Genomic DNA, 113,347 nt, shown 5'->3' on the forward strand with positions numbered 1-113,347 from the left:
AGAGGGTGATTGATGTGGAGAGGAGTGATGGAATTGTTGGGTGGATAATTCTTTTGCAAATGAGACGGGGTCTATAGAGTAGAACAGGTAAGGAGTCGTCGGAAGCGTAAGATGTGTGTAAGCGACAGGTACGTGACCCGTATGCACGGTGGTGTGGGAGGAGAGGCGCCGTGAGGCGTCTCCCTATCCCAATTATGCCAACAAGGGAGGTAGAGAAGAACCATGAAGAAGAGCATCCTAATCGGCGTGGTTGCCATGTCGCTTGCCGGTTGTTACGAGCAAGCGCCAACGGGGCAGGCGTGTCTCGGAGCGGACAATGACTCGTTGGTGGAGGGCCTGGGAGGCGTTTGCAAGAAGGGTGATATCGTTGCAACCAAAAACCCAGCGCATTTCTGTGACTTCAACTACTCGGTTACGTTTAACGGCTACAATTCCGCTTTCTGTGTTTACGTCGGGGAGCAGAGAGAGTCAAGGTCAAAGTAGCGCAATAAAAAACTCAGAAAAGGAGAAAATAGAGTGAAATCTGGAGTCGTTACTATATTTTCGGCGGGTATGCTCCTGGTGGCTTCCGTGGGTTCGGCTGACGCCGCCGAGTATCTTGGTCTTGGGCTTGGGGACCAGACACGAGATCAAGTCATCGCCTCATTGAAGAAGGCGGGTTCACGATTTGAAGACAATTACGGTTACAAGGGGTATGGCAGCGATTTGCCAATGATCAAAGTCGGGTCGTTCGAGAGATTTAATAAGTTTGGTCCAGTACGCGAGGCGTGGCTTAGCTTCGCTCCTGACAAGAAGCTGTACGATATTTCCGTAACTTGGTCCGACACCGGAGAAACCTTTAAGACGCTGAAAGATGCATTGGATACGAAGTATGGTGCTGCATCTCCTCAGGGTATGGGGTTTCAGCAAGATTACAAGTATCGGGATGGTAATGTCGATATCGTCCTGAATCGGAACACGTTCGGCTTCGGTAATCAGCAAAGTACTTCGTTGTCGTACACATTTACGCCTGCCCTGCAGGAAGTACGAAAAATGAAGGAGCTGATCGAGGACGACATCAGGCAAAAGAACGCCAAGAAGGCCGCCTCCGACTTATAGGCATAACAACGCCATGAACTCGGACAGCCAGAAGCGCCGCTCCTTCGTCGCGTCGCTTTTGGCTGCCGGTTATGGCGAACGTTGCCCAGACAATATGACGCAATGTAGTAGGTGAACTGTTGAACAGAATGAAGCGCCACGTTGGAACGTCGCTCATGCCGATGGCGATGGGCCCGGCGATGCGTAATCCGTACATGAAGCGCACGCCGATAATCATCCCCACCTGAAAACGCAGCATCAGGCGGTTGACCTGCTGCGTAGCTGGCGTCAGTTGCGGAAAGCGCTTCAACAAGGCCGTTCCGTAGCGCCGACCCATGAAGAACCAGAGCTGATCGCCCAGCGTGCCGCCGCAGAAGGCGATGAGGACGATCCAGGGAATGACAGGTACCCCTGGTGCGCGGCGAATCCAGCCAGCAGCAAAACCGTTTCGCCCTCGAAGAGCGCGCCGGCGAATACCGCCAGATAGCCGTAGTCGGCGACCAGTTGCGTCAGCGTCATCAGGTTGTCCTTCGGCTGCCACGCGCTGGCAGGCCGTCACATCCGGGGTTGTTCATGGCGGCCACGGCTGCCCCCGATGCCGCCGCGCCGCCCGTGTCGGACGGCGGGCGGTGGCCAGCAGATGGCGCTTCACCCATTCGGAGGTGGCGGCGTAGAGCAGGGTGAGGGTCAGGATCGCCGCCAGCAGCGGCCAGGGCAGGGGCACCAGGTCGAACCAGCCGCCCACCGGGGTGTAGGGCAGCAGCAGGGTGAGCAGCATCACCGCCAGAGTGCTGATCAGCAGCAGCCGGCCGGGGCGGCTGCGGTAGAAGGGCTTGTAGGTGCGCACCACGAAGATGATCGCCAGTTCGGTGAGCAGCGATTCCACGAACCAGCCGCTGCGAAACAGCGCCGGCTGGTCGCCGGCCACGTAGAACAGCAGCCCGAAGGTCAGCGCGTCGAACAGCGAGCTGGTCAGGCCGAACGCCACCATCACGTTGCGAACCTCGCGCAGGTTCCAGTGGTGCGGGGTGCGTTCCCACTCGGGGTCCACGTGGTCGCCGGCCAGGGTCATGGCCGGCAGGTCGGAGAGGAAGTTGTTGAGCAGGATCTGCTTGGCCAGCAGCGGCAGGAACGGCAGCAGCACCGAGGCCAGCGCCATGCTGATCATGTTGCCGAAGTTGGCGCTGGTGGTGATGAAGATGTACTTGAGGGTGTTGGCGAAGGTGCGCCGGCCCTCATCGATGCCCAGGCGCAGCAGGTCCAGGTCGTGGCGCAGCAGCACGAAGTCGGCGGCCTCGCGGGCCACGTCGGCGGCCTGGTCCACCGAGATGCCGACGTCCGCCGCGTGCAGCGCCGGGGCGTCGTTGATGCCGTCGCCGAGAAAGCCCACCACGTGGCCGGTCTTCTGCAGGGCGAGGATGATGCGCTCCTTCTGGCTGGGGTCGACCTCGGCGAACAGCGCTACCTGCGGCACGCGGTGCAGCAGTTCGTCGTCCTTCATGCGCAGCAGCTCGCTGCCGGTGATCAGCTGTTCGGCGTCCAGGCCCACCGCCTCGGCCACATGGCGGGTCACCCGGCGGTTGTCGCCGCTGATGATCTTCACCTGCACGCCCAGCCCGGCGAGCCACTGCAGGGTGTCGGCCACGCCGGGTTCCGGCGGGTCGAAGATCAGCAGGAAGCCCTCGAAATCCAGCGCGCGCTCGTCGGCCACCGTGCAGCCGGTTGCGTCCGGCAGTGCACGGCTGGCCACGCCCAGCACCCGGTAGCCCTGGGCGCTCCACTCGGCGAAGCGGGCATCCAGTTGTGCGCGGTGCGCGGCGTCCAGCGGCTCGCCGTGCACGTGGTCGCAGGCGTCGAGCACCTTGTCCAGCGCGCCCTTGACGATCAGCAGCGGCGCGCCCGCCGGCTCGGCCACCAGCACGCCGAGGCGCTTGCGCACGAAGTCGTAGGGGGTTTCGTCGAGCTTGCGGTAGCCGTCCAACGCCACCTGCTGTTCCTGGGCGGCGGCGCTGATCGCCTCGTCCAGCGGGTTGGCCATGCCGGTCTGCAGCCCGGCGTTGAGCGCCGCCAGCAGCAGGCAGCGCGGCGACGGCTGGCCCTCGGCGTCCAGCGCGGCGTCCAGGCGCGCCACGCCCTGGGTGAGGGTGCCGGTCTTGTCGCTGCACAACACGTCCATGGCGCCGAGGTTCTCGATGGCGTTGAGATGGCGCACGATCACCCCCTGGTGGGCCATGCGCTGGGCGCCCTGGGCGAGGGTGATGCCCAGCACCGCCGGCAGCAGCTCCGGCGACAGGCCGACCGCCAGGGCGATGGCGAACAGCAGGGTGTCCACGGTGGGCCGCTGCAGCAGGATGTTGGCGGCCAGCACGCCGAGCACGATCAGCAGCATCACCCGCAGCAGCAGCGCGCCGAAGTGGCGCAGGCCGCGTTCGAACTCGGTTTCCGGCGGGCGCAGGGTCAGGCTCTGGGCGATGCGCCCGTACTCGCTGGCCGCGCCGCTGCGCACCGCCAGCAGCCGGGCGGTGCCGCTGCGCAGCGAGCTGCCCATGAACAGGCAGTTGCTGCGCTCGGCCAGGCTGGCGTCGATCTTCGCCACCCCGGGCAGCTTCTGCACTGGCGCCGATTCGCCGGTCAGCAGGCCCTGGGCGACGAAGCAGTCGCGCGCTTCCAGCAGCAGGCCGTCGGCGGGCACCAGGCTGCCGGCGGACAGCTCCACCACGTCGCCCGGCACCACCTGGCTGGCGGGAATCTCCCGCAGCTGGCCGTCACGACGCACCTTGGCGGTGAGCGCCACCTGCGCGCGCAACGCTTCCACCGCCCGCGAGGCGCGGCGTTCCTGCAGGGCGGTGAGCAGGGCACTGAGCAGGATGATCGCCAGCACGATGAGCGCGTCCAGCCACTCCGCCACCACCAGCGACACCCCGCAGGCCACCACCAGAATCAGCATCAGCGGGTTGTACAGCTGGGTCAGGAAGGTGCGCCCCAGCCCCGCCGTCCGCCCGCGCGCCAGCTGCGTCGCCGCCGGATGGCGCGCCAGCCTCGCGGCGTCCAGGCCGTCCGGGGTGCTGTCCAGCTGGCGGAAGGCCTGCTCGGGGCTCCAGCTCCACCAGGGTTCGTCGTCCGCGGCGGGCGTGGGTGTCGTGTTCCGGGTGGCGCCGCGCGCCAGCAGCAGGCCCGGCAGCATCGGCAGCCAGAAGCTCAGGCCCCGAAACAGCAGGGTCGCCGACAGCGCCACCGGCACGCTGATGCCGGCCCAGCTCAGGGTGGTGATCAGCGCGGCCTCGAACAGCCCCAGCCCGCCGGGTGTCACGCCGATGCTGCGCAGCACGCTGGCCAGCATGAAGCCGGCGAACACGCTGGCCCAGCTGGGGCTTTCACCCAGCGCCAGGATCAGCACCCACAGCGTCGTGGCGTCGAGCAGCACGATGCCCAGGTCCAGGCCGGTGGCGGTGAGCAGCAGGCGCGGGTTGCGCACCAGCCGGGCATCGGCCTGTGCCAGCACGGCCAGCGGCCGCTGCAGCCATTGGCCGCCCGGCAGCCGGCTCAGGCGCGCCGGCAGCGGATGCCCGGCCAGCAGCGCCACGGCCAGACCCGCCCCGAGGGTGCCGAGCACGAACAGGCCGCCGGCGAGCAGCAGCAGGCGGGTGGCGTGGCCTTCCAGCACCGTGACCGCCAGCGCGGCGGCCAGGCTCGCCACGTAGGCCAGCAGGTAGGCGGTCAGGCTCACCGCCAGGCAGGCCATCACCACCGGGCGGCGGATGCCGTGGCGTTCGAAGGCCGCGGTGGCGGCCAGGGTGCCGCTCAGGCCGTAGCTGGGCAGCGCCTGGTCGATGAACAGCTTCATCAGGCCGAGCCGCGCGCCCTGCCAGAGCGACAGCTCGGCCTGGCCGGCATGGGCCACCCGTCGGTACAGCTGCCCCTGGGCCAGGTAGGTCATGGCCTGCAGCAGCACGGCCAGCAGCAGCCAGCCCGGCTGCAGCCGCGCCAGTTGCTGCGCGAAGGCGCGCACCTCGCTCAGGTGCAGCGCCACCGTCACCACCGCCGCCAGTCCGGCGGCGCCCAGCAGCCAGCCCAGCCAGTGGCGGGCCGACGACAGGGGGCGGGCAGGGCGGTCGGCATGCGGCATGGTCGGGCGCTCCCGTAGACGCCCTCGGGCGCCATCTATCCTGAGCAGGAATTGCACATACCTGCGAAGGAAGGGACCGTGAGCGAGCCGATTCATTTCATTCACCCCAAGCAGCGCCTGGCCTTCCACGACATCGAGGGTTTCGAGGCGCTGCTCGGGCTGGCGCTGGACATGCGTTCCTCCTGGAACCACGCCACGGACTGGATCTGGCGGCAGCTTGATGAACAGCTGTGGAGCCAGACGCGCAATCCCTGGGTGGTGCTGCAGACGGTCTCCCAGGGCCGACTGCGGCAGGTGCTGGGCGATGCCGACGTGCGCCGGCGGCTGGCGACGCTGGTCGAGGCGCGCCGGCAGGCCGCCGAGGCGCCGGCCTGGTTCCAGCAGGCCCATCCGCAAGCGGCGCTGGGCGCGGTGGCCTACTTCAGTATGGAGTTCATGCTCGGCGAGTCGCTGCCCATCTATTCCGGCGGGCTGGGCAACGTGGCCGGCGACCAGCTCAAGGCCGCCGGTGATCTGGGGCTGCCGGTGTACGGCGTCGGCCTGCTGTACCAGAGTGGCTACTTCCGGCAGACCATCGATAGCGCCGGCGCGCAGCGCGCGCTGAATCCGTTCAACGATCCGGGGCAGCTGCCGGTCACGCCGCTGCGCCAGGCCGATGGCGAATGGCTGCGAGTGCGCCTGGAGCTGCCCGGCCAGCTGATCTGGCTGCGCGGCTGGCAGGTGCAGGTGGGACGGGTGCGGCTGTTCCTGCTGGACAGCAACGACATGGCCAATTACCCGGTTCATCGCGGCATCACCAGTCAGCTGTACGGCGGCGGCAGCGAGCTGCGCCTCACCCAGGAACTGGTGCTGGGCATCGGCGGCTGGCAGCTGCTGCGCGCCATGGGCCTGCAACCGGAGGTGTGCCACCTCAACGAGGGGCATGCGGCCTTCGCCGTGCTGGAGCGCGCACGGCAATTCATGGCGGACACCGGCCAGCCGTTCGACGTGGCGCTGGCCGCCACCCGCGCCGGTAACCTGTTCACCACCCATACGGCGGTGTCGGTGGGTTTCGACCGTTTCGCCCCGGCGCTGGTGGAGCAGTACCTGGGCGCCTACGCCGAACAGCGGCTGGGCATTTCGCGTCGCGCGCTGCTGGCGCTCGGCCGGCTGGAGGCGGACAACGACGGCGAGCCGTTCAACATGGCCTGGCTGGCGATTCGCGGCAGCGGCGCGGTGAACGGCGTCAGCCGCCTGCACGGCGCGGTCAGCCGGGCGCTGTTCGCGCCGCTGTTTCCGCGCTGGCCGCTGGCCGAGGTGCCGGTCGGCCACATCACCAACGGCGTGCACATGCCCACCTGGGACTCGGCCCAGGCCGACGAACTGTGGACCACCGCCTGCGGCAAGAATCGCTGGTCGGGCACCGTCGGCACGCTGGGCGAGGACATCGCCTGCGTGTCCGACGCTCAGCTCTGGCAGTTCCGCACCGCCGCCAGCGCCGCGCTGGTGGGCTACGCGCGGGCGCGGCTGGTCTGGCAGATGGGCGCCTCCGGCGCGCCGGAGGCCTGGCGCGAGACCGCCCGCCATGTGCTGGACTGCAACACCCTGACCCTCGGCTTCGCCCGGCGCTTCGTGGCCTACAAGCGACCCAACCTGCTGCTGCACGATCCGCAGCGGCTGATCCGCCTGCTCACCCACCCGCAGCGCCCGGTGCAGCTGATCCTGGCCGGCAAGGCGCACCCCGAGGACCGCCGCGGGCAGGCGATGATCCGCCAGTGGGTGGAGTTCGTGCGCCGGCCCGAGGTGCGCCACCGCGCGGTGTTCCTCGCCGACTACGACATGCAGCTGACCGAACGGCTGGTGCAGGGCGTGGACGTCTGGTTGAACACCCCGCGCCGCCCGTGGGAGGCCTGCGGCACCAGCGGCATGAAGACGCTGGTCAACGGCGGCCTGAATCTGTCGGTGCTGGACGGCTGGTGGGCGGAGGCCTACACGCCCGAGGTCGGCTGGGCGCTGGGCAATGGCGAGCAGGACCCGGACGAGGCGGTCCAGGACGCCCGCGATGCCGAGGCGCTCTACGCGCTGCTGGAGAACGAGGTGGTGCCGCAGTTCTACCAGCGCGACGCGCAGGGCATCCCCACCGCCTGGGTGGCGCGCATGCGCCAGAGCATGGCGCGGCTCACCCCGCAGTATTCGGCGGCGCGCACCGTGCGCGAATACACCGAAACGCACTACCTGCCGGCGGCGGTCGCCTACCGGGAGCGTGCGGCCGAGCGGGGCGCGCGCGCGGCCGCGCTGGTGCGCTGGCAGCGCGAACTGGACGAGAAATGGGCCTCGTTGCGCATCGGCGAGGTGCGGGTGACTACCCAGGACGGCCTGCACCAGGTCGAGGCGCAGCTGTACCTGGGCGACCTGGACGCCGACGCCGTGCGTGTCGAGCTGTATGCCGACGGCCAGCCGGCCGAATGCCGGGCGCTGCAGCGCGCCCATGCACTGGTCGGCGCCACCCACGGCTACGCCTATCGCCTGGAACTGCCAGCCGAGCGCCCGGCCGGCGATTACACGCTGCGCGTGGTGCCGGCGCACCCCGACGCGAAGGTGCCGCTGGAGAGCGCGCATATCCTCTGGGAACGCTGAAGCCGGCTCGCTGCGAAAAGTCGCCGCGCGCCGGTACTTGCCGTGGGAAACCTAAGAATTTCTTAAGCCTGGGTGCCGAAGATGCCTCTCGGATCATTTCCGCAGAGGACGCCCCCGCATGCTTGAGCCCGAACACGAAACCGACACCCTGGCGCGCATCGGCCGCGACACGCCGCTGTACCTGCGCCGGGCCGAGGCCGATGGCGGCCCGTTGCGGCACACGCTGGAAGCGTTCATTCGCCAGCGTTTCGCTGACGAGCACCAGGCGCGCATCCGCCATTTCCTGCCCTGCCTGCTCGGCCTGCTGGACGAGCGTGGGGTGGTACAGGGGGCGGTAGGCTTGCGTCCGGCCCGCCAGCCGCTGTTTCTGGAGCGCTACCTGGACGCGCCGCTGGAGGGCGAGATCGCCCGCCGCCATGCGCGGCAGGTGCCGCGCGACGCCATCGTCGAGGTCGGCAACCTGGCCGCCACCGGCGCCGCCTCGGCGCGCCTGCTGATCGTCGCGCTCACCGACCTGCTGATCAGCGAAGGCTTCCAGTGGGTGGCCTTCACCGGCACTCGCGAACTGCTCAACAGCTTCCAGCGCCTGGGCTTGGCGCCGCTGCCGCTGGGCGAGGCTGATCCGGCGCGCCTGGGTGCCGAGCGCGAGGACTGGGGCAGCTACTACGCCAGCCGGCCGCAGGTGATGGTCGGTGAGATCCTGCCCGGCCACCGCCAATTGCTGCAGTTGGGGGTGTATGCGCGTCTCGGCCATCAGCCGCTCTACCACGGAGGGCTGGCCCATGCCGTCGGCTGCTGAACGGTTCTGGGCGCGCCTGGCGGCCCACAGCGGGACGGCGCTGAGTGACGGCGAGCGCCGGCTCGACTATGCCGCGCTGCTGGACGAAATCGATGCCCGGGTCGAACGCCTGCGGGCCTGGGAGGTGCGGCGCGTGGCGCTGGCGCTGGACAACGGCCTGGAGTGGGCGCTATGGGATCTGGCGCTGCTGCGCGCGGGACTCGTCTGCGTGCCGCTGCCGGGCTTCTTCTCCGATGACCAGCAGATCCACGTGCTGCAGGACGCCGGCGTCGACGCGCTGCTCGGCGCGCACAGTCCGGCTAGCCAGGCCTGCGGCTTCCGCGAGGAAGGCGGGCTGCTGCGCCGCGCGCCGGCCCGCCAGGCGGAACTGCCGCCCGGCACCTGCAAGATCACCTACACCTCGGGCACCACCGGCCAGCCCAAGGGCGTCTGCCTCGACGCCGACACCCTGCTGCGCGTGGCCGACAGCCTGGAGCGGGCCAGCCGCAGCCGCCAGGTCACGCGCCATCTGTGCGTGCTGCCGCTGGCCACGCTGCTGGAGAACCTCGCCGGCATTTACGCCCCGTTGCTGGCCGGCGCCGCCGTGGAGCTGCGCCCGCTGGCGCAGGTCGGGCTGCAGGGCGCCAGCGGCTTCGACGTGGCGCGTTTCCTGGCGCTGCTGCATGCGGTGCGCCCCAACAGCCTGATACTGCTGCCGCAGCTGCTGCTGGCGCTGGTGACGGCGGCGGAGCAGGGCGTGGCGCTGCCGGATTCGCTGCGCTTCGTCGCCGTCGGCGGCGGGCGCGTGGCGCCGCAGCTGCTGGAGTGGGCCGACCGCCTGGGCCTGCCGGTATTCGAGGGCTACGGACTGTCCGAGTGCGCCTCGGTGGTGTGCCTGAACACCCCCGAGGCGCGCCGCATCGGCAGCGTCGGCCGGCCGTTGCCCCACGTTGAGCTGCGCCTGGCCGAGGACGGCGAAGTCTGGGTGCGCGGCGCGCGCATGCTCGGTTACCTGGGCGAGCCGCCGCTGTCCGGCGACTGGCTGGCCACCGGCGACCTGGGCGAACTGCAGGACGGCTTCCTGACCCTGCGCGGACGCAAGAAGCACCAGTTCGTGACCGCCTACGGCCGCAACGTCAACCCGGAATGGGTCGAGGCCGAGCTGGTCCAGCAACTGCCCATCGCCCAGGCCTGGCTGCACGGCGAGGCGCTGCCGTGCAACGTCGCCGTGCTGGTGCCGCGCCGCGCCGACTGCCCGGACGCGCAACTGGCCGAGGCGGTCGCCGCGGTCAACCGCACGCTGCCCGACTACGCCCGCGTGCACCGCTGGCTGCGCGCCGCACAACCCTTCAGCGCCGACAACGGCCTGGCCACCCGCAACGGGCGGCTGCGTCGTGCCGCGCTGCTCGACCATTACCAAGCGGCCCTGGCGGGCCTGCTGACTTCCCCCTGCGGAGAGTGACCCATGGAGTTCTTCGACGAGCTGCAACACCAGACCGAGGCCGAGCGTGCCTACCTGCTCGGCGCGCCGATCATCCGGAGTGCCCTGGACGGCACCGCCAGCCTGGACAGCTACATCGCCTTCCTGAGCGAGGCCTACCACCACGTGAAGCACACCGTGCCGCTGCTGATGGCCTGCGGTGCCCGGCTGCCGGAGCGGCTGGAATGGCTGCGCAGCGCGGTAGCCGAATACATCGAGGAGGAGATCGGCCACCAGGAATGGATTCTCAACGACATCCGCGCCTGCGGCGGCGATGCCGAGGCGGTGCGCAACGGCCAGCCGAGCCTGCCCACCGAGCTGATGGTCGCCTACGTCTACGACCGTATCGCCCGCGACAACCCGGTGAGCTTCTTCGGCATGGTCAACGTGCTGGAGGGCACCAGCATCGCCCTGGCCACCCAGGCCGCCGAGGTGCTGCGCACCAGCCTGCAACTGCCGCCCCAGGCCTTCAGCTACCTGACCTCCCACGGCAGCCTGGACATCAGCCATGTGGAATTCTTCCGCACGCTGATGAACCGCCTCGACGACGCCGACGACCGCGCCGCCGTGGTGCATACCGCGCGGGTGGTGTACCGCCTGTACGGCGACCTGTTCCACAGCCTGCCGGTGGAGGTGCGCCATGCGACTCGCTGACTGCCGGCTGCTGGTGACCGGTGCCAGCGGCGGCATCGGCCAGGCGCTGGTCGAGCGGTTGTGTGGCGGCGGCGCCCGGCTGCTGCTGGTCGGCCGCGATTACGCCGCGCTGGAACAGCTGGCCGAGCGCTTTCCCGGCCAGGTGGAGACCGTCTGCGCCGACCTGGCCAGCCCGGCCGACCGTCAGCGGGTGCTGATCGCCGCCCGCCACTTCGAGGATTTCAACGGGGTGATCAGCGCCGCCGGGATCAACAGCTTCAGCCTGTTCGAGGAGCAGGACGAGGCGTCCATCGAGCGGCTGATCAGCGTGAACGTCACCGCCACCTTGCAGTTGCTGCGTCTGCTGCTGCCGGAACTGCGCCGCGCGCCGCGCGCGCTGGTGATCAACCTGGGCTCCACCTTCGGCTCGCTCGGCTACCCGGGCTTTGCGGCCTACTGCGCCAGCAAGTTCGCCCTGCGCGGCTTCAGCGAGGCCTTGCGCCGCGAGATGGCCGACACCGCCGTCCGGGTGCTGTACATCGCGCCGCGCGCCACCCGCACGGCGATGAACGCCGGGCCGGTGGTGGCCATGAACGATGCGCTGGGCGTGGCCATGGACGATCCCCGCCGGGTGGCGGGGCAGATCGCCCGGGCCATTGAGGCCGAGCGCGAGGAGCTCTACCTCGGCTGGCCGGAGCGCTTCTTCGTGTTCCTCAACCAGTTGCTACCCCGGCTGGTCGACCGCGCGCTGCAGCGCCAGTTGCCGGTCATCCGCCGCTTCGCCCATGGGGCGGAGCCTGCCGTGCCCACTTCCTCTTCCGGAGAACAACATCCATGACTATCCGCCACGGTATTTGCGCCGTCCTGCTGGCCTTGGCCAGCTCGTCCGTCTTCGCCCTCGACGCGGCCGGCGAACAGGAGCTCGCGCGTCTGCAGGAGCGCTGGGCGCAGATCAACTACGAGCTGCCCGAGGCGCGCCGCGAGGCGGCCTTCGAACAGCTCGCCAGCCAGGCCGAAGCCGCCACGCGGCGCAACCCCGACTCGGCGGAGCTGAAGAGCTGGCAGGGCATCATCCTCAGCACCTGGGCCGGCGCCAAGGGCGGTCTGGGCGCGCTGGGGCTGGCCAAACGGGCGCGCACGGCCTTCGAAGAGTCGCTGGCGCTCGATCCGCAGGCCCTCGACGGCTCTGCCTACACCAGCCTGGCCACCCTGTACTACCAGGTGCCCGGCTGGCCGATCGGCTTCGGTGACAAGGCCAAGGCCGCCGAACTGTTCGACCAGGCGCTGCGCCTGAATCCGAACGGTCTGGACAGCAACTACTTCCACGCTGATTTCCTGTTCCGCGAGGGCCACTACCGGGAGGCCCGCGCGGCGCTGGAGAAGGCGCTGGCCGCACCCGACCGGCCGGGCCGCGCGCTGGCCGATGCCGGACGACGCGAGGAAGCACAACGCCTGCTGCAGCGGGTCGAAGAAGAACTGGAATAAAGACGGCGCCCGGCGTTGAATGCCGGGAACGCCCGGCATGGTGGAAACCGCCTTATGCGCATTCTGTTGGTGGAAGACGATCCGGCGCTCGGCGAGGGCATCCGTACGGCCCTCAAGCCCGAGGCCTACACGGTGGACTGGCTGCGCGACGGCGCCTCGGCGCTGCACGCGCTCAGTCACGAGAGCTTCGATCTGGCCATCCTCGACCTGGGCCTGCCGCGCCTTGATGGCCTGCAGGTGCTCCGCCGCCTGCGCGCCGCCGCCAATCCGGTGCCGGTGCTGGTGCTCACCGCCCGCGACGCGACCAGCGACCGCATCGCCGGGCTGGATGCCGGCGCCGATGACTATCTGGTCAAGCCGTTCGATGTGGAGGAGCTCAAGGCCCGGCTGCGCGCGCTGCTGCGGCGCAGCTTCAGCCGCCCGCAGCCGGTGCTCGAGTATCGGGGCATTCGCCTGGACCCGGTGACCCAGCAGGTCAGCTACCAGGGCCGGGAGATCGGCCTGCCGCGCAAGGAATACCTGCTGCTGCACGAACTGCTGGCCCAGCCGGGGCGGGTGCTGACCCGCGACCGACTGGGGCAGGTGCTGTATGGCTGGGACCAGGAGGTGGAGAGCAATGCCCTGGAGGTGCATATCCACCACCTGCGCCGCAAGTTCTTTCCTGAGCTGATCCGCACGGTGCGCGGTGTCGGCTATCTGGTGGAAAAATGCTGAAGCTGTCGATCCGCACCCGCACCCTGGTGCTGGTCCTGGGCACCCTGGCCCTGGGTCTGACCCTGGTTGCCCAGCAGAGCTACCGCGACGCCCGCCACGAGATCGAGGAGCTGTTCGATGCCCAGCTGGCGCAGAGCGCCCGGCTGTTGCAGGGCATGCTGCGCAGCGGCCAGGAACCGGGGCGGCTGGCCGAGCTGCAGGCCGCGCTCGATGAAGCGGTGCGCTACCGGCGCGACGCGGGCGCGGTGCTTGCCGGGCATGCCTACGAAAGCAAGCTGGGCTTCCAGGCCTACGACGGCCAGGGGCGGCTGTTGTTGCGCTCGTCGAGCGCGCCGGACGAGTCGCTGCTGGAACTGCTGGGCGGACAGGCGGGTTTCCACGACTTGCGTCTGGGCGACTACCAGTGGCGGCTGTTCCTGCTGGATGGCAGCCGCGACGGCCTGCGCATCCTGGTCGGCGAGCGCGACGACGTGCGCGGCGAGCTGGTGGGCAAGATCGCCCGGCGCAGCCTGCTGCCCGACCTGATCGGCCTGCCGCTGGTTGCCTTGTTGGTCTGGCTGGCGGTGGGCTGGGGTCTGCGGCCGCTGGCGCGCATGGCGCATCTGCTGCGCAGCCGCGACGCCGCCGACCTGTCGCCGCTCCTGCTGGCGCCCTTGCCGCGCGAGCTGGAGCCGGTGGCGGCCTCGCTGAACCGGCTGCTGCACCAGCTCAACCAGCTGATCGTGCGGGAGAAGCGCTTCATCGCCGATGCCGCCCACGAACTGCGCACGCCGCTGGCGGTGCTGCGCATCCATGCCCAGAACGCGCTCGGCGCGGCCGATGCGGCGGAACGCGAGCGCGCCTTGCGGCTGCTGATCGGCGGCGTCGATCGCACCACCCGGGTGGTGACGCAGCTGCTCACCCTGGCCCGCCTGGAGCCCGACGCCCAGCGCGTGCACCGCCAGCCCGTGGACGTCGGCGCGCTGGCCCGCGAAACCCTGGCCGAGTTGACCCCGCTGGCGCTCAGTCGCGATCAGGAACTGACCCTGGAAGACGAGTGCAACGGCGACCGCCTGCTGCGCGGCGATGCAGCCAGCCTGGCCACGCTGCTGCAGAACCTGGTCGGCAACGCGTTGCAGTACACCCCGGCGGGCGGCCGCATCCAGGTCAGCCTGGGCACCACGGCGCAGGGCCTGCAGCTGGTGGTGGATGACAGCGGGCCGGGTGTGCCGGCCGAGCTGCGCCCGCAGCTGCTGGAACGCTTCTTCCGGCTGGGCGAGGGGGAGGGCGCCGGGCTCGGCCTGGCCATCGTCGCACGCATCGCCGAGCTGCACGGCGCCGGGCTGGCGCTGCTGGACTCGCCGCTGGGCGGGCTGCGGGTGGTGGTGAGCTTCCCGGCCGAGGCCGCTGCGTCGCCCCCCGCTAAGCTTCGGTTAAGCAACGCTCGCTAGCCTGCCGGTATCCCATCCGCGAGGAGTACCGCAATGAACACGCAACGCTACAGCCCCCTGAGCATCGGCCTGCACTGGCTGATGCTGCTGCTGATCGCGGCGGTGTACGCCACCATCGAGCTGAAGGGCAACTTTCCCAAGGGCAGCGAGCCGCGCGAGCTGCTCAAGCACTGGCACTTCATGCTGGGCCTGAGCGTGTTCGCGCTGGTCTGGCTGCGCCTTTTGGCGCGGTTGATCAAACCGGTGCGGCCGGAACCCGGCGCGCTGCACCTGCTGGGGCGGCTGATGCACCTAGCGCTATACGCATTCATGATCGGCCTGCCGCTACTCGGCTGGCTGACCCTGAGCGCCGCCGGCAAGCCGGTGCCGTTCTTCGGCCTGGAGCTGCCAGCGCTGCTGCCGGCTGACCAGGACCGCGCCGGCCAGCTCAAGGAACTGCACGAAACCGTTGCCCAGGCCGGTTACTGGCTGATCGGCCTGCACGCGGTGGCGGCGCTGTTCCATCACTATGTGCTGCGTGACCAAACCCTGCGGCGCATGCTGCCCGGAGCCTGATGCCAACCGCCCGCCTGCCTGCCTGGTTCAACCCGCTGCTCCTGTTGGTGGCCCTGCTGGCAGTGCCGGTCGGGCTGCTGGCGCCCGAGCGGGCGGCGCGCTGGGTGTGGACGGCCAGCGCCTTGCTGGCGGCGGCGGTGCTGCTGGCAGAGATCCTGGTGCGGCTGTTGCGCCGCGAGGTGGGCGTCGACCTGATCGCGCTGCTGGCCATCCTCGCCGCCCTGGCGGTCGACGAGGCGCTGGTCGCGGCGATCATCGCGCTGATGCTGGCCGGCGGCCGCCTGCTGGAGTCCTGGACCGAGCAGCGCGCCGAACGCGAGCTGCACCGCCTGGTCGACCGGGCGCCGCGCCAGGCCTGGCGTTACCGGGACGATGCGCTGGAGCAGATTCCTGTGGAGCAGGTGGCGCCGGGCGACACCCTGCTGGTGCGTCTGGGCGAAGTGGTGCCGGTGGATGGCGAGGTGCTGCTCGGCGAAGCGGTCCTCGATGAGTCGGCGCTGACCGGCGAAGCCCTGCCGGTGCGCCGCCATGCCGGCGAGACGGTGCGCAGCGGGGTGGTCAACGCCGGCGCGCCGTTCGACCTGCGCGCAAGCCGGCCGGCGCAGCAGAGCACCTATGCCGGCATCGTGGCGATGGTCGAGGCGGCGCGCGGTTCGCGGGCGCCCTTCGTGCGGCTGGCCGACCGCTACGCGCTCGCGCTGATCCCGCTGACCCTGGGGCTGGCCGGGCTGGCCTGGTGGCTCAGCGGCGACGTGTTGCGCGCCCTGGCGGTGCTGGTGGTGGCCACGCCCTGTCCGCTGATCCTCGCCGCGCCGGTGGCGATCATCGCCGGCATCTCGCGCAGCGCACGGCGCGGCGTGCTGATCAAGGATGGCGCCACCCTGGAGGCGCTGGCGCTGGCCCGGCGCTTCTTCTTCGACAAGACCGGCACCCTGACCGCCGGCAACGTGACCCTCGACGCCGTGGAAAGCGCCGGCCGGCTTCCGCCGGCCCGGCTGCTGGCCCTGGGCGCGGCGCTGGCCCAGGCCTCCCCGCATCTGGTGTCGCGGGCGCTGGTGCGCGCGGCTGCCGAGCAGGGACTGAGCCTGGTCACGCCACGCGCGGTACACGAGGTGCCGGGCGCCGGGCTCAGCGGCCAGGTGGACGGCCATCACATCGCCTTCGGCAGCTTCGATTACGTGGCGCAGGGCGCGGTGGTCAGTCCCGGGATCGAGACGCTGCGCCGGCGCATGGCTTATGAGCTGGCCGCCGGCAGTTTCATTGCCGTGGACGGCCAGATCGAAGGGGTGGCGCTGTTCTCCGACCGGCTGCGCCTGGAAACCCCCTATACCCTGCGGGCGCTGCGGCGTGCCGGGGTCGAGCGGATGGTCATGTTGACCGGCGACCAGCGGGAGGCCGCCGAGGTGATCGGCCGCGCCGCCGGGGTTGATGAGGTGTGCGCCGGCCTGACGCCGCTGCAGAAGGTCGAGGCGGTGGCTCAGGGCCGCCACCAGGGCCACACCGCGATGGTCGGCGACGGCATCAACGATGCGCCGGCGCTGGCCGCCGCGGATGTCGGCATCGCCCTGGCGGCGGGTGGCGGCACGGCCTCCTCGGAGGCGGCCAGCGTGGTGCTGCTGGTGGATCGCCTGGACCGCATCCCGGAAATCCTGCTGATCGCGCGGCGCTCGCGGCGCATCGCCGTGCAGAGCGTGACGGTGGGCATGGGCCTGTCGCTGCTGGCCATGCTCTTCGCGGCGCTGGGCATGCTGCCGCCGCTGGCCGGCGCGTTGCTGCAGGAAGGCATCGACGTGCTGGTCATCCTCAACGCCTTGCGCGCCCTGCGTGGCGGCCGGCGGATCGCCGCGACGGCGCTGGACAGCGAGCAGGTGGAGCGCCTGCGCCAGGGACACGCCGCGCTGGCGCCCCTGCTGATCCGGGTGCACCGGCTGGCACAGCGGCTGACCAGCCTGCCGGCGGCACAGGCCGGGCGGGAATTGCGCGAGCTGTTGGGGGATTTGCAGGAACAGCTGCTGCCCCACGAGCGCGAGGACGAGGATGCGCTGTTCCCGCGCCTGGCGAACCACCTGGCCGGGGAGGACCCGCTCGCCGCGCTGAGCCACACGCACCGGGAGATCTTCCGCCTCGGCCACCAGCTGGAGCGCATGGGCGCCGACCTGGAAGACCCGCCGAGCGCCGAGGCACTGGCCGATATCCAGCGCCTGCTGGTGCAGCTGGATACCGTGCTCGACCTGCATTTTGCCGACGAAGACGAGCTGTATCACCACCTGGATCGGCGCTGAGCGTCGCTCGGCGCGTCCATCGCCACCCCGGAGCTTTCCCGCGCCCTTGCCACTCGAACACGCAAACCGTCCGCATCGGCGAAGGAGGCATGCCATGGCCCACACCAAGATCCTGTTTCGCGGCGCCGCCCGCGACAAGGTGCTGCGCGGCGCCACGCAGCTGGCCGATGCGGTGCGGGTGACGCTCGGGCCCAAGTCCAAGTCGGTGCTGATCCAGCGCAGCTGGGGCGCACCACTGGTGTGCAACGACGGGGTGACCATTGCCAAGCAGGTGGACCTGGAAGACCCGGAGGAAAACCTCGGCGCACAGATGCTGCGCCAGGCCGCCGAGCGTACCGGGGAACTGGTGGGCGACGGCACCAGCACCGCCACCGTGCTCGCCCACGCGCTGTTCGCCGACGGTGTGCGCAACGTGGTGGCCGGGGCCAGCGCCATCGACCTCAAGCGCGGGCTGGATCGCGGCCTGCAACTGGCGGTGGACACCCTGCGCAGCCAGTCCCGGCCTGTGAGCACGCGGCTGGAAAAGGCCCAGGTGGCGACCATCTCCGCCCATAACGATGCGAATGTCGGCGAGCAGGTTGCCGACGCGCTGGAAAAGGTCGGCAGCGAGGGGGTGATCAGCGTCGAGGAATCCAAGACCACCGAGACTGTTGTGGAGGTGGTGGAAGGCATGCGCTTCGACCGGGGTTACGTATCGCCGTACTTCGTCACCGACAGCGAGAAGATGCAGGTGGTGCTGGAGGACGCCTACCTGCTGCTCTGCGAGCAGAAGATTGGCCTGCTCAAGGACCTGATCCCGCTGCTCGAACAGCTGGCCAAGAGCGGCCGGCCGCTGGTGCTGATCGCCGAGGACATCGAGGGCGAGGCGCTGGCCACGCTGATCGTCAACCAATTGCGCGGCGTGCTGCACGCAGTGGCGGTGAAGGCGCCGGGCTTCGGCGACCGGCGCCGCGAGCTGCTGCAGGACATCGCCATTCTCACCGACGGCCAGGTGATTTCCAGCGAGCTGGGGCTGAGCCTGGAGCAGGTGACCCTGGACATGCTCGGCCGCGCCCGGCGCGTGGTGGCGGACAAGGAGAGCACCACGCTGATCGGCGGCGCGGGCGCCCGCGAGGCCATCGACAAGCGGGTACAGCAGCTGCGCCAGCAGATCGACAAGGCGACCAGCGACTACGACCGCGAGAAGCTGCAGGAGCGGCTGGCCAAGCTGGCCGGCGGCGTGGCGGTGATCCGCGTGGGCGCGCCCACCGAATCCGAGATGCGCGCCCGCAAGGACGCGCTGGATGATGCCATTGCGGCCACCAAGGCGGCCATCGCCGAAGGCATCGTGCCGGGCGGCGGGCTGGCGCTGTTGCGCTGCGTGCCGGCGCTGGAGCAGGCCGAAGCCGGCTGCGAGGGCGACGAGCGCACCGGCCTGCAGATCCTGCGCCGCGCCCTGGAGGCGCCGGCGCGCACCATCGCCGAGAATTCGGCGGTGGATGCCGGAGTGGTGGTGGCGCGCATGCTGGCCGAGGGCGGCAACGTCGGCTTCGACGCCGCCGCCAACCGCTACGTGGATCTGTACGAGGCCGGCATCATCGATCCCACCAAGGTGGTGCGCGTGGCGCTGGAGAATGCCGTGTCGGTGGCCAGCGTGCTGCTGCTGACCGAGGCGGTAATGACCGAGCTGCCGGAGAAGGAAGCGCCGCCGCCGAGCCAACCCCATCCCGATATGTACTGATTCCGTACCGTTACGTCTGGATGCCGTAATTCTCCGCCAACTGCGCCGCCACCATGGCCGTGGAATCCAGCAGGGTCAGCCGGCGCGCGGCCAGCTCGGCGGGAAGGCGGAACGGCGGCACCGTATCGCACAGGACGATGCCTTCGAACAGCGGGCTGTCCAGCAGCTCGGTGCCGCCGGTGAACAGCCCGTGCGCGGCGGCGGCGAACAGGCGCGAGGCGCCAGCCTCCTGGCAGGCCCGGGCGGCGCGCAGCAGGGTGCCGCCGGTACTGATCAGGTCGTCGATCACGATCGCCACCTTGCCGCGCACGTCGCCGACCAGCAGGGCGCCGGTGACCACATCGTTGGCCCGGTATTTCTCCATGTAGGCGCTGCCCACCGGCCGGCCGATGCGCCGCTGCAGGGCCTGGCGGAACAGTTCGGCGCGCTTGGCGCCGCCGGCGTCCGGCGACACGGACACCAGCTCGGCGTCGGCGGCCAGTGGGGCGAAGTGCTCGGCGAACAGCTCAGCGCTGGCCAGGTGCTGGGTGGGAATGCGGAAGGCGTTGTCGAAGGCCGCCAGGTTGTGGACTTCCAGGGCCATCAGCCGATCCACCCCACAGGCCTCGAACAGTCCCGCCAGGTAACGGGTGATGACCGGGTCCTGGTACTGGGTGCGGCGTTCCTTGCGGGCGTAGCACAGGTAGGGGGCGACCAGTTGCAGGTGGCGGGCGCCGGCGTCCTTCAGCGCGCCGCAGAAGAACAGCAGGCGGCACAGCTTGTCGTTGACGCTCTGGCGCTCGTCGCCGTAGAGGTTGTGCAGCACCACGACGTCGCGGCGGTTGACCCGCTCCAGGGCGCGGGTCTTGTGTTCACCGTCCTCGAAGGTGCGTTCCTCGTGTTCGCCGAGGTCGCAACCGAGGTGTCGGGCGACCCGGCGGGCATAGTCCTGGCTGCCGTGCAGGGCGAAGATAAGCGGGCGTTCCGTAGACATGTGCCTCTCCATGATCGGGCCTGGGTTCAGCATTGCCGCTGGCGTGCCTGCGTCAAGCGCAGCGGCGGGAGCTCCAGGCTGACGCGCGCCAGGCGCAGCAGGCTGCGGGCCTGGCGAGCCTTGAGCCGGGCAATGCGTGGCTCGCTCTGGCGCTTGGCGCTGCCGGCCAGGGTGAAGGCGCGCAGCGCCGCTCGCAGGGCGAAGAACAGTGGCAGTGGCTGGCAGTCTTCGGCTTCGTCGCGCTGTGCCCGGTAGCGGGCCAGCAGCTGCTCGGCGTGCCTCGGCAACTGCCGGAAGTGCAGGTCCATGAGCACGAAGGAGAGGTCGTAGAGCACGTCGATGCAGTTCAGTCGCTCGCTGAACTCGATGCCGTCGAACAGCGTCGGCCGACCTTCGAACAGGCAGATGTTGGCCAGGCGCAGGTCGCCGTGGCAGCGCCGGACCCGGCCGTCGCGGCGCCGCTGTTCGAGGCAGTCGGCCTGGCGGTCGAGCGCCTGCAGGCTGGCGCGGTACAGGGCCTGTACCGGCGCGCTGGGCAGCAGGTCCGGATGGCCGAGCAGTTCCCGGTGGTTCTCCTCGATGGCCAGGCGGATGCCTTCGACACCGCCGTGCTCGGGCAGGCGGTCGGCGCTGTTGTGAAAGCGGGCGATTTCGGCACCGAGCTGTTCGGCCAGGTCCATCGCCAGCGTGCCGGCGCCGGCCATGCGGTCGAACAGGGCCTCCTGGGGAAAGCGGCGCATCACCACCACCCAGTCCAGTACGCTGCCGGGACCATCGAAGGCCAGGCGGCCATCGGCCTGGCGGGTAATGGCGCTCACCCCCAGGTACAGGGTTGGCGCGGTGCGGCGGTTCAGGGCCAGTTCCGCGCGGCAGGCACGGGCGCGGCTCGCCAGGCTGCGGAAGTCCAGCGAGGCGTAGGTCACCGCGCGCTTTAGCTTATAGGCCCGGTCGCCGTACAGGACGATCAGCGAGCCGTGGGTGTCGATGCGCTCGACGACGCCCGGCCCCGGGCCGTGGCTGCGCGGGTTGCACAGGAAGTCGATGACCTCGCGTTGTCCATTCATGCGTGTCGTCCGTCGTCAGCGCGACCCTGTGCAGCATGGGTGAAATCTCCGCCGGGCGGCCGCCATGACGATCAACGGTTCGGGGTGGGCGCGGCTACAGTGAAAGGGCGGCCGCGCGGCCGGACTTCACGGAGGCTGCCCCCCATGACCCAGTTCCAGCGCCTTCTGGTGATCGTCGATCCCCGGATGCGTCATTCCCCGGCGCTGCAGCGCGCGGCGGCCCTGGCCCGCGCGGGTGGCGCCACGCTGCATGTGGCCGCGCTGGTGGCGACCCCCGCGCTGGTGGCGCTGTTGCCCGCCGAGGTGCAGGCCAGGACCCGCGACGGCTACGCCGCGGAATGCCGCACGCGCCTGGAGGAACAGATCGAGCCGCTGCGCCGACAGGGGCTGACGATCACCCGCGAGGTGCTCTGTGTGTCCGACCTGCGGGCGGAAATCCTCCAGCACGTGGCCGAGCTGCAGCCGGACCTGCTGATCAAGGATGTGCAGCACGAAGGCGAGCTGAAACGCACCTTCATCACTCCGCTGGACTGGCACCTGCTGCGCGAGTGCAGCGCACCCCTGCATCTGGTTGCCGCCGGTGGTCATGCCCAGCCGCGCAAGGTGGTCGCGGCGGTCGACACCTCGCGGGAACAGGCCAGGGAAACCGGGCTGAACGAGCGCATCATCGAGGCGGCCAACGCCCTGGCGATGCAAAGCGGCGCCGAGCTGCACCTGCTGCACACCTATGACCCGCTGCGCTACTACATGGCCGACGCCGGCGCGCCCAGCGAGTCCTGGAACGAGCTGCGCGACATCGCCCAGCAGGACTTCCAGGCGTTCGCCCAGGTACAGGGGGTTCCCGAGGATCGCCGGCATTTCCTGCTCGGCCCGCCGACCATGACCCTCGCCGAGTTCGCCCGCGAACAGCAGGTGGACGTGCTGGTGATGGGGCGCGTGCAGCGCAAGGGCCTGGACAGGCTGGTCGGCAGCACCACCGAGCACGCGCTTTACCAGGTGCCTTGCAGCATCCTGGCCATCGCTCCGGGCGGCTGAACATGCACGTGGTGCCGAGCATCTGCACCTTCTGTGGCGTCGGCTGCGGTCTGGGGCTGCGCGTGGAGGAGGGCCGGGTCATTGGCGTCGAGCCGCAACCCGGACATCCGGTCAGCGAAGGTCAGCTGTGCGCCAAGGGCTGGGCGTGCAGCTTCGCCGTCGAGCCCGCCGGGCGCCTGCGCGAGCCACTGGTTCGGGAAAACGGCCGCCTGCGCCCGGCCAGTTGGGAGGAGGCGCTGGCGCGAACCGCCGAAGGCTTCCAGCTGGCGCTGGACGAACTGGGGCCGGCCGGCGTCGGGGTGATCAGCTGCGCCCATGCCAGCAATGAGGACAATTACGCGGCGCAGAAATTTGCCCGCGCGGTGCTGGGCACCCACAACATCGACCATTGCGCGCGCATCTGCCACAGCCCGTCGGTGGCCGGCCTGGGACGCACCCTGGGCTCCGGGGCGATGAGTGGCGGCATCGCCGACATCGACCAGGCCGACCTGCTGCTGGTGATCGGCGCCGACGTCACCGAGAACCACGCCATGATCGGCGCGCGCATGCTGCGCGCCCAGGCGCGCGGCGCCACGCTGATCGTCGTCGATCCGCGCCGCACTCGCCTGGCACACCTGGCGGATATCCACCTGCAGCTTCGCCTGGGCAGCAATATCGCGCTGCTCAACGGCCTGCTGCATATCATCCTCGCCAAGGGTTGGGAGGATCGCGCCTTCCTCGCCGCGCGCTGCGAAGGCGAGGCCGCGCTGCGCAATCACCTGGCCAACTTCGATCTGGCGCAGTGCTGTGCGCAGACCGGCCTGACGCTGGCCGAGCTGGAGCGGGTGGCCTACGCGTTCAGCCACGCCCGCGCCGCCTTCACCGCCTACGGCATGGGCATTACCCAGTTCCAGAGCGGTACCAACAACGTCATCGCGGTCTCCAACCTGGTTCTGGCCTGCGGCCAGATCGGTCGGCCGGGTACCGGCATCAACCCGCTGCGCGGGCAGAACAACGTGCAGGGCGCCTGTGACATGGGCTGCCTGCCGGATGTCTATCCCGGCTACCAGCCGGCTGCCGACCCTGCCGTGCAGGCGCGCTTCTCCGTCGCCTGGGGCCGTCCGGCACCCGCCTTGCCGGGGTTGACCTCGCTGGCCATGAGCGAGGCGGCGCGGCGCGGCCAGCTGCGCGCGCTGATGGTGATGGGCGAGGAGCTGGTGGTGACCGACCCGGACCAGAACCAGCTGTTGCGCGCGCTGCAGGCTCTGGATTTCCTGGTGGTGGTGGAGCTGCGCCTGAGCGAGACCGCCCGGCTCGCCGACGTGGTGCTGCCGGCCGCCGCCTTCACCGAGAAGGATGGCACCTTCACCAACTGCGAGCGCCGCGTGCAGCGCATTCGCCAAGCCGTGGCGCCGCCCGGCACGGCGCGCGCCGACTGGCGGATCCTGTCCGCGCTGGCGGCGTGCATGGGCTATTCCGGCATGGACTGGCCGGACGCCGAGGCGGTCTTCGCCGAGATGACGGCGCTCACCCCGCTTTTCTCCGCCATGGATTATCCGGCGCCCGCGCGGGCGCGGGCGCCTGCTGCCGGTCAGCCAGGTGGCGCTCGACGAGGTGCCGGATGCCGAGTATCCCTTCGCCTTCACCACGCATCGCCTGCACTTCCACTACGGTGGCGGCGCGATGACCCGGCAGTCGCCGCTGCTGGAGCGGGAGACGCCGCTGGCGCTGCTGTTCATGCACCCGGACGATGGCGTGGCGCTGGGCCTGAACGAGCGCCAGGCGGTGCGCGTGCGCTCGCGACGTGGCCGGCTGGAGACCCGGGTACACCTGACCGACGACGTGCCGCCGGGCACCCTGGCCATGCCGTATCACTTTCGCGAGGCGCCGTGCAACCAGCTGACCAATCCGGCCCAGGACCCGATCAGCCGCATGCCGGAGCTCAAGGCCTGCGCCGTGGCGGTGGAACCGCTGGCGCCGGGTGTGACTCCACGAACGACGGAACGCCATGGACGCCGTTGAACTCGACCGTCCGGAGCGGCTGCGCGACTGGCTGGCGCGCAAGCGCACCGTCCATGAGGTGCGTGCCGACGGGCAGGGCGGTTGGCACTGGCAGGCGCTGGCGGCGGACGATGCCGCCCCGTTCGATCCACCGTCCGTGCTGCCGCCGTTCTCCGCCAAGGGCTTCTTCTTCGCCGAGCGCGAGCAGTTGTTTCGCTTCGACGGCGGGCAGTTCCTCGGCCTGATGCCCGAGGTCGAGCCGCAGGTGCTGTTCGGCCTGCATGCCTGCGATTTGCGGGCGGTCGCCTACCAGGACCAGTTCTTCGCCGCCGATCCCCATTACCAGGCCCGCCGCCGGGCCAGTCTGCTGGTTGCGCTGGAGTGCCGGCACAGCTGCGCGGGCGGTTTCTGCAGCCTGGTCGGCAGCGGACCCCGGGTGCATGACGGCGACGCCGATCTGATCCTGCTGCCGCTGTCGCAAGGCTGGCGGTTGCTGGTCGTATCCGCCGCTGGCGCCGAGGCGCTGCGTGGCTTCGCTGTGCCGGTGGCGCCGGACGACGGCGAGGCGGAGCGCCAGGAAAATGCCCGGCGGGTGGCGGCCGAGCAGGGCCCGCAGACGGAGGTGGCGCGGGGCATCCAGGCGCTGCACGCCGGGCGCATCACCGAGGAGGCCTGGGAGGCGGTGGGCCTGCGCTGCCTCGGTTGCTCCGGCTGCACCACGGTCTGCCCGACCTGTTCCTGCTTCGCCCCGCTGGACGTGGCGGACGAGGAGCGCGGCGTCGCGCGCGAGCGGGTCTGGGATTCCTGTCTGTACGAGGCGTTCCAGCGCGAGGCCAGCGGGCACAACCCCACCGCCAGCGCCGGGCAGCGCGTGCGGCGCTTCTGGTATCACAAGTTCGGCGAGGCGTTTCGCGAGCAGTTCGACGCCTATGGCTGCGTGGGTTGCGGGCGCTGCGACCGGGTCTGTCCGGGTGGCATCGGCGTGCACGGCGTCATGGGCCGGGTGGCGAAGCCATGATCGACGCGACGCCCCGCCGGTTGTGGCTTGAGCAGCACTACGCGGATGGCGAGGACGCCCGCCACTTCACCTTTCGCCTGGACGCTCCACACGCCGGCGATGGCGCCGTGCGCCCCGGGCAGTTCTTCATGCTCTGCGTGCCCGGCGTCGGTGAGGCGCCGTTCACCTATGTACGGCCCCCGGATCCGGACGGCAGCTTCAGCGCGCTGGTGCGCCGGATGGGGCGGGTAACCGATGCGCTGTTCGCCTGCGCGCCGGGTGCGCTGCTGGGCTATCGCGGCCCGTTCGGCCACGGCTGGCCGCATGACCTGCCGGCGGGTAGCCGGGTGCTGGCGGTGGCGGGGGGATGCGGCCTGGCACCCCTGGCCAGCATGATCGAGGACGCCTGCGCGCCGGACGCGCCCTGACGTTTGACGCTGTTGTACGGCGCTCGCCATGCCGCCGCCCAGGTGCTGGGCCGGGAACGGGCGCGCTGGCGCAACCTGCTGCCGCTGTTCGAGAGCTTCGATCAACCACCCCCCGGCCAGCGACCCGGTACGCCCCTGGACCAGCTTGATCGCGTGTTCGCCGCAGGCGGCGTGGACGCGCTGCTGTGTTGCGGCCCGGAACCGCTGATGTTGGCCAGCGCGCGCGAATGCCTGCGGCGCGGCCTGCCCGCCGAGCGCATCTGGCTGTCGCTGGAGCGGCGCATGCACTGCGCCGATGGCCTGTGCGGACATTGCTATCTGGGTGCGAGTTACGTCTGTCGTGACGGTCCCACCTACCGCTATGACCATTACCTGCGCCTGCTGCGGGGGAGTGGCGCCGACGCCCTGCCGGCGGCGCCCGGCTACTGCTAGCAGCGCGTGACCGGCGGCGCGGGACGCACGGGTATTCGCACCTATGCTCACAGCAGTGCCGCGGGCGAAAAAAAGGGAGGAATTGCCATGGGCCACTATCAGCGACTGTTGACTCTCGCCGATCTGCGTCAGCGCCATTCCCCGGCCTTGCAACGGGCTGCCGTGCTGGCCAGGGAGAGCGATGCAGGCCTGCATGTGCTGGCCTGCATCGAGCCGCCGTGGTCCTGGCCGCTGTTGGAGCATGACGTGCGCAGCAAGGCGCAGGACGGCTTTGTCCTGGAGGCCAGGCAGCATCTGGAAGCCCAGATCGAATCTCTGCGCCACCAGGGGTTGAATGTCACGGCGGAGGTGGTGTGGACGGCCGACCCGCATGCCGAGATCCTGCGTTATGTGGAGGAAATGCAGCCGGACGTGCTGGTCAAGGATGTCGAGCGGGTCGGTGAACTCCGTCGAACCTTCACCACGCCGCTCGACTGGCAATTGCTGCGTGACTGCGCGGTGCCCCTGCATCTGGTGGGCGAGGGCGGGCACGCGCATCCCCGGCGGATCGCGGCGGCGGTGGATACCGGGGGGGACAAGGCCCCTGACAGCCCGCTGAACCGGCGCATCGTCGAGGCGGCCAATACCCTGGCGCTGCAGTGCGATGCCGAGCTGCATCTGGTGCACGCCTTCGATCCGATGGCGGTGTTCCTGGGCGACTTCAGCGGTTTCAGCGCCTCGTGGGCCGACCTTGCGGGCGACCTGCAGGCCAGCGAGCGCAGCGATTTCCTGCACTTCGCCGACGCGTGCGGCGTGCCGCAGGATCGTCGCCATTTCCTGCTCGGCCCCCCCACCCTGATGCTCGCCGGATTCGCGCGGGATGTCGGCATCGACGTGTTGGTCATGGGGCGTATCCAGCGGCGGGGGCTGGAGCGGTATGTCGGCAGCACCACCGAGCACCTGCTCTACCAGATGCCCGGCAGCCTGTTGGCGATTCGTCCGGAAAACACCTGAAGTAGCGAGGAGGGCCCATGCACACCCTGGAACCGATGTCCCTGTTCCTGACCCTTGACGACGCCGGCCTGGCGGCCGACCTGCTGCGGCCGCCCGAGGCGCGCGGCTTGGTGGTGTTCGTGCATGGCAGCGGCAGTGGCCGGCGCAGCCCGCGCAACCAGCAGGTGGCGCGTACCTTTGCCAGGCGGGGCCTGGCGACGCTGCTGTTCGATCTGCTCACCGAGGACGAACAGCGCATCGATGCGCTGACGCGCCGCCTGCGCTTCGACATTCCGCTGCTGGCGCGGCGCATCGTCGGGGTGATCGACTGGCTGGAGCGGGACCCGGAATTGGCCATGCTACCGCTCGGCCTGTTTAGCGCCAGCACCGGCGCAGCCGCCGCACTGATCGCCGCCGCACAGCGGCCGCACGTAGTGCGTGCCGTGGTGTCGCGGGGCGGACGGACCGACCTGGCCCGCGAATCGCTGGATGGCGTGGCGGCGCCCACCCTGCAGATCGTGGGTGAGCTCGATCACGAGGTGCTGTCGCTCAATCGCGAGATCGCCCACCACCTGCATTGCGTCCAGCAGGTGACCGTGGTGGCGGGTGCTACCCACCTGTTCGAGGAAGCGGGCGCCCTGGAGGAAGTGGCGCAACATGCCGGCGACTGGTTCGAACGCTTCCTGGTGGCCAGCTAGCCGTGTGGAGCCAGCAGGCCACGCCTGCACCCTGCAGTCAGCAGAGTCCGACATGCAGGCGTTCCTGAAGCCGGCGCCGGCTCTGTTACGGGTCGCGGCGTTCCTTCGCCGGCCGTTCCAGGCGCGCTGGCTTAACCGAGGCTGAATGGCGATTTTTCTTGATCGCGATCCAGTGTTCCGTGCGCCGTGCTGGGTAACCCTGACGACGTCCGGGAACCTTTTTACCGCTGTGTTCGTTAACGCCCGGCAACTTCCGATCCGGGCAGGGCATGAAACACACGGATGAAGAACTGATCAAGCAGGCCCAGGCCGGCAACCCGCATGCCTTCGGCCTGCTGGTACGTCGTCACCAGGCGTGGGTGCTGCGCTTTGTGCGACGGCTGCCAGGCACGCCGGCTGACGCGCCAGACATCGCCCAGGAAACCTTCCTCAAGGCCTGGCAGGCAATCGCCCGCTGGCGACCCGAAGCGCGCTTTCGCACCTGGCTGCTGCAGATTGCTCGTAATACCACCCGTGATGAGTGGCGTCGGCAGCTGCGCCAACCTTCCGAGCCGTTCGAAGTTGAACAGCATGTGGATCCGTCTCCATCGCCGGTTCGGCGGCTGGAGCTGGATCGCCGCCTGCGCCAGTTGGAACGGCTTCTCGAACGCCTTCCGGCCGAGCAGCGGGTGATCCTGCTGTTGCGAGAGCAGGAGGGGCTGTCGTACGCCGAGCTGTCGAATCTGCTGGGCATTCCGCCCGGTACGGTGAAGTCGCGGCTGGCCAGGGCCCGCGAGGGGCTGCTGGAGCACTATCGACTGGAAGGAGGAGAGCACCTGCATGACTGAGCATCTGCACCAGGAGGCGCTGTCCGCCTTGCTGGACGGCGAGTTGGAACCTGCCCTGCGTCCGATGGCCGAGGCACATCTGTTCAGCTGTGCCGATTGCCAGGCGCGCCTTGTCGAGCTGCGTGTACTGGGCGAGGACCTTCGCGCCTTGCGGTGGCGTACACGAGCAGCCTCCGGTCCGCGCCGCCTCCCTCTGGCGCTGGGTGCTGCGGCTTCGCTGCTGCTTGGCGTGCTGCTGGGCTCCACGCTCGTCACGCCAGAGCGCCCGGAAATGCCCGCCTCGGCGCTGCTGGCAGTGCTGAGCAGCACGCCTCCCGGCGGGCTGTGCGCCCGCCCCGAATTCTGCCAACCCCAAGGAGTTTCACAATGAGTTCCACCCTGCAACGCCGCCTGCTGGCGGTCTCCCTGTTGATCAACCTGGGCGTGCTGGTTGCTGCGCTCTGGTCGCAGCTGGCCAGCGAGGGCTTGCCGATGCCCTCCGGAGCCCAGACCAGCCTGACTCGCGAGCTGCAACTGAACAGTCGGCAGCTGCAGCGCTGGCATGACGCCGAAGCACCGTTCCTGGCGCAACTGCGGACGTCCATGCAGGCGATAGGCGAACAGCGCGACAGCCTGGTGCGCGGGATCTTCGCCGCCGAGACGGACATCGAGAAGATCGAGGCGGCGCGGGTGCGGATCGCCGAGCTGCAGGAGCGGCAGCAGCGTCTGGTGATCGATCAGTTGCTGCGTGAGCGGGAGATTCTCGAACCGTCGCAGCGCGATCGACTGGCAGACATTCTGCTAGGCCAGCCAGTAGGGCCAATCGGCCTCGATCAGTTGCACCGGGAGTGACGACGGGAACATTTTTCCGCGCGCCAGCGTTACAGGTTCGAGCCCGCTTCGGGTGTTTATCGACGAGATAAGGACATGACCATGCATTACCGTACGCTGTTGCTTCCCCTGCTGCTGGGCAGCCTTTCCCTGGGTACCGCCACCGCCAGTCTGGCGGCCGGCGGCCATGATCATCATCAACACGGCGATAGCGCCCAGACGCTGCGCCTGGACAACGGCAAGCGCTGGGTCACGGATGCGCCGCTGCGCAAGGCCATGGGTGAGCTGGGTTCGGCGCTGCATGCCACGCATGACGCGATCCACCAGGACCGTCTGCCGACGGCGGAGTACGAACGTCTGGCGGCGCTGGTGAATGACCGGGTGGCCTACATGGTGAAGAACTGTTCGCTGCCGGAGCAGGCCGACGCCCAGTTGCACCTGATCATCGCCTCCCTTATGGCCGGTGCCGAGGAAATGGCCGGGCACGGCGGCGAGGGACGGCGTGCGGGCGCGGTACGGGTCATCATGGCGCTGAACGATTACGGCAGTCATTTCGACGATCCGACGTTCAAGCGTTTCTGACCCTCCGATCAGGGACCGGTTGCGGCCGGTTCCTGGCTTTCTATGCTGGAGCATGAACGCTGATCCTGACCAAGGTGGCCGGCCATGCCCAAGCACTCGCTGGATGTTCCCATTCCCGATCGGGTTGCCGCCGGCCGCGCCCTTTCCGAGCTGCTGGCCGGGCAGGGTGGCCCGCAAACCCTGGTGCTGGCGCTACCCCGCGGCGGCGTGCCGGTGGCGTTCGAGGTCGCCCTGGCGCTGGATTGCCCGCTGGACCTGATGCTGGTGCGCAAGCTGGGGGTGCCGGGGCACAGCGAGCTGGCTATGGGCGCGATTGCCAGCGGCGGGGTGCGGGTGCTCAACGAGGATATCCTCCGCTCCCTGGGCATCGGCGAAGTGGCGATAGACGCGGTCGAGCGGCGCGAGACGGAGGAGCTGGCCCGGCGCGAGCGCGTCTACCGGGGCGAGCGGCCCATGCCGGAGGTGAAGGGCAAACGGGTGATCCTGGTCGATGACGGCATCGCCACCGGGGCGACCATGCGCGCCGCTGTGCAGGCGGTACGCAAGCTGGGTGCCGCGCATGTCACCGTGGCGGTACCCGTGGGCGCGCAGGAAACGCTCGCCGTGCTGCGGCATGAGGCGGACGAGGTGATCTGTCCGCTGGTTCCCGAACCCCTTTGGGCTATCGGTCGGTGGTACCGCGATTTTTCGCAGACCTCGGACGAAGAAGTGATTGATCTGTTGCGGCGCGCCTGGGAGCGACCCACCGCTTGAATTGAGCCATTCCTGTGGCGCGATAAGCTCCCCGGCCTGTCAGGATCCGCACAGCGCGAGCGTGCGAGCTAGGCGAAGCGCGCGCTTTTTTGCTAGGGTTCGGCCACACGAAGAAGCCGTCGGCTGAGCGGCCGAGTGAATGAGGTGCGTCTTGATAAGGCTGCTGGTTGTCGATGATCACGATCTGGTGCGGGCGGGCATTGTTCGCATGCTGGCCGATATCAGGGATCTGCAGGTCGTGGGGGAGGCGGACTCCGGTGAGGAGGCGCTGAGGAAGGCTCGCGAGCTGAAGCCCGACGTGGTGCTGATGGACGTGCGCATGCCGGGTATCGGCGGGCTGGAGGCCACGCGCAAGCTGTTGCGCAGCCATCCCGACATCAAGGTGGTAGTGGTGACCGTCTGCGAGGACGATGTGTTCCCGACCCGTCTGCTCCAGGCGGGCGCCTCGGGCTACCTGACCAAGGGCGCCGCACTGGAGGAAATGGTCCAGGCGATCCGCCAGGCCTTCGCCGGCCAGCGCTACATCAGCCCGCAGATCGCCCAGCAGTTGGCGCTGAAGTCCTTCCAGCCGCAGAACCAGGGCTCGCCGTTCGACCAGCTCTCCGAGCGGGAAATCCAGATCGCCCTGATGATCGCCGGTTGCCAGAAGGTGCAGAGCATCTCCGACAAGTTGTGCCTGTCCCCCAAGACGGTGAACACCTACCGCTACCGCATTTTCGAGAAACTGGCCGTGACCAGTGATGTGGAGCTGGTGCTGCTGGCCGTGCGCCACGGCATGGTCGACGCCACCAGCTGACATGACGCCTTCCGTGTTCGATCCGGCCGCCTTCCTGGCGGCCTGCAGTTCCCATCCGGGCGTGTACCGGATGTTCGATGCCGAGGGCCGGCTGCTCTACGTCGGCAAGGCCCGCAACCTCAAGAAGCGCCTCTCCAGCTACTTCCGCACGACCGGCCTGGCGGTAAAGACCGCTGCGCTGGTGTCTCGCATCGCCCAGGTGGAAACCACCATCACCGCCAACGAGACCGAAGCGCTGCTGCTCGAGCAGACGCTGATCAAGGAATGGCGGCCGCCGTACAACATCCTGCTGCGCGACGACAAATCCTACCCGTACGTGTTTCTGTCCGACGGCGATTATCCGCGGCTGGGCATCCATCGCGGTGCCAAGAAGGCGAAGGGTCGCTACTTCGGCCCCTATCCCAGCGCCGGGGCCATTCGTGAAAGCCTGGCGTTGCTGCAGAAGGCCTTCCTGGTGCGCCAGTGCGAGGACAGCTACTTCCGCAATCGTACCCGCCCGTGCCTGCAGTACCAGATCAAGCGCTGCAAGGGGCCTTGCGTCGGGCTGGTCAGTCCGGCGGAGTACGCCGAGGATGTGCGCCACTCGGTGATGTTCCTGGAGGGTCGCAGCAATGCGCTGGCCGCCGAGCTGACCACAGAGATGGAGCAGGCGGCGATGAGTCTTGAATTCGAGCGCGCCGCCGAGCTGCGCGACCAGGTCGGCATCCTGCGCCGCGTCCAGGATCAGCAGAGCATGGAAGGTGGCACTGGCGATGTGGACGTGATCGCCGCCATCGTCAACCCGGGCGGCGCCTGTGTGCATCTGATCAGCGTGCGGGCAGGGCGGGTGCTGGGCAGCAAGAATTTCTTCCCACAGGTGGCCATCGAGGAGGACAGTGCCAGTGTGCTAGCCGCCTTCCTGGCCCAGTACTATCTGGGCAGCAGTGAGCGGGATCTGCCGGCCGAGCTGATCGTCAATGCCCAGCATGAGGACTTCCCGACGCTGCTGACCGCCATCGCCGAGCTGCGCGGCCGCGAGCTGAGCATCAGCGTACGTGTGCGCGGCACTCGGGCGCGCTGGCAGCAGTTGGCAGTCACCAATGCCGAGCAGGCGCTGGCCGCCCGTCTAGCCAACCGGCAGCATACCGCGGCGCGTTTCGAGGCCCTGGCGCAGGCCCTGGCGCTGGAAGAACAGCCGACCCGGCTGGAGTGCTTCGACATCAGTCATTCCAGCGGCGAGGCGACGGTGGCGTCCTGCGTGGTGTTCGGCCCCGAGGGGGCGCTGAAATCCGACTATCGACGCTACAACATCGAAGGCGTGGCACCCGGTGACGACTACGCCGCCATGCACCAGGCGCTGACCCGTCGCTTCGGCAAGCTCAAGGAGGGGGAGGGCAGGGTTCCCGACATCCTGTTGGTGGATGGCGGCAAGGGCCAGCTCAACATGGCGCGCGAGGTGCTGCAGGAAATGGCCGTGGGCGGCATGCTGCTACTCGGCGTGGCCAAGGGTGTGACCCGCAAGCCGGGGCTGGAGACGCTCTACCTCAATGACGCCGAGCACGAATTCACCCTGCCGGCTGATTCGCCGGCGCTGCACCTGATCCAGCAGATCCGCGACGAAGCCCACCGCTTCGCCATTACGGGCCATCGTGCCCGGCGCGGTAAGGCTCGCCGTACCTCGACCCTGGAGGGCATTGCTGGCGTCGGGCCGACACGCCGTCGTGAGCTGCTCAAGCACTTCGGTGGTCTACAGGAGCTTGGTCGCGCCAGTATCGAAGAGATCGCCAAGGCACCGGGTATAAGCAAAAAACTGGCCGAGTCGATTTATGCCGCCCTGCACAGTGAGTAGAATGCCGTGCCACCCCGCCGCCCAAGCCTGCCCATGAACATCCCCAATCTGCTCACTGTCTTACGCGTTCTGCTTATTCCGGTTTTCATTCTGCTGTTTTACCTGCCGTTTTCCTGGAGCTATTGGGCTGCCAGCGCAGTGTTCGCCCTGGCGGCGGTGACCGACTGGTTCGATGGCTACCTGGCGCGACGCCTGGAGCAGAGCACGCCGTTCGGTGCGTTCCTCGACCCGGTGGCCGACAAGCTGATGGTGGCCGTGGCGCTGGTGCTGCTGGTGGAAGAGCACAGCAATCTCTGGCTGACCCTCCCTGCGGCGATCATCATCGGTCGAGAGATCGTGGTGTCCGCCCTGCGGGAATGGATGGCGGAGCTCGGGGCCCGGGCTCAGGTCGCGGTATCCCAGTGGGGCAAATGGAAGACCGCCGCACAGATGGTCGCACTGGTCATCCTTCTGGCCAACCCTGCGGTATTCACGCTTTGGGTGTTGCTCGGCTACGGCCTGCTGTTCATTGCTGCAGGCCTGACCCTGTGGTCCATGTGCCAGTATCTGCTGGCTGCCTGGCCGCATCTGCGGGTCACCCCGGAAAAGAAATAAGTTTTTTGAATCAAAGGCTTGACGGCGTGTTTGGAAACGATAGAATGGCGGCCGTCACCAAGCGGGAATAGCTCAGTTGGTAGAGCACAACCTTGCCAAGGTTGGGGTCGCGAGTTCGAGTCTCGTTTCCCGCTCCAATTTTTGATGTTGGCGCCGCAGATGCGGCGCTTTCATTTGAGGCCGGGTGGCAGAGTGGTCATGCAGCGGATTGCAAATCCGTGTACGCCGGTTCGATTCCGACCTCGGCCTCCACTATTGAAAAGCCCTGCAGGTTTAATCTGCGGGGCTTTTTATTTTGCGTTGAATATACCGTTCAATCGTGCTGTTTCCCTGTGTTCAATAAGTACAACTCGTTGATACGACTGGACTTTCATGTTGCTGGGCGGAGTTGCGGCAACTTGCCTAAGCCTGGGTGTCTGTATATAGTCCGGCCACTTCGCTGCCCGAATGGCGAAATGGTAGACGCAGGAGACTTAAAATCTCTCGACCGTCAAGGTCGTGCCGGTTCGAGTCCGGCTTCGGGCACCACCTCGATTCAGTCCTTCGCTCTTCTTCCGGCGGAGCTGCCGCCAGGCGCTTCCATACCCTTCGTGCCAGCAGAAATGCTCGTGCCTTCCAGTCGCAACTTCCTGATTCATTAATACCACCCCTATATTTGCGTTAGTCTGTCTGCCTTACCTCCTGCCCAGGCCAACAGGGCAGGGTATGCTGGAGGGCGCCATGTACGACGACATCCGTAATGCCCATGCCGAGCTGCGCGAGGCGCTGCTGGGTTTCAATGCACAATGGCCGGGCCAGGTTGTTTCAGGCGTAGCCTGGCGGTTGCCTTTGCTACGGGAGCAGAAGGCTCCTGATGTGATTTCCGTCGAGCGCCTGACCGGCAATGACGCCATCCAGTCTGCCAAGGCCGCTTTCTCCATGCTGGAGCGGGCGTCGGGGCAGGCCCCGGGTACGGTGATGCGCCTGCCTGGTTACTTCGAGGTCAGGGATTGTCTGCTGGATCAGGTGCGAGCAATCAATCGGCTCAAGGATGCTCTGGTCGCGACGGTGGAGCAGACCCGTCTGGAGATGAATCTGGCCAAGACGGCACGCCCACGGCTTTTGCGGGCGGCCCTAGGGGCTGGTTTTTCCATGATGCAGGTGTCTCGGCATATCCAGGCCTTCGATGCGGCGCCCCGTCTTCTGGTGTTCACATGGGCAGGGCATACGGCCGGCGCCGAGAAGGTTCTCGTGAAGGATGTCCGTGAGTTGCTTCTGGTGCGCGCCCAACAGCAGGCAGCGGAGGCGCGCTGCTCGGTGGAGCGTACCCCGGCGGGATTGGAGTTGCAGAGCATTGCAAGCCTGGCCGACGAGCAGGTGCTGCATCGCTACAAGAAACTGGCGCCTCATCCGCGGCTCATGTTCTGGTTCAGTGAAGCCACCCGCTACGACGCCATGGTGCATGCCAATCTGCCGGTGTTTATTCGCGTGGGCGGCGCGCCGAAGGTGCGTGAGCTGGGAGATTTCGATCGTGCGGCTCGCCAGGCCGAGCGTCCGGATCGTAAACCTAGGGTTCCAGTGATCCCGCGCATGAACCTCTACTTGCCCACGACTGCCCGCGCAATAACTGCTCTTCCTGCTGGGCGCCTGGAGACCATTGCGTCGACTTACAAGGGCTGACCGGCGAGCTTTCGCCCGCTTTTGCTGTCCATTCCCAGACGGCAGTGGAGGAGGGTGGGCGGATGATCTTCAGGCACTTCGAACATTATGAGGCGGTTGCCTCGGCGCTTCCGGTGGAGGACGGTTATCAGGCGGTGATCGCGGTCAAGACGCGCGACCCTGGTGCCAGGCCTGTGGTGCATACCCTGGCGGAGGGGCATCGGTATGATCTCGCTTTCGAGGCCGAGGAGGTTGCGCATGCCGCACTGGCCAAGCTCAAGGAGATCAGCAGGGAGGGTGAGTTGCTTTGGGAATAACGAAGCAAAACGGCAGGTATTTTCTACACTGTCCGACTTATCAGGCGGACACGCCGCATCGTTCTGACTTTCTCGCGAACCAAGGATGGCCATGATCAAGAAATGTCTGTTTCCGGCAGCTGGCTACGGCACCCGATTCCTTCCAGCTACCAAGGCTATGCCCAAGGAAATGCTGCCAGTGGTCAACAAGCCGCTGATTCAGTACGGAGTGGAGGAAGCCCTGGAGGCAGGTCTCAATCAGATCGCCATTGTCACTGGACGTGGCAAGCGGGCGCTGGAGGATCACTTCGACATCAGCTATGAGCTGGAACACCAGATTCGCAACACCGATAAGGAGCGCTACCTGAGTGGCATCCGCCGCCTCATCGACAGTTGCAGTTTCTCGTATACCCGTCAGATCGAGATGCGGGGGCTGGGGCACGCCATTCTCAGCGGTCGCCCGCTGATCGGTGATGAGCCGTTTGCAGTGGTATTGGCGGATGACCTTTGCCTGAATACCGAGGGTGATGGCGTGCTGGCCCAGATGGTGCGCCTCTACAACCAGTTCCGCTGCTCCATCGTGGCCATCGAGGAAGTCCCGCCGGAGGAGACGTCCAAGTACGGCATCATCGCTGGCGAGGCCATTCGCGACGACATCTATCGGGTCAGTAGCATGGTGGAGAAGCCTCGGCCGGAAGATGCGCCGTCGAATCTGGCGATCATCGGTCGCTATATCCTCACTCCGGACATCTTCGAGCTGATCGAACAGACCGAGCCGGGCAAGGGCGGTGAAATCCAAATCACCGATGCGCTGATGAAGCAGGCTCAGCAGGGCTGCGTGCTGGCTTACCGCTTCAAGGGGCGGCGTTTCGACTGCGGCAGTGCCGAAGGCTATATCGCAGCCACCAACTTCTGTTTCGAGCACTTCTACAAGGCCGGCAAGGCGTTCTGATTCAGCCTCTGTCAGGTGGGCGGGCCGTCTCCGGCGCTTTTTAGCGGCTTGGCGCCCGGTCCTAGTGGTTGGCCATAGCTGAATTCCACATAGTTCCCGGCCGGGTCGCGCACGCCACAGTAATAGCCGGCCGGGAAAGAGTCGTCCCGGGGTGGCCAGATCAGACAGTCGGCCTGGCGCGCGCGCTCGGCAATCTCATCCACCGCCTCCCGGCTGGGCAAGGCGAATCCGAAGTGGCTGTAATCGTCTGTAGCCAGTTGACGTTCGTTGCCGCCCGGCATCATGACGATGACGAACGCGTGTTCGCGGCCGGGTTCGGCCATCCAGACGATGCGCGAGCCCTTGGCGGGCCTCTGGTGTATCAGTCGGAGTCCGCAGAAGTCGGAATAGAACGCTATGCAGGCGTCAAGGTCGGGGACATGCAGCGCGATGTGCGTCAGTGTGGGGCCCATGACGGTTCTCCTGAGCGAAATGCCCCAGTCCGGGAATGCTGGGGTATGCTGGCGGCCTGAATCAGGAGACAACACTATGGCCTATGATTTCGACCTCTTCGTCATTGGCGCCGGCTCCGGTGGTGTCCGTGCGGCGCGTTTTGCCGCCGGCTTCGGTGCGCGCGTGGCGGTTGCCGAAAGTCGTTACCTGGGTGGCACCTGCGTGAACGTGGGATGCGTGCCGAAGAAGCTGCTGGTCTACGGCGCGCATTTCGAGGAAGAGCTGCGACAGGCCAAGGGTTATGGCTGGACGAGTGGTGAGCCTGCGTTCGACTGGTCGACGCTGATCGCCAACAAGAACCGGGAGATCGAGCGTCTCAACGGGATCTATCGAAAGCTGCTGGTCGACAGCGGCGTCAAGCTCCTGGAGGGGCATGCGCGTCTGGTAGGTGGCCAGCATGTTGAGGTCGATGGGCAGCGCTATAGCGCCAGGCATATCCTGATCGCCACCGGAGGCTGGCCGCAGAAGCCGGACATTCCCGGCGCCGAGCATGCCATTACTTCCAACGAGGCGTTCTACCTCGAACAGCTGCCGCAGCGTGTGCTGGTGGTCGGTGGTGGCTATATCGCGGTGGAGTTCGCCTCCATCTTCCATGGCCTGGGTGCGAAGACCTCGCTGCTTTACCGTCGCGATCTGTTTCTGCGTGGCTTCGATGAGAGTCTGCGGGTGCATCTCCGTGACGAGATGGAGAAGAAAGGCGTTGACCTGCAGTTCAACAGCGACATCCGGCGCATCGACAAGCAGGCCGACGGCACTCTCAAGGCGACGCTGGCCGATGGTCGGGTGCTGGAAACCGACTGCGTCTTTTATGCCACCGGGCGCCGGCCGATGCTGGACAACCTGGGGCTGGAGAATACGCGTATCGAGCAGGATGATCGGGGCTTCATCCGGGTCGACAACCTGTACCGCACCACGGACCCCTACGTTCTGGCCATCGGCGACGTGATCGGCCGTGTGCAGCTGACGCCAGTGGCGCTGGCCGAAGGCATGGCGGTGGCGCGTCGTCTGTTCAGGCCGGAGGAGTACCGCCCGTTGAGCTATGAGCTCATACCGACCGCAGTGTTTAGCCTGCCAAATATCGGTACGGTGGGTCTTTCCGAGCAGCAGGCGCGTGAAAAGCACCGCGTGAAAGTCTTCGAAAGCCGTTTTCGGCCCATGAAGCTGAGTCTCACGGAGTCCCAGGAGCGCACCCTCATGAAGCTGGTAGTGGATGCCGACAGCGACCGTGTATTGGGTTGCCACATGATCGGTCCGGAAGCCGGCGAGATCATCCAGGGCCTGGCGGTGGCGATGAAGGCTGGCGCCACCAAACGCGATTTCGACGACACCCTGGGAATTCACCCGACCGCCGCGGAGGAGTTCGTCACCATGCGTACCGCACGCGAGTGAATCCCAAAAAATGCGGCGATTCAGGGCGTTAGCGAAAAAAACCAGTTGACAGGATAAGGGCTGTGCGTAAAATGCACGGCCATCGGAAGGCACATAGCTCAGTTGGTTAGAGCACCACCTTGACATGGTGGGGGTCGTTGGTTCGAGTCCAATTGTGCCTACCAAATTCCAAGAAAGGGTCGCCGCAAGCGGCCCTTTTTTTATGGCTGCTTGCCAGATGCCTGGCTTTCTGGAAGCATCCGCGGCTTCGATTTCCAGTGCTCCGGTTCGACGGGTTAGGCCTCAGGCCTCCTGCCACAGTGCGGCGGGTTCTTCCGGCGGATCGCTTTACTGGCTCATCCCAACCCATGTGGCCTTTGGTAGGGGTCACCACTAGGAGAGGAGGCGCCATGCCCATCATTACTCTTCCCGACGGTAGTCAGCGTTCATTCGATCATCCGGTCAGCGTGGCCGAGGTGGCGCAGTCCATTGGTGCGGGCCTGGCCAAGGCGACGATCGCCGGCAAGGTCAACGGTCGCCTGGTCGATGCCTGCGACCTGATCGAAAATGATGCCACCCTGCAGATCATCACGTCGAAGGACGAGGAAGGGCTGGAGATCATTCGTCACTCCTGCGCCCACTTGGTGGGGCATGCAGTCAAGCAGCTCTATCCGAATGCCAAGATGGTCATCGGTCCGGTGATCGACGAGGGCTTCTATTACGACATCGCCATCGATCGCCCCTTCACGCCGGAGGATATGGCGGCGATCGAAGCGCGAATGGCCGAGCTGATTGCCAGGGATTACGACGTCATCAAGAAAATGACGCCGCGCAATGAGGTCATCGAGGTCTTCAGGGCGCGTGGCGAAGAGTACAAGCTGCGCCTGATCGACGATATGCCGGACGAGAAGGCGATGGGTCTGTACTACCACGAGGAATACGTGGACATGTGCCGGGGGCCGCACGTGCCGAACACCCGCTTCCTCAAGGCCTTCAAGCTGACCCGTATATCCGGCGCCTACTGGCGCGGCGACTCGAAGAACGAGCAGCTGCAGCGAATCTATGGCACTGCCTGGGCCGACAAGAAGCAGCTGGCTGCTTATATCCAGCGCATCGAGGAAGCCGAGAAGCGTGATCACCGTCGACTGGGCAAGCGCCTGGGGCTGTTTCACACCCAGGAAGAAGCGCCCGGCATGGTGTTCTGGCACCCGAACGGCTGGAGCGTGTATCAGGGGCTCGAGCAGTACATGCGCCAGGTTCAGCGCGAAAACGGCTATGTCGAGGTGCGCACCCCCCAAGTGGTGGACCGCATCCTCTGGGAGAAGTCCGGGCACTGGTCGAACTATGCCGAAAACATGTTCACCACCTCCTCGGAGAACCGCGACTACGCAGTCAAGCCGATGAACTGCCCGTGCCACGTGCAGATCTTCAACCAGGGCCTGAAGTCTTACCGCGATCTGCCGTTGCGCATGGCTGAGTTCGGTGCTTGCCACCGCAATGAGCCGTCCGGCGCGCTGCACGGCATCATGCGGGTGCGCGGCTTCACCCAGGATGACGCGCATATCTTCTGCACCGAGGATCAGGTGCGCCAGGAAGCGGCCGACTTCATCCGGCTGACGCTCAAGGTCTACGCGGACTTCGGCTTCACTGACATCGCCATGAAGCTCTCGACCCGACCGGCCAAGCGCGTCGGCTCCGACGAGCTCTGGGATCGCGCCGAGGAGGCCTTGGCGCAGGCGTTGAATGAATCCGGCCTGGCCTGGGAGTACCAGCCGGGCGAGGGCGCCTTCTACGGTCCGAAGATCGAGTTCACCCTGCGCGATTGCCTGGGCCGCAACTGGCAGTGCGGGACCCTGCAGTACGACCCGAACCTGCCCGAGCGGCTGGATGCCAGCTACATCGCTGAGGACAACCAGCGCAAGCGGCCGGTCATGCTGCACCGGGCGATCCTGGGTTCGTTCGAGCGCTTCATCGGCATCCTGATCGAACATTACGAAGGATCCTTCCCGGCCTGGCTGGCTCCGACCCAGGCGGTGATCATGAACATTACCGACAAGCAGGCGCCATTCGCCGAGGAAGTCGAGAAAACCCTGAATTCCCAAGGCTTCCGGGCAAAGGTTGACTTGAGAAACGAGAAGATCGGCTTTAAAATCCGCGAGCATACTTTGCTCAAGGTTCCCTACCTCCTCGTTATTGGAGACCGGGAAGTTGAGACACGGTCCGTCGCTGTGCGCACCCGCGAAGGTACTGATCTGGGCAGCATGCCCATCGAGCAGTTCAGCGGTTTGCTGGCACAGACGGTTTCCCGGCGTGGTCGCCAAGCATCGGAGTAATGACTATTAAGCGTGATATGAGACAAGACAAACGGGCACCCAAGCCTCCGATCAATGAAAACATCAGTGCTCGTGAGGTCCGTCTGATCGGTGCGGATGGCGAACAGATCGGCATCGTCTCCATCGACGAAGCCCTGAGGGTCGCCGAAGAGGCAAAGCTGGACCTGGTGGAAATTTCCGCCGAGGCCCTGCCTCCGGTTTGTCGCATCATGGATTACGGCAAGCACCTGTTCGAAAAGAAGAAGCAGCAGGCGGCGGCCAAGAAGAACCAGAAGCAGATTCAGATCAAGGAAATCAAGTTCCGTCCAGGAACCGAGGAAGGGGACTATCAGGTCAAGCTTCGCAACCTGATCCGTTTCCTCAGTGAAGGGGACAAGGCCAAGGTATCCCTGCGATTCCGCGGTCGTGAGATGGCTCACCAGGAGCTGGGCATGGAGCTGTTGAAGCGGGTCGAAGCCGATCTCGCCGAATACGGCGCCGTTGAACAGCATCCGAAGCTGGAAGGACGCCAGCTGATGATGGTCATCGCTCCCAAGAAGAAAAAATAACTACCAGGGCACTGGCAGGCCTTGCAGTTATTTGTAAGCACTCAGCTACGGAGTACCGAACATGCCAAAGATGAAAACCAAGAGTGGTGCCAAGAAGCGCTTCAAGCCGACCGCAAACGGCTTCAAGCACAAGCACGCTTTCAAGAGCCACATCCTGACCAAGATGACGACCAAGCGTAAGCGTCAGCTGCGGGGCACTTCGCTGATGCACCCGTCTGACAAGGCGAAGGTCGAGCGCATGCTGCGCGTTCGTTAATCCGGTCAAGATTTTTAGAGGACTTTACTCATGGCTCGTGTTAAGCGTGGCGTTATCGCTCGTGCTCGTCACAAGAAAATTCTGAAGCTCGCCAAGGGCTACTACGGTGCACGCTCCCGCGTGTTCCGCGTTGCCAAGCAGGCGGTGATCAAGGCTGGCCAATACGCCTACCGTGACCGCCGTCAGCGCAAGCGCCAGTTCCGCGCTCTGTGGATCGCTCGTATCAACGCCGGTGCTCGTCAGAACGGTCTGTCCTACAGCCGCCTGATCGCTGGCCTGAGAAAGGCGGCCATCGAGATCGACCGCAAGGTTCTGGCCGATCTGGCAGTGAACGAAAAGACCGCCTTCGCCGCGATCGTCGAGAAAGCCAAAGCCTCTCTGGCCTAACTTCCCCGGCATACCGGATTCGTCCGGAGCGAAGCGTCAACGATAGGGGAAGAGCCTTGGGCTCTTCCCCTATTTTGTATTTGAAGGGCTCTTGCAAAAACGCCTGACACAGCGGGTGCTTTTGCAAGATCCTCGGGAGGATGTACATGGAAAATCTCGATGCACTGGTCGCCCAAGCGCTGGAGGCCGTGCGAGGCAGCGAAGACATCAACGCCCTCGAACAGATCCGGGTGCAATACCTGGGCAAGAAGGGTGAGATCACCCTGCTGATGCAGACTCTGGGCAGGCTCTCGGCGGAAGAGCGTCCCAGGGCCGGCGCGCTTATCAATGCCGCCCGTGACCAAGTGCAAGGTGCATTGGCGGCGCGCAAGGCTGATCTGGAAGCCGCCGCCCTGCAGGCCAAACTGGCTGCCGAGCGGATCGATGTGACGCTGCCCGGCCGTGGCCAGGCATCCGGTGGTCTGCACCCGGTTACCCGCACCAAGGAGCGCATCGAACAGTTCTTCACCCATATCGGCTACAGCGTGGCCGAGGGGCCCGAAGTCGAGGACGACTATCACAACTTCGAGGCCCTCAACATCCCCGGCCACCACCCGGCCCGGGCGATGCACGACACCTTCTACTTCAACGCCAACATGTTGTTGCGTACCCATACCTCGCCGGTGCAGGTGCGCACCATGGAGAACCAGAAGCCACCGATCCGCATCGTCTGCCCGGGACGTGTGTACCGCTGCGATTCGGATATCACCCACTCGCCGATGTTCCATCAGGTCGAAGGCCTGCTGGTCGACAAGGGCATCAGCTTTGCCGACCTGAAGGGCACCATCGAGGAGTTCCTGCGGGTGTTCTTCGAAAAGCCGCTGGGCGTGCGTTTCCGTCCTTCCTTCTTCCCGTTCACCGAGCCGTCCGCCGAAGTCGACATGCAATGCGTGATGTGCTCAGGCAAGGGCTGTCGTGTCTGCAAGCAGACCGGTTGGCTGGAGGTGATGGGTTGCGGCATGGTGCACCCCAACGTGCTGCGCATGTCCGGAATCGACCCCGAGGAATTCCAGGGCTTTGCCTTCGGCATGGGCGTGGAGCGTCTGGCCATGCTGCGCTACGGCGTCAATGACTTGCGCCTGTTCTTCGACAACGACCTGAGGTTCCTGGCGCAATTCCGCTAGGCCCGCGTCCGACACGAACCGAACAGGAGAGAGCAGAAGATGAAATTCAGTGAACAGTGGCTGCGCAGCTGGACCAACCCCGAAGTCGATCGCGACACGCTGGTGGCCAAGCTGTCTATGGTGGGCCTGGAAGTCGACAGCGTGACCCCGGTGGCTGGTGACTTCCATGGCGTGGTGGTGGGTGAGATTCTCAGTGCCGAGCAGCATCCCGATGCCGACAAGCTGCGCGTATGCCAGGTCAGCAACGGCAGCGAAACCTTCCAGGTGGTCTGCGGCGCACCCAATGCCCGTGCGGGCATCAAGATTCCCTTTGCCATGATCGGTGCCGAGCTGGGCGAGGACTTCAAGATCAAGAAGGCCAAGCTGCGCGGCGTGGAATCCTACGGCATGCTGTGCTCGGCCTCCGAGCTGAAGGTCAGCGAAGATAACAGCGGCCTGATGGAGCTGGCTGCCGATGCTCCGCTTGGCATGGATATCCGCGAGTATCTGGGCCTGGATGACGTGGTCATCGAGATCGGCCTGACCCCCAACCGTGGCGACTGCCTGTCGCTGGCCGGTTTGGCCCGGGAAGTAGGCGCCATCTACGGCAGCGACGTACAACCGGTGGCGATCCAGCCGGTGGTGCCCGTCCACGAGGAAACCCGCCCGGTGGAACTGCTGGCCCCGCAGGCCTGCCCGCGTTACCTGGGACGTGTCATTCGCAACGTCGACCTGAGTCGTCCGACGCCGCTGTGGATGGTCGAGCGCCTGCGCCGCTCCGATATTCGCAGCATCGATCCGGCCGTCGATGTCACCAACTACGTGATGCTGGAACTCGGCCAGCCCATGCACGCCTTCGATCTGGCCGAGATTCGCGGCGGCATCCGGGTGCGCATGGCGGAGCAGGGCGAGAAGCTGGTTCTGCTGGACGGCCAGGAAGCCACGCTGACGGCGGACACCCTGGTGATCGCCGACCACGAACGTCCGCTGGCCATTGCCGGTGTGATGGGCGGCGAACACAGCGGCGTGAGTGCGCAGACCCGAGATCTGTTCCTGGAATCGGCGTTCTTCGATCCGATCGCCCTGGCCGGCAAGGCGCGCGGTTATGGCCTGCACACCGATGCATCGCATCGCTTCGAGCGCGGCGTGGATTTCGAGCTGGCCCGTCAGGCCATGGAGCGCGCCACTACGTTGTTGCTGGAAATCGTCGGCGGTGAAGCCGGCCCGGTCGTCGAGGCCGTCAGCGAGGCCGATCTGCCCAAGCGTGACGCCGTTATCCTACGCAGCGACCGTATCGCGCAGATGCTGGGGCTTGAGCTGGAGCCTGCGCTGGTGGAGCGTCTGCTCGCCGCCCTGGGCCTGGCTGTGAGCGCCAAGGTAGAGGGTGTTTGGGAAGTACAGATCCCCAGTCATCGCTTCGATATCGCCCTGGAAGTCGACCTGATCGAAGAGCTTGGGCGCCTGTACGGTTACGACCGTTTGCCGGTTCGTTATCCGCAGGCGCGACTGGCACCTCAGGCGCGCGCAGAAGCGACAGCCGAGTTGCCCGCGTTGCGTCGCCTGTTGGTTGCTCGTGGCTATCAGGAGGCAATCACCTACAGCTTCATCGATCCCAAGCTGTTTGCCCAGTTCAACCCTGAGGCGACTCCGCTGGTATTGGCCAATCCGATTTCCGCCGACATGGCGGCGATGCGTGCCTCCCTCTGGCCGGGTCTGGTCAAGGCGGTCCTGCACAACCTCAATCGCCAGCAGAATCGGGTGCGTTTGTTCGAAAGCGGCCTGCGCTTTGTGGGTCAGCTCCCCCAGCTCCAGCAGGAGTCGATGCTAGCGGGTGTGATCACCGGTAATCGCCTCCCGGAATCCTGGAGCCATGGGCGCGAGAGCGTGGACTTCTATGACCTCAAGGGGGACGTGGAAGCGCTGCTGGCTGCTGCAGGCGATGCGGGGGCCTTCCGGTTCGTTGCCGGAGAGCATCCGGCCCTGCACCCGGGGCAGTGCGCGCGTATCGAGCGGGAAGGACGAACGGTCGGTTACATGGGCGCCATTCATCCGCAACTAGCCACGGAGCTGGGCATCGAGCAGCCGCTGTTCCTCTTCGAGCTGCACCTGGCCGAACTGGCAGTGGGCAAGCTGCCGGCATTCCGAGAGCTGTCACGCTTCCCTGAAGTGCGCCGCGACCTGGCATTGCTGGTTGATCGCGACACGCCAGCCGAGGAGGTTCTGGGTTGTATTCGAGAGTGCGCAGGGGATTACCTGACTGATCTCAAGCTGTTTGATGTCTATCAGGGCAAAGGCATTGATCCGTCTCGTAAAAGTCTGGCAGTCGGCTTGACCTGGCAGCATCCTTCGCGCACTCTTAACGACGATGAGGTGAGCGCTGCGACCCAAACCATCCTCACCTCGCTGGGAGATCGGTTCAACGCCACGTTAAGGATGTAGCGTATGGGGGCTCTGACGAAAGCTGAAATGGCTGAACGTCTGTATGAAGAGCTGGGCCTGAACAAGCGAGAAGCCAAGGAATTGGTCGAGCTGTTCTTTGAGGAAATTCGCCAGGCCCTGGAGCAGAACGAACAGGTCAAACTGTCCGGGTTCGGCAACTTCGATCTGCGCGACAAACGTCAGCGCCCCGGAAGAAATCCGAAGACGGGCGAAGAGATCCCCATCACGGCGCGCCGTGTGGTGACTTTCCGCCCGGGCCAGAAGCTCAAGGCAAGGGTTGAAACCTATGCCGGAAGCAAATCCTAAAGGCGGCACGGACGACCTGCCGCCCATCCCGGGCAAGCGCTACTTCACCATTGGCGAGGCCAGCGACCTCTGCGCCGTCAAGCCCCACGTCCTGCGCTACTGGGAACAAGAATTTTCCCAGCTCAGTCCGATGAAGCGGCGGGGTAACCGCCGCTACTACCAGCGTCATGATGTACTGGTCATCCGCCAGATTCGCTCCCTCCTCTACGACCAGGGCTTCACCATCAGCGGTGCTCGGCAGAAGCTGTCCGGCCAGGAAGCTATCGAAGACACTACACAAACACGACAGCTCATCCGGCAAACATTATGCGAGCTGGAAGACGTGTTGCGGATCCTGCGCAAGTGAGGGTCTCCTCGCAAAAAAAGCTTCCATTTATCAGATGGTTACTATATAGTGCGCACCACTTCCAGCGAGGCTGGTAGTGATGTCGGGGCGTAGCGCAGCCATGGTAGCGCACTTGCATGGGGTGCAAGGGGTCGAGTGTTCGAATCACTCCGTCCCGACCAAAAAAACTCCAAAAAATCCAGTCACTTAGCGGTGACTGGATTTTTTTATGGGCGATCAGAAAATTTCTGATAGCCAATTTCGGGCCTTCCGGTAGCCAATTGGCAGGCAATTAGCTGCGCGATGCTCCGCAGCGGGATCACAGGCTGCATTCGATAACGGTCGCAGTACTGGCGCAGGTGTCGGCTCGTCGCCCTTGTCCGCCACAACCACTTGCGATGCCGTACCGGTTTGCTGGTGATGGGGACGTCTGGGTCTTGTGCGCCAGGGAAGCCAGATCCGCGATCAGTTTCCAAGGCGGCATCGGGGCGGTCGCAACGCTTTGCCCATGAGTGCCTCCAGCCTTTCATTGCGTCGACTCACCCGTTCGGACCTTTCTTACAGAGCCTTGCTTTGCGGCTCACGGTAGTCTTTCCAGACGATGAGATGCGGGCTGTCGTATGGTGGAGTGAGCCTATGTGAGGCATCCGGCAGTAACCTATGGCATGCCCGTTCTTAATCCGCCCATCAAGGAGATGTTTATGTCCGTTATCGCAATTACTGGAAGCGCTTCAGGCATCGGCGCCGCGCTCAAGGAGCTGCTGGCCCGCGCCGGCCATACTGTGATTGGCATTGACCGGGGCCAGGCTGATATCGAGGCGGATCTGTCTACCCCAGGCGGGCGAGAAACGGCCGTCGCCGCTGTGCTGGACCGTTGTGGTGGCGTGCTCGATGGGCTGGTTTGCTGCGCCGGCGTCGGCGTAACCGCTGCAAACAGTGGCCTGGTCGTTGCGGTCAACTACTTTGGCGTCAGTGCCCTGCTGGACGGTCTGGCCGAGGCGCTATCGCGAGGACAGCAGCCGGCTGCGGTGATCGTCGGTTCCATTGCGGCGACTCAGCCTGGGGCCGCCGAGCTGCCGATGGTTGAGGCGATGCTGGACGGCGATGAGGCCCGTGCGATCGAGCTGGCAGAGCAGCAGGGCCAGACGCATTTGGCTTATGCCGGTTCCAAGTATGCGGTGACCTGCTTGGCTCGACGTAACGTGGTTGACTGGGCTGGACGCGGCGTACGCTTGAACGTGGTCGCGCCAGGTGCGGTGGAGACGCCACTGCTGCAGGCTTCGAAGGCCGATCCGCGTTATGGGGAGTCGACGCGTCGTTTCGTGGCGCCGCTGGGTCGTGGCAGCGAACCCCGAGAGGTGGCGGAGGCGATCGCCTTTCTCCTTGGGCCTCAGGCGAGCTTCATCCACGGCAGCGTACTGTTCGTCGACGGCGGCATGGACGCACTGATGCGCGCCAAGACCTTCTGAGCCTTCACCGCTGCGACGACATTCGAAAGACGCCTGGCTTGCCGGGCGTTGCTGCGCCAGGTGACCGCCTCCTTCAATCCGAGCAGGCCACCAGCGGCGCCCCGGCAGACGGTCTGAGCACGGGCGCCGGCGCGTGATAGGCACCGGAATGGTACAGCGTCAGCAGCAAGCCCATAGGCACCAGCAGGAAAACGCTGATGAACAGGATGGCGTAGCGCAGCGAGTCGTTGCCGAACGCGCCGCCGAGTGCGTCGCTCAGCAGGCCGACCGCAAGCGGGCCGAGACCGATGCCAAGCAGTGTGGAGAAAACCGTCTGCAGGGCGATCGCCGTCGCGCGCTGCCAGGGGCTGACCAACTGGGTCAGCAGATTGAAGGACGCCGCCACCCACCAGATGCTGAAAAAACCGCTGAGCGCTGCCCAGAGCATGGCTGTTGGCACCGGCAGGCCTGCGACGGTCAACCATGTCGCCTGCGGCCAGAGTAGATAGAGCACCATGCCAGCCAGCCCGAGCAGATGCCCGAGCAGCGGGATGCGTAGCAGCCAGGCGCGATTCACGCTGCTGAGGCGGTCGGTCAACCAGCCGCTGAATACACCGCCAAAGGCCATGCTGGCACCGCTGACCACGCCGGCGAGGATGCCGGCATGCTGTAGTGATAGCGCATGACTGCGCACGAGAAAGCTGGTGTTCCACATGGCAAAGGCGTAGGCGCTGAAGGTGGTCAGCGCACTGGCGCTCATCAGGATCAGGTAGGGCCGGTTGCGCAGCAACGTCATAGCCGCTTGCCGTAAGGTTTCTCCCGGATCCGGCTGATCGGCGACGCCGTCCCAGCGCCCCCGCTGGGGCTCGCGCACCAGGAAACCGAAGACCAGCGACAGGAACAACAGCGGAATGGCGATCAGCACGAATCCGGTGCGCCAGCCATGAACATCCACGAGCCAGGCACCATGCTCAGGCCGACGATGGCAGACAGGGTGGGCGCACCGGTGAAACAGCTGATCGCCAGCGAGCGATTCCGAACCGGGTAGAGATCGGCGATCAGTGAAAGGGATGTTGGAGTAACGGGGGCCTCGGTGGCCGCCACCAGCATCCGCACCAGCGCCAGCATGAGAAAGCCGGTGGCCATGCCGCAGAGGAGGGTGGCCAGCGCCCAGAGCGCCGCGGTGATGGCCAGGACCCGCATCCGCGAATGGCGATCCGCCAGGCGACCGGCCGGCAGGCCGAGCAGGGCATAGACGGCGGCGAACGACAGGCCGGATACCAGCCCCATGGCCGTGTCGCTGACGCCGAATTCCAGTTTGATGGGTTCGATCATCACCGACATGATCTGTCGACCGATGAAGCTGCTGGCATAGGCCACCACCAGCAGCGCCAGCACGCCATGCGTGCGCCAGCCGAGGCGCGCCTCCGCTGTGGTGGCAGTCGTCATGTTTGGCTCCGAGACGCGAGAGGATTTGACTCAGGCGTTAGCCCTGCGTTGCTTGAGCAGCGTCAGCGCGGTGTCCTCGATCATGTCCTCCTGGCCACCCACCATGCCGCGGCGCCCCATCTCCACGAGGATCTCGCGCGCCGAGACGCCGTACTTCTTCTCGGCGCGCTTGGCGAACAGCAGGAACGAGCCATAGACCCCGGCGTAGCCCATGGTCAGCGCGTCGCGGTCGCTGCGGATGGGGAAGTCCATGATCGGCACCACCAGGTCCTCGGCGACGTCCTGAATGCCGAACACGCTGACGCCGGTCTCGATGCCCATGCGGTCACACACCGCCACCAGCACTTCCATTGGCGTGTTGCCGGCACCCGCCCCAAGGCCGGCGCAGGCGGCATCGATACGCGTGGCCCCTGCCTCGATCGCGGCAATGGAATTGGCCACGCCCATCGACAGGTTGTGATGGCCGTGAAAGCCGATCTCGGTCTCCGGATTCAGTGCGGCGCGCAGTACGGCGACCCGGGCGCGGACATCCTCGGGCAGCAGATAACCGGCCGAGTCGGTGATGTAGATACAGTTGGCGCCGTAGCTCTCCATCAGCAGGCCCTGGGCGGCGAGACCTTCAGGGCTGTTCATGTGCGCCATCATCAGAAAGCCCACCGTGTCCATGCCCAGGTGACGGGCGTGGTTGATGTGCTGTTCTGAAACATCCGCCTCGGTGCAGTGGGTTGCCACACGGATGGTGGAAACCCCAAGTTCATGGGCCATCTTCAGATGGTCGACCGTGCCGATACCCGGCAGCAGCAGTGCCGATACCCGGGCGTTCTTCATCAGCGGAATGACGGCCGAGAGGTATTCCTCGTCGCTGTGCGCGGGGAAGCCATAGTTGACCGAGCTGCCGCCCAGGCCGTCGCCGTGGGTGACTTCGATCAGTGGCACGCCGGCCGCATCCAGGCCCTGGGCAATGCTTTTCATCTGCTCCAGGCTGATCTGGTGCCGCTTGGGGTGCATGCCGTCGCGCAGGCACATGTCGTGTACGGTAATTTTCTTGCCGCGAAGGTCCATGGCGAACTCCTTAAACCTCGGTCTGCTTGAGCAGTTCTTCGGCGAACATCTCGGCGGTGCGGGCCGAGGCTGCGGTCATGATGTCGAGGTTGCCGGCGTACTTGGGCAAATAGTCGCCGAGGCCCTCGACCTCCATGAAGATGGATACACGCTTGCCATCGAACACCGGCCCGTTGACCAACTGGTAGCCCGGCACGTACTTCTGCACCTCGGCGATCATGGCGTGGATCGATTCGGTAATGGCCGCTTCGTCTGGCGTGTCTTCGACCAGGCAGTGCACGGTGTCACGCATGATCAGCGGCGGCTCGGCCGGGTTGATGACGATGATCGCCTTGCCCTTCTTCGCCCCGCCCACATGTTCCACCGCGCCAGCGGTGGTGCGGGTGAACTCGTCGATGTTCTTGCGCGTACCCGGGCCAACCGACTTGGACGCGGCGGTGGCGATGATCTCCGCATATTTCACGGGCTGCACACGCGACACCGCGGCGACCAGCGGAATGGTGGCCTGACCGCCGCAGGTGACCATGTTGACGTTCTTCACACCGGCCCGCAGGTTGTCCTTGAGGTTCACCGGGGGCACGCAATAGGGCCCGATGGCCGCCGGTGTCAGGTCGATCATCAGCACGCCCAGCGCGTTCAGCTTGCGGCTGTTCTCGGCATGCACATAGGCAGAGGTGGCATCGAAGGCGATCCGAATGTCATCGGCTTCGACGTGCGCCAGCAGGCCGTCGACCCCGTCGGCGGTGACCTTCAGGCCCATTTCCTCAGCGCGCTTGAGGCCCTCGGAAGTCGGGTCGATGCCCACCATCCAGACCGGCTCGAGCACCTCGCTGCGCATGAGCTTGTACAACAGGTCGGTGCCAATGTTGCCGGGCCCGATCAGGGCGCAGCGGATCTTCTTGCTCATGGTTCGTCTCCTTGACGAATCGGGTTCAGTCGACGAAGTGCAGGCTCGCGGCGCCGATGCCGCTGATGGTCATGTGGATGCGGTCGCCGGCGCCCACCGGCACCAGCGGGGCGAGGGCGCCGGAGCCGAGGGCGACGGCCCGGTCTACCAGCTTCGCGAGTGGTATCAGCAGTTCTTCATGGACGAGGCGGATGTCCCGGCGAGCTTTGCCGAGCGTCGCGAGATCGTGACGGTCGACCAGCGCAAATGAACGATGAAGCTGTGCCGGGCGCGGGCGTGGAACCGCACTAGGCAGGCAAGACGCTTACCCTGAGCATCGCAAACGGGATCGCCTGGATGACCTTCATCCAGGCCGATACCCTCAATGCGCTCAGCCCTGCGATGGCACAGGAATTCCTGCAAGCCTGCGAGTCGCTATCTGGACAAGACGAACTCAAGGCGCTCGTCCTGCAGGGCAGTGGGAAAGCCTTCATGGCGGGCGGCGACCTGCACGCCCTGCGTCAGGATCCGGAGGCGACCGTTGCGGCGATCATTCCACCGATGAATCAGGCCGTGCTTTTGCTCCAGGCCATGCCGATCGTGATCATTGCGCGTCTGCATGGGGCCGTTGCGGGCGCCGGGCTAAGCCTGGCGTGTCTGGCGGATATTTCTATCGCGGCGGCAGAAACCCGTTTCGTCTATGCCTATTCGGACATTGCGACGACCTGCGATCTGGGGCTTTCCTGGCATGTTGTCCGCAGGCTTGGATTGAGCCGTGCGATAGAGATCGCGTTGTGGAATCGTGGCTTCGATGCAAGGCAGGCGGCCGATTGGGGGTTGGTGAACCATGTGGTCGAACGACCGCGACTGGACGAATTTGTACAGGCTTTGATCTATAGGTTATCGGCGATGCCTACGCATGTAATACGAGCTACGAAAGCGCTGCTCTTACATGCTCAATCGGCGTCATTGAAAGAGCAGCTAGATCTGGAACACTCGATGTTCTTGGACTGCGCGACGCGGCCGATTTTTTCGGCCTCGATCGATCGGTTCTTTGAGAAGCGTCGGTAGACCTTCTCTATATCCAAATTTCGTGTTCCTCCTTTGCAGACCATGCCGGTGCGGCGGCCGGCATACAGGCACCGTTAATGAAAATCCCGACTCCGCACATCCAGCCCCGTCAGTAGCGGGGTGAGATCCGTCAGTCGGCCGGCGATGACGTGGCGGATGCCATTCGCCGCTTCCAGATGGCCGTCGATGCGCAGCATCTGCGACTGCACCAGGACCCGGCGTTGGCGTTCGGCCAGGTCGTGCCAGACGATCACATTGATCAGTCCGAACTCGTCCTCCAGGGTCACGAAGATCACGCCGCTGGCGGTTTGCGGGCGCTGGCGGCCGATGACCAGGCCGGCGACGCTGAGCGGGCGGCCGGGTTCGGCGTCGCGCAGTTCGCGCGAGCTGCGACAGCGCATGCTCTCGAGCTGGCGGCGCAGCAGCGCCAGCGGATGCGGACCGAGGGTGGTGCCCAGGGTCGCGTAGTCGGTGAACAGTTCCTCGCTGACTGTGGGCGGCGGCAGGCTCGCCGGGGGGTCATCGCGGGCCGTCAGGCCGGCGAACAGCGGCAACTGGGGTTCGGCGCCGGCCACCGCCCAGCGCGCCCGGTGGCGATGGCCGGCGAGGCCGCGCAAGGCACCGGCATCGGCCAGATGCTCGCGGGCGCGGGCGTCCAGGCCTGCACGCAGCACCAGGTCTTCGACACAGGCGAACGGACGCGCCGCCTCGATCCGCTGCGCATCGGCCTGGCGAAAGCCGCGAATCATCCGCAGTCCCAGGCGGATCGCCGGCTGCGGGCCACCGCCATCCTCCAGGGCGCAATCCCAACCGCTGTGGCGCACATCGACCGGGCGCACCTCGATGCCATGCCGGCGTGCGTCCTGCAGCACCTGGTCGGGGCTGTAGAAACCCATCGGCCAACTGTTCACCAGGGCGCAGGCAAAGGCGGCCGGTTCATGGCACTTCAGCCAGCTGCTGGCATAGCTGAGCAGCGCAAAGCTGGCCGCGTGGGACTCAGGGAAGCCATAGCTGCCGAAGCCCTTGATCTGCTCGAAGATGCGCGCGATGAACTCGGGTGTGTACTGCTTGGCGAGCATCCGCGACGTCAGGCGCTCGCGGTGTTTTTCCAGGCCGCCGTGGCGTTTCCAGGCGGCCATGCTGCGGCGCAGTTCGTCGGCCTCGCCCGGGGTGTAGTCGGCGGCGACCATCGCCAGCTCCATGACCTGTTCCTGGAACAGCGGCACGCCGAGGGTGCGCTCGAAGACCGGCACCAGTTCGTCGGACGGGTAGAGTACCGGTTCCTCGCCGTTGCGCCGGCGCAGGTAGGGATGGACCATGTCGCCCTGGATCGGCCCGGGGCGCACGATAGCCACCTGGATCACCAGGTCGTAGAAGGTCTGCGGGCGCAGGCGCGGCAGCATGGCCATCTGCGCCCGCGACTCGATCTGGAACACGCCGATGGTGTCGGCGCGGCTGATCATGGCGTAGGTCGCCGGGTCTTCCTGAGGCAGGCTGGCCAGGGTCCAGCGCGTGCCGCGATAGTGCTCGATCAGGTCGAAGCAGCGGCGCAGCGCGCTGAGCATGCCCAGTGCCAGCACATCGACCTTGAGCAGGCCGACCAGGTCCAGGTCGTCCTTGTCCCACTGGATCACCGTCCGTTCGGCCATGCTGGCGTTCTCCACCGGCACCAGGCTGGCCAGCGGCTCCTGGGAGATGACGAAGCCGCCGGGATGCTGCGACAGGTGCCGGGGGAAGCCGATCAGCTCGCCGGTCAGCGCCAGCACCCGGCGTAATAGCGGATTCTCCGGGTCGAAGCCGGCCTCGAGCAGGCGTACGGCGGCCGGTGGCCGGTCGCTCCAGCGGCCACAGCAGTCGGCCAGGGCGCTCACCTGATCCGGCGGCAGGCCGAGAGCCTTGGCCACGTCGCGCACCGCGCCGGCGCCATGGTAAGTGCTGACCACCGCGGTGAGCGCGGCGCGCTCGCGGCCGTAGCGGCGAAAGATGTACTGGATGACTTCCTCGCGGCGCTCGTGCTCGAAATCGACGTCGATGTCCGGCGGCTCGTTGCGCTCGCGGGACAGGAAGCGTTCGAACAGCAGCTTGCTGCGCGACGGATCCAGTTCGGTGATGCCTAGCGCGAAGCACACCGTCGAGTTGGCCGCCGAGCCACGCCCCTGGCAGAGAATGCCCCGCTCGCGGGCCCAGCGGACGATGTCATGGACGGTGAGAAAGTAGCTCTCGTACTTGAGTTCGGCGATCAGCTCAAGCTCATGGTCGATCAACCCCTGTACCTTGTCCGGCACCCCGTCTGGCCAGCGTGCGCGGGCGCCGAGCTCCACCAGTTCGCACAGCCAGCCAGTGGCGTCGTAGCCCGGGGGAACCAGTTCCTGCGGGTACTGGTAGCGCAACTGATCCAGGTCGAAGGTGCAGCGTTCGGCGATGCGCAGCGTCTCGGCCAGCAGCTCGGGCGGGTAGAGCTCGGCCAGCTCCTCGCGGCGGCGCAGGTGGCGCTCGCCATTGGGAAACAGGTGGACGCCGGCCTCGCTGACCGGCAGGTGATGGCGGATGGCGGTCATGCAGTCCTGCAGGGCGCGGCGCCCGCGGGCGTGCATGTGCACGTCGCCGCAGGCCACCGCCGGCAGGCCGTAGGCGCGGGCGATCGCCAGCAGGTGCTTTAACCGTGCGGCATCGTCCGGGCCCCGGTGCAGTTCGATGCCCAGCCACAGCCGTTGCGGGAACCGCGTGAGCAGCCAGGCGGCCTGGTCGGCGTCATGCTCCGCCAGCCAGATGGCCAGCAGCCCGTCGAGCGGCGCGTCGAAGTCCTCATGCAGCAGGCGATAGCGGCCCTTGTCGGCGCGGCGCCTGGCCTGGGTGATCAATCGACAGAGTGTCTGGTAGCCGGCCAGGTTCTCGGCCAGCAAGACCAGTTTCGGACCGTCCTCGATGCGCATCTCGCTGCCGACGATCAGCGGCAGCGCGTGTTCCTTGGCCGCCTGCCAGGCGCGCACGATGCCGGCCAGGCTGCATTCGTCGGTGATCGCCAGGGCGCGGTAGCCGAGACGTGAAGCGCGCTCGAACAGCTCCGCGGCGCTGGAGGCGCCACGCTGGAAGCTGAAGTGCGACAGGCAGTGCAGTTCGGCGTAGGCGCTCATGCGAACCAGCCGTGCAGCAGCAGCGGCCCGTCATTGCCGACGGTCCTGAAGGCCCAGCCGCGCTGGCCGGCGCGGGTTTCGACCCGATAGTAGTCGCGGCGCACGTCGCCGCCGTCCCACCAGCCGGACTCGATACGCTCCGGGCCGGCCTGCACCTGCACGCTGCCTTCGCGCAGCGGTTGCGGCTCGGCCAGCAGCCAGCCGGGACGGGGACCGCAGGGCGGCAGTGCCACGTCGGCAGACTGGCTGCTCCAGGCCTGCTCGGGACGATGGTCGGCGCGGGCGCCGAGGCCCTGCACAGCGTCGTCGCCCAGGCGGGCGCGCAAGCGCTCGCGTAGCTGTTCCCAGGGCAGCGACTGTTGCGGGCGTTCCTCGAACAACCGTTGGTGTTCCGGCACGAAGGGCGGCAGGTCCCGGGCGACCAGACGCACCGCCAGCACCGGCTCCGGCAGTTGCTGCTGCTCCAGGCGGCCCCGGGTCAGCTCGAAGAGCATGGCGGCCTCGCGCTCGGCGCTCAGCAGGCCGACCGGCACCTGACTGGCGGGGCGGTTGCGGTGTTCCAGATACAGGACGAAACGCTGCACGCCGCTGTCGCGCCCCGCCAGGTAGGTGGCCAGGTCGGCGGTCAGCCGGCGCAGCGGGAAGAGCAGCGCCTGGTGCGACTCGACCTCGAAGTTCAGTTCGATGCGCGCCTCGAACCGATCCGGCGGTCGGTAGAAGGCCAGGGCCAGCGGGCGCTGGCCGAGCAGCGTATCCAACTGACTCAGCACCTCGGCCGGAAAGCGTTTGGCCAGGCCGTCGCGGGGCAGGGCGAGCAGCTGCGCCAGGTTGCGCACGCCCATGCGGGCAAAGGCGCTGGACGCCTCGCGGGAGAAGCCGAGGCGCTCCACCGGCAACGGAGCCAGCGCCTGATGCAGCGTTTCGTCGCCCACCGCCAATCCATCATGGGCATTGGCCAGCACCCGCGCGGCGGCGGGATTGGGCGCCACGGTGATGCGGTGCTGGAAGCCCAGGGCGGTCAGTTCCTCGCGCAGACGCGCCTCGAAGCGCGGCCACGGGCCGAATAGGCCGAGGGAGGACTGCACCTCCAGCAGCAGGCAGCGCGGATAGTGCAGGCTTACCTGGGCGCTGAAGCGGTAGCCCCAGGCGGCCAGCAGCTGCTGCCAGCGCTCGATGGCCGCCGGATCGTATTCGGCAGTGGCGAAGTGCTGGCTGAGCGCCTGGGCGGCGGTGAGCGACTGGCCAGGCTTCAGGCCCAGGGCGCGCGCCGCCGGGTTGACCGCCTGCAGTCGGCGCCGTTGCGCCGTGCCGGCCAGCAGAACCAGCGGCGCGTCCGCGTCGCTCCGTTGGCGCAGCACGCCATCCATGGCCAGTTGCGGAAAGAGGATGCAGGCCCAGCGCATGACGGTCTCAGTGCCCGCCGCCGCTGGCCAAGGCGGCTGTGGCGATCGGCCGGGCCGGGGCCAGGCCGCCGCGACACTTGAGGACGCGCACCTCGCGGGCGTCCACCGCCAGGCGCAGGGCGGCGGGTGAGGGATTGGCGGCTTCCTGCAGCGGACGGTAGGCGAAGGCCAGGGTCTGGCCGGTTTCGGCGGCGACCTGCAGGCGCCGCAGGGCGCGGTCGTCGGCCTGTTTCGGCCAGCACAGCACGGCACCGCAGCAGCCCGAACGCAGGCACTGCTCGGCGGCCCATAGGGCGTCGCGGCCAGTTGCCCGCACGATGCTCAGGTGGCGCAGGTCGACGCCGGCGGCCAGCCAGGCGTGCGGATAGGGGATATGGGGTGGATCGACCAGCACGACCCGCTCGGCGGATGCGGTGAGGCGCGCCAGGGTCGGCCACAGCAGGCGCAGCTCGCCGATGCCGATGGCCGCGCTGAGGATCTCGCTCAGCGCGGCATCCGGCCAGCCGCCGCCGGGCAGGGCGGCGTCCAGCGCGGCATGTCCGGTCGGCTGGCTGGCGGAAGGCGGGACGACGGCCTGACCGCGCCAGACACGGCGCGTATCGAGCAGGCGGTCGAGGGCGACAACGGATGACATGCGCGATCACTCGAATACTGTATATGAGTACAGTATTCGGTCAGTGCCCCGCGCGGGTCAAGTCAGGGCGATAAATGCCCAACCGTCCGCTCAGCGCATCGCCAGCATCCCTTTGAAATCCGGCCACCAGCGCGGGTGCAGCACCGAATAGGCAAGGGCGTAGGCCAGGGTGCCGACGCAGATGTCCGCCAGCCAGTGGGTGTAGCCGCCCAGGGTGCTGTGGGCCGAGAAATACAGCACGGCGAGGCTCATCAGCAGGGTGGCGAGCAGGCTGCGGTAGTTGCCCTGCAGCCAGTCGGCTGCACCGAAACCGATGCTGCGGCGCAGCGCGGCGACATGGATCGGCACGATCAGCAGGGTGCGCGCCAGCATGGCCAGCCCGCCAGCCAGGGCGCCCAGCGGTTCACCGAGCAGGCCGAGCAGGGCCAGCGTCAGCAGGGTAGTGACGACTTCGGCGCGCACCACGGTCTGGATGCGGCTCACTGCCACCAGCAGGCTCTGCGCATGCAGGGCGGTATTGGCCAGCGCCGCCATCACCGCCAGTACCTGCAGGGTCGGTACGGCGGCCAGCCACTGGGCGCCGAACACCAGCAGCACCAGATCCTCGGCGGTGAGCGCCAGGCCGATATAGCAGGGCGTGAGCAGGAAGCCGGTCAGGCTACTTACGGCGCCGAACAGCGACCACAGGCGTGCCGGCTGCTCGGCGCGCCGGGCGAACGCCGGCAGCGCATAACTGGCCAGCCCGTTGTAGAGCGCCGTGCGCGGCAGTTCGATGATGCGCAGGGCGAAATTGAACTGGCCCACCGCCTGCACGCCCACGGTGAGTCCCAGCACCACGCTGGCCCCGCGCTGCAGCAGTTGCCCGCACAGGGTATTGATCGCGATGGGCAGGCCGGCCACGAGCACGCCGGCCAGCCAGGGCCGATCAAACGCAAGCGGCAGGCGGCGCGGGTCGTTGCGCATCAGCATCAGCAGGGATACCAGCTCCATGATCAGCGCCTGCACGATCAGCGCCCAGGCGCCGCCGCCCTGCAGCGCAACCAGGATGCCGCCCAAGGCGCCGAGCACCTTGCCCAGCAGGGTGCGCGAGGCGAGCAGGCGGAAGTTGCCGCTGCGGCGCATCTCCGCCACGTAGATGCGCGCCATTAGGGTCGCCAGCACCTTGGATGCCGCCACCAGCACCATGGCGCGCACGGCCGTATCGTCGCTGACCATCAGGCCGCCCAGACCGATCACCCCCAGCGAACCCAGCCCGACCACCACGCAGGCCCAGAAGGCAGTGGCGCGCTGGCGGTGCGAGACCTGTTGCTGTCGCACCAGCGGGTCTTCGATCAGCGCGCCGAACAGGATGCCCACCAGCTCGACGATGACGATGATCAGCATGCCGACGCCCAATTCCTCCGGGGTCAGCAGGTGGGCGAAGACGAAGAAGGACAGCATGGACAACAGGATCAGCCCGAATTTCTCCGAGAAGATCCAGGCCAGGCGAGCCAGGCGTTCCCGGATCACCGTGCACGTTCCGGCATGCGCCAGCGGGTTGCGCGGGCATAGGCGTAGCGCAGTGCGGGCTTGCCATGCGCGGTCAGCAGAGCGCGCCAGGAAATGCGCAGCATCTGTTCGAACACCTGAATGACCCGGTGCTGTTGTCCCTGGCGCGAGAAAGCTTCGAGGAATTCCGTCTGGTTGGCGAGAATGAAATCCGTGCGCTCGCGTGGGCTCATCTGCGCGCCGTAATGTTCCAGGTAAAGCTCGACGAAGCGCAACTTGTGAGGGTAGTGGCGCTCTGGCTGGGCGGTGATGTTGTCGGGACCGACCAGGCGGTGATAGAGCACCTCCTGCACCGTATGGATTTCCGCCCGCTCGGCCACCTGGGTCCACAGCCAGCGGTCCTCGGCGAAGCGGAGGCGCGCGTCGAAGCCGCCGAAGCGAGTGGCCAGCTCACGCTCCATCAACACCGAGGAGGGACAGTTGATGACGTTGCGCTGCTGGAAATCGCGGAAATGCCAGCCGGCCTTGCACCAGGCGAAAGGGATCTGCCGGCCATCGGCGAACAGGTTCATGCCGAAGCAATCGACCAGACCGATACGCCGGCCCGCCGCGCTGAGTCGTTTGAAGCATTCCAGCTGTTTTTCCAGTTTGGTGGGCAGCCAGTAGTCATCGGCGTCCAGGAAGGCCAGCAGGTGATCACTGGCTTGGAAAATGCCGCGATTGCGCGCCGCGGCCGGGCCCTGGTTCGTCTGGCGGATCAGGGTGAGCGGAAAGGGAGCGCGATAGCGCTCCACCCGCTCCGGGCCAGCGTCGGTGGAGCCGTCGTCCACCACGATGACCCGGTCCGGCCGCCGGGTCTGGGCTGCCAGGGAGTCCAGCGCCTGGTCGATGGTGTCGTCGGCGTTGTAGAGGGGGATGATCACGCACACCGAGTAGTCGTTCATGCCGAAGGCCTTCCGTAGATACCGGATTCCACGCCGGCGCGGCTTGTCGCTGCGGCCCGGGCGGGGCGCAGGGACAGGGCCAGCACACAAAACACCAGGAACTCCCCGGTGCGGTGGTTGGGCACCACATACGCCACGTAGTTGGAAAGGATGAACACGCCGATGATGACCAGCGCGCTGGCGTGCTGGGCCACTGCGCTGCGCTGCTGCAGGGCGTTGAAATGCTTGTACAGGGTGGCGGCGAACAGCAGCACCAGCGCGACCAGATGAACCAGTCCGCCATTGAGCAGGGTTTCCAGATAGCCGCTATGGGCATTGCCGATATAGCCCCAGCGGCGCAGGAAGAAATCCGCCGCCGAGCTGGCCCAGAAGGCGCCGAAGCCATAGCCGCGCAGCAGCTCTTCCTCGATGGATGGGGCCAGCAGCGCCCAGATCTGCGTGCGATCGGTCAGCGAGCTGTCGCGGCCGAGCAGGTCGAGGAAGATATGGTAATTGGCATACAGCGTCAGGCAGATCAGCAGGTAGACCAGGGTGCTGGTCACCAGTACCGAGCGCGAACGATGCAGGCGCAGGCGGATCAGCGTCAGGAAGTACCAGTAGCTGGCCACGCCGGCGCAGACCAGTACCAGGCCGGTTGCCGAGCGTCCGAGGGCGATGGCCACCAGGGCGAAGAAGCCGGCGAGCAGCGCCCAGCGGTTGCGCCGGCGGATGGCCGGCAGCAGCAGCAGGATGGCGACGGCGTTGATGCGTGCGGCGGCATTCTTCTCGCCGAACACGCCGCGAAAGGCTCCGGCCCGCGCGCCGTCGCTGTAGAACACCAGCTCGGGGGAAACCAGGGCGAACGCCAGGCCGAGCAAGGACAGGAAGCCGATGGTGCAGCCGATGAGCAGCGCCAGGCGTTCCAGGGGGTAGTTGTAGACGGCGAAGCCGGCGAAGAACACCACGCCCAGCAGCGCCACGAAGCGCCGGAAACTCAGCCCCGGTTCGTAGGACCAGAACACCGAGAGCAGCAGGCAGCCGAGGAACAGCAGCAGCACCAGATTGTCCCGGTAGACGCTTCGGCGCTGAAAGATCCGCTGGCGGATGAACAGCCAGGCCGGCACCAGCAGGGTGATCAATCCGCAGATCTGGTTGACCGGATTGCCTTCCAGCTCCCGGTCCATGCTCAGGCCGCGTCGCCCGATCACCAGGGCGATCAGGAAGTCGAACGCCTTCAGGTAGAACAGCAGCCCGAACATGAGAAAGGCGAAACGCAGGCTGGAGTAGCGCACCTCGAGGGTCTTCATGCCTGGTCCTCCGGCAGCAGCACCCGCAGATAGCTGCGCGCTGCCGCACTGCGGGTGAAACGGGCCGCGGCCTGTTGCCGGAGGCTGCGCTCCGCCTCGGGGTTGCTGGCCAGAACCTGCGCCACCGTGCGCGCCAGGGTCTTGGCATCCTCCACGGGGACCAGGGGCGCGACGAGTCCCCGATCCAGGATCTCCTCCGGCCCGTAGGGGCAGTCCGTGGCCACCACGGGCACGCCGGTCGCCAGGGCCTCCACCAGGGCGTTGGGACTGCCCTCGAAGCGGGACGCGAGCACGAAGCAGTCGGCGGCGGCGATCTCTGCCTGCGGGTCGACGCAGTAGCCGGGCAGGTCGAGGCGCCCGGCGAGGCCCAGCCGGCGGGCCTGCTGCTCCAGCGCTGCGCGCTGCGGGCCTTCGCCGAAAATCACCAGGCGCACGTCTTCCGGCAGGCGCGTCAGGGCGTCGAGAAGAATGTCGAACCCCTTCTGCGGCGCCAGGCGACCCACGGCCACCAGCACGCGCCCCGCTTTGTGGCGCAGCCACGGATGACGCGGGTTGGGCAGCGGGTGGATCAGGTAGTCGTCGTCCAGCACCGGGTTGTCGGCGGTGACCAGATTACGCGGTCGCAACGCCGGATGGCGCAGCAGATCCTGCGCCACGCCGTGCGACACGCAGATCACCGGATTGGGAATCAGCCGATACAGCCAGGGCGCCAGGGCGTAGGCGGCGCGCACGCTGCGGGCGGGATTGACGCAGCGATCTCGGGAGAAGGCATTGCGCTCGCTGACATGCAGGCGCGCCAGCGTGCCGGATAGCAGGGCGGCGCCGATGGCCAGCACGTTCACATGGGTCAGTGCGGCGAGCATGGCATCGTAGCGCTCGCGGCGCAGGAAGCGCGCCAGGGCGGGCAGCGCGCGGGCGGTGCGCGGGCTCTCCAGGCACACCCGGCGCACACCGGGGGCTAGCAGCGCCTCGTGGATGCCGCCTTCGGTGAGGGTCAGCACTGTCACCCGGTACTCCGCGCACAGGCTGCTGGCCAGCCGGGCAAGCATCTTCTCGGCGCCGCCGCCGTGCAGGTTGTGCAGGATGAACAGGATGCGCCGGCTCACCGGTTCCACACCCGGTAGTAGGCCTGGGCGGCCTGGCGGCCGTGGAAGCGGCGCACGCTCGTGTCACCGGCGGGCGGCGTCCACTCCAGCCCGCGCCGCAGCCCCTCGGCCAGGGCGTGGGGATCGTCCGGGGGCACCAGCACGCCGAGGCGCCCGTTTTGCAGCAACTCGCGCGGGCCGGTTTCGCAGTCGCTGGCCACCACCGGCACCTGCAAGGCGAGGGCCTCGATCAGCGCGGTGGGCATGCCTTCGTGGCGCGAGCTGAGCACGAACAGCCGGGCGCCGCGAAACAGCGGGTAGGGATTGCGCAGAAAGCCGGTGAACCACACCCGGGAGGCGATGCCCAGGCGCGCCGCCAGGGCCAGCAGAGCGTCTTTCTCGGGCCCCGCGCCGACGATGACCAGCGCCGGCAGTGACGCTTGCCGGCTGGCCAGGACATAGGCTTCGAGCAGCACATCGAAGCCCTTTTCCGGCGCCAGGCGGCCCACCGCCAGCAGGTAGCTTTCCGGCACGGGGCAGGGTGGCGGCTGGTTGGCCAGTTCCTGCAGCTCGTCGCCGATCACCGCGTTCGGGCAGTTGTGCAGGCGCTCCCGGCGCCAGAGCAGGCGCCGCGACAGCGCCCCGGCGAGCGGTTCGGACACCGCCACCGCGCGCCCGCCGCCGAGCAGGTACAGGGAGTAGAGCCAGCCCAGCAGGCGCGGGCCGAGCCGCTGACCGGTGCATTCCAGCGTGGCGTGGCGGCTGTAGATCACCCGGCAGTCGGTGCCCCGCGTGGCCAGCCAGGCGCACAGGTTGGCCTGTTCCTTGGCGGCGATCAGGTGGGTGGCGCCCTGGCGGAGCACCCGGCGCAGGCGCAGGCAGGCGCCGGGCACGCTGCCCGCGCCGCCGACGGTGGGCCAGTCGGGCACGGGGTCGCCGTTCATCACGAAGAAGCCGACCTCGTGGCCGTCGCGCGTGAACTGCGCGGCCAGCCGGCGATGCACCTGTTCGATGCCGCCGTCCATGGGAAAGTCCTTATGAATGAACAGGATGCGCATTGTTCTTGCGAGCGGGGGTGATGTGTATTTCCAGCCGTCGGCGCACCAGCAGGTAGTTCAGGCGCAGGAAATTGGCCGGGTAGACCAGCAGGTAACGCAGGATGGTGTGCGGCTCCCGGTACATCCGGTACAGGGCGCGCAGGTTGAGACGGTTGATCAGCGACGGGTAGTAGGCGCCCTGGGCCATGGCTTCCTGGCGGATGAAGGCGCCGCAGGAAAAGGCCACGCCGGCGAACCCCCGGCGCTTGACCTGACGGATGAAGTCCTCCTGGCGGCCGGCGCCCAGCCCGACGATGAGAATGTCGCAACGGCTGTCGAGCACCGCCTGCACCACCTTGTCCGTCTCGTCGCGGCGGAAGTAGCCGTGTTCGCGCCCGGCGATGATCAGTTGCGGATAGCGCGCCTTCATCTTGCGGATGAAGCCGCCCAGCTCGCGGGGCGTGGCGCCGAGCAGGAACACCCGCTTGCGGTGCTGCTCGGCGTGCAGGAACACCACCGGGGCGATGGAGGTGAAGTCGAAACTCACCCGACTGATGTGCTGGCCAGTGAGCCGCGACAGGAAATTGGACATCAGCATGCCATCGCAGAAGTAGTGCAGGCTTTCCTGGGGATCCTGGCTGGCGTTCTGGAGGAGGTGGCCAATCGAGGCGAAGTTGATGAAGGAAAACGCCTGGTCGCTGTTGAACAGCTGTTCCGAGAAGCTTTCCATGACTGCCACACGGATCATCGGCATGTGCAATCTCCACGCATTCCCATGCTCAGTAGATGTCCCTGGACAGCAGGGTGAAGGGCGTCTTGCAGAGAATCTTCAGGTCCAGCCAGAACGACCAGCGGTTGATGTAGGCCAGGTCGGCGGCGACCCGCTGCTGCATCTTCTCCAGCGTCTCGGTTTCGCCGCGGTGGCCGTTGACCTGGGCGAGGCCGGTGATGCCCGGCTTGATGCGGTGGCGGGCCATGTAGGCCTGGATGCGCTCGCCGTAGTAGAGGTTGTGCAGCACGGCGTGGGGGCGGGGACCCACCAGGGCCATGTCGCCGCGCAGCACGTTGTACAGCTGCGGCAACTCGTCCAGCGAGGTGCGCCGCAGCAATCGCCCGACCGGCGTGACCCGTGGATCATGCCGGCTGGCCTGGCGCACCTGATCGTCCGGATGCTGGTACATGGTGCGGAACTTCCAGATTTCGATGATCCGGCCGTTCCAGCCGTGGCGCTGCTGGCGGAACAGCACCGGGCCCGGCGAGGACAGTTTCACCGCCACGGCGATGGTCAGCAGCAGCGGGGCGAGGGGTACCAGCGCCAGGGCCGCCAGGCAGCGCTCCATCAGCGTCTTGGCCAGGCTGGCGGCCGGATGGGAGCTGGCCAGGGTTTCGTTGAGGTATAGCGCCGGCAGCGGGCCGATGGCCGAATAGGACGGATTGAGCAGCGGCAGGTGTGCCAGATCCGGCACCCAGATCACATCCACCGGCAGGTTCAGCAATTCCCCATACAGCCCTTCGAGACGCCCCTGTAGTTCCCGGGGCAAGGCTAGGTAGACGCGGCGAATGCCTTCCCGCTCGATGATCTCGGCCAGCTCGTCCAGGGTGCCCAGCAGGCGCAGACCAGACAGCGGCGAATCGCTTGCATCGCAGGCCACCAGCCCGCGCAGGGTGACCTGCCGGTTGCGCAACTGGTCGGCCAGCGCCTGGGCCGCCGGGCCGCTGCCGATGATCACGGCGCGCCGCTCGCGGCGCAGGCGGCGGGTCACGCGGCGAAAAACGCCATACAGCAGGGCCTGGCTGGACATCTGGATGAACAGGCCAAGGATCAGCCAGTCGCGCAGGAAGGCTGCGGAGAAGTCGTCAAGCTGGCCAACCAGCTCGAGCAGCGCCAGCAGCCCGCCGGTCAGCAGCAGCCAGGCGACCATGAGCCTGCCAAGGCCCTGCGGCAGGTCGTGTCGTTTGTGGTAGACCTGCAGCAGGCTGTAGCAGTACGGCGAACCGAGGAGGGTGAGGGCGCCCAGCAGCCGATATTCCTCGGAGAATTTCCCGGCGTGCACCTCGGTGAGTTGCCAGAGCAGCAACTGCAGTACCAGCATGGCGGTTGTCCACTGGCTCCAGAACGTCAGCCCGCGTCGGTTAACGACCGGCACGCCGGGCTGGCCGATATCCAGGGGCAGGGGATGCGGGGTATCCATGCCGGGCCGGGTGATCGGACGGGCAGTCGAATGACACTCTTGCATGGCCATCAGCCGCGCGATGCCTGTGACAAGGGGGCAGACAGGTAGCCGTAGCTTTCGTAGGGCTTGCCGTAGCGCCCCGCCTTGGCTAGGTCGTACTGGTTGAGCACCACGCCGATCACCGGGGCCTTGTTGCGCAGCAGGCGGCCGATGCCTTTCTGCACCAGCGGAATCGGCGTGCTTTCCGCATGAATCACGTAGATCAGCGCGTTGCTCAGCTTGGCCAGCAACAGCGCATCACTGACCACCTGGCTGGGCGGCGAGTCGATGATGATGCGCTGGTAGCGGGAGGTGAGCGCATTGAGGATGCGCGCCAGGCGCGGGGATGACAGCAGCTCCTGGGGATTGGACGGTACGCTGCCGGCCGGCAGCATGGCCAGCTTGCCCACGGTGCGCACGCAGTCCTCGAGCCGGCCATGGCCGGCGATCAGGTCAGCCAGGCCGGGGCCCTTCTCGGGCAGGGTGAAGCTGCGCGCCAGGGTCGGGTTGCGCAGGTCGGCCTCGATGAGCAGCACCCGCTCGATGTGCGACATGGAGAAGGCCAGGTTCACCGCCACGGTACTCTTGCCTTCGTTGGCCAGGGTCGAGGTGACCAGCACGATCTGCCGGGGGCGGTCGATGTCCGACAGCACCAGGCCGGTGCGCAGGGTACGGATGGCCTCGCAGAAGCGCTTGTCCTCGTTGAGACGGAACAGGTGGGCGAGCCGGTTGCGGCTCTTGCGTGTCACCAGCGGCACCACGCCCAGCAGCGGCACGTTGATCCGCGCCTCGACGTCCTCGCTGGTACGGAAGGTGTCGTCTAGCGCCTCGCGCAGGAAGGCCAGGCCCATGCCCAGCACCCCGGCGGCCAGCGCGGCGATCCCCAGGATCAGGCCTTTCTGCGGCTTGCTGGGCTGGATCGGCACCATGGCGCGGTCCACCACCTGGGCGTTGGCGGAGTTGATGTCCGAGGTGGCGGCGGTCTCCTTGAGGCGCGCCAGGAAGGTTTCGTACAGCACCCGGTTGCTGTCCACCTCGCGCTGCAGCTCGCGCAGGCGAAATTCCTTGCGGGAAATGTCCTGGATCTGGGTCTTGTTGAGATCGAAGGACTGGCGCAGGGACTGCTCGTTGGCCTCGGCCAGCTGATAGTTGCGCTCGATGCCGGCCACCACCTGCTGTACCTGGGTGTGCAGGCTGGCAGTCGCGGCATTCAGTTCGGTGTGGGCGGCGATCATCGCCGGGTGCTTGGGGCCGTAGCGCCGCGAAAGTTCATCCACCTTGGCCTGGGCGCGCGCGCGTTCGGCCTTGAACTGCTGGATCAGTGGATGGCCAAGCACCGCCGGCACACTGGCCAGGCGCTCCAGGTCGCCGTTGAGCGCCTGCACCTGGCGGTACTGGCTCTGCGCCTCGGCGCGTTCGCGGCGGGCATCGATCATCTTGCTGCCGGTCAGGGTCAGCTCGTTGGCACTGATGGTGGACACGCCGTCCAGGTCGACCAACCCTTCAGCTTCGCGGTAGCCCTGCAGCCGGTTCTCTGCCGCGCGCAGGTTCTCCTGCAGTTCCAGCAGCCGCTTGTTCATCCAGTCGGCGGCGGACAGCGAGCGCGTCATGTTGCTGTCCAGCTGGCTGGTGATGAATCCATCGGCCAGCGCGTTGGCGGCGTTCGCCGCCAGCTGCGGGTCCGGCAGCTCGACGTTCACCGCGATCAGCTGGCTCTTGCCGACATAGTGGGCGCTGATCGCCGGGCCGAGGGCCCGAACCACCTCGCGGACCCGTGCCGCTTCGTCCGGCTGCTCCGGCTCTTCGGGCATCAGCCAGTCGGGCAGCCAGGCGCGCCAATCGATCCAGGGCTCGCTGGGCGCTTCCGGTGCAAACAGCGGGTGCCGAGTCAGGTCGAGCTCTTTTACCACCCGTTCGGCCAGTGCCCGCGAGTGCAGCAGGCCCAGCTGGGTCTGCAGGTACTCGCTGGTGTTCACGCCAGGTTCGAAGAGCTGTTGAAAGGCCAGCACCTGCGGGTTGCGGTCGGCAATCACCAGGGTGGCAGTGGCCTTGTACTGGGGTGTGACCCATTGCAGGACGAGCAGGGTGGCGACGCAAGCCACCAGGATCAGGCCGACGATCATCCACTTGGCGCGCCACAGGATGTTCCACAGCTTCATCAGGTCCAGGGTGTCCTCGTCTTCACCGGGGCCGAGGGCGGGCGAGGGCAGGCGCGCAGCATCATAGGGCGGGAGCGTGTTCATCAGAAGAACCCCTGAGCGATGGTGATGGTGTCGCCGGGCAGGATCGGCGTGTCCAGGGCAGGGCGTTCACGCTCCCGTCGGTCGCCGTCGCCTCGCACGATGGTGACCCGCTTGAGCGAGGCGCGCTCGGTCAGGCCGCCGGCCAGGGCTATGGCGCGGTTCAGGGTCAGGCCCGGCTGGTAGGGGTAGCCCCCGGGCTTCTGTACTTCGCCGCTGATGTAGAACTCCCGGTAGGCGACCACGCTGACCGTCACCCGCGGATTGACCAGGTAGCCGTCGCGCAGGCGCTCGCTCAGTTGCTGTTCGATCTGTCCCGCGGTTCGCCCGCCGGCATGCACTTCGCCCACGAAGGGGTAGGAGAAGGTGCCCGCATCGTTGAGGCGAATTTCCTCGAAGCTGAGGTCGGGCTCGCCGAACACGCTGATGCGGATGATGTCGCCCGAGGCCAGCCGGTAACTGCTGCCTTGCTCGACCTGGGCGATGCCCGGGGGAATGAACAACAGGGTGAGCAGGATCGCTAGCAGGACTCTCGACATCGGGGCGGGCTCCATAGGGTTTACAGGCTGCCGGTGGCCGTGAGGGTGTACAGGTTGCGCTGGAAGCGTTCGCGATCCACGGTGGAATCGTTGTCCCAATGGCTGTAGCCCAGGGCCAGTTCCAGCCAGCGCCGCGGTTGATAGGTCAGCGTCAGGCCGGCGCTGCTCAGGTCGTCCTCGCGGTCCAGGCCCTGGTAGCGCAGGCGCGCCGCGCCGACGAAGAGGGTGGAGCTCAGGCGTTCGCTCCACTCATGGCGCCAGTCGAGACGGGTCCGGGTGTGCTTGATGGCATCCGCGCCGTCATCGCCTTCGTCGTAGGCCTGGCGGGTGGTCAGGCTGAAGCGCGAGTAGCTGCGCGGCTCCCAGTCCAGTCCGATTTCCCACATGGGGCTTTCCAGTCCGTCGCGACGATCGTCGTCGTATTCCTTGCGCTGGTAGCCGGCGCGGATGCGGCCGCTGGTTTTTGCGCTGGCTTCCCACACGGCGCCGGTCAGCAGCGCCAGGTTGTGGCTGTTCAGCGGGCTGTCCGGCTGGACGTAGTCGAAGTCCTCGTAGCGGGTCTCGATCAGCGCACGCGTACCGCCGATGCGGTGGAACCAGGTGACGCCCAGTCGACTGGCATCACGCTCCTCGCGGGCATTGACCAGGCTGTCATCGTGGAAGCGCAAGCGCTCGTGGTTGGCGGCGAATTCCAGGTTGTTGCGCGCCGTTTCGGCGCCGAAACGATAGGTGGCGCCGAAGGTCCGCAGGCTGTACTCGTCATTCACGCCGGGGATGGCGGTGGAGGCGGTTTCCTCCAGGCGGCTGTAGCCGGCCTTCAGGGTCAGCCGGTGGCGAGCGGTGAACTCCAGGATGCCTTCGAGCAGCAGGCGGTGGTCCAGATGGCTGGCGGAGCTGTCGTCGTGATAGGTCTGCTGTGCGCCCGCGTACGTCAGGCGGTAGGCGCTGTTGCGGTCCTCGGCAACCAGCCGCAGGCGCGGCTCCAGCGTGGTGATCCAGGAACTGGGCGCTGCGTAGGCCGCTTCGCGGTAGTTGTCGTCGTACCGCTCGCCAAGCAGCAGCGAGGGATAGAACTGCAGCCCCTGGATGTTCACAGGCTGCGGGTCGAGGGCACAGGCCGGCGCGGCGAGTAGCGCGGGCGTCAGTAGGCAGGCGGTCGTAAGCCGGTTCATGAAGCGTATCCTTGCTGGGTATGGCATCCGGGCTCTTTCCGGGACGGTGCGCTACCGCCCAGGTTGTCCGTCGGATCCCTGAGAACGAGCGATTTGCCGCTGAACTGCATGACGACAGGCAACGCAATCCCTGACCGTCAGGCTGCCGCTTCGTTTCGAGGGGGACGACAGACGGAGCGGTGGCGACATGAAATGTTGCAAGCCCTTTCGTCCGGACCACGGGCGGCTCCGCTACAGTGGTGTCCTCCCTGAACAACACTGCCCTTCATGACCCTGCTCATCGCCTTCGCCGTTCTTTCCATCCTGGTCTCGTTCCTGTGCTCCATCCTGGAGGCGGCGCTGCTTTCTCTGACCCCCAGCTACATTGCCCAGCAACGACTCACGCGGCCGAAGCTGTATGCACGGCTGAAGGCCCTCAAGGACAAGATCGACCAGCCGCTGGCCGCCATCCTGACGCTGAACACCGTGGCTCACACCGTGGGCGCCACCGGGGTGGGGGCGCAGGTCGTGGTGGTGTTCGGCGACGGCTACCTGGGCGTTGCCTCGGCCGTCATGACACTGCTGATCCTGGTGCTGTCGGAAATCCTGCCCAAGACCATCGGTGCCCGTTACTGGCCACGTCTGGCGCCCATGCTGCCGGTGCTGCTGGGTGGCATGATCCTGCTGCTCAAGCCCTTCATCTGGATGTCTGACGCCATCATGCGGCTGTTCGGCGGCAAGGAGCCGGAGCTGGATGTTCGCCAGGAGATCAAGGCCCTCGCGATGCTGGGAAGGGAGGTCGGCAAGCTCGACGAGGATGAGCAGCGGGTGATCCGCAACATTCTCGACCTGCACGAGATTCGTCTGCGCGACATCATGACCCCGCGCACGGTCTGCGAATCCGTCACGCCGGATGAGTCGATTCGCGAGCTTAAGCAGCGTGTCGAGGAAAGCCAGTTTTCCCGCTACCCGGTGATCGACGAGCACGAAAGCCCGCTGGGTGTGGTGTTCCGTTACGACGCCCTGAAGGCTGCCGACGATGAGCGACCGGTGAGCGAGATCATGAAACCGCTCAAGATCGTGCAGGAAACCATGAACGTCGAGAGCCTGATGACCGAGCTGATGCGCGAGCAGCAGCACATGTGCCTGGTGTTCGACGAGTTCGGCGGTTGGCAGGGGCTGGTGACGCTGGAGGACATCCTCGAAACCATCATCGGCAAGCCGATCCTCGACGAGACTGACGACATTCCCAACATGCGCCGTTTTGCCAAGCGTCGCTGGGAGCATCGGGTCAAGTCGATCCAGGGGCGTCAGGACTGATGGGTGTCGTACACGCAAAGGCACGTGCATCCATATTTAACATAACGTGCATTATGGGTAGTTCAGGCGTGAAGAAAGCTGGGGGCCCGGGTGAACGCTTGCCGGCCCAGGGTTGCTGCTTCTTTGGCTGCGATGAAGATTCGTAACGATGAAAGCCAGGCCGATCCGGTATGTGCACTCGCGCCTGTCTGCCGCTGTGTCACTGCGCTCAAGCATCGCATCGGATCGGCGACCCGCTGCTGGCCACACTCACGCCGAGCGCTGAGGTTCCGTCTCGGGCGAACGTCGCCGTCGCAGTGCTTTCGCGTTTCGGCTTTCGGCAAACAGCCGACCGGAGTTCTTGTGATCCGAAGCGCTTCTCCGGCGGCTGGGCCAGCGCTCCGTGTTCGTATTCTGTCTGCCTGCTAGCGCGGTTCCCAGCGTTCAACCGGATACGCCGCACCTGGCCTGGCGCCTGTGATGCTGACGTACAGGTCTCAATCAAGATTCAATAAAATCAATTGGTTACGCGACGTATCGGCTGTGGTGCTTTAAGGGACGGGTTAATCGAGCGCAGGCAGCACGCGTACGTCGTGGCGGCTCAAGGTTTCAGGGCGTGGGGGCAGCCCTTTACCCATCTTCAATATCCGATAACAGCCAGACCCGGATATTGCATATACTGCGCGGCACACCCGTAGTTCCCCAGGAATGATCCGCCGTGGCGCACTCCCCGCAACCCCTGTTCGAGACCTTCGATCGCTTCCATGAACTCAATTTCCTGCACCTGAGCGGCGAGCTGCCGGTGGTTCGCGAGTTCCTCCTGGGCTTCCCCGCGGAACGTCAGGCTGTCGAAGGCTACTGTGCGGCTCGGGGATTCCTGAAGTCCTATGCGGGCAACGAGGCCACGTTCAATTCCTACCGGACCCACGTCGAGCGATTGCTGCTCTGGTCGCTGCTGGTGGCGCACAAACCGCTGCTGGAGCTGCGCCGCCGCGATGCCGAAGCGTTCATGGAGTTCTGCCTCAATCCCCCTGCCGACTGGGTCGGTCCGGTGGTCAAGTCGCGCTTCCTGCGGGTAGGCGGCCGCAAGAAGCAGGACACCGATACCTATCTTCTGAACGAGCACTGGCGCCCCTTCAGCCTGAGTATCGCCAAGCGCGAGCGCAAGGTCGCCGAGGAGTCGTTGACTCCCCTGCCCCCTCGGCCCTATCGCATGGCGCAGGGCTCGGTGGCGCAGGTGTTCGCCGTGTGCGGCAGCTTCTTCCAGCACGCCATCGACGAAGGCCTCACTGAGGTGAATCCGTTCCGCGCGGTGAAACAGAAGTCCATCTACAAGCAGCGCAATACCCTCAACGTCGCCTCGCGCTCGCTCACTCCGTTGCAGTGGAGCTACGTGCTGGAGACTGCCGAGCAGATGGCGGCGCAGGACCCCGTGCACGAGCGCACCCTGTTCATCGTGGCCACGCTGTTTTCCATGTATCTGCGGGTGTCCGACCTGGTGGGCAGGGATGGCTGGTCGCCGACCATGGGCGACCTTCGTCGCGACAGCCGGGACAACTGGTGGTTTCATGTGGTGGGCAAAGGCAACAAGGCGGCCAGGATCAGCGTCCGGGACGAGTACATCGACACCTACCTGGTGCGCTACCGACGGCACCTGCAGCTGCCACCGCTGCCCTCGCCCCACGAAACCACGCCTCTGATCGGAACCCTCAGGGGGCGAGCCGGCCTTTCCGACCGCCATGTACGGCTGTTGCTCCAGGAGGTGTTCGATCGCGCCCTCGCGCGCATGGCCGAGGAGGGCTGGAGCGAGGATGAAATCGACCAGCTGCGCTCGGCCTCGCTGCATTGGCTGCGCCACACGGCCGCAACCTTCGACGCGCCCCACCGGGACATGAAGGACCTGCAGGCAGATCTTCGCCACAACAGCCTCAGCACCACCCAGAACGTCTACTACAACACCCTGGACGAGCAGCGGGCGCACTCGGTGAAAGGCCTCAAGCTCAAGCGCTGAAAGACGTCAGGCCCCCGCCTTGCGCAGGCGCTGGTGGTAGTCCGGCAGGTGCAGCAGGCCGTGCCGCGCGGCCGCGCGGCGCACCGCATTGCGTTCGCCGTCGAATTTCACCGTTTCGCTGATCACCTTGATGTTGCCCTCGATGCCCATGGCGCAGGCGAAACAGACCACGCCGTCCATGGGGCCATCGGCCTCGGCCAGGCCGGTGTTGGCCAGCGCGATGGTCGCGGCACTGGCGCGCAGCGCGCCGACGGCCATCTCCCGTGCGACCTCCTCACTGGTCAGACCATAGGTCTGAATGGTCTGCAGACTGACCCCTAGCATGGCGTGCTTGGCTCCCACGGTGTACGTCACGTAGCCGCTTTCCAGCACCTTGCCGCAGCCCGCGACGTCGGCAAGTAGTCCGCTCATCAACCCGGCGGTACAGGATTCGGCAGTGGTCAGCATGAGCTGGTGGCGAGTCAGAAACTCCACCACGTCCTCCAGGGTTTGCATGGTGCCCTCCGGCGGCGTACTCCCGTAACCATGGGATACCGGCAAGCCGCGCCAGTTCACGAGAACCGCTGGTAGGAGGCGCGAAACTAACCTGCGACCGGTCGGTCAGCCTTATGGATGGGGATCAGAGAACTACAGTTCTTTAGCGCACTTGCCGCGTGTGGCTTCTGTGCGCCTTGGCCTGACACCGGGAGGAAAAACGATGGGGAATGCAGCGGTAACCGCTCACCTAGCCGATTCGAATGTGCACGGCGCGACGATGGATCGTCCGCGACTCAGCGTCGAAAGTCTCCAGACCACTACAAAACGAATTCTGTTCGTCACCCCCGAGTTCGCCGACCTGATCAAGGTCGGTGGCCTGGGTGACGTTTCCGCCTCACTGCCTCGCGCCTTGCATGCCCTGCACGACATCCGTGTGCTGATGCCCGGCTATCCCCAAGTGCTCAACAGCGGCCACGAGGTGCGCGTGATCGCCACCCTGCCCGGCCACGCCGCGCTGCCGCCCTGCCGTATCGGCCGCATGGACCTTCCCGATGGGCTGACCCTGTACGCGGTGATCTGCCCGGAGCTCTACGAGCGCGAAGGCACCCCCTACGGCGACGACCGGGGTCGCGACTGGGACGACAACCACATCCGCTTCGCCCGCCTGGGGCTGGCCGCCGCGCAGATCGCCGCGGGCGAACTGAACTGGGTTCCGGAACTGGTGCATGCCAATGATTGGCAGACCGCGCTGGCCCCGGCCTACATGCACTGGCAGGGGTTGCGTACGCCCTGCGTGTTCACCGTGCACAACCTGGCCTACCAGGGGCTGTGCGAACTGGCCTGCTACAAGGAGCTGGGCCTGCCGGACACGGTCGCCCGCACGGATGGCATGGAGTACTACGGTCGCCTGTGCGCGCTCAAGGCCGGCCTGGTGTATGCCAGTCACATCACCACGGTCAGTCGCAACTACGCCCTGGAGATCACGACCCCGGAGTTCGGCTGTGGCCTGGAGGGCGTGCTGCGCGAACGCGAAAGCCTTGGCCGGCTGACCGGCATTCCCAACGGTATCGACGCCAGCTGGCAACCCGACAACGATCCCTTCCTGGCGCGGCCCTTCGCGTCGAGCGACTGGCTGGCCCGTGCCGAGAACACGCGCTACGTGGAAAAACTGTATGGACTCGACGCCGGGGGACCGCTGTTCGCCGTGGTGTCCCGGCTGGTGCATCAGAAAGGCATCGACCTCACCCTGGAGATCGCCGACACGCTGGTAGCGGCCGGTGGGCGGCTGGTGGTGCTCGGCCGGGGTGAGGAAGCGCTGGAACAGGCGCTGGTCGCGCTGGCGCGCCGCCACCCAGGGCGCATCGGCGTGCGCATCGGCTTCGACGAACGGGACGCTCGGCGCATCTTTGCGGGCAGCGACTTCCTGCTCATGCCGTCCCGCTACGAGCCCTGCGGGCTCAGTCAGATGTATGCGCAACGCTATGGCACGCTGCCGATCGCACGGCGTACCGGCGGATTGGTCGACACCATCGAGGACGGCGTGAACGGCTTCCTGTTCGTCGAGCAGACCGCGGACAGCTACCTGGGGGCGATTCGACGCGCCCTTCAGGTGCACGCCCACCCGCAACTGCTCGCCGCCATGCGCACCCAGGCCATGGCGGCGCCGTTGTTCTGGTCCGAGTCGGTCAGGCCCTACGACCAGCTCTATCGCAGCCTGCTGACGGAGCCGGTCGAGGCGCGGATCTGAACCATGTGGCATGCCAGGCACCATGGGGTCCGTCTGCTGGACGACGGATCAGCGCGTTTTTCCCTGTGGGCACCGGATGCCACCCAGGTTCAGGTGGAACTGGGCGATGGCAGCCGCCACGCCCTGCGTCGCGAGCCACAGGGCTGGTTCACCGGCCAGCTGGGGTGCCCGGCAGGCACGACCTACCGCTACTGGATTGATGAACGTCTGCGCGTGCCCGACCCGGCCTCACGCGGCCAGCAGGGCGATGTGGACGGCCCCAGCCGGGTCGTCGATCTCGCCGCATTCCCCTGGCAGACCACCGACTGGCAGGGGCGCCCCTGGCATGAGGCAGTGTTCTGTGAAGTGCATGCCGGCCTGCTCGGCGGTTTCGCCGGTGTCGCGAGCCATCTCCCCGCGCTGGCCGACCTGGGCATTACCGCCATCGAACTGATGCCGCTGGGCGAGTTTCCCGGCGCACGCAACTGGGGCTATGACGGCGTGCTGCCCTTCGCCCCTGAAGCCAGCTATGGATCGCCCGAAGCGCTGCAGCGCCTGGTGGATCAGGCTCACAGCCTGGGGCTGATGGTATTTGTCGACGTGGTCTACAACCATTTCGGACCCGAAGGTAACTACCTCCACCAGTACGCCAGTGCCTTCTTCCGTGAGGACCAGCATACCCCCTGGGGTGCCGCTATCGATTTCCGCCGCCGGCAGGTTCGCGACTTCTTCATCGAGAACGCACTGATGTGGGTGCAGGATTACCGGATGGATGGCCTGCGGCTGGACGCCGTGCACGCCATTCCCGACCAGGACTTCCTCATCGAGCTGGCCCGGCGTGTGCGGGATGCGGTTCCGCCTGGGCGGGAAGTTCATCTGGTGGTGGAAAACGAGGGTAACAGCGTCGAACTGCTGGAAAGCGGCTACACCGCGCAGTGGAACGACGACGCCCACAATGTGCTGCATGCCCTGCTGACGGGCGAACGCGAGGGCTATTACGCCGACTTCTGCGAAGGGACCACGGAAAAGCTGGCCCGTTGTCTGGGCGAGGGCTTCGTGTTCCAGGGGGAAGCCGATCGCCGTGGGCACCGACGCGGCCAGCCCAGCGGGCACTTGCCACCGACGTCGTTCGTGCTGTTCCTGCAGAACCATGACCAGGTCGGCAATCGTGCCCTGGGCGAACGGCTGGTGAGTCTGTGCGCGCCGCAGGCTCTGGAAGTCGCGGTGGCGCTGCAGATGCTCTGCCCGATGATCCCGCTGCTGTTCATGGGCGAGGAGCGCGGCTGCAGAGAGCCCTTCCTGTTCTTTACCGATTACCACAACGAGCTGGGGCGTGCGGTCCGCGAGGGTCGCCAGCGGGAATTCGCCGCCTTCAGCGCGTTTGCCGGCGTCCAGGTGCCCGATCCCAATGCAGCCGAGACCTTCGAGCACTCGCGCCCGGGGGAGGCCTGTGCGCATTGGCAGCAGTTCTACCGGCAGCTGCTGCAGATCCGCCACCACCAACTGGTTCCGCGTCTGCGCGGCAGTCGTGCCGGGGGCGTGCATGTGCTGCAGGACCAGGCGCTTAGCGCCACCTGGCGGCTTGGCGACGGCAGCCGGTTGCGCATCGATTTCAACCTGGGGGAGCGGCCGGCTACGGCCGCTCCGTTGCCCGCCGCCGCCCGGCCGTTGTTCGACCTGCGCGTCGGCGCTGTCGACGCTTTCCGGCCGCTGTCGCTGCCGCCCTGCAGTCTGCTGGCCACCCTGGAGAATGCCCATGAGTGACAAGCGTCTGGCCGAGCTTTCCCGAGCCGTGGGACTCAACATCGAGTGGCAGGACGCTGCCAAGAAGACCCAGCACGTCACTCCCGAGGCCCAGCGGGCCCTGCTGGAGGCCATGGGGTATCCGGCGCAGACCTCGCAACAGATCGTGGAAAGCCTGGCCACGCTCCGCGATCGTCACCGCAGCCGCTGCTACGGTCCGCTGCTGACCGTCGAGCAGGGACAACCCCTCGACCTGACCGGGCGCTTCAAGGCGGGCAGCCCCTTTCGCCTGATCGAAGAGGATTCCCAGCGCCACGAAGGTCGGTTGGACGCCCATGCCCGCCTGCCTGGCTGGCACATGCCCGGTTATCACCATCTGGAAGTCGGCAACGAGCAACTGACGGTCGCGGTCTGCCCGCCCGCCTGCCCCGATGTCGCCACCCTGTCGGGTGGCCGGGACCGGCATCTGTGGGGGCTGGCCGTGCAGCTCTACGCCCTGCGCCGACAGGGCGATGGGGGCGTGGGCGATACCGAGGCGCTGGAGCACCTGGTGCGCAGCGCGGCCCAGGCCGGCGCAGACGCCATGGCACTGAGCCCGGTGCATGCCATGTTCAGCGCCCTGCCCCACCACTACAGCCCCTACTCCCCGTCCAGCCGCTTGTTCTTCAATGTCCTGCATGCCTCGCCCGGCTGCATCATGGGCGAGCACGCCCAGAGCCAGGCGCTCAAGGTCAGCGGCCTGGAGCAGGAGTTCAAGCGCCTGGAGGCCCTGGACCTGATCGACTGGCCGGCGGCGGGCACCGCTCGCCTGCGCATCCTGCACCAGCTCTACCGCAGCTTTGGTGACGGCGGCAAGGAACACCTGCTGACCCCGGACTTCGACAGCTTCTGCTCGGCAGGTGGCGAAGCGCTGCGCGACCACTGCCGCTTCGAGGCATTGCACGCCTTCCAGCTGGCCCGTGGCCAGTCTGGCGACTGGCGAGACTGGCCGGAATCCCTGCACGATCCCCGCCATGCCGAGGTGGAGCGTTTCGCCCGGGAGCACGCCGAAGAAGTGCGCTTCCACGCCTTCTGCCAGTGGCTCATCGCCCGCTGCCTGAAGCGTGCCCAGGACGCCGCCACCGGCGCCGGCATGCGCATCGGTCTGATCGCCGACCTGGCGGTGGGCGCCGAGCCCACCGGCAGTCAGGCCTGGTCGCGGCAGGCGGAGTTCCTGCCCGCGCTGGCGGTGGGCGCCCCGCCGGACCTGATCAACCGCGCCGGGCAGAACTGGGGCATCACCGCCTTTTCGCCGGAAGGCCTGCGCCAGCATGGCTTTCGCGCCTACCTGGAGATGCTGCGCGCCAACCTGGCGCATGTCGGTGGCCTGCGCATCGACCACGCCATGGGCCTGCAGCGTCTCTGGCTGATTCCCCAGGGGGCACCGCCCGAGGCCGGTGCCTACCTGGACTACCCCTGCACCGATCTGCTGCGCCTGCTCTGCCTGGAAGCCACCCGTCACCAGGCGCTGATCATTGGTGAAGACCTGGGCACCGTCCCGCCCGGTTTCAGCGAGGACCTGGCACGGCGCAATATCCTGGGCATGCGCGTGCTGTACTTCGAACAGCATCAGAAGGGCTTCCGGCCGCTGGCGCAATGGTCCGACGAAGCCCTGGCAACCAGTACGACCCACGACCTGCCGAGCATCATCGGCTGGCTGGAAGGGCGTGACATCCAGCAGCGTCTGGACAGTGGCCATATCGACGAACACCGTGCCCAGGACGATCTTGCCCAGCGCGAGGAGGACCGCCAGGCGCTCGCCGAGACGCTGCAGGCCGAGGGTCTGTTGCGCGAGGATGAGCAAAGACCGGCCCGTTTGCTGGATGCTTGCGTGGAGTTTCTCGGCCTCACGCCGGCCCCGCTGGTGCTGCTTCCCCTAGAAGACATCCTCGGGCATCCGGAGCAACCCAACCTGCCGGGCCCCGGCGATCGCCACCCCAACTGGCGCCGGCGCTGGCCGGTCAGCGTGGACCGCCTGCTGCGCGAGCCGCAGGCCATCACGCGTCTACGCCTTCTGGACAGCAGTCGACAGGCGGCGGGTACGCAGCCATGAGTGCGCCGCGTGCCACCCTGCGCCTGCAATTCCACCGGGGCTTCACCCTGGATGACGCCGCGCGCCGGGTGCCCTACTTCGCCACGCTGGGCATCAGCCATATCTATGCCTCGCCTCTGTTCACGGCGCGCCCCGGTTCGCTGCATGGCTACGACGTGCTGGACCCAACACGCATCAGCCCGGAGCTGGGCGGCGAAGCCGCGTTACGCCGGCTGGTGGATGCCCTGCACGCCCACGGCATGGGCCTGATCCTGGATATTGTGTCCAACCACATGGCGGTCGGCGGCGACGGCAATCCCTGGTGGCTCGACGTGCTGGAATGGGGCGAAGCCAGCCCCTACGCCAAGTTCTTCGATATCCAGTGGCGCTCCCACGACCCGCTGCTGCGCGGCCAATTGCTGGTGCCCTTCCTGCGCAGCGACTATGCGGAGGTGCTACGCGCTGGTGAGTTGGTTCTTGGCTACCAGGAGGACACCGGACAGTTCTACGCCACCCACCATGAACACCGTTTTCCCCTCGCGCCGGCGTCCTGCGCCCGTATTCTGCGCCATGCCGGCCATGTTGGGCTGGGCGCGCTGGCGGTGCGCTTCGCCAGCCTGCCACGCGGCGAGCGGGGCCGGCACCGCGCCCTCGGGCTGCGCAGGGAACTGTGCCAGCTGTGCCGGGAGCCTGAGGTGCGCACGGCGTTACAGCGGGGCATCGACGCGTACCGCGTGGATGGCGAGGAAGGCTTCCAGCGCCTGCATGCGCTGCTGGAGTGCCAGCATTACCGCCTGGCCAGCTGGCGCACTGCGGCGGACGACATCAACTGGCGGCGCTTCTTCGACATCAACGAGCTGGGCGGTCTGCGGGTCGAACGCGCCGAGGTCTTCGAGGCCACCCATCGCACGCTGTTCGCGCTGATCGAGGAAGGCCTGATCGATGGCCTGCGCATCGACCATGTGGACGGCCTGGCCAATCCCCGCGCCTACTGCCGTCGGTTGCGCCGGCGCGTCGACCGCCTGCGGCCGGGGCACCACCTGCCCATCTACGTGGAGAAGATCCTGGGGGCCGGGGAATCGCTGCCGGGCGACTGGGGCGTGGACGGCACCACCGGCTACGAGTTCATGAACCAGCTGTCGCTGCTGCAGCATGACCCGGCCGGCGAGGTGCCGCTGACCAGCTTCTGGCGCGACGCCAGCGGCCGCGACCTGGACTTCGCCGCCGAGGTGGTCCAGGCCCGTCAACTGATGCTGCAGGGTTCCCTGGCCGGCGACCTGGAAACCGTGGCCCAGGGCCTGCTGCTCATCGCCCGCCAGGACCTGGCCACCCGCGACCTGACGCTGGGTTCGCTGCGCCGCGCGCTGACGGCGCTGATCATGCATTTTCCGGTGTACCGCACCTATGTCACGGTCTGCGGCCGCTCCGCCGAGGACAGGCGGTTCTTCAGCATGGCCCTGCATGGCGCGCGCCGGAGCCTGCCGGAAGCCGACTGGCCGCTGCTGGATCACCTCGATCGCTGGCTGGGCGGCCAACCGCTGCGTGAGCTGCCGCGTGGCCCGGTGCGCAAGCTGCGGCGCAAGATGCTCACCCGTTTCCAGCAACTCACCGCGCCGGCGGCGGCCAAGGCCGTGGAAGACACCGCCTGCTACCGATCGGCGCGCCTGCTGTCACGCAACGACGTCGGCTTTGATCCGCAGCATTTCTGCGCGCCGCCACAGGCGTTCCACGATGCCTGCCGCGAACGCGCCGCACGCTTTCCGGACAACCTGCTGGCCACTGCCACCCACGACCACAAGCGCGGCGAGGACACTCGCGCGCGTCTGGCGGTGCTCAGCGAACGCGCCGCCTGGTTCATCGACGAGGTCAATGTCTGGCTGCGCCTGGCCGAGCCGCTGCGTGCCGAACTCAACGGTGTGCCGGCGCCCTCCCCCGGCGACGAGCTGATGCTCTACCAGACGTTGCTGGCCAGCTGGCCGCTGGCGCTGGAGACGGACGACGAAGAGGGCCGACAGGCGTATCTGGAACGGCTATTGCGCTGGCAGGAGAAGGCCGTGCGCGAAGCCAAGCTGAGCAGCAGCTGGAGTGCGCCCAACGCGCCTTGCGAAGAGGCCAGTCGGCATTTCCTGCGCCAGTTGCTGGAAGCTCCGGCGGGCGCCGAACTGCGTGAGCGTATCGCCGTGGCCGCTCGCTCCCTGGCGCCGACCGGCGCGCTGAACGGACTGGCGCAATGCCTGTTGAAGCTGACCGCCCCGGGCGTCCCCGATCTTTACCAGGGTTGCGAGTTCTGGGACTTCAGTCTGGTGGATCCGGACAACCGCCAACCGGTGGACTTCGATGCGCGCCAGGCCGCCCTCGCCCAGGCGGCCGGCCTGTCCGAACTGCTGGCCCGCTGGCCGGATGGGCACGTCAAGCAGCAACTGATTGCACGGGTCCTGGCTCTGCGCGCCCGCCTGCCTGAGCTGTTCCACGCCGGCGACTACCAGCCGCTGTCGCTGGTCGGCACCCACGCCGACCGGGCGCTGGCCTTCGCGCGCCGCCACGGCCAGGACTGGCTGGTGGTGGTGGTGCCGCGCCTGGCCGCCGACCTGCTGAACGGCCAGACCATTCCTCTGGTGCCAGGGGAACGCTGGTGCGACACCGCCGTCGAACTGCCGAAGGCACTGACCGCGACCACCCTGTCCGGCCTGTTTGCAGGTCGGATGCTGGCGCCCGAGCAGGGTCGCCTGGCCCTGAGCGATGTGCTCGGAGGGTTTCCGGTCGAGGTGCTGCATGTTCAGGAGAGCAACCATGAGTGACGAACAGCGCATACGAGAGCTGGCCTACCAGATCTGGGAGGCCGAGGGGCGTCCCGATGGAGAACAGGACCGCCACTGGACACTGGCCAGCCGGCTGGCCAGCGAGACCGTGCGTGTGGAAACCCCTACCCCCAAGGCGCGGGTCTCCCGCAGCCGGCCCCGCGCGGCAGCGGCCGAGACGGTCGAAACGCCGCCGGCGGCCCCCCGGCGCGGCGCCAGCAGTAGCCGGCGGAAGAATGAACAACCGCGCTGACGACCAGACCAAGGAGGGCTCACCATGACCAGTCGCAGACCCCGTCAACACTCCCGGGTCACCGAAGGGCACCCGTTCCCGCTCGGTGCCACCTGGGATGGTCTTGGCGTCAATTTCGCCCTGTTTTCCGCCCATGCCACCAAGGTGGAACTGTGCCTGTTCGATGATTCCGGCCGGCGCGAGCTGGAACGCATCGAGCTGCCCGAATACACCAATGAAATCTGGCATGGCTACCTGCCCGACGCTCACCCGGGGCAGATCTATGGCTACCGGGTGCATGGGCCCTACGAACCAGAGGCCGGCCATCGCTTCAACCCCCACAAGCTGCTGATCGACCCCTACGCCAAGCAGTTGGTCGGTCGACTGCAATGGTCGGAGTCGCTGTTCGGCTACACCATCGGCTCGCCGGACGGCGACCTCAGTTTCGACACCCGCGACAGCGCACCCTTCGTGCCCAAGTGCAAGATCCTCGACCCGGCCTTCACTTGGGGCGACCAGCAGACGGTGCGTGTGCCCTGGGACAGCACCGTGATCTACGAAGCCCACCTGCGCGGGCTGAGCATGCGCCACCCGGCGGTGCCCGAGGAGCGGCGCGGCACCTTTGCCGGACTGACCAACCCGGAGCTGCTGCGCCATATCCGCTCCCTCGGCATTACCAGCCTGGAACTGCTCCCGGTGCACGCCTTCGTCAACGATCAGCACCTGCTGGACAAGGACCTCAACAACTACTGGGGCTACAACAGCATCGCCTTCTTCGCCCCGCACCCGGCCTACCTGGCCAGTGGTAAGGTCAACGAGTTCAAGGAGATGGTCGCGCGCCTGCATGATGCCGGCCTGGAGCTGATTCTCGATGTGGTCTACAACCACACGGCCGAAGGCAACGAGCTGGGCCCGACGCTGAGCATGCGTGGCATCGACAACGCCACCTACTACCGGCTGATGCCCGACAACCGGCGCTTCTACGTCAACGACACCGGCACCGGCAATACCCTCGACCTCAGCCATCCCTGCGTGCTGCAGATGGTCACCGACTCGCTGCGCTACTGGGCTACCGACATGCGCGTGGACGGATTCCGCTTCGACCTGGCGACCATCCTCGGCCGCCATGCACACGGCTTCGACGAGCGCCACGGCTTCCTGGTGGCCTGCCGCCAGGACCCGGCGCTGAGCAAGGTCAAGCTGATCGCCGAGCCCTGGGACTGCGGTCCCGGGGGCTACCAGGTCGGCGGTTTTCCACCCGGCTGGGTGGAGTGGAACGACAAGTTCCGCGACTGCGTGCGGGCGTTCTGGCGCGGCGATGACGGCATGCTCGCCGAGCTGGCCTGCCGGATGACCGGCTCGGGCGACCTGTTCGACCAGCGCGGTCGCCGCCCCTACGCCTCGGTCAATTTCGTCACTGCCCACGACGGCTTCACCCTGCGCGATCTGGTCAGCTACGACCACAAGCACAACGAGGCCAACGACGAGGGCAATCGCGACGGCACCGACAACAACTACTCCTGGAACCATGGTTGCGAAGGCCCCACGGACGATCCGGATATCCGCACCCTGCGCCTGCGCCAGATGCGCAACATGCTGGCTACCCTCTTCCTCTCGCAAGGTACGCCGATGCTGGTAGCCGGTGACGAGTTCGGCCGCACCCAGCAGGGCAACAACAACGTCTATTGCCAGGACAACGAGCTGTCCTGGATCAACTGGGAGCTGGACGAGGAAGGCCAGCAACTGCTGGCCTTCACCCGTCGTTTGATCGCCTTGCGCCGCAGCTACCCCATCCTGCGCCGCGGGCGTTTCCTGGTGGGCAATTACAACGAGGAACTGGGCGTCAAGGACGTGGCCTGGCTGGTGCCCGACGGCAGCGAGATGAGCCAGGAAAACTGGCACGATGCGAACGCCCGCTGCATGGGCATGCTGCTGGATGGACGCGCACAACCCACCGGCATTCGCCGCAAGGGCGCTGATGTGACCCTGCTGGTGATCGTCAATGCCCATGACGACGCGGTGAACTTCCGGCTGCCCGAGGTGGCCCAGGGCGCCGGCTGGAACTGCCTGCTGGACACCAATCGGCCCGAGCTGCGGGGCGGGGAATCGCATGCCTTTCACAGCGAATTCCTGGTGACTGGCCGCTCGCTGCTGCTGCTGGAGCTGCAGCGCGAAGCGAGGTAAGCGGCGTGCAGATGCCACTGGACAGGCGGCCCCCGATGTTCTGAACCGTCCTGCGTCGCCCTAGTCGGACGCTAGAGGGGGCGGACAAACATCCGCCAGGCTCGCATTCCAGCAATCCGGAGGACCTCGTCATGAAGATTTCCGAAGTCATGACCCGCGACGTGCAGACCATCCTTCCCGAACAAAGCATCCAGGAGGCGGCCAGTCTGATGCAGCGCATCGACTGCGGCGCCCTGCTGGTGCATGAAGGCGACCGACTGGTCGGCATGCTGACCGATCGCGACATCGCCATCCGCGCGGTGGCCCAGGGCCTGTCGCCCGACACGCCGGTGCGCCAGGTGATGAGCAGTGGCATCCGCTACTGCTTCGAGGACGAGGACGTCCAGCATGTGGCCCAGAACATGGCCGATATCCAGGTGCGCCGCCTGCCGGTGCTCAACCGCGAGAAGCGGCTGATCGGCGTGGTATCCCTGGGCAACATCGCCAGCATCCACAGCCAGCGCGCCAGCGACACGGTGCTGCGCGGCGTTGCCAAGGCGCACTGAGGCGCCCTGCCGGGCCGGGAGACTGATCATGAAGGCCGTGGTATTCCATGACGTGGGCGACATCCGCCTGGAAGAGGTAGCGGAACCGACGCTGCAGGCACCCACCGATGCCATCGTGCGGATCACGGCGTCGGCGATCTGCGGCACCGACCTGCACATGGTGCGGGGCACCATGACCGGCATGGTGCCGGGCACCATTCTCGGCCACGAAGGCGTGGGCATCGTCGAGGCGCTGGGCGCTGACGTGCGCAACCTGCAAATCGGCGACCGGGTGGTGATCGGCTCGACCATCGCCTGTGGCAACTGCGTGTACTGCCGTGCCGGCTACTACTCCCAGTGCGATGTGGCCAACCCCAACGGTCCGCAGGCCGGCACCGCTTTCTTCGGAGGGCCGAAGAGCACCGGTCCGTTCCATGGCATGCAGGCCGAAAAGGTGCGCGTGCCGTTCGCCCACGTGGGGCTGGTGAAGCTGCCCAGCAAGATCAGCGACGACCAGGCGATCCTGCTGTCGGACATCTTTCCCACCGGCTATTTCGGCGCCGAACTGGCGGAAATCAAACCGGGGGACACCGTGGCGGTGTTCGGCTGTGGCCCGGTGGGCCAGTTCGCCATTGCCAGCGCCCTGCTCCTGGGCGCCGGGCAGGTCTTTGCCATCGATCACCTGGAAGACCGTTTGCACATGGCCCGCCAGCAGGGTGCGGAGGTGATCAACTTCGACAAGGAAGACCCGGTCGCCACCCTGCGCCGGCTGACGGCCGGCATCGGCGTGGACCGCGCCATCGACGCGGTGGGCGTGGATGCCGAGCAGCCCCATCAGGCCGCACGGCACGGGGAGACCGGCCACTTCCGGGAGGAAGTCGCCAGCGTGGCGCCGCACACCCACCCTGACGGTGACAACTGGCATCCCGGCGACGCGCCCAGCCAAGTGCTGCAGTGGGCCGTGGAAGGCCTGGCCAAGGCCGGCACCTTGTCCATCATCGGTGTGTATCCGGAGCAGGCACGCAGCTTCCCCATCGGCATGGCGATGATGAAGAACCTCACCATCAAGATGGGAAACTGCCCACACCGGCGCTACATCCCGAAACTCATCGAGCTGGTGCTGTCCGGAGCGATCGATCCGGCGCAGATCCTCACCCAGGTCAAACCCATGGGCGATGCCATTGCTGCCTTCCAGGCATTCGACCGACGGGAAAGCGGCTGGGTGAAGGTGGAGCTGCATCCCCAGCGGCAGCAGGCACGCACGGGCGATGAGGAGCAGGTACACGGTGAGGCGCTGCTGGATGACGCCATCGAGGACTCCTTCCCGGCCAGCGATCCCCCGGCGATGACGGCGCCCAAGCGCTCCTGAGCGATGAGCGAGATACGCATCGGCATTTCCGGCTGGCGCTACGCGCCCTGGCGGGGCGACTTCTATCCCGAAGGTCTGGCGCAAAAGAACGAGCTGCACTATGCCTCGCGCACAGTGGGCAGCATCGAGATCAACGGTTCCTTCTATGCCCTGCAGACGCCTGAGCGCTACGCCGGCTGGTACGCCGACACGCCCGAGGGCTTCGTGTTCAGTGTCAAGGCACCGCGCTTCATTACCCATGTGCGACGCCTGCGCGACGTGGAAACCCCGGTGGCCAACTTCTTCGCGTCGGGGGTGCTGCGCCTGGAAGACAAGCTGGGGCCCATGCTCTGGCAGTTTCCCCCCAGCTTTCGCTTTGATGCCGGGCAGTTCGAGCACTTCCTCGATCTGCTGCCTCAGGATGCTGAGGCCGCGCGCGCCTGTGCCATGAAGTGCGACAGCACGCTGCGCCGCAAAGGTTCGCTGGAGTTCACCCGCGAGGGGCCGCTGCGCCACGCCGTGGAAATCCGCCACCGCAGTTTCGTGGTGCCGGCCTTCGTAGAGCTGCTGAGCCGCTACCGGGTCGCCCTGGTGGTGGCCGACACCGCCGGCAAATGGCCCTATCAGGAAGATGTGACCAGCGACTTCCTCTACTTGCGGTTGCATGGCGACGAAGAGCTCTATGCCAGCGGCTACAGCGACGAGGCGCTGGACCGCTGGGCCGCGCGCATTCGCTTGTGGACCCACGGCGACCAGCCCGAGGACGCCCACCTGATCGATCCGCACCGTGCGGTCGAGCACCAGCCCCGGGATGCCTACTGCTACTTCGACAACGACATCAAGGTCCGCGCGCCCTATGACGCACGCGCCCTGCTGGAACGGCTGGGGCTGGCGGATCGACTGGAGTACGCGCCGGGCCAGTTGGAGGCGCGGTCATGAGTCCCGAATCGCTGCGCCACAGCCAGCGGCCGGCGGTGCACCGGCTGCGGCTGCTGACCGTCAATACCCACAAGGGCTTCAATGTGTTCAACCGGCGCTTCATCCTGCCGGAGCTGCGCGATGCGGTGCGCACCCTGTCCACCGAGCTGGTGTTCCTGCAGGAAGTGCATGGCACCCATCACCGTCATCCGTTGCGCTGGAAGGAGTGGCCACCGACGCCGCAGTACGAATTCCTGGCCGACAGCATGTGGCCGGAGTTCGCCTACGGGCGCAACGCGGTGTACCCGGATGGCGACCACGGCAACGCCCTGCTCTCCAAGTTTCCGATCCTGGCGTTCCACAACCATGACGTGTCCATCGGTGATCATGAAGTGCGCGGCCTGCTGCATGCCGAGTTGGACGTGCCCGGTGACCGCGAGGTGCATGCCATCTGCGTGCACCTGGGCTTGCGGGAGAGTCACCGCCGTCGCCAGTTGCGTCTGCTGTGCGGCCTGCTGGCCGAGCTGCCCGGCGACGCGGCGGTGATCGTCGCCGGGGATTTCAATGACTGGCGCCGCACGGCCGATCCGCTGCTGGCCGAGTGCGGCCTGCACGAGGTGTTCACCCGCGCCTACGGCGCGCCAGCGAAGAGCTTTCCGGCGCGCTGGCCGTTGTTGCCGCTGGATCGGGTCTATCTGCGCAATGCCAGCGGGCATGAGGCACGGGCGCTGACCCGTCGCCCCTGGTCGCATCTGTCCGACCATGCGCCGCTGTCTGTGGAGGTGCATCTATGACCGGGGTCTGGCATGGGCAGAACCAGGTGGAGCTGCTGATCAATGGCGAGGACTACTTTCCTCGGGTATTCGAGGCGATCCGCGCGGCGCGCCACGAGGTGCTGGTGGAAACCTTCATCATCTTCGAGGACCCGGTCGGCCAGGCGCTGCAACAGGCGCTGATCGAAGCGGCCGAGCGCGGCGTGCGCATCGAGGTGACCGCCGACGGCTACGGCACCGCCGACCTGGGCAAGGCCTACATCGAAGCCCTGACCCGCGTCGGCGTGCGGGTACACCTGTTCGACCCGCGCCCGAAGATGTTCGGTATGCGCACCAACCTGTTCCGCCGGCTGCACCGCAAGATCGTGGTGGTCGATGGCGAGGTCGCCTATGTGGGGGGCATCAACTTCTGCCTGGATCACCTGCAGGAGTTCGGTCCCATGGCCAAGCAGGATTACGCCGTCGAGGTGCGCGGCCCGGTGGTGGCCGACATCCACCGCGCCGCCGTGGAGTTGCTGGCCCAGTGTGGCGTCGATACCCCGGGGGCCGGGCTGCGTCCCAGCCCCGGCAGCCAGGGGCGCAGTGCCATGCTGCTGGCGATCCGCGACAACGACGCCCACCAGGACGACATCGAGGACCAGTACATGGCGGCGATCCGCAACGCCCGCGAGCGGCTGCTGGTGGCCAATGCCTACTTCTTCCCCGGCTACCGGCTGCTGCGCGAGCTGCGCAACGCCGCCCAGCGCGGCGTGCAGGTGTCGTTGATCCTGCAGGGACAGCCGGACATGCGCTGGGTGTGGGTATTGGGGCGCCTGCTGTATGACTACCTGCTGCGCGACGGCGTGCAGATCTACGAGTACTGCGAGAAGCCGCTACATGGCAAGGTGGCCCTGGCCGACCGGGAATGGAGCACGGTGGGCTCCAGCAATCTCGATCCGCTGAGCCTGTCCCTGAACCTGGAGGCCAACCTGTTCATCCGCGATCCAACCTTCAACCAGCGGTTGTTCGCCCACCTCAGCGAGCTGGCTGAGACCCGCTGCAAGCCGGTCACTCGCCAGGTGCTGCGGCGTGGCTACTGGTGGCGCGCGCCGCTGATGTTTCTGGGTTTCCACGCCGCCCGGCACTTCCCCGCCGTGCTGGGCTGGTTCCCGGCCCACCGTCCCAGGCTGACCACCGCCGCAGCGGAATCGCCGGACACGGTCGCTTGCGGGTCCGGCAAGTCATGAACAACGAGACAGTGCGCAGCGTGCCGCGCGGCCGGCGCCTGTTGCGGCGGCTGGTTACCCTGGCGCTGGTCAGCCTGCTGGCCGTGCTGCTGTTCAACCTGATTCGCCATGTGGACTGGCGCGAAGTCTGGCAGGCGTTGCGCGGCTTCAGCCTGGCAACGCTGGCCCTGGGCGTGGCGCTGGTACTGGTGAGCCATCTGCTGTTCAGCGCATTCGATCTGCTCGGGCGTACCTACACCGGGCACCAGTTGCCCACGCGGCAGGTGCTGCGGGTGGCGTTCGTCTGCTACGCCTTCAACCTGAACCTGGGCTCCTGGGTCGGTAGTGTGGCCATGCGCTACCGCCTGTACTCCCGCCTGGGCCTGGACCTGTCCACCATCACGCGGATTCTCAGCACCAGCATCATCACCAACTGGCTGGGTTACATACTGATGGCCGGCCTGGTCTTCGCGCTGGGGCTGCTGGAATTGCCGGAGCACTGGCGTCTGGGTAGCGAGGGGTTACGTATTGTCGGCGTACTGCTGCTGCTGGCCGGCGTCGCCTACCTGTTGGCCTGCCGCTTCGCCACCCATCGCACCTGGCATTGGCGCGCCCACCGCATTACCCTGCCCTCGCTGCGCTTCGCCCTGCTGCAGGCCAGCATGGGCGCCCTGAACTGGTGCCTGATGGCGTTGCTCATCACCCTGCTGCTGCCCGAGCGCGCCGGCTTTGCCACGGTGCTGGGTATTCTGCTGATCAGTGCCATCGCCGGCGTAGTCACCCACATCCCCGCCGGACTGGGCGTACTGGAAGCCATCTTCCTCGCCATGCTGCAGCACCAGATGCCGGCCAGCGCCCTGCTGGCTGCGCTGATCGGCTACCGGGCGCTGTACTTCCTGCTGCCTCTGTTGGTGGCCTGCGCGCTCTATCTGCTGCTGGAGCGCCGGGCGGGCGCACGATTCCAGGCATCGCGCTGACGCCGAAACGGCGCTAGTTCTCAGCCGGCTTGAGAACCAGGCTGCCCAGCGGCGGCAGGTCGAGGATCAGCGAATGGGCTTCGCCATGGCTGGCCTGCTCCTCGCTCTGGAGTTCGCCCTGGCTGCCGGCGCCAGAGCCGGCGTACAGCTCGTCGTCGCTGTTGAGCAGCACTGTCCAGCGGCCGGGTAGCGGCACGCCGATGCGGTAGGCGTTGCGCGGCACCGGGGTGAAGTTGTGCACCACCAGCAGGGTCGCGCCGTCCCGGTCGTGGCGCAGCCAGGCGTAGACGCTGTTGCTGTGATCGTCGCCAATCACCCAGCGAAAACCTGCGCTATTGCCGTCCAGACGGTGCAGCGCCGGCTCTTCGCGATGCAGCTGGTTGAGGGTGCGCACCAGGCTCTGCACGCCGACATGGTCGCCGTAGCGCAACAGGTACCAGTCCAGTTCCTGATCATGGTCCCACTCGCGCCACTGGCCGAACTCGCAGCCCATGAACAGCAGCTTCTTGCCCGGGTGCGTCCACATGAAGCTGAAGAACAGCCGCAGATTGGCGAATTGCTGCCAGCGGTCGCCGGGCATCTTGTCCAGCAGCGAGCGCTTGCCGTGCACCACCTCGTCGTGGGAGATGGGCAGGATGAACTGTTCGGAAAAGGCGTAGAGCAGTCCGAAGGTCAGTTCGTCGTGGTGATGTCCACGATGGATGGGGTCTTCGGCGATGTAGCGCAGGCTGTCGTGCATCCAGCCCATGTTCCACTTGTAGGCAAAGCCCAGCCCGCCTTCGCGGGTCGGCCGGCTGACCCCGGGCCAGGCGGTGGACTCCTCGGCGATCACTAGCGCGCCGGGCACCTCCAGGTTCACCACGTCGTTGAGGTGGCAGAGGAAGTCGATGGCCTCCAGGTTTTCGCGGCCGCCGTGGCGGTTGGGAATCCATTCGCCGGGCTCTCGGGAATAGTCCCGGTAGAGCATCGAGGCCACGGCGTCCACGCGCAGCCCGTCGATATGGAAAGTGCGCAGCCAGTGGAGGGCCGAGGCGAGCATGAAACCGTGCACCTCGGTGCGTCCGAGGTTGTAGATGTAGGTGTCCCAGTCGCGGTGAAAGCCCTCGAAGGGGTGGGCGTATTCGTACAGCGCGGTGCCGTCGAAGCGGCCCAGGCCATGGGGGTCGGTGGGGAAATGCGCCGGCACCCAGTCGAGGATCACCCCCAGCCCCGCGCGGTGGCAGGCGTCCACGAAGGCGGCGAAATCCTGCGGACTGCCGTGGCGGGCGGTGGGGGCGAACAGGCCCAGCGGCTGATAGCCCCAGGAGCCGCCGAACGGGTGCTCCATGATCGGCAACAGCTCGATATGGGTGAAGCCCAGGTCCAGCACATAGGGGATCAGCTGTTCGCTCAGTTCCGCCCAGCTCAGTTGCCGACCGTCCCGTTCGCCGTGGCGCCGCCAGGAGCCGACGTGCACTTCATAGATGGCCAGTGGCTGGTCATGGGCCTGGCGCTGCGGGCGCTGTTCCACCCATTCGGCATCGTTCCAGGAATAATCCAGCGGCGCGGCCACCACCGAACCGGTGGCCGGCGGCGGCTCGCTGGTGCGCGCCAGAGGGTCGGCCTTGAGCGGCAGCAGGCCCTCCTGGCCGAGGATCTCGTACTTGTAGATCTCTCCGACGCCGAGGCGGGGAATGAACAGCTCCCACACGCCAGAGGGGTGGCGCAGGCGCATCGGATGGCGACGCCCGTCCCAGGCATTGAAGTTGCCGACCACCGACACCCGCCGCGCATTGGGCGCCCAGACGGCGAAGCGCACGCCGTCCACCTCCTCGTGCCGCGCCAGCTGGGCGCCGAACACCTCGCCCAACTGACGGTGATTGCCCTCGCTGAACAGGTAGATGTCCAGATCGCCCAGCAGCGGGCCGAAGGCGTAGGGGTCCTCGGTTTCCTGCACGCTGTCTGGCCAATGGATGCGGTAGCGGTAATCGCGGGGCGGTTCGATGCGCAGACAGAACAACCCGGGGTGGGGTTGTGCCATCTCGCCCAGCAACTCGCCGTCCGGCGGCCCGTCGCCCGTGGGGGCGCCCCGGGATGCCGCCAGCAGCTCGACACGCTGCGCGCCGGGCAGCCAGGCGCGGATGAAGGCACCGTCGCCGTCGCGGTGCGGGCCCAGAAAGGCAAACGGATTGCCGTGCTCGCCCTGCTCCAGGGCCTCGATGGCGGCACGTTCGGTGGCTCGCTGCACGGCGGGGGCCAGGTCGTTCATGGGTGCGATTTCTCCAGCAGCGGGCTGCACAGATCGACCAATCCGTGCAGCGGGACTTCCAGCCAGTCTGGCCGGTAACGCGCCTCATAGCGCAGTTCATAGGCGGCTTTTTCGATGCCGAACAAGGCCAGGGCCGCCTCTTCGCCGCCCGCTTCCTTCCAGGTGTGCGCCAGTTCGGCGGCCGCTCGCCGATAGGCGGCGAGGAAGGCCGTGCGTGACTGTTGCAGGTAGCTGTCGGCAATGGCGCGCCGGGCCCGGGCCGCTTCCTCGGAGCTGTCGCTGCCCTGGGCGTTGCGCATGGCCAGCGCGGCCGCGTAATCGAAGGAGCGCAGCACGCCGGTGACGTCCTTGTAGGGACTGTGCTTGGCACGGCGCTCCTCCAGGCTGCGCTCCGGCTCGCCCTCGAAGTCGATCAGGTAGGCGTCGCCGCCGACCACCAGCACCTGCCCCAGGTGCAGGTCGCCGTGCACGCGCATCACCAGGCCTCCCGCCACCTGGCGGGCCAGGCGCTTCACCAGGGCCTCCAGCGCGTCGCCCTGCTCGCTCAGCCAGGCGGCCTCGGTGCGCACCTCGGCCGGTAGTTGCCCGCGCTGGCTGTCCAGCACGCGCAGCGCCTCGCGCAGTTGCTCGGCGATGTCCGCCGCCCAGGTGTTGCAGAGGGCGCTGTCGGCAGCGCGGGCACCGAACGCGGGATTGTTCGAGGGGCGCGCCAGTACCCGGTGCATCTCGCCCAGGCGCCGACCCAGCATATGGGCGAAGGCGGTCAGCTCCTCCAGCGCGCCGAACTGATTTTCCTGGCTGGACAGGCCCCCGGCCAGTTCGTCACGGATGGCGCGCTCCAGGTTGTTCTGCGTCCAGTTCCAGGCGTCGCCCTGGCTGTCCAGGTAGCCCTGCAGCAGCATCAGGGTGTGCGGAGTGCCTTCGGAATCCATGCGCCGCACCTCGCCCAGCAGCGGCGCGATGTGCGGAAAGCCCTGCTCGGTCAGGTAGCCGCCCATTTCGGCCTCCGGATGGATGCCGGGACGGATACGGCGGATCACCTTGAGGACCATGCGTTCGCCGATCAGCACCGAGCTGTTGGACTGCTCGGCCGTCATCGGTTCGATGGGTTCATCCTCAATGACCTCCAGCTCCGCGAGCTTCGCAGTGCCGTGGAAGATCAGCCGGGTGTGGCGCCAGTTCATCTCGCGTTGCGCACGCAGGGCCTGCAGCACGTCGTGGGTGAAGCCAGGCAGGCTCACGGCGTCGGTGAGCAGGCCAACCCGCTGGCGCCGGCGCAGGCGTCCCAGGGCCAGGCGCTGGGCCAGGCTGGTGCCCGCCTGCCCGTCGCCGAGGAAGGCCAGCGGCAGCTGGTAGTGCGCGGGGCCGTCGTTGCCCAGCACCTCCAGCTCGCACAGCGCATAGGCTTCGCTGGTCAGCGGCTGCAGGTAGAGCAGGTGCAGGCGGCCTTGCGGGTTGCCGCCGAACCAGCGCCGTTTGGCCAGGTAGGTGGGCAGGATGTCGTTTTCCAGGGTTTCGCGCAGCGGCGGTTCGAGCAGCTCCTGCAGGTCGCGCTTGATCACCAGGGTCATCAGCTCCGGCATGCGTTCCAGCGCCGGCTGGTGCCAGGCGGGCATCTGCGTGGCCTCGGCGAGCAGGAACCAGTAGAAGCCGTAGGGCGGCAAGGTGAGGAGATAAGGCAGTTCGCCGATCGGCGGAAAGGCGCTGCCACCGAGCATCTCCACCGGCACCTTGCCATCGAACGCGGACAACTCCAGCTCGGCGGCCTGGGCGGCCCGCGACAGGTTGGCCACGCACAGGATGATCTCGTGCCTGCCATCGACGCCGGTGTATTCGCGCAGGTAGGCGAGCACGCGCCGGTTGCTGGGCGCCAGCATCTTCATCTCGCCGCGGCCGAAGGCCTTCTGCTGCTTGCGCACCGCCAGCATGCGCCGTGTCCAGTTCAGGAGCGAGTGCGGGTCGCGCAGCTGGGCTTCCACGTTGACGCTCTGATAGCCGTACAGCGGGTCCATGATCGGCGGCAGCACCAGGCTGGCCGGATCGGCGCGCGAGAAGCCACCGTTGCGGTCGCTGCTCCATTGCATCGGCGTGCGCACGCCGTCGCGGTCGCCCAGGTAGATGTTGTCGCCCATGCCGATCTCGTCGCCGTAGTACAGCGTCGGTGTGCCGGGCATGGAGAACAGCAGGCTGTGCAGCAGCTCGATGCGCCGGCGGTCGCGCTCCACCAGGGGTGCCAGGCGGCGGCGGATGCCCAGGTTCAAGCGCGCGCGGCGGTCGGCGGCGTAGACGTTCCACAGGTAGTCGCGCTCGTGGTCGGTGACCATCTCCAGGGTCAGCTCATCGTGGTTGCGCAGGAAGATTGCCCACTGGCAGTTCTCGGGAATCTCTGGCGTCTGGCGCAGGATGTCGGTGATCGGGTAGCGGTCTTCCTGGGCGATGGCCATGTACATGCGCGGCATCAGCGGGAAGTGGAAGGCCATGTGGCACTCGTCGCCCTCGCCGAAGTACGGGCGGGTGTCCTCTGGCCACTGGTTGGCCTCGGCCAACAGCATGCGGTCGGGGTAGTTGGCCTCGATCTCGGCGCGGATCTTCCTCAGGACCTCGTGGGTTTCCGGCAGGTTCTCGTTGTTGGTGCCATCGCGCTCGATCAGGTAGGGAATGGCGTCCAGACGCAGGCCGTCGATGCCCAGGTCCAGCCAGAAACGCATGATGCTCAGCACGCCACGCAGCACCATGGGATTGTCGAAGTTCAGATCCGGCTGGTGAGAGTAGAAACGGTGCCAGAAGTACTGCTTGGCCACCGGGTCCCAGGTCCAGTTGGAGGTTTCCGTGTCCAGGAAGATGATCCGCGTGCCCTGGTACTTCTGGTTGGTGTCCGACCACACGTAGAAATCGCGCATGCGCGAGCCCTTGCGCGCCAGCCGGGCGCGCTGGAACCAGGGGTGCTGGTCGGAGGTGTGGTTGATGACCAGCTCGGCGATCACCCGCAGCCCGCGACGGTGTGCCTCGTCGATGAAGCGCCGCACCGTGGCCATGTCGCCGTAGTCCGGGTGCACGGCGCGGTAGTCGGAAATGTCGTAGCCGTCGTCGCGGCGTGGCGAGGGGTAGAACGGCAGCAGCCAGATGGTGTTCACCCCCAGGCTGGCGATGTAGTCCAGGCGTTCGATCAGGCCCTGGAAGTCGCCGATGCCGTCGCCGTTGGCGTCGTGGTAGGACTTCACGTGCACCTGGTAGATGACGGCGTCCTTGTACCAGAGCGGGTCGTCGATGAAGGCCGCCGGGCGCGGCCGGGGTCGTTTCGCCATGTTCCTTGCCTCAGGTTCCGTGGGGGCGGATGCGCCAGATACCGAATGGCAGCACCCAGGGTTCGATGCGCATCCACTGGACCTTGCCGTGCCAGGTCCAGCGCTTGCCGTTCATGAGGTCCTCGCCGTCCATGCTGGCCTCGTCGGGCAGGCCGAACTCCCACAGCGGCAGCTCGAAATGCGCCTCCTGAGCGTGGTACGGATCCAGGCTGATGGCCACCAGGATGAAGTTGGAAAGGTCTTCGCTGCGCTTGCCGAAGTACAGGATGTTGTCGTTCCAGACGGTGTAGGGCGTGAAGCCCAGGTGACTCTGCAGCGCGGGATTGTTGCGGCGGATCAGGTTGAGCCGGGCGATCTCGGCCACGATGTTGCCGGGCTGGCGGTAGTTGCGCGGTTTGATCTCGTACTTCTCGGAGTGCAGGTATTCCTCCTTGCCGGGAATCGCCTCGCCCTCGCACAGCTCGAAGCCGGAATACATGCCCCACAGCCCAGAGCCCATGGTGGCCAGCGCGGCGCGGATCAGGAAACCGGGACGCCCCGAACTCTGCAGGAAGAACGGGTTGATGTCCGGCGTGTTGACGAAGAAGTTCGGCCGGTAGCAGTCGCGCCACGGGGTTTCGTTCAGCTCGCTGAAGTATTGGGCCAGCTCGCGCTTGGTGTTGCGCCAGGTGAAGTAGGTGTAGCTCTGGCTGAAGCCCAGTTTGCCGAGGCGCGCCATCATTGCCGGGCGGGTGAAGGCTTCGGACAGGAAGATCACCTCCGGATGTCGACCGCGGATATCGGCGATCAGCCATTCCCAGAACGGCAGCGGCTTGGTGTGCGGGTTGTCGACCCGGAACAGCGTCACGCCCTGCTCAACCCAGAAGGCCACCACGTCGCGCAGGGCCTGCCACAGGCCCGGCTGGGCGCCTTCGGCGTAGAAGTCGACGTTGACGATGTCCTCGTACTTCTTGGGCGGGTTTTCCGCATAGCGCAGGCTGCCGTCCGGGCGCCAGCTGAACCACTCGGGGTGTTCGCGCAGCCAGGGGTGATCCGGCGAGCACTGGATGGCGAAATCCAGAGCCACCTCCAGGCCCAGGGAGCGCGCCACGGCCACCAGTTCACGGAAATCCTCCAGGCTGCCCAGCTCGGGGTGAATGGCATCGTGGCCGCCTTCCTCGCTGCCGATGGCGTAGGGGCTGCCGGGGTCGTCCGGCGCCGCCGTCAGGCTGTTGTTGCGGCCCTTGCGGTGGGTGTGGCCGATGGGGTGGATGGGCGGGAAGTACACCACGTCGAAGCCCATGGCGACGATTTCAGGCAGGCGCCCGATCACATCGCGGAACGTGCCGTGGCGTTGAGGGTCGTCGGTCACCGAGCGCGGGAACAGCTCGTACCAGCTGGCGAACTGCGCCAGGGGGCGTTCCACTTCCAGCGGATAGTCGAGGCTGCGCAGGCGGAAGGCGCGCTCGCTGGTGTCGGCCATCACCTGGCGGGTCTGGTCATCGAGCAGCAGCGCCACCCGGGCGTCCTGTTCCTCGGTCTGTTCCAGCAGCTCGCTGAGCTGGCGCAACTGCTCGGCCTGCTGGCCGTTGGCGCGGTTGATCGCGCCGCGCAGGTGGCGGCGGCCCTCCTCCAGCTCCAAGTCCAGCTGCAGGCCGGCGGCGTGTTTCTTCTGCAGTTCACTGCAGTAGGTGCCGTAGTCGTCCCACCAGGCCTCGATGGCGAACACCAGGCGGCCGGTCTCGCTCGGCAGCAGGCGCGCCTGCCAGTGATCGTTGCCCAGCAGGGTCATTGGCTGGCTGTGCCAGTCGGAGCGCTCGGCATGCCGCCAGAGCAGTTCGGCGGCCATCAGTTCGTGACCGTCGGTGAAGATCACCGCGCTGATGGTCACCGGCTGGCCGACGATGGCCTTGGCGGCAAAGCGCCCACCTTCCACCACCGGCTCGACGTTCTCGATGGCGATACGCGGTAAGGTCAGGGCTTCCTGCAGACCGACCCGGCCGCTCAGGCGCCAGGATGCAGCGAAAGGCTTGTCCAGCATCGGTGTCGTTCCCTTGCCGTCAGGTTTGGCCCCCGCTCACCCGGGGCTCTATTACCGAACCGCGATGGGTGGGAAAGTTCAGGCAGGCCGGCGGGCCGCTGCCGCCCGTATACTTCGCCCTTTCGTTCTCCGGGATGCCGTTCCATGCCCTCGCCGCTTGCCGCCCTGTACCGCCACGCCATCGACCATCAGGGCTTCGTTGCCGACCCGGCTCAGTGGCACGCCGTGGCGTTGCTCGACGACTGTTTGCGGGCCCTGCACGCCGGAGAGGCGGTCGACGGCGTGTACCTCTGGGGGCCGGTGGGGCGGGGCAAGACCTGGCTGATGGATCGCTTCCAGCACGCCCTGCAGCTGCCCTCGCGCCGCCAGCATTTCCATCATTTCATGCGCTGGGTGCACCGCCGCCTGTTCCAGCTGACCGGCACTGCCGATCCGCTGCAGGGCCTGGCGGACGAACTGGCCGCCGAGGTGCGTGTGCTGTGCTTCGACGAGTTGTTCGTCAGCGACATCGGCGATGCCATCCTGCTAGGAGGCCTGTTGCAGAAACTGTTCGCCAACGGCGTGGTGCTGGTGGTCACCTCCAACCAGCCGCCCGGGCAGCTGTACGCCGACGGTTTCAACCGCGAGCGCTTCCTGCCGGCCATCAAGGCCATCGAGCGGCATATGCAGGTGGTCAGCATGGACGGCAGTCAGGATCATCGCCTGCATCCGGGCACGCCCTGCCAGCGCTATTGGGTGCGCCAGCCACAACAGCCGTCCGTCCTGCCCGGCCTGTTCTCCACCCTGGCCGGCGGAAAGCTGGTCGAGCACGCGCCGCTGGAACTCAACGGCCGCCCCCTGGAGGTGATTGCCCGCAGCAATTCCACGCTCTGGGCCTCCTTCGCCGCGCTGTGCGAAGCGCCCTGGGCGTCCCAGGACTATATCGCCCTGTGCGACCGCTTCCCCGCAATCCTGCTGGGCGATGTGCCCGTGCTGGGTGGTGAGCAACGCGAGGGGCGCATCGCCCGGGGCACCGAGGATGCCAGCGAACAGGTGCAGGCCGGCGATCGCACCCTGCCCGCCCTCGCCCGCAACGACAACGCGGTGCGGCGCTTCATCGCCCTGGTGGACGAGTGCTACGACCGGGGCGTGCCGCTGTACATCGAAGCGGACGTACCGCTTGAGCAGTTGTACGAGCAAGGCTATCTGGCGTTTCCGTTCCGGCGCACCTTGAGCCGGTTGCGGGAAATGCAGCTGGAGCGCTTCGGGCGCTGATCACCTTCTTCAGCGCGGAATCTTCACCCGATCGTCATCGAAGTCGCCGCGTTCGGCATCGCGGTGGCAGGCCACGCAGTTGGCGCGGCCGCCGACCGCTTCGCGGCGGAACTTGGCTTCGCTGACCTCGTCGTGCTTGTGCTCGAACCAACGCGTCTGGCTGATGCGCGGCGGCTCGCCGGCGGTCGGTGAGGGTTCCACCGGCAGGCGGTTGGCCGCCGAGGCGCGCACCAGGAAATCGAGGATCTGCTGTTCCAGCGCCGGCTCCAGCGTGGCATTACTGCCGTAGTGCTCGTCGAGGGTGCTCATCTGCTGACGCCAGGCATCGGCCGGCAGCAGGCCCGGCACGTAGAGCATGTGGCAGGCGGCGCACTCCTCCTTCCAGACCAGCGGGGCATCACTCGGCACCGCCAGGCGCTTGGGACGCTTGTAACGCCGGTCGTGGTCATCATCGTCATCGGCGAAGCTGTAGCCAACCAGCCCCAGGGTCAGTGTCAGTCCGGCGACGGTCGCCATGCGGGCGATATTCATGGCGCGCTCCTACTTCAGGCTGTTGATCCAGGTGATGAAATCGCCCTTCTCCTGGGCTGTGCATTCGCGGGCGAAGACATCGTCGCAGTTGCGGCGAAACCACTTCTCGACCTTCTTCGCATCGGTGAAACGCGCCGGATTGGCCACCGGTGCCAGCGGTTCGACCTTGCGATAGGCCAGCGTCTTGCCGGTCTGGCGAGGATCGTCGGTGTGGCAGGTGGTGCAACTCATGGTCTTGCCGTTGCGCTGTTCCTCCGCGTAATACAACGCCTTGCCGCGTTCGGCGGAAAAGCCGGCAAAGGCCGGGTCCTGCTGGCGCGCCTGGGCGGCGTAGCCCGGCAGCAGCGGGTGTGCGGTTTCAGCCAGCGCCGGCAGGCTCAGGCAACAGGCAAGGGCAATCCAGTGGGCTTTCATGGTGCGTTCTCCGGGAAGGGATGGGTGTGCAGCCTAGGCTCGCCACCTGAAGCGAAGCTGAACGGCTCTGGCCCGGGCATTCAGCTTCGCTTCAGGTGATGGGCTTACAAGGAGGGCAATCCATTCGTAGAGGATCGCCGCCGTGGCTGCCTTCAATCGCTTTCGCGTGTTCCACTGGCTACTGGCCGGATTTTTCATCGCCGTCTACCTGAGCGGCGACGATGCCGAACTGCTGCATATCTGGCTGGGCTACGGCCTGTCGGTGCTGCTGGTGGCGCGCCTGCTGATCGCACCGCTGCGCCTGCGCGGCTTTCCGAAGCTGCTTCCGCCGAAGGCCGAGCGCCGCAAGCCGAGTCTGTCCGCAGTCGGCACCTGGCTGACCTTCGGCGCCCTGGCGAGCTTCGCGCTGGCCAGCCTGATCGGCCTGGGCATGGTCGACAACGGCGACGTGCTGGCCGCCCTCCCCGGCGTGCAGCCGGATCTGTTCGGCGCCGCCAGCGACCTGAATTTCGTCGGCTGGCACGGCGACCCCGAAGAGGTCCACGAGTTCTTCGCCAACCTGGGGCTGTGGCTGATCGGCCTGCATATCGCCTATGTCCTGCTGTTTCGCCGCAAGTCCGTGGGGCCGATGCTGCGCGGCGTGGTGCCGGTGCCGAGCCCCGTGCCGGCTGGCGACTTCACCCGTCTGCAGGTCGTCGCGCGCCACAGCGAGACGGCCGATGCCTGCTCGTTCGTCCTGCAGGCGCCGGCCGAGCAGCGCGCCCGCTTCGCCGCGCAGCCGGGGCAGTTCCTCACCCTGAAGGTGCCGTGCGCCGAAGCGCCGCTGCTGCGCTGCTATTCGTTGTCGCACGACGCTGAGTTGCGCATCACGGTCAAGCGCGTCCCCGGTGGACGGGCCTCGAACTGGCTGCTCGATCACCTCAAGCCGGGTGACGCCATCGAGTCGCTGCCGCCGGCCGGGCAGTTCGTGCCGCGCAGCCTGGATGAGGATCTGCTGCTGCTCGGCGCCGGCAGCGGTATCACCCCGCTGATGGCGATCCTGCGCGCCGCCTTGGTCAGGGGCAGCAGCCGGGTGTGCCTGTTCCAGGCCAACCGCGATGCCGACGCGGTGATCTTCGCCGAGGAGCTGGCGGAACTGCAGCGGGCCTATCCGCAGCGGCTGGTGCTGCATGCCTGGTTCGATGCCAGCCAGGGGCTGCCGGATGCGCGGGCCATCGCCACGCAACTGGCCGACTGGCGCGGTGCGGACTGCTTCATCTGCGGTCCCCAGGCCTTCATGGATACGGCGCGCGCCGCGCTGGAGGAACTGGGCGTCGCCGACGCACGCATCCATCTGGAGCGCTTTGGCGCGGTTGCGAGTTCAAAGGCGCAAGGCGGTCATAGCAGTCACTTGCGCGTGGAACTCGACGGCAAGCGCCACGAGCTGAAGGTCGCTAGCGGCGAGGTGCTGCTGGACGCCATGGAGCAGGCTGGCCTGCAACCGCCGAGCGCCTGCCGCTCGGGCATCTGTGCCGCCTGCAAGTGCCGGGTGGTGTCCGGCAGCGTGACCATGCGCAGCAACCAGGTGCTGAGCGAGCAGCAGGTGCGCCAGGGCTGGACGCTGGCCTGCCAGGCCGAGCCGAGTAGCGCCGAGCTGCAGGTGGAGTACTAAGGGGGGGCGAGGCCGGGCGGCGCTTCAAGGTGTCGTCCGGCCTCGCGCGGCCTCGATCGTCGCGATGTCGATCTTGCCCATGCCCATCATGGCCTCGAAGGCGCGCCTGGCGGCTGCGGGATCCGGATCGGCGATCGCGGCCGTCAGGGCCCGCGGCGTGATCTGCCACGACAGTCCCCACTTGTCCTTGCACCAGCCGCAGGCGCTTTCCTGGCCGCCGTTGCCGACAATCGCCTCCCACAGGCGATCGGTTTCGGCCTGGTCATCGGTGGCGATCTGGAACGAGAACGCCTCGCTGTGCGTGAACGCTGGCCCGCCGTTCAGTCCCAGGCACGGAATGCCCGCGACGGTGAACTCGACGGTCAACACATCGCCCTGCTTGCCGGCCGGATAGTCGCCCGGGGCGTGGGTGATCGCGCCCACCGCGCTGTCCGGAAAGGTCTTGGCGTAGAAGGTCGCCGCCTCCAGGGCGGTGCCTTCATACCAGAGGCAGACTCGGTTCTTGCTGTTCATCTTGGTTCTCCACGCTAAGGGATCGAGCAATCAACTCTAGTCGCAGGGGTTGACCGGCCTCCCCCTCCGGTCGTTCGCTTTTGATCTGTGGACGCAATTCGTCTAAAGTTGCGCCTGAGGAATCAATGATGGAGTTCGGCATGGCCACCCTCGCAACCGTACGTCCCGCCCGCGACCTCTCGAAAGAGCAAGGCGTTACCGGCCTGCGGGCGGCGCTGAACATCCTGGACAAATGGCGGGCCTCCTCGGAGCAGGCCTGCCGCATCCTGCGCATCTCGCGCAGCACTTACACCCGCGCCCGGCAACGCGACCCGGCCTGGAGCGTCGGCCTGGACACCGACCAGCTGCAACGCATCAGCATGGTGCTGAATATCCATGCCGCGCTGCGCCTGCTCTTCGACAACCCCGACAACGTCTACGGCTTCCCGGCGATGGCCAACCACAACGCCTTCTTCAACGGGCGCGCGCCGCTGGAGATCATGGCCCAGGGCGACATGATCTCCCTGTACGAAACCTACCGGCGCATCGACGCCCTGCGCGGCGCGCAATGGTGAGTCTGGCCAAACTCGCCAGCGCCGCCGGCGAGCCGCTGCAGGCCTACCGGCTGGTCAACTCCAAGTTTCCGCCCATCCACCTGTTCGACGACGTGGCAGACGCCGAGGACTTCGACGCGCTGTTCCAGCTGCAGGCGCTGACGAATCCCCGGTTGCAGAACGAGGTGGGCCGCCTGGAACTGATCGCGCGGGAGGAAATCCCCTTCGGCATTCCCGGCTGCTCCTACGCGACGGCCCCCTTCACCCACGTGAACCCCGAGGGCTCGCGCTTCAGCGACGGCAGCTTCGGGGTGCTCTACCTGGCCGACACCCTGACTACCGCCATCGCGGAGGTGCGCTACCACCAGGAGCGCTACTGGTCGCAGGTGCCGGGACTCAATTACGAGCGCTTCGTCTTTCGAGGCCTCACCTGTCGCTTCAACGACGCCGGCATGAAGGACGCCACCGCCATGCCGCTCTCCGATCCCATCTACGCCCCCGACGACTACAGCCACGCCCGCCAGCTGGGCCACGCGCTGAAACGCAGCGGCTGCCCCGGCTTGCGCTACCACTCGGTCCGTTCCCCCGGCAACCATTGTTGGGCGTTGCTGACGCCCAGGCCGGTCACCGCGATTCTGCAGACGGCACATTACGAGATGATCTGGAACCAGCGGATCGTCGGGGTGAATCGGCTGGCGGGGCTGGAGATGCGATAGGTGCGTTGCGTGCAGTTGCTGACCGAATTTGATTTCTGCATGGGGGCTGGGTGACCTACATCGGCATTCGCGCCGTAAGAGTCCATGGACTGTAGGAACGCCTAGTGATAGCTTCTAGCCATTATCCCAGTACAACATAAGGGAAGACATGACGTTTAAGTCGGTGAAGCGGCTGCTCTGGATAGCGGTGGCTCTTTTATCTCTTGCTGCTGTCCTCTGGCAATTGCATTTAATGGTCAATAATCCCACTGTAAGTTTTTACTCAGAAAGAGCGATCGAGTCTCTACAAAAGGAAATTGAAAAAGAGCTGGCCAAGCGTGCAACACCAGAGGGACTTAATGCAAGAATTATCCAAGCGCTCAATCCAACTCCAGCAGATTGGCTAATAATTGACGAAATTGAATATTACGCCAGCGAACAAGGCATTGTTCTCAACCCCGACGTGATCTTGCGGATCAAGGAGCGCAAGGCGAAGGAACGCGGATTATTGGCTGGTTCCAAACAGTGCTGGAGTTGTATTACCACTCCTAATCAATGCCCATTGTCGGCGGCAAAACTGTGTGACGTGGCTGTTGAAATAACTCCCATTGGGGATGTGCGGACCTTGGTCAGTGAGGATGCGGACCAGATTGATATTGCGCTTGCCACTGTGGGTCTGGCTGCCACAGGGGTTGCTGTGTTTACGGGGGGGAGTACTGCCGGTGTAAAGGCAGGTGCGGGGCTGGCCAAGGCTGCTCGCAAGGCCGGAAGCATTACTCGCCCGATGACCAAACATCTAACGCAACTTGCAGACAACATGGTTGATATTGCGAAGATATCAGATGGCACCTGGAAGAATCCCCGTATGCTCACCGAAGCTGTCGATATGAAAAAACTAAACGCCTTGCAGGACTGGGTAAGCGATCTGACCAAGATGCGCAGTTCCGTGGGCACGGTTATCACCATGAAAATCCTGCATCATGCGGATACGCCAGCAGAACTGCGAGCATTGAGTCGCGCCAGCGAGGCAGTAAAGAAGAGAATGCTGGTGGCCCTGGATGTAATTGGAAAGAGCCGCCTGATCAAACTCACCATGCAGCTGAGCGATGCAGCCTTAACATTGATTGGCGCAATTCTCACCGGAGTGTTTGCCCTTATAGGGCTTTTCTGGAGCGCGGTATTTCCCGTGCTCAAGGTGGCTATTCTGAAGGCTACGGGCAGTCTGGCCGTTAGGTCAGCCGCCAAGCTCAAGCCGGCTGCAATTACTACCTCGGAAGCATGCCAGTGAAGGAGCACCCGGACGTCTCACGAAACTGGTTTATTCAGGGCGGCCAAGCCTACGCCCGCTTCCGCCCCGAGTATCCTCCTGAGCTGGCGGCTTTCCTGGCCTCCATCTCCCCCAATACCCACCTTGCCATTGATGTCGGCTGCGGCAACGGCCAGCTCACCCACCAATTGGCCGAGCATTTCACCTCCGTGACCGGCATTGACCCGAGCGCCGAGCAGATCGCCCACGCCCTCCCACGGGAAAACCTGACCTACCGCTGCGCCCCTGCCGAAGCCATGCCCCTCTCCGACCGTTGCGCAAGCCTGGTGACGGCCGCCCAGGCCGCGCACTGGTTCGACCTGCCGGCGTTCTACGCCGAAGTGCGCCGCATCGCGGTGCCCGAGGCCGTCGTGGCGTTGATCAGCTACGGCGTCCTGCATCTGGAAGGCGAGCTGGGTGCCCGCTTCGACAGGTTCTACGCGCAGGAAATTGGCCCCTACTGGCCGGAGGAACGAAAGCTGGTGGACAGCGGTTATGCCACGCTGGATTTCCCGTTCGCGCCGGTCGAATTACCCGCGCTGCAGATCCGCCTCGACTGGAACCTGGAACAGTTCCTCGGCTATCTCTCGACCTGGTCGGCGGTGCGCCGTGCCCGCGAGGCAGGAAAGGAAGACGTGTTGCAGCGCTTTGCCAGCGATATTGCGCAGCTCTGGGGCGCTGCCGAGGCGAAGTGGGAGATTTGCTGGCCCATCAATGGGCGGGTTGGGCGGGTGTAGGTATCGCCGCTACCCCTCACACCGCCCCTTCTCCTCCCGATCCCGCTCATATCGCCGACCCAGCGGAAACACCGGCAACCAGCGTTCCCGTCGGATCACCCAGCTCTCGTAGGTCGGCATCAGTTGATCGGGTGCATCCAGCGCACCGAGATGCACCTCGATCTCGTCGCCGGTGCGGGCGAACACGGAGGAACCGCAGTGGGGGCAGAAGGCCCGCCCGGCGTAGTGTCGGGTTTCGCCTGCGATGCGGACTGCGGCCTGCGGGAAGATCGCCGAGGCGCTGAACAACGCGCCGTGGTGTTTACGGCAGTCCAGGCAGTGGCACAGGCCCACCCGGTATGGTTGGCCTGTGGCCACGAGGCGGACCTTGCCGCACAAACAGCCGCCGCTGAATCGTGCAGCGTCACCCTCAGCCATTCACCACACTCCCCCCGTTCACATGAATCACCTGCCCGCAGACGTAGGAGGAATCGTCGCTGGCCAGGTAGACGAAGGCCGGCGCCACTTCGGCGGGCTGGCCAACGCGGCCCAACGGGGTATCGGTGCCGAAGGTGGCCACCTGTTCTGCCGAGAAGGTCGAGGGAATCAGCGGGGTCCAGATCGGGCCCGGCGCCACGCCGTTCACGCGGATACCCTGCGGCGCGAGGTTGATGGCCAGCGAGCGGGTGAAGGCGGTGATCGCGCCCTTGGTGGAGGAATAGTCCAGCAGGATCGGGTTGCCCTTGTAGGCGGTGATCGAGGTGGTGTTGATGATGGTCGCCCCGCGTTTCAGGTGCGGCAGCACGGCGCGGGTGAGCTGGTACATGCCGAAGATGTTGGTGCGGAAGGTGCGCTCCCATTGCTCCGGGCTGATGTCCTCGAGGCTTTTCTGCGGGTGCTGTTCGCCGGCGTTGTTGACCAGGATGTCGATGCGCCCCCACTGCCTGAGGGTTTCCTCGACCACGGTGCGGCAGAAGTCCTCGCCGGCCACATCCCCGGCGAAGTCGATCACCTCACCGCCGTTCTTCCTTATATCCTCCTTGGTGACTTCGGCGTCCTGGTACTCGCTCAGGTAGAGCAGCACGATCTTTGCGCCCTCCAGGGCGAAGTGCACCGCCACCGCCCGGCCGATGCCGCTGTCGGCGCCGCTGATGATGGCGACCCGGTCCTTGAGCTTGCCGGCCGGGCGATAGCTGTCGGACAGGTAGACGGGCTGCGGGGTCATCTCCTCTTCGGAGCCGGGGCGCTGGTCCTGGTGCTGGGGCGGTAGGGCTTGCTTCTGGTCGGGCATTGGAAGAATCCCCATGGACGAGGTGTGTCTGGAACTCGACTCGGCCGGACGCACGGGGTTCGGGTTCAGGGATGCATGGCGTAGGGCGGGCGGCGCTGTTCCGGCCGCCGGGGTGTTGTGCGGTGCCGACTGGCGGACAAGGAATCGTTTCTTCAGCTCCGCTGGCCGGCGTAAAGCCGGCCCTACAGGGTTCGGGGGTGGTTGGTGGTTCGGTGCGCGGGGATTCAGCGTGGCGGCTTGGCGCCGAGCTGTTTCCACATCTTGGCGGTGAGGGTCTGGCGGTTTTCGTAGCCTTGCCAGGGATCGTCCTCGAGCGCATCCAGGCGCTCGCGCAGGTTGAAGATCGTCCACTGGGCGGCGCCGTGCAGGTCGTGCAGTTCGTCGCGGACAATGGGCACCGACACCGCCAGGCCGGGGCGTGCCCGCACCGAGTAGGCGCACACGGTGCTGGAGCCGCGGTTGTTGCGCAGGTAGTCGATGAAGATCTTGCCGATGCGGTTCTTCGGGCCGGAGGTGGCGCTGAAACGGTCCGGCAACTGCTGCGCCATGAAACGCGCAAAGGCCTTGCTGAACGTCTTCACTTCGTCCCAGCCGGCCTTGCGCTGCAGCGGCACGATGATGTGCAGGCCCTTGCCGCCGCTGGTCTTCAGGTAGGCGTCCAGCCCGAGTTCGTCCAGCACCGACAGGCACAGCTGGGCGGCTTCCTGCATGCTGCGCCAGGGCAGCGCCGGGTCGGGGTCCAGGTCGAGCACGAACAGATCGGGGGTTTCGATGGCGTCGTGGGTAGCGCCCCAGGTGTGCAGCTCGATGGTGCCCATCTGCACCGCGCCAATCAGCGCCTTGAGCGAGTCGATTTCCATCAGGCGCGAGTGGCCGGGGTCGAGGCTCTGGTCCAGGTGGCGGATATTGGGAATCGACAGCCGTTCGGCGTGTTTCTGGAAAAACTGCTCGCCCTCCACGCCGTCCGGCGCACGGACCAGCGACACCGGGCGGTCATTGAGAAACGGCAGGATCCAGTGGGCGATATCGGCGTAGAAACGCGCCAGATCCTGCTTCCTGCCGCCGCTTTCCGGGTCGATGACCCGCTGCGGATTGCTGATCGGCACGCCGGCCACTACGACTTTCCCGTCGCGGCGCGGGGACAGGTTTTCCGCCGGCTGCGGGGTTTCATGGCCGATCTCCCTGGCGGGCTTGTCGCTGCGCAGGGCGATGAAACTGGCCTGGCGCACCACGCCTTCGCGGGTCCACTCGGCGAACTCCACTTCCGCCACCAGCTCCGGCTCGACCCAGTGCACATCGCGGGCATCGGCGCCGGTCGGCGGCTCGTCGAGCGGCGGAGTCGGGCGTTCCCGCTCCTTGAGTCGCGCATGCAGTTCACGCAGGCGGGTTTCGTTGAAACCGGTGCCGACGCGCCCGGCATAGCGCAGCTCGCCCTTCTCGTGCACGCCGAGCAGCAGTGCACCGAAGCCGGAGCGGCTGCCCTTGGGCTTGCTGAAACCGATGATCACGAATTCCTGGCGCAGCCGGCACTTGAGCTTGATCCACTCCGGGGTGCGCCGCGACACGTAGCTGCTGCCGGCGCGTTTGCCGATGATGCCTTCGAGTTTCAGCGCGCAGGCGCTTTCGATGATGTCCTGGGGCGCGGCGCTGAAGTCCTCGGAGAAGCGCAGCGTCGCGCTGCGGTTGTTCTCCATCACGGCCCTGAGGGCGGCGCGGCGCTGTTCCACGGGCTGCTCGCGCAGGTCTTCGCCGTTCAGGAAGGGGGCGTCGAACAGGTAGAAGATGATGTCCTTCGGCGCGTTGCGCTCGAAGGCGTTCTGCAGCGCCTGAAAATCCGGCAGACCGTTGTCGCCGAGCACCACCACTTCGCCGTCCAGCCAGGCGTCACCGCAATAGAGCGTCGCCAGCGCCTTGGCCTGCAGCGGCAAGCGCTCGGTCCAGTCATGGCCGTTGCGGGTGTACAGCCGCACGTGCCGACCCTGCTTGCGCGCCAGGATGCGGTAGCCGTCGAACTTGATCTCGTAATGCCAGTCGCCGGGCGGTGGGCGATCCACCAGGGTGGCCAGGGCCGGCTTGAGGATGTCGGGCAGCGGCACGGCAGGCCCTGCCGGGCGCTTCTTGCGCGGGGCCGGGGATTTCGCCGGCTTGCTCGGCTTGCTCGCCTTGGCCGGAATGCTCGCCTCGCTGAGCACGCTGTCTGGCAGCGCTTCGACGATGTTGTACTCGTCGGCGGAGCGCGCCTGCGGGTCGCGTTCCTTGATCAGCAGCCATTGTTCCTTGTCGCCGCTACCGCGCAGATGGGTGCGCACCAGGGTCCAGTCGCCGGCGAGCTTTTCGCCCTGCAGGCTGAACTTGAGCTTGCCGCTCTGGTAGCTGGCGTGCGGATCGCCATGGGGCTGCCAGATGCCCCGGTCCCAGACGATTACATCGCCTGCCCCGTACTGGCCAGCTGGAATGCTGCCCTCGAAGCTGCCGTAGTCCAGGGGATGGTCTTCCACATGCACGGCCAGGCGCTTGTCGCGGGGATCGAGACTGGGCCCCTTGGGCACCGCCCAGCTCTTCAGGGTGCCGTCCAGTTCCAGGCGGAAGTCGTAGTGCAGGCGCCGGGCCGCGTGTTTCTGGATGACGAAGCTCAGCGCGCTGCGCTGGCGTGGCTTGCGCAGCGGCTCTTCGTCCGGTTCCTGGGTGATGGTGAAGTCGCGTTTGCGGCGGTACTCGTCGAGCTTGCGATTCATGGGCGCTTACCGGGCCTGCTTGCGAGGGGCGCGCCGCTTCGGGGCGGCAGGCTTGTCCTGCTCGTCATCGTCGGACTTACCCTTCCCTTTTGCCTCTGCGCCACGCTCGCTGAGGCTGCGCTTGAGCAGTTCGGTCAGATCGATGACATCGGCGCTGCGCCGGGTTTCCGCTTCGCCGGATACCGCTTCCACTTCGTGGATCTTGCCCTTCTGCGCCTTCTCTTCCACCAGGTCCATGATCTGCTCCTGGAACTGGTCGCGGTATTCCTCGGGCTGCCAGTCGCCAGCCATGTCCTCGATCAGGCGCCTGGCCATCTCCAGTTCGCTCTTGGCCAGGTTGGGCTTGGTCACCGTGGGACCGAGTTCCAGGGTCGCCAGGCCGCGCACCTCGGCCGGCCAGCGCAGCTTGACCAGCACCAGGGCATCCTCCAGGGGCATCAGCGCCGTCAGGTACTGGCGGGTGTGCAGCACCACCCGGGCCAGGGCCACCTTGTCGCTCTGGCGCAGCGCTTCGCGCAGCAGCGCGTAGACCTTCTCGCCGCGCCGTTCGGGACTGAGGTAGTACGGGGTGTCGATGTTCTGCAGCGGAATGGCGCTGCGCTCGACGAACGAGAAGATGTCGATGGTCTGCGTGGCCTCCGGATGGGCGGCGCGGATTTCTTCGTCGCTGAGCACCACGTAGCGGCCCTTTTCGTACTGCACACCCTTGACGATGTTCTCGCTGGTGATTTCCTTGCCGGTGACCTTGTTGATGCGCTTGTAGCCGACCGGGTCCATGCTGCGCTTGTCCAGCCAGTCGAAGTCGACGCCCTGCTTCGAGGTCGCGGATACCAGACCGACTGGGATATGCACCAGGCCGAAGCTGATTGCGCCTTTCCAGATTGAGCGTGGCATTGCGGATAACCTCCCCGCTCCCGGCTCCGCTGGCGGTTGACGCTAGTCCCTGTGGCGTTCGCAGCGGTCGACCAGGCGCGGCACGATGTTCAGGATGAACAGCCCCAGCAGCGTGCCCAGCAGGGCAAGGAGCGCACTCCCCAGGCCGGTGGCAATGCCGATGGCGGCGGTGAGCCAGATGCCGGCGGCGGTGGTCAGGCCCTTCACGTCGCGGTCGTTGTCGCTCTTGAGTATGGTCCCGGCACAGAGAAAGCCCACGCCGGCGACGATGCCCTGTATGACGCGGCTCATGGCGTCTTCCTCGGAGCCGCTCAGACTCGGTGCCATGACGAACAGCGCGCTGCCCACCGCGACCAGCATATGGGTGCGTATCCCGGCGGCCTTGCCATGGTGTTCGCGCTCGAAACCTAGCAGCCCGCCGAACAGCGCGGCGAGGGCAAGGCGCAACACGATGCGCGTGGCATGCTCCAGATCGGTGGTGTCGCCTAACTCATCCGCCAGGGTCTCGACGAGCACTGCCCATGCGTCCATTCATCATGCCTGTCCATCATCGGGTCGGTAGCGCTTGCTGGCGCAGCGACTGCAGCGCTGGCACAGCAGGGTTTCGGATCCCAGGCGGACACGGGTTGGCTGTGTCCACAGGCAGCCGACAAGCAGGCAACGCAAGCACATGATGACCTCCAGGGCCTGGCCTCTGTTCAGGATCATGGTTTTGGACTGCCGAGACGGCGAGAGGTTTTGCGAAAGGGGTACAAAGGGACGTTGGAGAACCGCATCCGGGGCGGAAGCGTCCAGCTTCCGCCCATGGCACTCAATCAGCTACTGCTGCTGCGACCGCCGCCATGGCTTTGCTGTCCACCCTTTTTGCCTGCTTCCGAGGCGCGTTGCGGGTCATTCTTGAAGTTGCCGCCACTGGCTTGACCGCCTTTCTTGCCAGCTTCGGAGGCCCGTTGTGGATCCTCAGCGAAGTTGCCTTTACCGCCTTGATGCTGAGCCATTTTCGATGTCCTCGTGTTCAGGATTTAATGCGGGCGCTTGGCGCACCCATAGCCTCTGAAAGCGTGATTTCGCGTAAGTTCGAGGTATTTCTATAGCGATTTGTTGTTAAGAGCCTGCCCTGCGTGGCTTGCGGTAACAAGACGACTGGTCGGTTCAGCCTTGTTCCGGCGGCAGGCTGGGACTCACTTTCCAGATATCCGCCGCGTACTCGCGAATGGTGCGATCCGAGGAGAACCAGCCGGCCCTCGCGCAGTTCAGAATTGCCGAACGCCACCAGCGGTCGGGCTGGCGCCAGTATTCCTCGACCTGCAGCTGCGCCGCCCAGTAGGCGTCGAAGTCGGCGCACACCATGAAGGTGTCCTGGTGCTGCAGGCCCTGTATCAGGGCCGCATAGCGATGCGGCTCATCGGGGCTGAACACCCCGCCGCGGATGGCTTCCAGCGCCTCGCGCAGGCGCTCCGAGCCGGCGATCAGGCCTGACATGTCCAGCTCGCCGGCATGGCGGCGCAGGTTCACCTCGTCGGCGGTCATGCCGAAGATGAACATGTGTTCGCGGCCGATCTGCTCGCTCATTTCCACGTTGGCGCCATCCAGGGTGCCAATGGTCAGGGCACCGTTCAGGGCGAACTTCATGTTGCTGGTGCCGGAGGCCTCCATGCCGGCGGTGGAGATCTGCTCGGACAGGTCGGCGGCGGGGATGATGATTTCCGCCAGGCTGACGTTGTAGTTGGGCAGGAACACCACCTTGAGCTGCCCGCGCAGCGTGGGGTCGTTGTTGATGGTACGGGCGATATCGTTGGCCAGCTTGATGATCAGCTTGGCCTGGTAGTAGCTGGCCGCCGCCTTGCCGGCGAAGATTTTCACCCGCGGCACCCAGTCCACCGTCGGGTCGTTGCGGATCGCCTGGTAGAGCGCCACGCAGTGCAGCAGATTGAGCAGTTGGCGCTTGTACTCGTGGATGCGCTTGACCTGCACATCGAAGATCGCCCGGGTATCCAGGTTGATGCCCAGCCATTCCTTGACCAGTCGCGCCAGGGCAGCCTTGTTGCCTTGGCGCATGGCCATGAACTGCTTGCGAAACCCGCTCTTCTCGGCCCAGGCCTCCAGGTCGCGCAGTCGTTGTTCGGGCGCATCCAGTACCGATTCGCCGAGACGCTCGACCAGCAGGCCGGTCAGGGCCGGGTTGGCCTGGTACAGCCAGCGCCGGAAGGTGACGCCATTGGTCTTGTTGTTGATGCGCTCCGGGTACAGCCCGTGCAGCTCGCGGAACACGGTCTGGCGCATCAGGTCGGTGTGCAGCGCCGATACGCCATTGATGCTGTGGCTGCCGAGAAAGGCCAGGCTGCCCATGCGCACCCGGCGCCCCTGGTCTTCCTCGATCAGCGACACGGCGCGCAGCAGGCCGAAATCATGGATGTCCCTGGCGCGCAGCGCGTCGATGTGCTCCGCGTTGATCAGGTAGATGATCTGCATGTGGCGCGGCAGCAGTCGCTCCATCAGCGACACCGGCCAGGATTCCAGCGCCTCGGGCAACAGCGTGTGGTTGGTGTAGGACAGGGTCGCCACGGTCAAGCGCCAGGCCTCGGCCCATTCAACGTCGTGCTCGTCCACCAGCAGGCGCATCAGCTCGGCCACGGCGATGGCCGGGTGGGTGTCGTTGAGCTGGATGGCCACCATGTCCGGCAGGCGTTCCAGCGGGTAGTGGCTGAGGTGGCGGCCCAGCAGGTCCTGCAGCGAGGCGGAGACGAAGAAGTACTCCTGGCGCAGGCGCAGCTCCTGGCCGGCCTCGGTGACATCGGCCGGATACAGCACTCGGGAAATGCTGTCCGCCTTGACCGCTTCGGCCACCGCCCCCAGGTGGTCGCCGGCGTTGAAGCGCTCCAGCTGCAGGTAACGCTCGGCGCGCGAACGCCACAGGCGCAAGGTATTCACGCTGTGGCGCCGCCAGCCGATGATCGGCGTGTCGTAGGCAATCGCCCGAACGGTGTCGCTGGGCAACCACACCTGGCGGCTGTTGCCGTTGTCGCCGGTGCTCATCACGCTGCCGCCGAAGCCCACCGTGTAGCTGACCTCGGAGCGCTCGAATTCCCACGGGTTGCCGAACTCCAGCCAGGTTTCCGTGTGCTCGTGTTGCCAGCCATCGATGAGTACCTGGCGGAACAGCCCGTGCTCGTAGCGGATGCCGTAGCCGTGGGCCGCCACGCCCAGAGTGGCCATGCTTTCCATGAAACAGGCAGCCAATCGGCCCAGGCCGCCGTTGCCTAGCGCGGCATCCGGTTCCAGTTCGCGGATCTCCTCGAAGTCCACCCCCAGGTCGTGCAGTGCCGCACGGGCCGTGTCCAGCAGGCCCAGGTTGCTCAGGTTGTCGACCAGCAGGCGACCGATGAGAAATTCCAGCGACAGGTAATAGACGCGCTTCTCCTCGCTGCGGTCGATCTGCAACGCCGCGTCTTCCCAGCGGTCGATGATGTGGTCGCGCGCCGCCAGCGCGGTGGCTTCGAACCAGTCATGGGGGCACGCCGAGGTGATGTCCTTGCCGGTGGCGTACTTGAGCTTGTCGAGGATGCGCGCGCGAAAGGCCTCCACACCTTCGCTGGGCTGGTCGGCGGGCTGGGACATGGTGCGTTCCTCGCTGCGAATCGGGATGGACTGTCATTCTGAAAGCCGATGCGGGCTGACGGTTCCCGCCCCGCCTGTCCGGCCGGGCAAACCGAGGGCGCGGAGAGGGGATCGAAGGGG

General features: G+C 66.5%; 99 protein-coding genes, 5 tRNA genes and 3 pseudogenes. 68 read left to right on the top strand and 39 right to left on the bottom strand.

Annotation, left to right across the window (positions count from 1 at the left end; genetic code table 11):
- Positions 1-516: 516 nt before the first annotated feature.
- Complete coding sequence (locus tag SF06_RS05185) at positions 517-1,098, top strand: hypothetical protein (RefSeq protein ID WP_139326684.1); 582 nt, start codon at positions 517-519, stop codon at positions 1,096-1,098.
- On the opposite strand, the gene SF06_RS18650 is transcribed toward SF06_RS05185, so the two are convergent.
- From SF06_RS18650 to mgtA, 3 genes are read right to left on the bottom strand one after another with little or no spacing between them, the layout of a single operon-like run.
- Complete coding sequence (locus SF06_RS18650) at positions 1,058-1,414, bottom strand: SNARE-associated domain-containing protein (RefSeq protein WP_234703301.1); 357 nt, start codon at positions 1,412-1,414, stop codon at positions 1,058-1,060. The two genes, SF06_RS05185 and SF06_RS18650, sit on opposite strands and share 41 nt — an antisense overlap.
- Positions 1,384-1,596 carry an SNARE-associated domain-containing protein gene (locus SF06_RS18655; RefSeq protein WP_234703302.1) on the bottom strand — a complete coding sequence of 71 codons (213 nt, stop codon included), beginning with the start codon at positions 1,594-1,596 and terminating at the stop codon, positions 1,384-1,386. The genes SF06_RS18650 and SF06_RS18655 overlap by 31 nt, the downstream gene beginning before the upstream one ends.
- A gap of 52 nt (positions 1,597-1,648) precedes the next feature.
- Positions 1,649-5,203, bottom strand: a complete 3,555-nt coding sequence (gene mgtA, locus SF06_RS05190) for a magnesium-translocating P-type ATPase (protein ID WP_052199717.1) — start codon at positions 5,201-5,203, stop codon at positions 1,649-1,651.
- 117 nt (positions 5,204-5,320) lie between these two features.
- On the opposite strand from mgtA, the gene glgP reads away from it, so the two are divergent.
- The 11 genes from glgP (at position 5,321) to groL (ending at position 18,896) form a co-directional block, all read left to right on the top strand.
- On the top strand, positions 5,321-7,819 hold the full coding sequence (gene glgP, locus SF06_RS05195) for an alpha-glucan family phosphorylase (protein ID WP_437123593.1): 2,499 nt from the start codon (positions 5,321-5,323) through the stop codon (positions 7,817-7,819).
- A gap of 118 nt (positions 7,820-7,937) precedes the next feature.
- The gene (locus SF06_RS05200; protein WP_039560226.1) at positions 7,938-8,618 is read left to right on the top strand and encodes a thermostable hemolysin; all 681 of its coding nucleotides are present in this window, start codon (positions 7,938-7,940) and stop codon (positions 8,616-8,618) included.
- Positions 8,602-10,059, top strand: a complete 1,458-nt coding sequence (locus tag SF06_RS05205) for an AMP-binding protein (protein ID WP_039560227.1) — start codon at positions 8,602-8,604, stop codon at positions 10,057-10,059. The genes SF06_RS05200 and SF06_RS05205 overlap by 17 nt, the downstream gene beginning before the upstream one ends.
- 3 nt (positions 10,060-10,062) lie before the next feature.
- The gene (locus SF06_RS05210; RefSeq protein WP_039560228.1) at positions 10,063-10,731 is read left to right on the top strand and encodes an iron-containing redox enzyme family protein; all 669 of its coding nucleotides are present in this window, start codon (positions 10,063-10,065) and stop codon (positions 10,729-10,731) included.
- Positions 10,718-11,548 carry an SDR family oxidoreductase gene (locus SF06_RS05215; protein ID WP_039560229.1) on the top strand — a complete coding sequence of 277 codons (831 nt, stop codon included), beginning with the start codon at positions 10,718-10,720 and terminating at the stop codon, positions 11,546-11,548. The genes SF06_RS05210 and SF06_RS05215 overlap by 14 nt, the downstream gene beginning before the upstream one ends.
- Entirely contained in the window at positions 11,545-12,195 is a 651-nt protein-coding gene (locus SF06_RS05220; RefSeq protein ID WP_039560230.1) for a tetratricopeptide repeat protein, read from the top strand. The genes SF06_RS05215 and SF06_RS05220 overlap by 4 nt, the downstream gene beginning before the upstream one ends.
- A 54-nt stretch (positions 12,196-12,249) precedes the next feature.
- Complete coding sequence (locus SF06_RS05225) at positions 12,250-12,909, top strand: response regulator transcription factor (protein WP_039560231.1); 660 nt, start codon at positions 12,250-12,252, stop codon at positions 12,907-12,909.
- Positions 12,903-14,339: an ATP-binding protein gene (locus SF06_RS05230; protein WP_052199718.1), complete on the top strand. Its 1,437-nt coding sequence runs from the start codon at positions 12,903-12,905 to the stop codon at positions 14,337-14,339. The genes SF06_RS05225 and SF06_RS05230 overlap by 7 nt, the downstream gene beginning before the upstream one ends.
- A 33-nt stretch (positions 14,340-14,372) precedes the next feature.
- Positions 14,373-14,894 (top strand): cytochrome b, encoded by a 522-nt coding sequence (locus SF06_RS05235; RefSeq protein WP_027591608.1) that lies wholly within the window; start codon positions 14,373-14,375, stop codon positions 14,892-14,894.
- Positions 14,894-17,176: a heavy metal translocating P-type ATPase gene (locus tag SF06_RS05240; RefSeq protein ID WP_052199719.1), complete on the top strand. Its 2,283-nt coding sequence runs from the start codon at positions 14,894-14,896 to the stop codon at positions 17,174-17,176. The genes SF06_RS05235 and SF06_RS05240 overlap by 1 nt, the downstream gene beginning before the upstream one ends.
- A gap of 94 nt (positions 17,177-17,270) precedes the next feature.
- Positions 17,271-18,896 carry a chaperonin GroEL gene (gene groL, locus SF06_RS05245; protein WP_039560232.1) on the top strand — a complete coding sequence of 542 codons (1,626 nt, stop codon included), beginning with the start codon at positions 17,271-17,273 and terminating at the stop codon, positions 18,894-18,896.
- Between the two features lie 10 nt (positions 18,897-18,906).
- Here the strand turns inward: groL and SF06_RS05250 are convergent, their stop codons facing one another.
- The gene (locus SF06_RS05250; protein WP_027591605.1) at positions 18,907-19,869 is read right to left on the bottom strand and encodes a ribose-phosphate diphosphokinase; all 963 of its coding nucleotides are present in this window, start codon (positions 19,867-19,869) and stop codon (positions 18,907-18,909) included.
- 26 nt (positions 19,870-19,895) lie between these two features.
- Positions 19,896-20,933, bottom strand: a complete 1,038-nt coding sequence (locus SF06_RS05255; protein WP_065365665.1) for a phosphotransferase — start codon at positions 20,931-20,933, stop codon at positions 19,896-19,898.
- Between the two features lie 144 nt (positions 20,934-21,077).
- Here SF06_RS05255 and SF06_RS05260 point away from each other — a divergent pair, with 144 nt between their 5' ends.
- The 22 genes and pseudogenes from SF06_RS05260 to galU all read left to right on the top strand — a co-directional run bounded on the left by SF06_RS05260 (position 21,078) and on the right by galU (position 36,551).
- Positions 21,078-21,968 (top strand): universal stress protein, encoded by an 891-nt coding sequence (locus SF06_RS05260; RefSeq protein ID WP_039560233.1) that lies wholly within the window; start codon positions 21,078-21,080, stop codon positions 21,966-21,968.
- Between the two features lie 2 nt (positions 21,969-21,970).
- A pseudogene (locus SF06_RS05265) lies at positions 21,971-23,347 on the top strand (molybdopterin oxidoreductase family protein); the annotation flags it as partial.
- Between the two features lie 199 nt (positions 23,348-23,546).
- A complete protein-coding gene (locus tag SF06_RS18660) occupies positions 23,547-23,969 on the top strand; it encodes a molybdopterin dinucleotide binding domain-containing protein (protein ID WP_234703303.1) in 423 nt (140 codons plus the stop codon).
- Positions 23,956-24,966 carry a 4Fe-4S dicluster domain-containing protein gene (locus SF06_RS05270; RefSeq protein WP_039560234.1) on the top strand — a complete coding sequence of 337 codons (1,011 nt, stop codon included), beginning with the start codon at positions 23,956-23,958 and terminating at the stop codon, positions 24,964-24,966. The genes SF06_RS18660 and SF06_RS05270 overlap by 14 nt, the downstream gene beginning before the upstream one ends.
- The gene (locus SF06_RS18665; RefSeq protein WP_234703304.1) at positions 24,963-25,373 is read left to right on the top strand and encodes an FAD-binding oxidoreductase; all 411 of its coding nucleotides are present in this window, start codon (positions 24,963-24,965) and stop codon (positions 25,371-25,373) included. The genes SF06_RS05270 and SF06_RS18665 overlap by 4 nt, the downstream gene beginning before the upstream one ends.
- Positions 25,374-25,376: 3 nt before the next feature.
- Entirely contained in the window at positions 25,377-25,805 is a 429-nt protein-coding gene (locus SF06_RS18670) for an iron-sulfur cluster-binding protein (RefSeq protein WP_234703305.1), read from the top strand.
- Between the two features lie 87 nt (positions 25,806-25,892).
- Complete coding sequence (locus SF06_RS05280; RefSeq protein WP_039560235.1) at positions 25,893-26,798, top strand: universal stress protein; 906 nt, start codon at positions 25,893-25,895, stop codon at positions 26,796-26,798.
- Between the two features lie 17 nt (positions 26,799-26,815).
- Complete coding sequence (locus tag SF06_RS05285) at positions 26,816-27,475, top strand: dienelactone hydrolase family protein (protein ID WP_052199720.1); 660 nt, start codon at positions 26,816-26,818, stop codon at positions 27,473-27,475.
- Positions 27,476-27,744: 269 nt separating this feature from the next.
- On the top strand, positions 27,745-28,302 hold the full coding sequence (locus SF06_RS05290) for an RNA polymerase sigma factor (RefSeq protein ID WP_039560236.1): 558 nt from the start codon (positions 27,745-27,747) through the stop codon (positions 28,300-28,302).
- Complete coding sequence (locus SF06_RS05295; RefSeq protein WP_039560237.1) at positions 28,295-28,672, top strand: anti-sigma factor family protein; 378 nt, start codon at positions 28,295-28,297, stop codon at positions 28,670-28,672. The genes SF06_RS05290 and SF06_RS05295 overlap by 8 nt, the downstream gene beginning before the upstream one ends.
- The gene (locus tag SF06_RS05300; RefSeq protein ID WP_039560238.1) at positions 28,669-29,133 is read left to right on the top strand and encodes a periplasmic heavy metal sensor; all 465 of its coding nucleotides are present in this window, start codon (positions 28,669-28,671) and stop codon (positions 29,131-29,133) included. Before SF06_RS05295 ends, SF06_RS05300 begins: the two co-directional genes overlap by 4 nt.
- A gap of 75 nt (positions 29,134-29,208) precedes the next feature.
- The gene (locus SF06_RS05305; protein WP_039560239.1) at positions 29,209-29,694 is read left to right on the top strand and encodes a hypothetical protein; all 486 of its coding nucleotides are present in this window, start codon (positions 29,209-29,211) and stop codon (positions 29,692-29,694) included.
- 84 nt (positions 29,695-29,778) lie between these two features.
- Positions 29,779-30,447 (top strand): phosphoribosyltransferase, encoded by a 669-nt coding sequence (locus SF06_RS05310; RefSeq protein WP_039560240.1) that lies wholly within the window; start codon positions 29,779-29,781, stop codon positions 30,445-30,447.
- 151 nt (positions 30,448-30,598) lie between these two features.
- The gene (gene gacA / locus SF06_RS05315) at positions 30,599-31,243 is read left to right on the top strand and encodes a response regulator transcription factor GacA (protein ID WP_039560241.1); all 645 of its coding nucleotides are present in this window, start codon (positions 30,599-30,601) and stop codon (positions 31,241-31,243) included.
- 1 nt (position 31,244) lies between these two features.
- Positions 31,245-33,071 (top strand): excinuclease ABC subunit UvrC, encoded by a 1,827-nt coding sequence (uvrC, locus tag SF06_RS05320; RefSeq protein ID WP_039560242.1) that lies wholly within the window; start codon positions 31,245-31,247, stop codon positions 33,069-33,071.
- A gap of 33 nt (positions 33,072-33,104) precedes the next feature.
- A complete protein-coding gene (gene pgsA / locus SF06_RS05325) occupies positions 33,105-33,665 on the top strand; it encodes a CDP-diacylglycerol--glycerol-3-phosphate 3-phosphatidyltransferase (protein WP_027591011.1) in 561 nt (186 codons plus the stop codon).
- A gap of 61 nt (positions 33,666-33,726) precedes the next feature.
- Positions 33,727-33,802 (top strand) — tRNA-Gly (locus SF06_RS05330).
- 41 nt (positions 33,803-33,843) lie between these two features.
- A tRNA-Cys gene (locus tag SF06_RS05335) sits at positions 33,844-33,917 on the top strand.
- A 189-nt stretch (positions 33,918-34,106) separates the two neighbouring features.
- A tRNA-Leu gene (locus SF06_RS05340) sits at positions 34,107-34,193 on the top strand.
- Between the two features lie 192 nt (positions 34,194-34,385).
- Positions 34,386-35,324: a DNA replication terminus site-binding protein gene (locus tag SF06_RS05345; RefSeq protein ID WP_037009227.1), complete on the top strand. Its 939-nt coding sequence runs from the start codon at positions 34,386-34,388 to the stop codon at positions 35,322-35,324.
- Between the two features lie 62 nt (positions 35,325-35,386).
- Positions 35,387-35,620, top strand: coding sequence for a hypothetical protein (locus SF06_RS05350; RefSeq protein WP_039560243.1), 234 nt, complete (start codon positions 35,387-35,389; stop codon positions 35,618-35,620).
- A gap of 91 nt (positions 35,621-35,711) precedes the next feature.
- A complete protein-coding gene (gene galU, locus SF06_RS05355) occupies positions 35,712-36,551 on the top strand; it encodes a UTP--glucose-1-phosphate uridylyltransferase GalU (protein ID WP_027591009.1) in 840 nt (279 codons plus the stop codon).
- A gap of 11 nt (positions 36,552-36,562) precedes the next feature.
- On the opposite strand, the gene SF06_RS05360 is transcribed toward galU, so the two are convergent.
- A complete protein-coding gene (locus SF06_RS05360; protein ID WP_027591008.1) occupies positions 36,563-37,003 on the bottom strand; it encodes a VOC family protein in 441 nt (146 codons plus the stop codon).
- 76 nt (positions 37,004-37,079) lie between these two features.
- Between SF06_RS05360 and gorA the strand changes: the two genes are divergently transcribed.
- The 12 genes from gorA (at position 37,080) to SF06_RS05420 (ending at position 47,616) form a co-directional block, all read left to right on the top strand.
- Entirely contained in the window at positions 37,080-38,432 is a 1,353-nt protein-coding gene (gorA, locus tag SF06_RS05365; protein WP_039560244.1) for a glutathione-disulfide reductase, read from the top strand.
- A gap of 87 nt (positions 38,433-38,519) precedes the next feature.
- Positions 38,520-38,596 (top strand) — tRNA-Val (locus SF06_RS05370).
- A 225-nt stretch (positions 38,597-38,821) separates the two neighbouring features.
- The gene (gene thrS / locus SF06_RS05375) at positions 38,822-40,744 is read left to right on the top strand and encodes a threonine--tRNA ligase (protein WP_039560245.1); all 1,923 of its coding nucleotides are present in this window, start codon (positions 38,822-38,824) and stop codon (positions 40,742-40,744) included.
- A complete protein-coding gene (gene infC, locus SF06_RS05380) occupies positions 40,744-41,292 on the top strand; it encodes a translation initiation factor IF-3 (RefSeq protein ID WP_175444358.1) in 549 nt (182 codons plus the stop codon). Before thrS ends, infC begins: the two co-directional genes overlap by 1 nt.
- Positions 41,293-41,353: 61 nt before the next feature.
- Positions 41,354-41,548, top strand: coding sequence for a 50S ribosomal protein L35 (rpmI, locus tag SF06_RS05385; RefSeq protein WP_027591536.1), 195 nt, complete (start codon positions 41,354-41,356; stop codon positions 41,546-41,548).
- A gap of 30 nt (positions 41,549-41,578) precedes the next feature.
- Positions 41,579-41,935 (top strand): 50S ribosomal protein L20, encoded by a 357-nt coding sequence (gene rplT, locus SF06_RS05390; protein ID WP_027591535.1) that lies wholly within the window; start codon positions 41,579-41,581, stop codon positions 41,933-41,935.
- A 146-nt stretch (positions 41,936-42,081) separates the two neighbouring features.
- Positions 42,082-43,098, top strand: a complete 1,017-nt coding sequence (gene pheS / locus SF06_RS05395) for a phenylalanine--tRNA ligase subunit alpha (RefSeq protein ID WP_039560247.1) — start codon at positions 42,082-42,084, stop codon at positions 43,096-43,098.
- Positions 43,099-43,137: 39 nt separating this feature from the next.
- Positions 43,138-45,516 (top strand): phenylalanine--tRNA ligase subunit beta, encoded by a 2,379-nt coding sequence (pheT, locus tag SF06_RS05400; protein ID WP_039560248.1) that lies wholly within the window; start codon positions 43,138-43,140, stop codon positions 45,514-45,516.
- A 3-nt stretch (positions 45,517-45,519) separates the two neighbouring features.
- Complete coding sequence (gene ihfA / locus SF06_RS05405; protein WP_027591532.1) at positions 45,520-45,822, top strand: integration host factor subunit alpha; 303 nt, start codon at positions 45,520-45,522, stop codon at positions 45,820-45,822.
- Positions 45,803-46,168, top strand: a complete 366-nt coding sequence (locus SF06_RS05410) for a MerR family transcriptional regulator (protein WP_027591531.1) — start codon at positions 45,803-45,805, stop codon at positions 46,166-46,168. Before ihfA ends, SF06_RS05410 begins: the two co-directional genes overlap by 20 nt.
- An 83-nt stretch (positions 46,169-46,251) precedes the next feature.
- Positions 46,252-46,329: transfer RNA gene (locus tag SF06_RS05415), tRNA-Pro, on the top strand.
- 519 nt (positions 46,330-46,848) lie between these two features.
- Positions 46,849-47,616: a 3-alpha-hydroxysteroid 3-dehydrogenase gene (locus SF06_RS05420; protein ID WP_039560249.1), complete on the top strand. Its 768-nt coding sequence runs from the start codon at positions 46,849-46,851 to the stop codon at positions 47,614-47,616.
- A 73-nt stretch (positions 47,617-47,689) separates the two neighbouring features.
- On the opposite strand, the gene SF06_RS17930 is transcribed toward SF06_RS05420, so the two are convergent.
- The 5 genes and pseudogenes from SF06_RS17930 to SF06_RS18950 all read right to left on the bottom strand — a co-directional run.
- Positions 47,690-48,550 (bottom strand): MFS transporter, encoded by an 861-nt coding sequence (locus tag SF06_RS17930; RefSeq protein ID WP_076380813.1) that lies wholly within the window; start codon positions 48,548-48,550, stop codon positions 47,690-47,692.
- A complete protein-coding gene (locus tag SF06_RS18825; protein ID WP_065365667.1) occupies positions 48,514-49,044 on the bottom strand; it encodes an MFS transporter in 531 nt (176 codons plus the stop codon). The genes SF06_RS17930 and SF06_RS18825 overlap by 37 nt, the downstream gene beginning before the upstream one ends.
- Before the next feature lie 30 nt (positions 49,045-49,074).
- A complete protein-coding gene (gene dmpG, locus SF06_RS05430) occupies positions 49,075-50,106 on the bottom strand; it encodes a 4-hydroxy-2-oxovalerate aldolase (RefSeq protein WP_039560250.1) in 1,032 nt (343 codons plus the stop codon).
- Between the two features lie 10 nt (positions 50,107-50,116).
- Positions 50,117-51,013, bottom strand: a complete 897-nt coding sequence (locus tag SF06_RS05435) for an acetaldehyde dehydrogenase (acetylating) (protein WP_039560251.1) — start codon at positions 51,011-51,013, stop codon at positions 50,117-50,119.
- Between the two features lie 25 nt (positions 51,014-51,038).
- A pseudogene (locus SF06_RS18950) lies at positions 51,039-51,137 on the bottom strand (2-oxopent-4-enoate hydratase); the annotation flags it as partial.
- Between SF06_RS18950 and SF06_RS18870 the strand changes: the two are divergent.
- A pseudogene (locus tag SF06_RS18870) lies at positions 51,135-51,263 on the top strand (3-ketosteroid-9-alpha-hydroxylase); the annotation flags it as partial. The pseudogenes SF06_RS18950 and SF06_RS18870 overlap by 3 nt on opposite strands.
- A gap of 77 nt (positions 51,264-51,340) precedes the next feature.
- Positions 51,341-52,063: an enoyl-CoA hydratase/isomerase family protein gene (locus SF06_RS05445; protein ID WP_267882105.1), complete on the top strand. Its 723-nt coding sequence runs from the start codon at positions 51,341-51,343 to the stop codon at positions 52,061-52,063.
- A 74-nt stretch (positions 52,064-52,137) separates the two neighbouring features.
- Here the strand turns inward: SF06_RS05445 and SF06_RS05450 are convergent, their stop codons facing one another.
- From SF06_RS05450 to SF06_RS05510, 13 genes are all read right to left on the bottom strand, one after another.
- The gene (locus tag SF06_RS05450; protein WP_039560254.1) at positions 52,138-55,197 is read right to left on the bottom strand and encodes an error-prone DNA polymerase; all 3,060 of its coding nucleotides are present in this window, start codon (positions 55,195-55,197) and stop codon (positions 52,138-52,140) included.
- Entirely contained in the window at positions 55,194-56,600 is a 1,407-nt protein-coding gene (locus SF06_RS05455; protein ID WP_039560255.1) for a Y-family DNA polymerase, read from the bottom strand. Before SF06_RS05455 ends, SF06_RS05450 begins: the two co-directional genes overlap by 4 nt.
- A gap of 7 nt (positions 56,601-56,607) precedes the next feature.
- Positions 56,608-57,234: a translesion DNA synthesis-associated protein ImuA gene (imuA, locus tag SF06_RS05460; protein ID WP_039560256.1), complete on the bottom strand. Its 627-nt coding sequence runs from the start codon at positions 57,232-57,234 to the stop codon at positions 56,608-56,610.
- A gap of 90 nt (positions 57,235-57,324) precedes the next feature.
- On the bottom strand, positions 57,325-58,743 hold the full coding sequence (locus tag SF06_RS05465; RefSeq protein ID WP_039560257.1) for an oligosaccharide flippase family protein: 1,419 nt from the start codon (positions 58,741-58,743) through the stop codon (positions 57,325-57,327).
- Entirely contained in the window at positions 58,740-59,666 is a 927-nt protein-coding gene (locus tag SF06_RS05470) for a glycosyltransferase family 2 protein (RefSeq protein ID WP_039560258.1), read from the bottom strand. Before SF06_RS05470 ends, SF06_RS05465 begins: the two co-directional genes overlap by 4 nt.
- Positions 59,663-60,952 carry an O-antigen ligase family protein gene (locus SF06_RS05475; protein WP_052199722.1) on the bottom strand — a complete coding sequence of 430 codons (1,290 nt, stop codon included), beginning with the start codon at positions 60,950-60,952 and terminating at the stop codon, positions 59,663-59,665. The genes SF06_RS05470 and SF06_RS05475 overlap by 4 nt, the downstream gene beginning before the upstream one ends.
- The gene (locus SF06_RS05480; RefSeq protein ID WP_039560259.1) at positions 60,949-62,058 is read right to left on the bottom strand and encodes a glycosyltransferase; all 1,110 of its coding nucleotides are present in this window, start codon (positions 62,056-62,058) and stop codon (positions 60,949-60,951) included. Before SF06_RS05480 ends, SF06_RS05475 begins: the two co-directional genes overlap by 4 nt.
- Entirely contained in the window at positions 62,055-63,062 is a 1,008-nt protein-coding gene (locus SF06_RS05485) for a glycosyltransferase (RefSeq protein WP_234703306.1), read from the bottom strand. The genes SF06_RS05480 and SF06_RS05485 overlap by 4 nt, the downstream gene beginning before the upstream one ends.
- A 10-nt stretch (positions 63,063-63,072) precedes the next feature.
- Entirely contained in the window at positions 63,073-63,828 is a 756-nt protein-coding gene (locus SF06_RS05490) for a WecB/TagA/CpsF family glycosyltransferase (RefSeq protein WP_234703307.1), read from the bottom strand.
- Between the two features lie 25 nt (positions 63,829-63,853).
- On the bottom strand, positions 63,854-65,167 hold the full coding sequence (locus SF06_RS05495; RefSeq protein WP_139326688.1) for an undecaprenyl-phosphate glucose phosphotransferase: 1,314 nt from the start codon (positions 65,165-65,167) through the stop codon (positions 63,854-63,856).
- A 149-nt stretch (positions 65,168-65,316) separates the two neighbouring features.
- Positions 65,317-67,530 (bottom strand): GumC family protein, encoded by a 2,214-nt coding sequence (locus tag SF06_RS05500; protein ID WP_051587403.1) that lies wholly within the window; start codon positions 67,528-67,530, stop codon positions 65,317-65,319.
- Complete coding sequence (locus SF06_RS05505; RefSeq protein WP_037008769.1) at positions 67,530-68,066, bottom strand: polysaccharide biosynthesis/export family protein; 537 nt, start codon at positions 68,064-68,066, stop codon at positions 67,530-67,532. The genes SF06_RS05500 and SF06_RS05505 overlap by 1 nt, the downstream gene beginning before the upstream one ends.
- A 20-nt stretch (positions 68,067-68,086) precedes the next feature.
- Positions 68,087-69,238: an outer membrane beta-barrel protein gene (locus SF06_RS05510; RefSeq protein WP_052199723.1), complete on the bottom strand. Its 1,152-nt coding sequence runs from the start codon at positions 69,236-69,238 to the stop codon at positions 68,087-68,089.
- 267 nt (positions 69,239-69,505) lie between these two features.
- Here SF06_RS05510 and SF06_RS05515 point away from each other — a divergent pair, with 267 nt between their 5' ends.
- Positions 69,506-70,537, top strand: coding sequence for a hemolysin family protein (locus tag SF06_RS05515; protein WP_039560261.1), 1,032 nt, complete (start codon positions 69,506-69,508; stop codon positions 70,535-70,537).
- 697 nt (positions 70,538-71,234) lie between these two features.
- A complete protein-coding gene (locus SF06_RS05520) occupies positions 71,235-72,527 on the top strand; it encodes a tyrosine-type recombinase/integrase (protein ID WP_175444360.1) in 1,293 nt (430 codons plus the stop codon).
- A 6-nt stretch (positions 72,528-72,533) separates the two neighbouring features.
- Here SF06_RS05520 and SF06_RS05525 read toward each other — a convergent pair whose 3' ends face one another.
- Complete coding sequence (locus tag SF06_RS05525; protein WP_027590295.1) at positions 72,534-73,022, bottom strand: CinA family protein; 489 nt, start codon at positions 73,020-73,022, stop codon at positions 72,534-72,536.
- Between the two features lie 259 nt (positions 73,023-73,281).
- Here SF06_RS05525 and glgA point away from each other — a divergent pair, with 259 nt between their 5' ends.
- The 12 genes from glgA to SF06_RS05585 all read left to right on the top strand — a co-directional run bounded on the left by glgA (position 73,282) and on the right by SF06_RS05585 (position 89,503).
- Entirely contained in the window at positions 73,282-74,751 is a 1,470-nt protein-coding gene (gene glgA / locus SF06_RS05530; RefSeq protein WP_175444361.1) for a glycogen synthase GlgA, read from the top strand.
- A gap of 3 nt (positions 74,752-74,754) precedes the next feature.
- Positions 74,755-76,494 (top strand): malto-oligosyltrehalose trehalohydrolase, encoded by a 1,740-nt coding sequence (treZ, locus tag SF06_RS05535; protein WP_065365668.1) that lies wholly within the window; start codon positions 74,755-74,757, stop codon positions 76,492-76,494.
- Positions 76,487-78,565, top strand: a complete 2,079-nt coding sequence (gene malQ / locus SF06_RS05540) for a 4-alpha-glucanotransferase (RefSeq protein ID WP_039560262.1) — start codon at positions 76,487-76,489, stop codon at positions 78,563-78,565. Before treZ ends, malQ begins: the two co-directional genes overlap by 8 nt.
- A complete protein-coding gene (locus SF06_RS05545; protein ID WP_039560263.1) occupies positions 78,562-81,342 on the top strand; it encodes a malto-oligosyltrehalose synthase in 2,781 nt (926 codons plus the stop codon). The genes malQ and SF06_RS05545 overlap by 4 nt, the downstream gene beginning before the upstream one ends.
- On the top strand, positions 81,335-81,595 hold the full coding sequence (locus SF06_RS05550) for a DUF2934 domain-containing protein (RefSeq protein WP_039560264.1): 261 nt from the start codon (positions 81,335-81,337) through the stop codon (positions 81,593-81,595). The genes SF06_RS05545 and SF06_RS05550 overlap by 8 nt, the downstream gene beginning before the upstream one ends.
- A gap of 24 nt (positions 81,596-81,619) precedes the next feature.
- Positions 81,620-83,758: a glycogen debranching protein GlgX gene (glgX, locus tag SF06_RS05555; RefSeq protein WP_039560265.1), complete on the top strand. Its 2,139-nt coding sequence runs from the start codon at positions 81,620-81,622 to the stop codon at positions 83,756-83,758.
- A 131-nt stretch (positions 83,759-83,889) separates the two neighbouring features.
- A complete protein-coding gene (locus SF06_RS05560) occupies positions 83,890-84,303 on the top strand; it encodes a CBS domain-containing protein (protein WP_027590301.1) in 414 nt (137 codons plus the stop codon).
- 28 nt (positions 84,304-84,331) lie between these two features.
- Positions 84,332-85,651 (top strand): zinc-dependent alcohol dehydrogenase, encoded by a 1,320-nt coding sequence (locus SF06_RS05565; protein WP_039560266.1) that lies wholly within the window; start codon positions 84,332-84,334, stop codon positions 85,649-85,651.
- A 3-nt stretch (positions 85,652-85,654) separates the two neighbouring features.
- Positions 85,655-86,569, top strand: a complete 915-nt coding sequence (locus tag SF06_RS05570) for a DUF72 domain-containing protein (RefSeq protein ID WP_039560267.1) — start codon at positions 85,655-85,657, stop codon at positions 86,567-86,569.
- Complete coding sequence (locus SF06_RS05575; RefSeq protein ID WP_037008779.1) at positions 86,566-87,342, top strand: endonuclease/exonuclease/phosphatase family protein; 777 nt, start codon at positions 86,566-86,568, stop codon at positions 87,340-87,342. The genes SF06_RS05570 and SF06_RS05575 overlap by 4 nt, the downstream gene beginning before the upstream one ends.
- The gene (clsB, locus tag SF06_RS05580; RefSeq protein WP_051587409.1) at positions 87,339-88,547 is read left to right on the top strand and encodes a cardiolipin synthase ClsB; all 1,209 of its coding nucleotides are present in this window, start codon (positions 87,339-87,341) and stop codon (positions 88,545-88,547) included. The genes SF06_RS05575 and clsB overlap by 4 nt, the downstream gene beginning before the upstream one ends.
- Entirely contained in the window at positions 88,544-89,503 is a 960-nt protein-coding gene (locus SF06_RS05585) for a lysylphosphatidylglycerol synthase domain-containing protein (RefSeq protein WP_039560268.1), read from the top strand. Before clsB ends, SF06_RS05585 begins: the two co-directional genes overlap by 4 nt.
- 13 nt (positions 89,504-89,516) lie before the next feature.
- On the opposite strand, the gene glgB is transcribed toward SF06_RS05585, so the two are convergent.
- From glgB to SF06_RS05600, 3 genes are read right to left on the bottom strand one after another with little or no spacing between them, the layout of a single operon-like run.
- The gene (glgB, locus tag SF06_RS05590) at positions 89,517-91,751 is read right to left on the bottom strand and encodes a 1,4-alpha-glucan branching protein GlgB (protein ID WP_052199724.1); all 2,235 of its coding nucleotides are present in this window, start codon (positions 91,749-91,751) and stop codon (positions 89,517-89,519) included.
- Entirely contained in the window at positions 91,748-95,056 is a 3,309-nt protein-coding gene (gene treS, locus SF06_RS05595; protein WP_027590307.1) for a maltose alpha-D-glucosyltransferase, read from the bottom strand. The genes glgB and treS overlap by 4 nt, the downstream gene beginning before the upstream one ends.
- A gap of 10 nt (positions 95,057-95,066) precedes the next feature.
- Positions 95,067-97,076 carry an alpha-1,4-glucan--maltose-1-phosphate maltosyltransferase gene (locus tag SF06_RS05600; protein WP_051587410.1) on the bottom strand — a complete coding sequence of 670 codons (2,010 nt, stop codon included), beginning with the start codon at positions 97,074-97,076 and terminating at the stop codon, positions 95,067-95,069.
- A 144-nt stretch (positions 97,077-97,220) separates the two neighbouring features.
- On the opposite strand from SF06_RS05600, the gene zapE reads away from it, so the two are divergent.
- Positions 97,221-98,330, top strand: coding sequence for a cell division protein ZapE (gene zapE, locus SF06_RS05605; protein ID WP_039560269.1), 1,110 nt, complete (start codon positions 97,221-97,223; stop codon positions 98,328-98,330).
- Between the two features lie 9 nt (positions 98,331-98,339).
- Here zapE and SF06_RS05610 read toward each other — a convergent pair whose 3' ends face one another.
- Both SF06_RS05610 and SF06_RS05615 read right to left on the bottom strand, forming a co-directional pair.
- Positions 98,340-98,861, bottom strand: coding sequence for a diheme cytochrome c (locus SF06_RS05610; protein WP_039560270.1), 522 nt, complete (start codon positions 98,859-98,861; stop codon positions 98,340-98,342).
- Between the two features lie 9 nt (positions 98,862-98,870).
- Positions 98,871-99,275, bottom strand: a complete 405-nt coding sequence (locus SF06_RS05615) for a DUF1924 domain-containing protein (protein ID WP_027590311.1) — start codon at positions 99,273-99,275, stop codon at positions 98,871-98,873.
- A 142-nt stretch (positions 99,276-99,417) separates the two neighbouring features.
- Between SF06_RS05615 and SF06_RS05620 the strand changes: the two genes are divergently transcribed.
- Positions 99,418-100,926: a 2Fe-2S iron-sulfur cluster-binding protein gene (locus SF06_RS05620; RefSeq protein WP_039560271.1), complete on the top strand. Its 1,509-nt coding sequence runs from the start codon at positions 99,418-99,420 to the stop codon at positions 100,924-100,926.
- Between the two features lie 24 nt (positions 100,927-100,950).
- Here the strand turns inward: SF06_RS05620 and SF06_RS05625 are convergent, their stop codons facing one another.
- A complete protein-coding gene (locus SF06_RS05625; protein WP_039560272.1) occupies positions 100,951-101,439 on the bottom strand; it encodes a VOC family protein in 489 nt (162 codons plus the stop codon).
- A gap of 140 nt (positions 101,440-101,579) precedes the next feature.
- Between SF06_RS05625 and SF06_RS05630 the strand changes: the two genes are divergently transcribed.
- The 4 genes from SF06_RS05630 (at position 101,580) to SF06_RS05645 (ending at position 104,710) form a co-directional block, all read left to right on the top strand.
- Positions 101,580-101,993, top strand: coding sequence for an antitoxin Xre-like helix-turn-helix domain-containing protein (locus SF06_RS05630; RefSeq protein WP_039560372.1), 414 nt, complete (start codon positions 101,580-101,582; stop codon positions 101,991-101,993).
- Positions 101,987-102,688 carry an RES family NAD+ phosphorylase gene (locus tag SF06_RS05635; protein WP_039560273.1) on the top strand — a complete coding sequence of 234 codons (702 nt, stop codon included), beginning with the start codon at positions 101,987-101,989 and terminating at the stop codon, positions 102,686-102,688. Before SF06_RS05630 ends, SF06_RS05635 begins: the two co-directional genes overlap by 7 nt.
- Positions 102,689-102,836: 148 nt before the next feature.
- Positions 102,837-103,955 carry a hypothetical protein gene (locus SF06_RS18270; RefSeq protein WP_139326683.1) on the top strand — a complete coding sequence of 373 codons (1,119 nt, stop codon included), beginning with the start codon at positions 102,837-102,839 and terminating at the stop codon, positions 103,953-103,955.
- Complete coding sequence (locus SF06_RS05645; protein ID WP_234703308.1) at positions 103,952-104,710, top strand: class I SAM-dependent methyltransferase; 759 nt, start codon at positions 103,952-103,954, stop codon at positions 104,708-104,710. The genes SF06_RS18270 and SF06_RS05645 overlap by 4 nt, the downstream gene beginning before the upstream one ends.
- Before the next feature lie 9 nt (positions 104,711-104,719).
- Here SF06_RS05645 and SF06_RS05650 read toward each other — a convergent pair whose 3' ends face one another.
- The 8 genes from SF06_RS05650 to SF06_RS05675 form a co-directional block, all read right to left on the bottom strand.
- Positions 104,720-105,127, bottom strand: a complete 408-nt coding sequence (locus tag SF06_RS05650; protein WP_027590318.1) for a GFA family protein — start codon at positions 105,125-105,127, stop codon at positions 104,720-104,722.
- A complete protein-coding gene (locus tag SF06_RS05655; RefSeq protein ID WP_039560275.1) occupies positions 105,120-105,980 on the bottom strand; it encodes an SDR family oxidoreductase in 861 nt (286 codons plus the stop codon). Before SF06_RS05655 ends, SF06_RS05650 begins: the two co-directional genes overlap by 8 nt.
- A 224-nt stretch (positions 105,981-106,204) precedes the next feature.
- Positions 106,205-108,715: a DNA ligase D gene (gene ligD / locus SF06_RS05660; RefSeq protein ID WP_039560276.1), complete on the bottom strand. Its 2,511-nt coding sequence runs from the start codon at positions 108,713-108,715 to the stop codon at positions 106,205-106,207.
- 6 nt (positions 108,716-108,721) lie between these two features.
- Positions 108,722-109,609, bottom strand: a complete 888-nt coding sequence (ku, locus tag SF06_RS05665) for a non-homologous end joining protein Ku (RefSeq protein WP_039560277.1) — start codon at positions 109,607-109,609, stop codon at positions 108,722-108,724.
- 42 nt (positions 109,610-109,651) lie between these two features.
- The gene (locus SF06_RS05670) at positions 109,652-110,140 is read right to left on the bottom strand and encodes an MgtC/SapB family protein (protein ID WP_039560278.1); all 489 of its coding nucleotides are present in this window, start codon (positions 110,138-110,140) and stop codon (positions 109,652-109,654) included.
- A 3-nt stretch (positions 110,141-110,143) separates the two neighbouring features.
- The gene (locus tag SF06_RS18875) at positions 110,144-110,317 is read right to left on the bottom strand and encodes a PSPA7_2676 family Cys-rich small protein (RefSeq protein ID WP_413786120.1); all 174 of its coding nucleotides are present in this window, start codon (positions 110,315-110,317) and stop codon (positions 110,144-110,146) included.
- Between the two features lie 107 nt (positions 110,318-110,424).
- Complete coding sequence (locus SF06_RS17935; protein WP_074467522.1) at positions 110,425-110,607, bottom strand: con-10 family general stress protein; 183 nt, start codon at positions 110,605-110,607, stop codon at positions 110,425-110,427.
- Between the two features lie 154 nt (positions 110,608-110,761).
- The gene (locus tag SF06_RS05675) at positions 110,762-113,227 is read right to left on the bottom strand and encodes a glycogen/starch/alpha-glucan phosphorylase (RefSeq protein WP_039560279.1); all 2,466 of its coding nucleotides are present in this window, start codon (positions 113,225-113,227) and stop codon (positions 110,762-110,764) included.
- Between the last annotated feature and the right edge of the window lie 120 nt (positions 113,228-113,347).

It is taken from the genome of Pseudomonas flexibilis, from assembly GCF_000802425.1.
Classification (GTDB): domain Bacteria; phylum Pseudomonadota; class Gammaproteobacteria; order Pseudomonadales; family Pseudomonadaceae; genus Serpens; species Serpens flexibilis.

Excerpts from the sequence above, each read along its gene's own strand:
- SF06_RS05290 (WP_039560236.1), top strand. The coding sequence starts at position 27,745 with ATGAAACACACGGATGAAGAACTGATCAAGCAGGCCCAGGCCGGCAAC.
- SF06_RS05285 (WP_052199720.1), top strand. The coding sequence starts at position 26,816 with ATGCACACCCTGGAACCGATGTCCCTGTTCCTGACCCTTGACGACGCC.
- groL (WP_039560232.1), top strand. The coding sequence starts at position 17,271 with ATGGCCCACACCAAGATCCTGTTTCGCGGCGCCGCCCGCGACAAGGTG.
- SF06_RS05350 (WP_039560243.1), top strand. The coding sequence starts at position 35,387 with ATGATCTTCAGGCACTTCGAACATTATGAGGCGGTTGCCTCGGCGCTT.
- SF06_RS05505 (WP_037008769.1), bottom strand. The coding sequence starts at position 68,066 with ATGTCGAGAGTCCTGCTAGCGATCCTGCTCACCCTGTTGTTCATTCCC.
- SF06_RS05495 (WP_139326688.1), bottom strand. The coding sequence starts at position 65,167 with ATGCTGGTACTGCAGTTGCTGCTCTGGCAACTCACCGAGGTGCACGCC.
- ihfA (WP_027591532.1), top strand. The coding sequence starts at position 45,520 with ATGGGGGCTCTGACGAAAGCTGAAATGGCTGAACGTCTGTATGAAGAG.
- SF06_RS05575 (WP_037008779.1), top strand. The coding sequence starts at position 86,566 with ATGAGTCCCGAATCGCTGCGCCACAGCCAGCGGCCGGCGGTGCACCGG.
- infC (WP_175444358.1), top strand. The coding sequence starts at position 40,744 with ATGACTATTAAGCGTGATATGAGACAAGACAAACGGGCACCCAAGCCT.
- SF06_RS05240 (WP_052199719.1), top strand. The coding sequence starts at position 14,894 with ATGCCAACCGCCCGCCTGCCTGCCTGGTTCAACCCGCTGCTCCTGTTG.
- SF06_RS05525 (WP_027590295.1), bottom strand. The coding sequence starts at position 73,022 with ATGCAAACCCTGGAGGACGTGGTGGAGTTTCTGACTCGCCACCAGCTC.
- SF06_RS05585 (WP_039560268.1), top strand. The coding sequence starts at position 88,544 with ATGAACAACGAGACAGTGCGCAGCGTGCCGCGCGGCCGGCGCCTGTTG.
- SF06_RS05410 (WP_027591531.1), top strand. The coding sequence starts at position 45,803 with ATGCCGGAAGCAAATCCTAAAGGCGGCACGGACGACCTGCCGCCCATC.
- treZ (WP_065365668.1), top strand. The coding sequence starts at position 74,755 with ATGTGGCATGCCAGGCACCATGGGGTCCGTCTGCTGGACGACGGATCA.
- SF06_RS05515 (WP_039560261.1), top strand. The coding sequence starts at position 69,506 with ATGACCCTGCTCATCGCCTTCGCCGTTCTTTCCATCCTGGTCTCGTTC.
- SF06_RS05230 (WP_052199718.1), top strand. The coding sequence starts at position 12,903 with ATGCTGAAGCTGTCGATCCGCACCCGCACCCTGGTGCTGGTCCTGGGC.
- ligD (WP_039560276.1), bottom strand. The coding sequence starts at position 108,715 with ATGAATCGCAAGCTCGACGAGTACCGCCGCAAACGCGACTTCACCATC.
- SF06_RS05205 (WP_039560227.1), top strand. The coding sequence starts at position 8,602 with ATGCCGTCGGCTGCTGAACGGTTCTGGGCGCGCCTGGCGGCCCACAGC.
- SF06_RS05655 (WP_039560275.1), bottom strand. The coding sequence starts at position 105,980 with ATGCCCGACCAGAAGCAAGCCCTACCGCCCCAGCACCAGGACCAGCGC.
- uvrC (WP_039560242.1), top strand. The coding sequence starts at position 31,245 with ATGACGCCTTCCGTGTTCGATCCGGCCGCCTTCCTGGCGGCCTGCAGT.
- SF06_RS05670 (WP_039560278.1), bottom strand. The coding sequence starts at position 110,140 with ATGGACGCATGGGCAGTGCTCGTCGAGACCCTGGCGGATGAGTTAGGC.
- SF06_RS05565 (WP_039560266.1), top strand. The coding sequence starts at position 84,332 with ATGAAGGCCGTGGTATTCCATGACGTGGGCGACATCCGCCTGGAAGAG.
- SF06_RS05475 (WP_052199722.1), bottom strand. The coding sequence starts at position 60,952 with ATGAAGACCCTCGAGGTGCGCTACTCCAGCCTGCGTTTCGCCTTTCTC.
- SF06_RS05360 (WP_027591008.1), bottom strand. The coding sequence starts at position 37,003 with ATGGGCCCCACACTGACGCACATCGCGCTGCATGTCCCCGACCTTGAC.
- galU (WP_027591009.1), top strand. The coding sequence starts at position 35,712 with ATGATCAAGAAATGTCTGTTTCCGGCAGCTGGCTACGGCACCCGATTC.
- SF06_RS18270 (WP_139326683.1), top strand. The coding sequence starts at position 102,837 with ATGACGTTTAAGTCGGTGAAGCGGCTGCTCTGGATAGCGGTGGCTCTT.
- SF06_RS05600 (WP_051587410.1), bottom strand. The coding sequence starts at position 97,076 with ATGCTGGACAAGCCTTTCGCTGCATCCTGGCGCCTGAGCGGCCGGGTC.
- SF06_RS05500 (WP_051587403.1), bottom strand. The coding sequence starts at position 67,530 with ATGAACACGCTCCCGCCCTATGATGCTGCGCGCCTGCCCTCGCCCGCC.
- dmpG (WP_039560250.1), bottom strand. The coding sequence starts at position 50,106 with ATGGACCTTCGCGGCAAGAAAATTACCGTACACGACATGTGCCTGCGC.
- SF06_RS18875 (WP_413786120.1), bottom strand. The coding sequence starts at position 110,317 with ATGATCCTGAACAGAGGCCAGGCCCTGGAGGTCATCATGTGCTTGCGT.
- SF06_RS05560 (WP_027590301.1), top strand. The coding sequence starts at position 83,890 with ATGAAGATTTCCGAAGTCATGACCCGCGACGTGCAGACCATCCTTCCC.
- SF06_RS18665 (WP_234703304.1), top strand. The coding sequence starts at position 24,963 with ATGATCGACGCGACGCCCCGCCGGTTGTGGCTTGAGCAGCACTACGCG.
- SF06_RS05435 (WP_039560251.1), bottom strand. The coding sequence starts at position 51,013 with ATGAGCAAGAAGATCCGCTGCGCCCTGATCGGGCCCGGCAACATTGGC.
- SF06_RS05610 (WP_039560270.1), bottom strand. The coding sequence starts at position 98,861 with ATGAATATCGCCCGCATGGCGACCGTCGCCGGACTGACACTGACCCTG.
- glgX (WP_039560265.1), top strand. The coding sequence starts at position 81,620 with ATGACCAGTCGCAGACCCCGTCAACACTCCCGGGTCACCGAAGGGCAC.
- mgtA (WP_052199717.1), bottom strand. The coding sequence starts at position 5,203 with ATGCCGCATGCCGACCGCCCTGCCCGCCCCCTGTCGTCGGCCCGCCAC.
- SF06_RS05220 (WP_039560230.1), top strand. The coding sequence starts at position 11,545 with ATGACTATCCGCCACGGTATTTGCGCCGTCCTGCTGGCCTTGGCCAGC.
- SF06_RS05490 (WP_234703307.1), bottom strand. The coding sequence starts at position 63,828 with ATGCCGATGATCCGTGTGGCAGTCATGGAAAGCTTCTCGGAACAGCTG.
- SF06_RS05455 (WP_039560255.1), bottom strand. The coding sequence starts at position 56,600 with ATGCGCTGGGCCTGCATCCTCTTTCCGCAACTGGCCATGGATGGCGTG.
- SF06_RS05625 (WP_039560272.1), bottom strand. The coding sequence starts at position 101,439 with ATGAACAGCAAGAACCGAGTCTGCCTCTGGTATGAAGGCACCGCCCTG.
- SF06_RS05550 (WP_039560264.1), top strand. The coding sequence starts at position 81,335 with ATGAGTGACGAACAGCGCATACGAGAGCTGGCCTACCAGATCTGGGAG.
- pgsA (WP_027591011.1), top strand. The coding sequence starts at position 33,105 with ATGAACATCCCCAATCTGCTCACTGTCTTACGCGTTCTGCTTATTCCG.
- SF06_RS05210 (WP_039560228.1), top strand. The coding sequence starts at position 10,063 with ATGGAGTTCTTCGACGAGCTGCAACACCAGACCGAGGCCGAGCGTGCC.
- SF06_RS05545 (WP_039560263.1), top strand. The coding sequence starts at position 78,562 with ATGAGTGCGCCGCGTGCCACCCTGCGCCTGCAATTCCACCGGGGCTTC.
- SF06_RS05250 (WP_027591605.1), bottom strand. The coding sequence starts at position 19,869 with ATGTCTACGGAACGCCCGCTTATCTTCGCCCTGCACGGCAGCCAGGAC.
- SF06_RS05485 (WP_234703306.1), bottom strand. The coding sequence starts at position 63,062 with ATGGACGGCGGCATCGAACAGGTGCATCGCCGGCTGGCCGCGCAGTTC.
- glgA (WP_175444361.1), top strand. The coding sequence starts at position 73,282 with ATGGATCGTCCGCGACTCAGCGTCGAAAGTCTCCAGACCACTACAAAA.
- SF06_RS05300 (WP_039560238.1), top strand. The coding sequence starts at position 28,669 with ATGAGTTCCACCCTGCAACGCCGCCTGCTGGCGGTCTCCCTGTTGATC.
- pheS (WP_039560247.1), top strand. The coding sequence starts at position 42,082 with ATGGAAAATCTCGATGCACTGGTCGCCCAAGCGCTGGAGGCCGTGCGA.
- SF06_RS05345 (WP_037009227.1), top strand. The coding sequence starts at position 34,386 with ATGTACGACGACATCCGTAATGCCCATGCCGAGCTGCGCGAGGCGCTG.
- SF06_RS05295 (WP_039560237.1), top strand. The coding sequence starts at position 28,295 with ATGACTGAGCATCTGCACCAGGAGGCGCTGTCCGCCTTGCTGGACGGC.
- SF06_RS05510 (WP_052199723.1), bottom strand. The coding sequence starts at position 69,238 with ATGAACCGGCTTACGACCGCCTGCCTACTGACGCCCGCGCTACTCGCC.
- pheT (WP_039560248.1), top strand. The coding sequence starts at position 43,138 with ATGAAATTCAGTGAACAGTGGCTGCGCAGCTGGACCAACCCCGAAGTC.
- SF06_RS05280 (WP_039560235.1), top strand. The coding sequence starts at position 25,893 with ATGGGCCACTATCAGCGACTGTTGACTCTCGCCGATCTGCGTCAGCGC.
- zapE (WP_039560269.1), top strand. The coding sequence starts at position 97,221 with ATGCCCTCGCCGCTTGCCGCCCTGTACCGCCACGCCATCGACCATCAG.
- ku (WP_039560277.1), bottom strand. The coding sequence starts at position 109,609 with ATGCCACGCTCAATCTGGAAAGGCGCAATCAGCTTCGGCCTGGTGCAT.
- glgB (WP_052199724.1), bottom strand. The coding sequence starts at position 91,751 with ATGAACGACCTGGCCCCCGCCGTGCAGCGAGCCACCGAACGTGCCGCC.
- SF06_RS05630 (WP_039560372.1), top strand. The coding sequence starts at position 101,580 with ATGGCCACCCTCGCAACCGTACGTCCCGCCCGCGACCTCTCGAAAGAG.
- SF06_RS05675 (WP_039560279.1), bottom strand. The coding sequence starts at position 113,227 with ATGTCCCAGCCCGCCGACCAGCCCAGCGAAGGTGTGGAGGCCTTTCGC.
- SF06_RS05255 (WP_065365665.1), bottom strand. The coding sequence starts at position 20,933 with ATGAATGGACAACGCGAGGTCATCGACTTCCTGTGCAACCCGCGCAGC.
- treS (WP_027590307.1), bottom strand. The coding sequence starts at position 95,056 with ATGGCGAAACGACCCCGGCCGCGCCCGGCGGCCTTCATCGACGACCCG.
- SF06_RS18825 (WP_065365667.1), bottom strand. The coding sequence starts at position 49,044 with ATGACGACTGCCACCACAGCGGAGGCGCGCCTCGGCTGGCGCACGCAT.
- rplT (WP_027591535.1), top strand. The coding sequence starts at position 41,579 with ATGGCTCGTGTTAAGCGTGGCGTTATCGCTCGTGCTCGTCACAAGAAA.
- SF06_RS17935 (WP_074467522.1), bottom strand. The coding sequence starts at position 110,607 with ATGGCTCAGCATCAAGGCGGTAAAGGCAACTTCGCTGAGGATCCACAA.
- thrS (WP_039560245.1), top strand. The coding sequence starts at position 38,822 with ATGCCCATCATTACTCTTCCCGACGGTAGTCAGCGTTCATTCGATCAT.
- SF06_RS05305 (WP_039560239.1), top strand. The coding sequence starts at position 29,209 with ATGACCATGCATTACCGTACGCTGTTGCTTCCCCTGCTGCTGGGCAGC.
- imuA (WP_039560256.1), bottom strand. The coding sequence starts at position 57,234 with ATGTCATCCGTTGTCGCCCTCGACCGCCTGCTCGATACGCGCCGTGTC.
- SF06_RS05225 (WP_039560231.1), top strand. The coding sequence starts at position 12,250 with ATGCGCATTCTGTTGGTGGAAGACGATCCGGCGCTCGGCGAGGGCATC.
- SF06_RS05450 (WP_039560254.1), bottom strand. The coding sequence starts at position 55,197 with ATGAGCGCCTACGCCGAACTGCACTGCCTGTCGCACTTCAGCTTCCAG.
- SF06_RS05470 (WP_039560258.1), bottom strand. The coding sequence starts at position 59,666 with ATGAACGACTACTCGGTGTGCGTGATCATCCCCCTCTACAACGCCGAC.
- SF06_RS05650 (WP_027590318.1), bottom strand. The coding sequence starts at position 105,127 with ATGGCTGAGGGTGACGCTGCACGATTCAGCGGCGGCTGTTTGTGCGGC.
- SF06_RS05420 (WP_039560249.1), top strand. The coding sequence starts at position 46,849 with ATGTCCGTTATCGCAATTACTGGAAGCGCTTCAGGCATCGGCGCCGCG.
- clsB (WP_051587409.1), top strand. The coding sequence starts at position 87,339 with ATGACCGGGGTCTGGCATGGGCAGAACCAGGTGGAGCTGCTGATCAAT.
- SF06_RS18655 (WP_234703302.1), bottom strand. The coding sequence starts at position 1,596 with ATGACGCTGACGCAACTGGTCGCCGACTACGGCTATCTGGCGGTATTC.
- SF06_RS05215 (WP_039560229.1), top strand. The coding sequence starts at position 10,718 with ATGCGACTCGCTGACTGCCGGCTGCTGGTGACCGGTGCCAGCGGCGGC.
- SF06_RS05570 (WP_039560267.1), top strand. The coding sequence starts at position 85,655 with ATGAGCGAGATACGCATCGGCATTTCCGGCTGGCGCTACGCGCCCTGG.
- SF06_RS05200 (WP_039560226.1), top strand. The coding sequence starts at position 7,938 with ATGCTTGAGCCCGAACACGAAACCGACACCCTGGCGCGCATCGGCCGC.
- SF06_RS05635 (WP_039560273.1), top strand. The coding sequence starts at position 101,987 with ATGGTGAGTCTGGCCAAACTCGCCAGCGCCGCCGGCGAGCCGCTGCAG.
- rpmI (WP_027591536.1), top strand. The coding sequence starts at position 41,354 with ATGCCAAAGATGAAAACCAAGAGTGGTGCCAAGAAGCGCTTCAAGCCG.
- SF06_RS05270 (WP_039560234.1), top strand. The coding sequence starts at position 23,956 with ATGGACGCCGTTGAACTCGACCGTCCGGAGCGGCTGCGCGACTGGCTG.
- malQ (WP_039560262.1), top strand. The coding sequence starts at position 76,487 with ATGAGTGACAAGCGTCTGGCCGAGCTTTCCCGAGCCGTGGGACTCAAC.
- SF06_RS05260 (WP_039560233.1), top strand. The coding sequence starts at position 21,078 with ATGACCCAGTTCCAGCGCCTTCTGGTGATCGTCGATCCCCGGATGCGT.
- SF06_RS05615 (WP_027590311.1), bottom strand. The coding sequence starts at position 99,275 with ATGAAAGCCCACTGGATTGCCCTTGCCTGTTGCCTGAGCCTGCCGGCG.
- SF06_RS05310 (WP_039560240.1), top strand. The coding sequence starts at position 29,779 with ATGCCCAAGCACTCGCTGGATGTTCCCATTCCCGATCGGGTTGCCGCC.
- SF06_RS18650 (WP_234703301.1), bottom strand. The coding sequence starts at position 1,414 with ATGGGTCGGCGCTACGGAACGGCCTTGTTGAAGCGCTTTCCGCAACTG.
- gorA (WP_039560244.1), top strand. The coding sequence starts at position 37,080 with ATGGCCTATGATTTCGACCTCTTCGTCATTGGCGCCGGCTCCGGTGGT.
- SF06_RS05235 (WP_027591608.1), top strand. The coding sequence starts at position 14,373 with ATGAACACGCAACGCTACAGCCCCCTGAGCATCGGCCTGCACTGGCTG.